We start from the raw sequence: 115,343 nt of genomic DNA on the forward strand, positions 1-115,343 counted from the left end.
CGCTGGAGGCTTTTTGACTTCGGCCGCATAAACGCTCAAATCGATCAAGCCAAGGGACAGGAAGCCGAAGCGCTGGCCGCTTACCGCCAGTCGGTTTTACGCGCCACTGAGGATGTCGAGAATGCCTTCTCCGCTCTGGTGAATCGCGACACTCAGGCAACCACTCTCGCTGGAGGCGAGGCCTCTCTGACACAGGCTCGCCAATCGTCGTTCATTGCCTACGAAAAAGGCACAGCCAGTCTGATTGATGTTCTGCACGCCGACGAAACGATGCTGCAGGCCTCCGATGCCCGAGCGCAGGCACGGACGGAATCGGCACGGGCCGCGGTTGCGGCATTCAAGGCGCTCGGAGGCGGCTGGCAACCTCCTGAAACCTTGCCTGTTGCATCGCGATGAAGCTCGCCAGCGGTGCACTGTCCAGGCTTCAAACTTTCTCTCTGAGAAATGGCCTGATAAACAAATCCTTGAGCGTCTGGACTCGGGAGGCAGCACGCACTCCCGACCCGACATTTGTGATGTAACAACGCTCAGCTAGAAACGGTAGCTGACAGAAGTACCGAGCCCGCTCGCACTGTTCTTGTATTTGGCACTGTATGCACCTCTCGTTGCCGAGCTGTCATTGACCTCTACGCGCTCCTCCCAAAGGTAGGAATAAGCGAGGTCGATCGTGACATTTTCCACGGGCGTCCAGTCGGCACCGAAGCTGACAACCTTTCGGTCGCCCGTAGGAATCCGGGGCCCGCGATTGGTGTTGTTGGTGGGTGACTGATCAACCGAAAACCCGCCACGAAGCACCCATTGATTATTCAATTGATAGGCCGCACCGATAGCGTGAGCCCACGTGTCATGCCAGTTCTGCTCTTCGGTAATCGTCCCCAATTGGCCGCTCAGCAAAGGCGGCAAGCCGCTGTTCTCAATCGTCAGCTCCTTGAAGCGGCTCCAGCGCGTCCAGGTACTGCCCACATAGAGCGTCCAGTCGTTATTGAGTTGGTGCGTCACCGAAAAGTCCACCGACTCCGGCGTGTCCACATCCAGCGATGCGTCATAACTACGGCCGCTGACACCCAGCAAGCTGAAGATGCCATCGGTGACCTTGGTTTTGGCATCCAGGTGGTAACTGACCTTGGAGTGATAGGTCAGCCCCAGGCGGGTCTGATCTGTCGCCTGCACCAGCACACCGGCGTTGAATCCAAGTGCGGTGTCATCGCCAGTGCTTTTGAGCTTCCCGTCATTACGTCCCGGGCTTAGTGGATTGGGCACCATCCCCGATATCTCACCGCCGATACGGTTAATGGTCGGACCGAATCCGATCGAAATATTTTCGTTAAAGGCGTAGCTGATGGTCGGTTGGAAAGTCAGTGTGGTGACTTCGCTCTTGTTGGCGTAATAGCGTCCGGCAAAACCACTGCCGTAGTCGGTGATCAACCCAAAAGGCACATAAAACCCGACGCCGAATGCCCAATGGTCATCGATGGGTTTGACGTAATACCCCATTGGTACGGTAGTCGTGGGCACCATGTCGCCCTCTTCCGTCCCTCCAAACGTACTGCGAGTCTGGCTGATATCAGATTTGGCGAACAGCGTGGCCGCCCCCACGTTGGCCTGCTCTCGTTTAAGCCGCGCCATGCCCGCCGGATTGCCGAAGAGGGTACTGGCGTCTTGCGCAGATGAAGATCGACCGGCAAAACCGGATCCCATCCCGCTGATGCTTTGTTCGTTGAGCGCGAAGCCACCGGCAAGCACATTGGAGGACGCAAGCACGACTGCCAGGCCAACGGGGCTCTTGAGTTTTATTTTTTTCATTGTCTGGACTCTATGGGTGTCACTGAAAGAGAACATCGAGAACTACAGCGCCCCATATTATCCGCGTGACCATTTTGGTCAATAGTCACTAACAGCAAAAATTGAACGTCTTCCCGGCACTCATGTAACGGGAACAGAAAACGCAATGAAGGGGATGTCGCCTGACGCAAATCACCAATATTTTGATCAGTGAAGCGTCAAGGCATGAGGCTGCGCAAGATGAGGTTGGTGGTCAGCGTGGGCGCTTCTTCAATAAAGTCCAGATTGTGTTGCAGCAGCAGAGGGTTGACGAAAGGTCGCAGCGCCAGATTGATCGACTCTACGGTTTCGTCCAGCGGGGTTTTGCGCTCGAACTCTCCAATTTCTCGCCCTTGACGCACGATCTCAAAGATAAAGCGCTTGATCTGTGCTTCATAAGCCTGGGCACTGTTCCAGCCCTCCGAAGCGGAAAATGCCGCGATGTCGTAGAGCTTGCGATCATTGAAGAACAGGTCCACACCCGTGGCAATGACGGTTTTTACCAGTCTGCGGAAACGCTCGGTTGGTGAAATCGCGTCTGCATTAACAGCCTGTTCGACTGCCGCAACGATCTGCCCCAAACAGTTTGAGCAGATCGCTTCGCCGATCGCCTGCTTGGAATCAAAGAATTTATAGATGTACGCTTTGGAAAAACCGATGGCCTTCGCCAGGTCGGAAACCGTGGTTTTACCGTAGCCATACTGACTGAAGTGCTCATTGGCAGCAGCGACAATCTGGTCTCGAATGTCGTGCTCCGCTGGGCCACGAGTGCTCGGCGAGGAGGTAGGTATTGATGGCTGATTCATGACAGCAGCTTACTCATCCTATCGTAGACTGACAACTCGTGACTCCACAGGAATATGGTCACAATACCGCCGCCTTACGTTTTTTAGAAGTGGGCGTGCAGGGCGTCATGCCATCGGGGGTCAGTAATTGAGGTCATGCCCCAACTCATTCTGCATCCATTCCAGAAATCTTCTCACCCTGGGAAAATTTGCATGGGCTCTGGGGAAAACCAGGTGGTGTGCAGTGATTGGGGCGCTCAACTCAGGCGCTACCTCGACCAGCGCGCCACGCGCCAGATAGTCCTGCGCAAGCAGCGTGCTTTCCAATGCAAACCCTAGACCGTGGCTGGCCGCCTCCAATGTCATGTAGGAGCGGTCAAAGCTGAGTGTGTAGGGTCTTTCAGGTCGCGACAGTCCATGTTGAGCAAACAGCTGCGGCCACTTGATCAACGTGGCCTCCGACAGGATCAGATTGCAGTCCAGTAAATCCGCGACCGCCCGGATGGGGCGTTTTTCCAGCAGCTTCGGGGACGCCAGCACGGCAATCTTTTCATTGCGGATCGTCCGTACTTCGTAGCTGGGCCAATTGGGCATGCCGTGGCGGATGTCCACATCGATCTTGTCGCGACTGAAGTGCAGCGACTCGTAGGAGCACGAGAGGTTGAGCTGGATATCGGGATGACTCTGGCGAAATTGCTCCAGGCGCGGCATCAGCCACAACAAGCCGAAACTGGGCGACGAATGCAAGCGCAGGCAATCGAGGCTGACATCGCTGGTGGCGCGCTCTGTCGCCACCGCCAGACTGTGCAGGATGCCGGAAACCTCAGTGAGGTACTGCTCGCCGACTGGCGTCAATGTCACGCCCCTGGCCGTTCTGAGAAACAGCTGCCGCCCGATCATTGCCTCGAGTTTGGCCAACTGGTGACTGACGGCCGAGGGCGTCAGGTCGAGCAGTTCGGCGGCGCGGGCGACGTTGCCGAAGCGTGCCGTCTGTTCGAAGGCCTGAATGGCTTTCAGTGGTGGAAGGATCGGAGGTGCATCGCCAGGTGAACTCATGATTATTGTTTTTCCGCTGAAAGTGGCTTGGGCCGGGCGTTCAGCTATTCAAACATTGGAAGAGTTGGTTGGCGAGTGCTGAATTTTTTTCAGCATCGAGTGACATTCGCGTTATTGCTCAGGTTCAGCGTGGAGAACAAGCTGGGTCATCGGTTCTTCGTGGATCGACCCAATAAAAACAATCAGAGGTACTCTTCCATGCTTCTCAAAGGCAAAGTCGCGATCATCACCGGTGCAGCCTCCGCACGTGGCATCGGCCGCGCAACAGCGACCACTTTCGCGCAACAAGGCGCTCGCGTCGTGATCCTCGATCTGGACGAATCCGCCGCACGGGATGCCGCCGCCTCCCTGGGCGAAGGTCATCTCGGACTCGCCGCCAACGTCGCAGACGAATCGCAAGTCCAGCAGGCCGTCGCCAAAATCATCGAGCACTTCGGTCGCATCGACATTCTCGTCAACAATGCCGGCATCACCCAACCCCTTAAGACCCTGGACATCCGCCCTTCGGATTACGACAAGGTGCTGGACGTCAGCCTGCGCGGCACCCTGCTCATGTCGCAGGCGGTGATTCCGATGATGCGCCAGCAGTCGGGCGGCAGCATCGTGTGCATGTCGTCGGTCTCCGCTCAACGCGGCGGCGGCATTTTCGGTGGCCCTCATTACAGCGCCGCCAAGGCCGGCGTGCTGGGCCTGGCCAAGGCCATGGCGCGGGAACTGGGGCCGGACAAGGTTCGCGTCAACTCCATCGCCCCCGGTTTGATCCACACCGACATCACCGGTGGCCTGATGCAGGACGAACGCCGTCACGCGATCATCGACGGCATCCCGCTGGGACGTCTGGGTGAGGCGCAGGATGTGGCCAATGCGGCGCTATTTCTGGCCAGCGACCTATCCTCCTACCTGACCGGCATCACCCTGGATGTGAACGGCGGCATGCTGATTCACTGAATATACCTGAGCGGGCCTGCGCGGCCCGTGCGGCTCTGGATCGACGATGCAGCCAGGCTTGATTGCCTGGCGGTCAATAAAAACAAGAGATCAGACCATCATGACTACCCTGTCGCTCGAAGCGGTTTCGACCGTGCGCTCCAACGCCTACCGTAAAACCGCGTGGCGCCTGATGCCCTTTCTGATGCTGTGCTACCTGTGCGCCTATCTGGATCGGGTCAACGTCGGTTTTGCCAAACTGCAAATGATGAACGATCTGGCCCTCAGTGAAACGGTCTATGGACTGGGCGCAGGCATGTTCTTCATCGGCTATTTCCTCTGCGAAGTTCCCAGCAACATCATCCTGCACAAGGTCGGTGCGCGGGTCTGGATCGCTCGCATCATGATCACCTGGGGCATCGTCTCCGCCCTTTTCGCCTTCGTCGAAACCGCGTGGCAATTCTATGCCTTGCGCTTTCTGCTTGGCATTGCCGAAGCAGGCCTGGCGCCGGGGCTGTTGCTGTATCTGACCTACTGGTTTCCGTCCTATCGGCGTGCGCGCATGACCGTGTTGTGGTTTATCGCCATTCCGCTGTCGGGGATGGTCGGTGGCCCGATCTCCGGCTGGATCATGAATCACTTCGCCGGCATGCATGGCTGGGCCGGCTGGCAGTGGATGTTCGTGCTCGAAGCTGTGCCCACCGTTCTTATCGGCTTGCTGGTACTGAGCTATCTCAAGGATGGCGTACACCAGGCCACCTGGCTCGATGACGACGAAAAAGCACTGATCCGCCGCGAGCTGGCCGAGGATGAGCAGCAGAAAATCACCCATGCGTCGGTGGGCGAGTTTATTCGCGACCGTCGTCTGTGGTTGCTCGCAGGCATCTACTTCTGCGTTGTAATGGGCCAGTACGCGATCACCTTCTGGCTACCGACACTGGTACGCAATGCCGGGGTTTCCGATCCGCTGCACATCGGTTTCCTGACCAGCCTGCCCTACCTCTGCGCCATCGTGGCAATGCTGCTGGTCGGTCGCAGTGGCGACAAACACCGCGAGCGACGCTGGCACCTGATCGCCCCGATGATTGCCGGCGCACTCGGCCTGGCCCTCGCCGCATTGCTGGGCGGCAATATCGTCCTGTCCATCCTGAGCCTGTGCCTGGCCGCGTCCGGCATTCTATCGGCGACGTCGCTGTTCTGGATGCTGCCCACCACATTGCTCGGGGGCGTTTCCGCCGCCGCGGGCATTGCGGCAATCAACAGCTTCGCCAACCTCGCCGGGTTCTGCTCGCCTTACCTGATCGGCTGGATCACTACACAGACCGGTTCCAGCGCTATCGGCATGTACCTGATCACCGGCGTACTGGTGTTCGGCGCCACGCTGGTGCTGCGAATTCCCGCCGCCTCGGTCAATCGTTGATTTATTGGAGCTTTCACCATGACTGCCAATCCTTCACTCGTTACACCCAAAACACTGACAGAGCGTGCCCATAACATTCGACGCCACGCGTTGCGCATGGGGCAAGTTCAGGGGCAAGGCTATGTCGGCCAAGCCCTCGGTGCCGCCGACCTGCTGGCCGTGTCCTACTTCCATGCTCTGGACTATCGGCCTGAAGATCCGCAATGGGAGGGCCGCGATCGCTTCTACCTGTCGATCGGTCACTACGCGATTGCGCTGTATGCGGCCCTGATCGAAGCCGAAATCATCCCGCTCGATGAGCTGGAAACCTACGGCGCGGACGACAGCCGCCTGCCGATGTCGGGCATGGCCGCCTACACCCCGGGCATGGAAATCACCGGCGGCTCGCTGGGTCAGGGTCTGGGCATCGCGGTCGGTGCCTGCCTGGGCCTCAAGCGCAAAGGCTCACCCTCCTTCGTCTACAACCTGCTGTCCGATGGCGAGTTGAACGAAGGCTCGACCTGGGAAGCCGTTATGTCGGCGTCGCACTGGAAGCTCGACAACCTGATCGCCATCGTCGACGTCAACAACCAGCAAGCCGACGGTTACTCCAGCGAAATCCTGTCGTTTGAACCCATCGTCGATCGCTGGCAAGCCTTTGGCTGGTTCACTCAGCGCGTCGATGGCAATGATCTGGAGGCGCTGGTGACCGCGTTCGATGCCGCCCGCAATCATCCCGGCACTCAGCCGAGGGTGATCATCTGCGACACCAAAATGGGCAAAGGCGTGCCCTTCCTCGAAACCCGCGAGAAGACACACTTCATCCGCGTGGAAGAACACGAATGGGACCTGGCACTGCGCAATCTTGAAGAAGGAAAAAACCAATGAACAACGCCGCCAACACACCGACGCCGACTGCCGAACCGATCAAGAAACGCCTGACCACCTCGGCGATGATCGCCTCCATTGCTTCGGAAGGCCAAGCCACTAAATCCGCGCCTTTCGGTCATGCGCTCGCGGCGCTGGCTGATCAGCGCCAGGACATCGTCGGTCTGTCCGCCGACCTGTCCAAGTACACCGACCTGCACATCTTCGCCAAGGCACATCCTGACCGTTTCTATCAAATGGGCATGGCCGAGCAACTGCTGATGAGTGCGGCAGCGGGGATGGCCCGCGAAGGTTTCGTGCCTTTCGCCACCACCTACGCGGTGTTCGCTTCGCGCCGCGCCTACGACTTCATCTGCATGGCGATTGCCGAGGAAAACCTCAACGTCAAGATCGTCTGCGGCCTGCCCGGCCTTACCACCGGCTATGGACCCAGCCACCAGGCCACGGACGACCTGGCGATCTTCCGGGCCATGCCCAACCTGATGATCGTCGACCCCTGCGACGCCCTGGAAATCGAGCAGGCCGTACCCGCCATTGCCGCGCATCAAGGGCCGGTGTACATGCGCCTGCTGCGCGGTAATGTACCGCTGGTGCTGGACGAGTACGGCTATAAGTTCGAGATCGGTAAGGCCAAGACCCTGCGCACCGGTAACGATGTACTGATCATCTCCACCGGCCTGATGACCATGCGTGCACTGGAAGCGGCCAAGGAACTGCAAGCGGACGGCGTCGATGTCGCCGTGCTGCACGTACCGACGATAAAGCCGCTGGATGAACAAACCATTCTTGCCGAGGCAAGAAAGTCAGGTCGCCTGGTGGTAACAGCAGAAAACAGCTCGATTATTGGTGGTCTCGGCGAGGCCATTGCCGGGGTGCTGCTGCGCAATGGGGTAACGCCAACCTTCAGGCAGATCGCCTTGCCTGATGCATTCCTCGATGCCGGTGCCCTGCCGACGTTGCATGATCGCTATGGCATTTCGACTCAGGCAGTCTGCGCTCAAATCAAAGCCTGGCTTTGACCGCTGAATGACAGGAGCGCTTATGGATAGGCGCTCCATAGTGAGGTTTCAGGATGTTCGCCTCGAGTCGTTTCTTGCCATCCCCTTATGAATGCTCTTGGAAGAAAGCGGCGCGGCGGCAAACGCCGGCCAAAAGCAGTCGGTGTTTCGGACTGTGCGACAGATTTCGAAAGAAAGCTGCAAGCCCCACGACGCTTAGGGGATTGCGACTCATTGCTAATACGCCTCTCAAGCTTGCGAGACGTTTTCTACCGGAAGGCCTGCCGTGTTCATTACCGAACGCGCAAGCCTATTTGCTTACCTCAGGCGCGTGTATATCCGGGACATCTCGGGCGTCTGCCACATCCTCTCGAGCGTCTTTCGCCTCAACTTTGCCAGCCTTTCTGGCATCTTTCGGTCGGGCTTTGCTCGACTCTCTGGCAAATTGCGTAAACTTTGGCGTCCCGGGCTGCATCTGCAGCAGCTTTGGCAGCATCTCTGACTGCATCTGCGCCTGCCTTGCCGGCGTCCCTGGCTGCATCCGCAGCGACCCTGGCAGCATCTCTGGTGGCATCCGCGCCCGCTACGCCAGCAGCTTTTGCTACGTCCCGGGCTGCATCCGCCTGAGCTCTGGCGGCGTCCCTGGTTGCATTTGCAGTGGCTATTGCCGAATCCCGGACTGCATCCGCATCAGCTTTGGCAGCGTCCCGGACCGCATCTGCGTTGTTTACGGCAGCGTCTACGCCATTGTTGTCCTGCGCATTGCCATGGCCTGCTACACCATGATCGCCTGTCGCATCATGATCGCCTGCTGCACCATGATCGCCTGTCGCATCATGATCGCCTGCTGCTCCATGATCGCCACCCTCTCCATGATCGCCTCCTGCTCCATGATCGCCTCCTGCTCCATGATCGCCACCCTCTCCATGATCGCCTCCTGCTCCATGATCACCACCCTCTCCATGATCGCCTCCTGCTCCATGATCACCACCCTCTCCATGATCGCCTCCTGCTCCATGATCACCACCCTTTCCATGGCCGCCTGCTGCTCCATGATCACCACCCTCTCCATGATCGCCTGCTGCTCCATGATCACCACCCTCTCCATGGTCGCCTGCTGCTCCATGATCGCCACCCTTTCCTTGGCCGTTGCCACCCTGACCACCGCCGCTGCCACCTTCTTTGGCATACACACTGGAGAAACTGCCGATGTAATCGGGCACCAGTACAGTCGATGCCGACAGGACTGCGCCAATTGCCAGAGCCAATAAACATTTATTGAGCTGCATGTTCCAACCTCCGGTTGGAGTTGCGTAGTCATGTCCGTATCGAACGCAAAGTCCAGTAAGTTCCCGGCCGCCCATTTGAGCGGCCAGCCAACCGGTACGGTCATCAATCTGCAGCTTTAAAGAGCAACTGCGGTTTGCGCATGATCCTTCAACACCAGTCAGTATCGCCTCGCGGGAAATATTCCCACGCATAGGTTAGATGAGTGCTTTCAGTTCGAGTTCAACAAATCAATAACAGGACCAGGGCATGCATTGAGCGGTACGCGTTATCGTTAACGACCATCGCCGGCAAGCCAGCTCCCACAAGGGGCCGTGACCTCCAAACCAGTGAACGCCTCAAAAAAATATCGAGGCCAATCACTCTGAAAAAGGTAAGTTCTGAGGGCCCTTGCGCAAGCCGTGTCTATAATTTTCCAGACATCGGCCCTTTTGGTCAGTGAATACAAATGTCCGAAGATGAAAATTCGCAGCCCGGTTCTGACGTTCTCTTCGACGAAGCTGACTGTGGATTGCTGCTGACCGCAGAAAATGGCGAGATCGCACGGGTCAACCTCACGTTCTGCCGCTGGTTAGGCTTGCGGCGAAAAGCGCTGCTCGGGCGTCACATCCAGGACTTGATGAGCCTCGAGGGAAGGACGTTCCACAAGATGTACTGGGCGCCCCTCATGCAGATTCAGGGCGTCGTTGCTGACGTGAAGTTCGACCTCGTTCACCACAACGGACATTTCATTCCAATGATGCTCAGCGCCATCAGCTGTGAGCATTCTGCTGGCATATTTCATGAAATGACGCTATTCAAGGCCGCAGATAGCCAAAGGTACGAGCGCGAACTGCTCAATGCCCGGATGCTTGCCGAAAGGCATTTGGCGAAACACCTCAAGGACCAACGCGTACTGGACATGACCCAGGACAAGTTGCGTATCACGTACGCTGCGGCGGAGGACAGGGCCCTGTTCGCCGAGCAACTGATCGGGATTGTCAGTCATGACCTGCGCAACCCGTTGTCAGCCATAAAAATGGCCACGGAACTGCTGGGCCGCAGAGAGATGGATGCCAAACAGGTCCAGATACTTGGCCACATCACCCATTCGGCCGAGCGTGCGCAGCGCCTGGTGGCCGATCTGCTGGATTTCACCCTGACTCAGGTGGGGCGAGGTATCTCGGTCCTGCCCAAACCCGTCGATTTACACGAACTGGTGGGCGATTGCCTGGACGAGTTGAGCCTGGCTTTTCCCGGGCATACGTTGACCCATCTGCGGCATGGGCAAGGTGATTTCTCTGCAGACAGCGATCGGCTTTATCAGCTCATCGGCAACCTGGTCGCCAATGCAGTCGCCTATGGCGCCGCCGATAACGAAGTCACCGTTTCCACACGCTTTGAAGATCAAGCTCTCGTTATTACCGTGCACAATTTCGGCACCCCAATACCTGAGGCGTTGCTTGGGGATTTGTTCGAGCCGATGATCCGAGGCAGTCATGACAATGCCGAACTCAGAAGTGTCGGGTTGGGTCTGTTCATTGTTCGGGAGATCGTAAAGGCGCACTGCGGCGAAGTGGCTGTAACTTCTACCCTCACCACCGGTACAACATTCACTGCAACCTTTCCTCGCACCTGATATGAACCTGGATTGCCCTTCACTCAGACCCCCTCCATTACTAGCCGACGATAGCCAGGCGTGACTGGCCGCTTCACGCCCCGAGGAAGTCAGTCAACCACTATCGAGGTTCTTGAGGAGCGGTGAATTCATTCCTTATAGGCAATGAGTCTCGCTACCTTACTAAAAAGTACCCTCAATGAATCGAGATGATTACCTTTGGCCGCGTAATGACTCATTGGTTTTCATCGCGAACACAATGACTTCCCGTGTCGATATCAGACACGGATGTGGCGTGATCAGGTAACTGAATCATCGGACAAGCCGGGTAAGGTGGCGCACCTTTTCATCGAAACGACCACGTCACGATGATGGGCTTGATAAGAACTGCAGCGTTTGAAGGGTGCTTCCTTCAGGAAGCCCGGCAGGCAGCAATGATGATCTGTTGCCCTATCCATCCGCTTAAATGTCGATCGACAGAGAATAAAAAACCAATGATTAGCCCGAGCTCCAAGGATTCGAGTGGCCAATTGGCGCAGGGCTTCAAGCCTCGTCACGTAACAATGCTGTCAATCGCCGGTATTATCGGCGCTGGTTTGTTCGTTGGTTCAGGACACGCCATTGCGGCGGCTGGCCCGGCGGTGCTGCTGGCCTATCTGTTCTCTGGCCTGCTCGTCGTTCTGGTCATGCGCATGCTCGGTGAAATGGCGGTGGCCAACCCGGACACCGGCTCTTTCTCCACCTATGCCGACCAGGCCATCGGCCGTTGGGCCGGCTTCACCGTCGGTTGGCTCTACTGGTGGTTCTGGGTGCTGGTGATCCCTATCGAAGCGCTGGCCGCCGGTCATGTATTGAACCAGTGGTTTCCCCAGATCGATGCCTGGCTGTTCGCCCTGGTGTCGATCATTGCACTGGTGGTGACCAACCTGTTCAGCGTGTCCAAGTACGGCGAATTCGAGTTCTGGTTCGCCATGGCCAAGGTCGTGGCGATCATCGGTTTCATCGGCGTGGGTTTTGCCGTGTTGATGGGCTGGGTACCCGATCGGGAAGTCAGCGGATTGAGCGGCCTGATGGCCGAGCACGGCGGGTTTGCTCCAAACGGGTTGTCGGCGGTAGTCGGCGCCTTCATCACCATCATGTTCAGTTTCATCGGTACCGAAGCGGTCACCATCGCCGCCGCCGAATCCGACAATCCCTCGCAGAACATTGCCAAGGCCACCCGTTCGGTGATCTGGCGCATCGGGGTGTTTTACCTGCTGTCGATTTTCGTGGTCATCTCCGTGGTGCCCTGGAATGACCCGCTGCTGGCTTCGGTAGGCTCCTACCAGCGGGCGCTGGAAATCATGAACATTCCCCACGCCAAGTTCATGGTGGACGTGGTGGTGCTGATCGCCGTGGCCAGTTGCATGAACTCCTCGATCTACATTGCCTCGCGCATGCTTTATTCGCTGGGCCGTCGCGGCGATGCACCGAAGGCACTGAAAGCGACCTCCTCCGAAGGCGTGCCGCGGGCAGCAGTCATTGCCAGCACCGTGTTGGGCGCGGCGATCACCGTGTGGAGCTACTTCATGCCTGCCGGGTTGTTCGAGTTCCTGCTGGCCAGCTCCGGCGCGATTGCCTTGGTGGTGTACCTGGCCATTGCGGTGTCGCAGCTGCGCATGCGCCGGATGTTGCGTCGGCAGAACGTCGAGCTGACCTTTCGCATGTGGCTGTTTCCCTGGCTCACCTGGTTGGTGATCCTGTTCATCTGCGCGGCGCTGGCCGTGATGATGGCCTCCCCTGATCACCGTACCGAAGTGAGCACGACCATTGGCCTGGCGCTGGCGATCTCCTTTATCGGCCTGGTGACATCGCGTCACCCTGCGCAGGCTGCGAGAGTGACATCGGTGGGATAAAGCCCGGGAGGTAGTTGCGCCGAACCTGATACCCCCTACGCCAGGACTGGGGGTATTACCCGCTCCTGTATCTCAGGCCGTCATCGCTTTTTGTGAGGACATGACCACGATGTCATCGAACTCCACCGTGTCCGACGGTAAGACTCAATCCGTCGGTTTTCTGCTGCTGGACAAATTCACACTCATTTCCCTGGCGTCCGCAGTAGAGCCACTGCGCATGGCCAATCAGTTGTCGGGGCGAGAGCTATATCGCTGGCATACGTTCAGCCCCGGTGGAGAGCCTGTCTGGGCCAGTGACGGCGTGCAAATCACTCCGGATGCTTCATGGAAAAATCCATTGGTGGCGGACACTGTAATCGTGTGCGGCGGTATTGGAATCCAGAGCGTGATTACCCGCGAGCACATTACCTGGCTGCAAGCCCTGGCGCGTCAATCCAGGCGCTTGGGAGGCGTGTGCACCGGTAGCTGGGCGCTCGCAAAAGCCGGGCTGCTCGACGGTTACGAGTGCAGCGTGCATTGGGAATTTCTGGCTGCCATGCAGGAAGCCTTCCCGCGAGTCAGCATCAGCGCGAGCCTGTTCACCCTCGACCGAAACCGCTTTACAAGCTCCGGCGGAACGGCCCCCATGGACATGATGCTGCACCTGATCGGTCGCGATCATGGTCGAGAATTATCCGCCGCCATCTCCGAGATGTTTGTCTACGAGCGCATACGCAATGAACAGGACCATCAGCGCGTTCCCCTCAGGCATGTACTGGGAACTCATCAGCCCAAGCTGCAGGACATCGTCGCGTTGATGGAGGCCAATCTCGAGGAGCCGATCGACCTGGATAACCTTGCAGAATACGTTGACCTGTCACGTCGACAGCTGGAGCGGCTATTTCAGAAATACCTCCACTGTACGCCGTCACGCTACTACATGAGGTTACGTCTTGTTCGAGCGCGACAACTGCTCAAGCAAACATCATTGTCGATCATTGAGTTGGCGTATGTATGCGGTTTCGTGTCGACACCCCATTTTTCCAAATGCTATCGCGAGTACTTTGGTGTTCCACCCAGTGAAGAGCGTTCCGGCTCGGAAATGAATCGCAAATTGGCAACGCCTGCAACGACGCAGCCGTCATTGACCAAACCGCCGACAGCGCTCGACCAGGCACGAAACGAATCGACCTTTGCCAGTGTTCGCATGATGGATCGTTCCGGTTTGGCGGAGTCGTACTGATGGGACGGCCCGACCGCATCCTTTACTGCGCAATGAGTGCCATCGACGCCACTACAAATCCCGAGCCCAGGTCTGGCTGACGAGGTCTTTACCGAAACTATGTACCTGTTCCTCCTCGACCAATTGAAAACCCGCCTTTTGATATAGCTTTCGGGCATCGCAAAGCACGCTGGTTGTCCAGAGGATCATGCTCCTGTATCCAGCGTGCCGGGTAAACCGGAGGCTCTCTTCCAGCAATCGATTGCCGATTCCCATGCCTCTGGCACTCGCATCCACATAGAGCATTCGCAGTTTGGCGGTCGTCTCGTCATGTCTGACGACAAAGACTGAACCGATGACTTTGCCATCTTTTTCCGCGATCCAGCATCGCTCGCAGGACGGATCGAATTCGCGAAGGTATTTGGCGACTATTTCTGCCACCAGCGCTTCGAACTCCGAATTCCACCCATATTCGCGGGAATAAAGTTGAGCTTGCTGTTGAACGACAATTCCCATGTCACCCGCTACAGGATCGCGCAGGAGATAAGAGGGATCCCTGTCGCCCAATAGCGTCTGTATCCGTTTCATGGCTTGGGTCAATTGCTCTTGCTGTGGCTCAGGCAAGCCTTGCAGCATCAACACGACTTCCTCACGAGCGGCGTGCTCCAGCGAGGCCAGCACGGTTCGACCAGGATCGGTTAGCCGGATTTGAGAAGCCCGGCCATCGCTTGCCGAGCGAGTCCTGCCAATCAAGCCTTTTTTCTCGAATCCACCGATGACCCGGCTTACGTAACCGGCGTCCAGGCTGAGCATCTGACAGAGGTCTGAACTCTTCAGGCCAACACTGGCGCCCAATTCATAAAGGATGCGAGCCTCGGTCAACGAAAATTCGGCCTTAAGCAGGTGCTCTTGCAGGGCGCCGATCTGGTGGGTGTAGAACCGGTTGAAGCGGCGTACCGTTTCGGCGCGCTCGGTTATGGCGGCGGACATGAAAATTCCCATATAGTTGCTTTTGGCAATTATATGATTGACGAAAGCAACCATGTCAATCCTGTGATGGTTAAAATGCTACGACCGTTTTGGGCCGGTTTCCGCCTGTCGAGACGCCAAGAAATCGATCAGTAGCTGCCGGTGGCGACAGGCCGAAATCTGCATTCTTGCTCAGCTTGCAATCGTGCTCGAAAGCGATGGAGACACCCATTGGAGCTTTTGGATGCGTAAGGCAAGGGCACTATTGCTGGATTCTGATTACTCTGGGATTGAGTACCTATTGTCAGCCTATGGCGGAATGGGCTCATTAAATGATCTCATTCTTGGTCAAAGCTATGTCGATGGCGTCCTGTCCTGGAAGCCAGGTCATGTAGAGCTAAACGAAAAATTCACTGAGTTGCGCAACAACGCTCAGCAGTTCGCCAATGCAATAAAACGTTCTCAAGCTTGATCAGGCACCTAAACAACGCCCCCTGCAGCCGCGTTTGTGCATTCCCTTCGCGTCAATCCTCAGAAGGTAGTAGATGAACCCAACTCTCGACACGGCAACTAATGGACATCTGCTACTCAGTTTCAACGAGTTGTCAGACTCTTGTTGGCTATCGTTAGCTGAAAACCTGATTAAACTCCGAGGGTTCAAACGATTGGGTTCAACTGTCATAGGCATTGATGAAAAAATTCACCAGAATTTCCAATGTGCTGAGTTCACCCTCGCAGCCGGCTGGGACAATTGGTCTGGGCATTACTTGCTTTCAGACTCAGTGGCGGGCGATGTTTTTCTGCAAAAGCTATTCGACCAGCTCCGCTCCTGACTGGCGACTCAAGTCATTCGCTCCGCTGACTGGGAATGCGAGCCTGGGAGTTCGGGAATGACTGCATTGGGTCGAAAGAAACCCTTCATGACAGGCAGCAGTCAGCCAAAAAAGGACACCGGGAAACTCACCCGCGCACCAGATAGGCCCCTGAAGGAACCCGGTATCGCAGCTTCTTGCATTTACCCGGTGGAGGCTGATGCCCCGGCGGACGATCAGGAAACCAGATTCGGCATTTACCGGGAGGCGGCATATGGCCGCGGGGAATCTCGAACTCAGCGTACGCCCTCTCTGACCCGATACTAGCCATTTGCAATTGACCTTCGGCCCCTACTCTTCCCGCTGTCGGTACATCCGAAACCCGATTTGCCTCAGCAGTAGTGAAGTTGCCAACCTCACGCCCGGTGTCCGCAGTGGATTGCTCAGCAACCGCCACTTGCGCTTCTCGGCGCCTTTGGGTCTCTTCTTCCAGCCCCTTCTGTACGGCGACCACGTCCGCGTTGGTATTGGGTGGGGTTCCCGAAGATTGGGCCTGCTGCGCCGCCTGGATCAATTGGAAGTTGCGGTTGCGCAACTGGACGTTGTTGCCAACCCGCATGTTCGAGCGCGCCGCCAGGGTCTCAGCCTGCTGGTACTGTCCCTGCTGAAGTCGCAAAACACCGAGGTAATGCAGCGTCGCGGGATTGTTCGGCTGGATATGCAGGGCACGCTCAAGTGTGGCGGCGGCCTGGTCCAGTTGGCCGTTTTCATACTGCCGCGAGGCTGTTTCGATCAGCGTGGTTGATGCGTTGTTGCTTTGCGCGGGCGCTCTTCGCTCGGCAGCGACAGCACTAAACGAGGCGACAGCGCAGAACACCAGGATGAGGACCGGCGGAAAACTCTTGTTTGGCATCGGGGGCGGACTCGACTGAACTCGGACGGCACTGCCGCATAACAGACCACTGCGCTGCTCGGCACCTGCGATACAGGGCCGCTATAGACCTGGCCAACACCCTGAAGTTCCTGCTGCAACGGCCATCGCCACCGCTTCTGTTTGTTATCAGCCCACGACTGAGACCCTTGGCTATTTAAGCAACGGCGCCCTAGAACTTTTCCCTATTTACCGGTCTATGTGGATAGGCACATCCGCTCGGTAAGCACACCCCCTTACAAGCTTCCCGCCGCCCGATAGCCACACGTCCGATTGTCCATCAGAGGTTGTCTTCGCTCATGAAATTCCATGTCCCACGGAGGGTGCTCTTCGGCCTGTTCGCATTCGCGGCAGTGGGCTCGGCATCCGCCACACAGATGAAGGACTCAACCCCTGCTTTTGCAACTCAAGCCCCAGCCGTTCAGGCTCCCGTCCAGGCCGCCGGCAACCCTTGGCCGACCTTGGCCAGCATGGCCGGCAAGCAGCCGGGGCCGTTGCTTGCCCATGACGACCGCTACTGGCATGACGGCCGTTGGCACGATCGTAGAGACGATTGGCGCCGAGACGACTGGCGCAGGGATCAGTGGCGTAGAGATCAGTGGCGTAGAGAGCAAGCCCGCCGAGAAGCCGAGCGCCATCGTGATTGGGAGCGCCACCGTTACGAGGACGATCGCCGTTACTATCGTCGCTAGTGCGAAGCCCCGGAACAATCCGGGGCGCAAGCCGCCCTTCGTGACAGGCCGCAATCGGCCAAGAAGGGACATTCGATAAGCCCAGAAAGCCCCGTTATCGCGGGGCTCAACACAAAGTGAAGAACGAGGTTAGAACGACTCGACTGGCTTCTTGGCTTGCTGAACCAGCTTGTTTTCGTCCAGTTTCGGGAAAGAAAACTTAATGATGATACTGGACTCGTCACCCTCGCCAGAGACAATCAAATCAGCGCCCCTGATGTTGGCAGGTGCTGAATTCATCAAACTATGGACGTTGGAGGCCCCCTTGGCCGGGGTGAGCCCTTCAACAAAGGAATAGGTCAAGTCGTTGGCGGTCAACGCAACATTCTCGTAGTTCGTGAGTTTGGCTGTGTATTCATCCTTGCTCTTTGCTTTACCCGCGAGCTCAATGAGATCCAGCACGGATTTCCCATCAGTGAGCGACACCAGAGTAAATGTCTTTGCAAGAGCGCCAATGGCGCGACCGAACAGGTCACGATCATAGGGTGCAAACAGCGAAACCAACATCAGTTTGTCACCACTAAAGACCAGGGCCGCGGTGAATTTCTGATCAAGAAAATCCACATCGTCCATGCATCTTGCAGTAGCCCCTACTTCAGTTGAGCAGTCGTAGTAGCCTGCCGCCTCGGTGTATTTGGCAATCGGCGTGTCATAAACGTAATTTTTGAACAGGTTGTCTTCCGCCAGCGCATTCTGCATGCCGGTAAAAATCCCCATGGCGGCCAGCGCTGCAGCAAAAACTTTCTTTGACATGGATTCCCTTCCTAAATGAGCATTGAGATTGATAGCTAGATGCTATCAGTCAGATCTGCCCTGCTCAATCCCATAATGATTCACGCCTGCCCAGTGTCATCAAGGGTGCCCTTACAGCTCGCAGAGATGAGTTGCGCCAATTGACGCCGAAAGCAGAAAGCCCGAGGCTGGGTAGCGCCCATGTACTCAACGGAAGTTGATTGATTGCCAACCTGGAAATCCATGAGTTCAAGAGTTATTCCTGACGCTCGAACCCAGCTTGAAGCGCATGCCTGTTCAACCAGAACGAAACACAATTTGACCTGACCAGTCACTTGCATTCGCTCCGACCACCGACTGCCTCGACCCTCAGGCACCGGCCCTTCTCATGCCGATTGTCTGCGCCAGGTGCCCGGTGATGTGCCGAACTGGCGTTTGAATGCGCGACTGAACGCCGCTTCGGATTCATAGCCCACTGCAAAGCCGATTTGCGCCACGTTACCGCGACCTTCGCGCAGGTGTTGAGCCGCCACGTGCATGCGCCAGAGCGTCAGGTATTGCATCGGTGGCTGTCCGACCAATGCCGTGAATCGCTCCGCGAATACCGAGCGCGACATGCCCACTTCAAGCGCCAGGGCTTCCGCCGTCCAGCCCTCGGTTGGACGGGCATGGAGCAGCGCCAGGGCGCGCCCGATATGCGGATCTCGCAGGCCCGCCAGCCACCCGCGCCGTTCAGGGGGGAGGTTCGCGACATACTGGCTGACGGCTTCGACGAACAGCAGTTCGGAGAGCTTGGCGATGACCGTTGTCGAGCCGACGCGCCCCGCCGCGATCTCACTGACGGCGAAACGGAATGAGCTTTCAATCCAGGCGCCCGAAGCCGTCGCGCGCACATCCAGCTTCAACAAGGATGGCAGCGACGAAAGCAACGGGCTGAACGGTGTTTCCGAGCCGAGGAATCCGCACAGTAACTGTGTGGCCTCGCCGCCCCCGCCGCACTTGATTCGTGATATGCCGCCGACCTCCGGCGGCTGAATGACTTCGCGCGCCGACATGGGCGCAACGCCTAGATCACTGCCAAAGGTATGAACGTCATTGCGCGGCAGCAGAATGAGTTCGCCTGCCCGCACGTCGAGGGTAGCACCATCGTCGACTCGCAATTGCATGTGCCCCGCCGCGACAAAATGCGAGGCAATGATGTGTCGAGGGGCGGCCAGGAACGGTTTGCAATCGTCGGCGGAGATTCTTCCGCTCAGACACCAGGGCGCAGTGAACTCCGCCTCGAGGAAGACCCCTCCAGACAGCCGAATCACCCGCAATACATCAGATAGCGCATCCAGCAATTGCCAGCCCTCCTTTCCGGAGTCCCGAGCATGTAATCAGGCGCACTGGTCATTCGCCGCCCGAACGGCGAGGCCTAGATTAGCACCAACGCGGACTCAGTGATCGAGACCATCCCCAGACGCTTCACCGATTTTCATTGACTCCCGCGTTAAGCGTAATTGGCCCATTCCAACTCGACCACGCAAGCCGGAGATCAGTATGAACACCGCCGCTACCCTGCCCCGCCCGGACTCGGGCAACGCCGTCCGCTATGCGCAACTTGTCAGATCCTCGAAGAAAGCGGAATGGCAGATCGATCGCGACTTGCTGCAGGACCGCAGCTTCGACTTCTCGCGCAAATTCTTGCCCGACGGCCTATCGCATATCGACCGCCTGACCTTCCTCGGCGCAGACGAGGCACGCCTGCTCAGCCAGATTCAGGGCCGAACCTATGCGTATATTTTTGGTCTGGTCGAGCGTTTTATCAGTGCCAAGATGCTCGATCAGGGTCGGGCCCATGTATTTGACGATCAACTCGCCCTCGAAGCGCTGGTGCGCTTTTCCAACGACGAGATCAAGCATCAGGAACTGTTCCGGCGTATCGAGACGATGATGGGTTCTCGATTGCCGGCGGGATATCGTCAGGTTGCCGATCCGAACGATGTGGCGCGCGCGGTCCTGGCGGCCAGCACCTGGGCGGTACTGGCGCTGACCTGTCATATCGAGCTGTTCGTTCAGACGCACTACGTGCAGAGCATCGCCCCGCGCGAGGAGTTGTGCCCACTGTTCAGGGACGTCTTCAAGTTTCACTGGAAGGATGAAAGCCGGCACGTCGTCCTCGATGAACTGGAGTGGGAGGCGGAGCACGCGAAACTCTCCCCGGCCGAGCGCGACCAGGCCGTGAACGATCTGATTGCCCTGGTGGCGGCCGTCGATGCGATCCTGCAGGCACAATCGGCAGCCGATGCCGACTACTTCATGGGAAATGCTTCACGATCGTTCAGTGTCGATGAGACCGCGCAAATCAAGGCCTGCGTGCTGAGCGCCTACCGTTGGCAATACATTGTCTCGGGCGTACAGCATCCACACTTTGGCCGGCTGCTTGCGCGCATGACAACCCCGGCACAGATGTCCAGGGTCCAGACCGCACTGGCACCGATCATGGGCCAGTGATCGACAAGGGGCGACCGACCGCGCGTCGGTCGCGCGACAGTGGGATGACGTGTTGAAAATGATTGATCGAGGATGGCAGCCATGACGACTCCGATGTGGATGCTGCTTGGCTTTGCGACCTGGACCTTGCTGCTGTTGATGGCAACCGTCGGGGTCTATCGCTGGGTCAGAATCCTGTTCTCGAATGTTCCGATCGCTTCTTTCCGAAGCGATCAGCTCGAAGGCGAGGATTGGTATCGCCGCGGGACAAGAGCACACGCCAACTGCGTGGAAAACCTGCCGGTCTTTGGCGTCATCGTGTTCGTGATTTCCGCCCTTGGTATCGACGGCCCTGGGGTGAGCTACTTGTCCATCATCGTCCTGATCGCTCGTGTGTGTCAGTCTCTGGTGCACGTATCCCATGTGCAGACCGATAGCTTCGTGGCGGTTCGATTTACTTTTTTTTGCCTACAATTGATCTGTTTTCTCGCACTCATTGTCATCGCCGCTGGTTACGGCGCAGGCATACTCGAATAGAGGTACGACTGTTCGGCAGGGAACGTCTCGACTGATCGCAGACGCCCCTGTCCAACCTCCTTCACCAGGACGAATCAGGAGAAGAACATGCGCACACTGACCGTTGCCGCGTTCGTCAGCCTGGACGGCGTCATGCAAGCGCCCGGCGGGCCTGAAGAGGACACTAGTGGCGGATTCCGCTTCGGTGGCTGGATCGTGCCCTACGCCGACCAGACAACCGGCCAGGCCGTACAGGACCTGTTCTCGCAACCGTTCGAGTTACTGCTGGGGCGTCGTACCTACGACATCTTCGCCGCCTATTGGCCGCACGCTTCGGCCGACTCCCCCCACCACACCATTGCCGACCTGTTCAACGGCGTGCCCAAGCACGTGGCCACCCATCGCGGCGATTCGCTGGAATGGCACAACAGTCATGCGCTGCAGGGCAATCTGGTCGACGCGATGACCTTGCTCAAGCGCCAGGACGGTCCTCGGCTACTGACCCAGGGCAGCGGCGACCTGGTGCGCCAACTGCTCGCCGCCGGCCTGGTGGACGAGATGCGGCTGATGATTCACCCCATCCTGCTGGGACGCGGCAAGCGCCTGTTCGACGACAACGCACAGGCGGCGGCCTTCACCTTGCTGAACTCGATCAGCTCGCCCGGGGGCGTGCTGATCGCCCGCTATACCCGCAGCGGCGAGGTGCGCACAGGTACGTTCTAACGTGGCGGGCGGCGATAGCCTCGCGGTTGGGGTATGCCTCACGCCACCTGCAGCAACTTCGCGTAAGCCCGCAAATGGTGATCGTCATCGCCAAACTGACGCGCCACCATCAGCAAATGCTTGGCGTGATGCGACAGCATGTATTCCCAGGTCAGGCCGATGCCGCCGTGCAACTGGATGCCCTGGTCGGCGACAAAGCGGCTGGCGCGACTGACGATGAACTTGGCGGCTGCCAGGATGCGGCTGCGTTCGTCACTGTCCGCCTGATCGGCCACGCAGGCCGCGAGCAGTGTCATGGACGTGGCCTGGTCCAGCTCGATGCGCATGTCCACCATACGGTGTTGCAGCACCTGGAACTTGCCAATGGGCTGACCGAACTGCTGGCGGGTTTTCAGGTAGTCGAGGGTCAACGCGCACGCCGCTTCCATGCTGCCGACGGCCTCGGCGCATTGCGCAGCGATGCAACGGCCCTGCTGATAACGCAGCGCCGGCAAGGCCTGCCCCACTGCGCCGAGTACCGCGCTGCTCTTGACGAACACGTCTTCCAGGTACAGCTCACAGGCCATCCGCCCGTCCATGGTGGCGAAATCGCGTCGACCGACACCGCGGTCTTGCGGGTCGACCAGAAACACCGTGATGCCCTTCTCGTCCCGAGCCCCGTGGCTGGTGCGCGCCGAGACAAGAATCAGCCCGGCGCTCTGACCGCCGATGATCACCGACTTGCGGCCATTGAGCTTCCAGCCGCCGCTGACCGCCTCGGCGGTCGTCTGAACGTCGTGCAACTGATAGTGACTCTGCGGCTCATCGAGGGCCACGGCCAGTTGCAAGCTGGCGCTGCCGACCTGCGGCAACAGCGTGTCTTTCTGGGCGGAGGTGCCCAACTGGTCGACCAGGCCACCGGCGAAAATCACCGAATGCAGGAATGGCTCCAGGCACAGGCCCCGGCCCAGCTCGGTCATGATCAGCATGTTCTCCACACCGCTGCCACCATAGCCGCCATAGGCTTCGGCAAAGGGCACGGCGCAGAGGCCGAGGTCGCCCAGTTGCTGCATGAACGGGTCGCTGAAGCCGTGTCTGCTCTGGCGATATTGCTCGCGATGCTCAAAACCATACACGTCCCGCACCAGGCGCGCGGCGGTTTCCTGCAGCATCAGTTGCTCTTCTGTCAGTTTGAAATCCATGATCGGGGCGCCTTACAGTTCGAGGATCATTTTCGCGATGATGTTCTTCTGGATCTCGTTGGCCCCGCCATAAATCGAGGCCTTGCGCGCATCCAGGTACTGGTAGGTGGCCGCGCTGCTGTAGTCGGTGTACAGCAAGGGTTCGCTGCCGTAACCCAGCTCATCCTCAATGAACGGCAACGCGTACGGCCCCACGGCCTTGCTGATCAGGTAGGTAATCGCCTGCCGGATCTCGGTGCCCTTGATCTTCAGGAACGAGCTTTCGGCACCGGGTACTTCGCCGTTTTGTGTCGCCGCCAGGGTTCGCAGGTTGCTCATTTCGGCCGCCATCAACTGCATCTCGACTTCAGCGATCTGCGTGCGGAACAGCGGGTCGTCGATCAGTGGCCGGCCATCGCGGACTTCCTGGCTGGCAATGCGCTTGAGCCGGGTGAGCAATGCCTTGTTCTGCGCAATCCCGCCGATGCTGGTGCGCTCGTGGGTCAACAGGTACTTGGCGCAGGTCCAACCCTCATTCTCCTGCCCGACCCGATTCGCCACCGGCACCCGCACGTTGTCGAAGAACACTTCGTTGACTTCATGCTCGCCGTCCAGGGTGATGATCGGCCGCACAGTGATACCGGGGGTTTTCATGTCGATCAGCAGGAACGAAATGCCCCGTTGCTGACGCGCATCGGGGTCGGTGCGCACCAGGCAGAACATCCAGTCGGCGAAATGCGCCAGCGTGGTCCAGGTTTTCTGGCCGTTGACCACATAGTCATCGCCCTCGCGCACCGCACGGGTTTTCAAGGACGACAGATCAGAACCGGCACCCGGTTCGGAGTAACCCTGGCACCACCAGTCTTCACAGGAAAGAATCCGCGGCAGGAAGTGTGCTTTCTGCTCGGCGGTGCCGAACTTGATGATCACCGGGGCAACCATTTTCAACCCGAAAGAGGAGGCTTTCGGCGCCCCGGCCGCGAAGCATTCCTCGTCGAAAATATGCTTTTGCACATCGCTCCAACCGGTACCGCCGAACTCGACAGGCCAGCCCGGTGCGAGCCAGCCTTGCCGGTTGAGTGTGCGCATCCATTGCACCTGATGCGCTTTGCTCAGGCGCTTGCCCAGGGCGATCCGCTCGGCGAATTCAACGGGTAGGTGATCACGAAGAAATGCGCGCACATCCTCGCGAAACGCGCGCTCGTGCGCAGAGAATTCAATGTCCATCCATCCACTCCAAAAGCATTGGGGCTTACCCACAACCCCTTGTAGGAGCGAGCTTGCTCGCGATGGTCGCCAACGATAACGCTGGCTTCCTGACTCCCCGCGGCGTTCTCGGGTTTTTCGCGAGCAAGCTCGCTCCTACAAGGAAATAACGGGGCTTATCAGTCGAAAACAATCACCGAACGCGCCAATTCACCGCGACGCAGCTCATCGAACGCCTCGTTGATCTGGTCCAGACGGATGCGCTGGGAAATCATTTCATCGAGCTTGAGCTTGCCGGCCATGTAGAAATCGACCAGGCGCGGCATGTCGACCGGGAAGCGGTTGGAACCCATCAACGAACCCTGGATACGGCGTTCATGCAGCAGTTGCAGCGGGTCCAGCTCGATTTTCAGGCCGGGCTTGAGCATGCCGATCACGGTGGCGGTACCGCCGCGCGCCAACATGGCAAAGGCTTGCTCGGCGGTCTGCTTGAGGCCGATGCATTCGAAGGCGTGGTGCACACCGCCACGGGTCAGTTCCATCACTTGCCTGGCGGCATCGCCGTCCCGGCCGTTGATCAGGTCAGTGGCACCGAACTGTTTGGCCAGTTCCAGCTTCGTGTCGAGCATGTCGATGGCGATGATCCGCCCTGCCCCGGCCAGTGCCGCACCGTTGATGGCCGCCAGACCGATGCCACCGCAACCGATCACGGCCACGGTTTCGCCCGGCCGCACCTTGGCAGTGTTGAACACCGCGCCGGTGCCGGTCGTTACGGCACAACCGAGCAGCGCCGCACGGTCCAACGGCATGTCGCGACGGATCGCCACACAGGCGTTTTCGTGCACCAGCATCTGCTCGGCGAACCCGGACAGGTTGACGAATTGCGGCATCGGTTTGTGCACGTAGGTCAGGCGCGGCTCTTCGTCCTTGTCACGTTTGGTTTCCGGCGACACGCAACGCGCCAGGTGGCCGGTGACGCAGTGCTCGCAATGGCCGCAGAACACCGTCAGGCAGGTGACCACATGGTCGCCCGGCTTGACCGAACGCACTTCGGAGCCGACCTGCTCGACCACGCCGGCGGCTTCATGACCCAACACCATCGGGCCGGGATACGGAAACGAGCCGTCGATGACGTGCAGGTCCGAGTGGCACACCCCCACGGCTTTGGTGCGGATCAACACTTCACGCGGGCCCGGTTTGCTGATGCCCACTTCTTCAATGACCAGCGGGGCTCCAACCTGATGGAATACGGCAGCTTTCATGACAGTTCTCTCGACAATGATGTGGGGTTCAGGCCGGGTTGGCCGCTGTACGCAAAACGGCTTTGGCATGGCTGAAGGTGCGGAAGCCGTCGATGCCGTGATAGGCCCCCATGCCGCTCTGGCCGACGCCGCCGAAAGGCAGGGCTTCGGTGCTGGCATGGCTCATCACGCCGTTGAGGGTCACGCCGCCGGAACAGGTACGGGTCAGCACCAGGGCTTCTTCGGCGGCATCGTTGCCGAAGTAGTACAAGGCCAGCGGACGCGGCCGCGCATTGATCTGGGCGATGACTTCGCTGAGGGTTTCGTAGGGTTTGATCGGCAGCAGCGGACCGAAGATTTCGTCCTGCATTACCTGCAGGTCGTCGCCGGGATTGCGCAGCAGCGTCGGTACGATCTTGTTCAGCGGCGACTGGCTGAAGTCTTCAGCGCCGGCATTCAGTTCGATCAGCTCGACACCCGCGGCGCTGGCCTCGCTCAGGTAACCCTGCAAGCGTTCGAAATGACGGGTGTTGATGATGGAGGTGTAGTCGGGGTTGTCCTTGAGCGTCGGGAAGAACTTCGCCACCACGGCTTTGGCCACGGCGATGAAAGCCTCTACCGACTCTTGCGGGACAAACACGTAGTCCGGAGCCACGCACAACTGACCGGCATTGAGCAGCTTGCCGATCACGACCTTGGCCACCGCTTCGTTGAAGTTTGCCGAACGCGAGATGATCGTTGGCGACTTGCCACCCAGCTCCAGGGTCACCGGCACCAGGTTTTCCGCCGCGGCCCGTAGCACGTGCTTGCCGATGCTGGTGGCGCCAGTGAACAGCAAATGGTCGAACGGCTGGCCGCAGAACGCCTGCCCGACGTCCGCACCACCCAGGACCACCGCCACTTCGTCTTCGGCGTAGACCGAGCGGATCAGCCGCGCGATCAGCTCCGACGTATGCGGGGTGAATTCCGAGGGTTTGATCATTACCCGGTTGCCCGCCGCCAATGCGCCGGCCAGCCCGCTGAACACCATGTAGCCCGGCACGTTCCAGGCCGTGACGATGCCCACGACACCCAGCGGCTGGTACTGCACCCAGGCTTCGCCGGCGCGGGCCCGACGTTGTTCCGGGCGCATCCATTCGGCCAGTTCGGCCTTGGTCTGCTGCAGTGTCGCCAGTGGCGACAGCACTTCACTGCCCTTGGAGAAACCCGGGCTGCGATGGCCGAAATCGGCGGTCAGAGCCTCGATGATGTCCTGTTCGTGATTGACCAGCAAACCGATGGCCCGGTCGAGCAACTCACAGCGCTCTTCAAGGGTATAAGGTTCGCGGTCCTGGAAGGCCGCGCGTTGTTTTTCCAGGATCGTGCGGATGTCACAGCTCGTCGAACTCTCGATGGCGCTCATCACTACCTCTCTTGTTTTTGTGAGGCCGCGGCCACGGCCGGGCGGTAATGCACAGGGTCTGGCTGCATGGTTGATCATCGCGGGCGCCGCGCCGCCACCCGGATCAGGTGGGTGGTGTCACGGCGATGGATTCAGGCGAGGATGCCCATGGCCTTGGCGCTGTTGATGGCCTGGGTGCGACGGCAGGCGCCGAGCTTGACGTTGATGTTCTTGGCGTGGGTTTTCACGGTGTTTTCCGAGATGAACAAGCGGCTGCCCACTTCGCGTACCGACATGCCCTCGGCCAGTAACTTGAGCACCGACACCTCGCGGGGGGTCAGGTCATCCTGGTAATCCGGCACACCCGCAGAGAGACGAGTGACAGTTGCCTGGCCAGTTTCCGCCGGCTGTTCACGGGCCAGAATGCGGTTTTTCTGCCGGGCAATCGGTGCCTGATACAAGGCGTTGTCGATCTTGCCCCACTGCATGCGCCGCTCGGCCTCATGCAGCAGCAGATGAGCCTTTTGTGGGTCGTGGTTGCGCGAGGCAATCTCCGCGAGCAGCAGATAGGCATTGAGTACAAAGGGGGCGCAGCAATCGCGGACCTGCAGCAACCCCGCCTGGATCACCACTTCGGCTTCGCTGCAATGCCCTTGCTGCAGCAGCAACTCGCCGCGCAGGAACAGCAACCGACCGAGCAACGGATATGGCTGCGACGGGACCGGGGCCAACCGGTCCAGCTCAGTGCGCAACAGTGCCTGGGCAAAGCCCGATTGTCCCCTGAGCATCATCAGGCGGACCCGGTCGGCATTGACCAGCACTTCCGATTCATGACTGCCCTGGCGTCGGGCCAACTCCAGCGACTGATCCAGCAAGGTTTGCGCTTGTGCAAGATCGCCGGTCTCCATGGCAAGGCGCGCCAGGATGCAATGGCACAACAACACCGACAACCAGTCCTCTCCCCCAAGATAATCAAGGGCTGCACGGCAATGCAGGCGCGCCGCCCCGGTCTGTCCACGCAAGGCCTGCAAGGTGCCAAACAACGCCTGCCAGTTCGCCAGCAGGCGTTGAGTGCGTACCGGGTCGGGCAGCGGCAAAAAATGCCCCAGACGCGCCAGGCATTCGGCGGCTTCGTCCAGTCGCCCACTGAACAGCAAGGCCTTGGCGCACAGATAGATCAGACGCGGGCTGCTGTGCAATAACTGCGGCTCGATGCGCTCACGCCAATCCATCAGTTTGCTCAAGTGCCGTTCCCTGAGAATCCAGCTCAGCCACAGGCGCTCCATGTAGTTGGCAGCCACTTCAGGTTGATCGGCACACAGTGCCTGCTCCACCGCGTCGTCGACATGCCCGAGCACACTGAGCAGCTGACAGGCCCGCAAGCGCAGCCGGTTCAACGGCGCACCGCTCAATTGGCTTTGCAGGGCTTGCGCCACCGCGGGCAGCAGGCGGAACCAGCCGGGTTGTTGCTCGATCGGGAACACAAAGGCCTGGCATTGCAACAGACTGTTGAACACCTGTGCTGCTTGCCGGCCTTCCCATAACTGTTCGCAGAAGTCCGCACTGACGCGGGACAAATGTGCCAGCCCACCCATCACTTCGCGCTGCTCGTCACTCAAGCGCGATAACAATTCACGCTCCAGGTATTGGCCGAGCAATGGCGACGGCTGGGCATGATCCAGCGAAAGCGACAGGCGAACACCGGCGCACCACCCGCCTGTCTCATGCCAGAGACTTCCCCTGGCCAGCGCATCGGTGTGTGGCGCCAGGGCGTCAATCAGCGATTCGAACTCATCGGGGCGCAGGGCCAGTTGCCGGGCACCAAACTCCTGCAACTGACCGGTCAGCATCAGACGCGGCAGGTTCCAGTCCGGACGTTGGCGACAGGTGACCAGTACTTGCAGTTGCCGGTTGTTGAGGGCCAGGAGTTGATCGAACCAGTGGTTCAGGTCGGCGGGCATATCCACGGGAAGATCGTCGAACACCAAGCGAATCGGGCTGGATTCGTTTGTTTTTTTTGCCGACAGGAATTCGTTGGCTGCACGGGCCTCTTCGCGGGCAAGCCCGCTCCCACAGTTGATCCCGTTCCCCTGTGGGAGCGGGCTTGCTCGCGAAAGCGATAGGTCAGTCGCCGGATTACTGGAATCAAGAAACGCCAATACCCCATCCGGTGCAGTATCCACCGGCAACCCAAGCGCCCCCGCCAACCTGGCAATAAAGTGCTCCAGCGTCTGCCGCTGTCCGCCCAAAGCCATCCAGACCACCGCCCCCGACGGCGCAATGCCTTGAAAGTACTGCTGCAACAAGGACGTCTTTCCATACCCGGCAGGCGCACAAAGCAGTTGCAAGCGACACGGCTTGCCCTCAAGTGCATCGATCAGATGCGGCCGTGGCACAAACATGGCGGACCTCGCTGATGGGGAGTAAGCACCATCATTGAGCCCGACGCCGGAAAACGCGCCACCCGCATCAGGTGGTAGGCGCCGCACAACGCACAACGCCCTGCGAACAGGGCGTTGTGCGAAGCGGGACAAAGAGTCAGCGAATGCCGTCGTTGCGCAGCGCAGCCGGAGTGAAGTCGGTCATCTTCGCGGTCATGCCGTACGTCGTGGCATGCCTGGACTGGTTGGTCATCGCCAGGACGTTGTAGCGACCGGCAATCAGGTCGTAGATGCCGAGCATGGAGAAGTTCGACGAACCGCGCTCGTAATCGTTGACCGCATAACCTTCCGCCACTCGCCACAGCTGCCCGCGACCGTCGTAGTGATCGACCTCGGCCAGTTGCCAGGTGTCTTCGTCGAAGTACATGTCACGCTTGGCGTAGACGTGGCGTTGACCGGGTTTGAGCGTGGCCTGCACGTGCCACACGCGGTGCAACTCGTAACGGGTCAGGTCCTGGTTGATGTGCCCCGGTTTGATGATGTCGTCGTATTTGACCTTCGGCGACTGCAACTTGTAGTTGTTGTACGGGATGTACAGTTCCTGTTTGCCCACCAGTTTCCAGTCATAACGATCCGGCGCGCCGTTCATCATGTCGGTGTTGTCGGCGGTGCGCATGCCGTCGGAACCGTTGCCCGGGCCGTCATACGCCACTTGCGGTGCACGGCGCACGCGGCGCTGACCGGCGTTGTAGACCCATGCCAGGCGCGGCTCCTTGACCTGGTCGATAGTCTCGTGGATCAGGATCACACTGCCGGCCATGCGCGACGGCGCGGTGATTTCCTGCTTGTAGTAATACAGAACGTTATCGGCCTGCCCGGCATCGACGCCTTCCATCAACTGCGGGAAAGCCAGTTTGTCCTCGTACTCGACGATGGAATAGGAACCGTTGGTTTGCGGGGCCGCCTGGGCCGCGATACGTTCCATGTTGCCGCCGCGATAGCGGTTGGTGTGGTTCCAGTACACCTCCACACCGTTCTTCGGAATCGGGAACGGGTAATAGCGGGTCTGGGTGAAGTTCACCAAGCCGTTGCCGTCAGGGGTGAGTTCGGTGGTCACCGCACTCTTTTTGGCGATGTCATAGATGTTCTGTGGCGACGCGGCCGTGCGTTGGGTCTTGTACACCGGGATCCGGTAGCTGTCCGGATAGCGCTTGAACATCGCCAGTTGACCGGGGGTCAGCTTGTCCTTGTACTGCTCGACGTTGGCTGCCGTGATCACGAACTGCGGCTTGTCACTGGCAAACGGATCGCCAAGAAATCCATTGTCGAGTGGCGCCGCGCCGGGCTTCAGGCCACCGGTCCAGGCAGGAATGCTGCCGTTGGCATTGCCCTCTTTCTGCGCCCCCAACGGCGTCAGGGTGGTGCCCAGCTGGGCCGCTTCCTGCGGGGTGACGGCGGCCATGACCCCAGTGGCCAGCAACGACAGACTCAGTGCGCCGGCGCGCAGAATTAAACGTGCGTTCATGTTCAGTTTCCTCTGGCAGGGTTGCATCAGAAATTCACGCCGAAACTCAGCGCGGCGTAATCACGGTCGACGTTGGTATTGAAATCGCCACCGAAGTAGTTGGTGTAACTGAGGCTGGCGGTGTAGGTGTTCTGGTAGTCGGCATCGACACCGAGGCTGACCGCCTTGGAACCTTCATCGAAGTTCGGGCCGTAGCCCTGGACGTCGTGGGACCAGGCAAGGTTCGGCGAGAGGTTGATACCGGCGATCGCGTTCGGGTAATCGAGCTTGCCGCGCAGCCGATAGCCCCAGCTGCTGCTGGTGTAGAAGCCATCGTTGTTGCACTCCTGCGCCGGGTTGCTGGCGTTGGGCAGGCCCGCTGCGCTGCCACGGCAAGTGGCCGCACCGGCAGCACCCGGCAATTCGCCGGAACCGAAGGCCGGGCTGCGACCGAAGCGCAGGTCCGTACCGTCAGCCTTGCCCAGGCCGTTGATCTTGTTGTAACCCACCTCGCCCACCAGGGTCAGGCGACTGGCGCCGAACACCTGATCGAAGAACTGCGTCGCGGTCACCTGCGCCTGGGTCACCGGCATGCGCTTGTAGCCATTGACCTCGCCACCCAGGGTGCGCCCGGCGAAACCGGTGGTGATCAGGGGCGATGTGGCGCCGAAGGTCGCCGCGGACAACAGGTCGGCGGTGTTCAGTTGCAGCGGCATGTTCGGCCGGTAGCTGAGTTCCCCCCCCAGCGAAACGCCCGCGACGTTGGTCTGGAAGCTCAAGCCATACAGGCGAATGTCTTCCGGATAATCGATGAAGTAGCGGGCACTGCGCGCCGAAGCCACGCCCCCGGCCGGGTTGCTCATCTGGTTGATGCTCAGGAGCGGGTTGCGGCTGTGATAGTTCATCGCATAGGCGCCGAACTCGGTGTCGTTGGCTTCCGGCACGTACCAGCGCAGGGCCAGGCCATACTGGCCGCTGTCGCGTGCATCGTTATCGTTGAGGCGCGGGATAAAGGCGTCATCGGTGCCTGCGGCAATGGCCGCCAAACCACCGGTGTTCTTCGCCACGCCCGGTGGCAAGTCGAGACCGGCGATCACCAGGCGGTCGTCACAGCCTTGCGGTACGCCGTCATTGCCAAAGAAAGTGCCGCAGTTGTCCACCACCGACTTGTCCCATTGCAGCTGGTAAAACGCTTCGGCGGTGATGTTGTCGGCCAGGCCCTGGGACACGTACAGCAGGTTGACCGGAATCAGGCCTTCCTTCACTTCCGCACCGGGACGACGCAAGGCGGCGACGTCGATCGGGTTGATGCTGTTGATCGAGTTGCCGATGAAGGTACTCTCGCCCCAGCTCACCACTTGCTTACCCAAGCGCACGTTGCCGACCTGATCGCCAATCGAATAGTTGTGGTAGACGAAGCTGTCGAGGAACATCGCGCCGGAGGACTTGGCCGCGCGATCACGCCCCGAGTCGTTGATGTCATAGAAGGGGCGGCTCTCGTCCATCAGCTCGAAGTCGTACCAGTATTTACCGCGCACGAAGGCGCCGCTGTCACCGTACTTCAGCTCCAGGTCATGCACGCCCTTGAAGATCTTCGAGAAGGTTTCACCTTTCTTGAAATTCAGGCGGTTGTCGTCGGTGGTCCGGGACGCGGACTTTCCGCCGGTAACGCCCTGTGAGTTGAAGTTGGAGATGAATTGCTTGTCCGGATCAGCCGTCGACCAGCTCGCCCCTATCGACAGCGATGAATCGAAACTGCCCTGAACTTCCCCGATATTGAAATCAACAGCGTGAGCCTGATTGCTCGCGCAAGTGGCAATCATTACAGCGACGGCCAGCAGACTCGGCTGGAAGACTCCGCGCATTGTTTTTGTTGTCATGCGGTTTCTCCGGTTAAGGATTAAGTGTTGGAGCGCCCATGCTAGTGGGGCTCCGGCCCGTCCCTCACACCCGAACGGGTGATTTGAAGGGGTGTTGGTCGCGAGGTTTCGCGCGGTGTAACAGCCCGGTCCAAGCCGGGCGTTACGCTCGGTGACATTCACCCGGTAAAGCTCGGCACGCGTTTGTCGATAAAGGCCGCCACGGCTTCGCGGTGGTCGGCGGTCTGGTGCGACAGCACCTGGAACGTCGCGGACATTTCCAGCAGCGTGTCGAGTCGGGTGTGCAAGGCTTCGCGCAACAAACGCTTGGCCAGACGCACGGCGTGAGGCGGGTTGGCGGCAATCGACGCGGCGATGTCCCGTGCCGTGTCCAGCAACTGTTCGGCGGGAACAACGCGAGACACCAGGTTCCATTGCTCCGCTTGACGGGCGTCGATCATTTGCCCGGTCAACGTCAACTCGGTGGCACGGGACAGACCGATGATCCGTGGCAACAGCCAGGCGCCGCCGTCCCCTGGAATGATCCCCAACTTGACGAAGCTCTCGGCAAACTTCGCCTGCTCGGACGCCACGCGGATGTCGCACATGCACGCCAGATCCAGCCCCGCGCCGATGGCCGCGCCATTGACCGCGGCGATTACCGGGACTTCCAGATTGAACAGCGCCAGGGGCAGGCGCTGAATGCCGGTGCGATATTCCTGACGCAATTGCATGCCCGACATTTGCCCATAGCGGTCCATGTCGCGCACGTTGCCACCGGAGCAAAACGCGGTGCCGGCGCCGGTGATGATCACGGCACGCACGCTGCTGTCGCGCTCGATGCGCTCGATGGCTTCGAGGAACTCCGGCACGGCACTGTTGCCGGTCAACGGATTGCGTCGCTCGGGGTCATTCATCGTCAGGGTGACGACATGACCTTCCTGTTCGTATTTCAAAAACGGATTCATGGCTGATCCTCAAGCGGTTGGAGACGGGGTGACGTGACGCACGAATTCGCAGGCCGTGACGTTCGGCTGCGTCAGCAACGCCTGGCCGACAATCCCGTTCCAGTACGTTTCCGAACCTTCGCTGACGCGCCACTCGTGCAGGCGCCGGGTGAACAGTTGCAGGTCCAGTTCTTCGGTCACGCCAATGGCGCCGAACAATGCATGGGCGATGGCCGTGACTTGAGGCACCGCCATGCTGGTCCGCGCCTTGGCAATGGCCGTCGCCATCAGCGGCGGCACCTGCGAATCGCCGGCAAACGCCAGTTCAGCGGCGATGCGCGAAGCGGCAACCTGCTCGGCCATCACACTGAGCTGGTGTTGCACCGCCTGGAACTTGCCGATGGCCTTGCCGAACTGCACGCGGTCGTTGCAGTACTCCAGCGTCATGGCGAGTGCCTGCTCCATGGCGCCGGCGATGGCGGCGGCGTGGATAGCGGCGTTGAACACCCGTACTTCCTCGCCGTTATTGCCGATGGCACTGCCGACTGAGTCCTGCGACCAGTACAAGGTGGCGCATTGGCTGCCGTAAACGCCCGTGGGCTGACGGCGGGCCAGGCTGCAATCGAGCAGCAACAACTGGCCTTCCAGGTTGACCAGGGCGAAATCGGCCATCAAGCCAAACGCCACCCGTGGCACGCACAACAGGCCATCGGGCTGGCGATGGGCTGTACCGGCCAGGGTCAACATGCCGCTCGGTGGCGCGCTCGGGCAGTCACGCATCAACGCGCGAGCGGCCATGCTTTGCGCCGCCGGGACCGGCAGCGCGCAGCGACCGAAGGCGACAAAAATCGGCAGCAGTGCATCGAGCGCAAGGCCCGCGCCACCGGCGACTTCCGGTGTCAGCAATTCGAGAAAACCGCTGTCTTCCAGGGCGCTCCACAACGTCGTTGCGCTGTCTGCGCTTTCCACGGCACGGACCCGCGCCGGCGTGCACAAGTCGCTGAGGATCTTTTCAATGGCTTCAGTGAACATGAAGTATTTCCTGTTGGAGGTGCATCAGCGCAGGCCCAGGCCGCGGGCGATCATGCCGCGCAGGATTTCCCGGGTGCCGCCGCGCAACGAGAAGGTCGGCGCGACCTGGTTCAGATAGGCGACCGTGCTGTAGAGCGCCTCATCGACCGGTGCATCCGGATCGGCGCTGATCGCCGCGGCAATCGCTGCCGGGATCGCTTGCTCGAATTCGGTGCCGATGTCCTTGACCAGTGCGGCTTCCACCACCGGGCTTTGCCCCCGTGCGAGCAGTGCAGTCAGTGCCAGCGACAGATTGCGCAGGCAGGTGAGCTGGCTGAGAAAACTGCCGAGCAATGCGCTCTCCTGGGCCGTCGCGCCCGTGCGCCGCAACGTTTCGGCCCACAGGTCGAGCAACACGATGCTGGAGTAGAAACGTTCCGGCCCGCTGCGCTCGAACGCCAGTTCAGCGTTGACCTGTTTCCAGCCACTGCCCTCCTCGCCCACCAACGCGTCTTCGCCGAGCAAGACGTCGTCGAAGGCCACTTCGGAGAAATGCGCGTCACCGGCCAGGTCAACGATGGGACGCACGCTGATGCCTGGCTGCTTGAGGTCGATGATGAATTGCGACAGCCCGTTTTGACGGTCCTCGGGCGCACCGCTGGTGCGCACCAACGCGATCATGTAATCGGCGTGATGGGCGTTGGTGGTCCAGATCTTGCGCCCGCTCAGGCGCCAACCTTCAGGGCAACGGGTGGCACGGCTGCGCACGCTGGCCAGGTCCGAACCCGAGTTCGGTTCGCTCATGCCGATGCAGAAAAATGCCTGGCCGGCGCAGATGCGCGGCAGGAAAAAATCCTTCTGTGCATCGCTGCCGAACTTCAGGATCAACGGCCCGCTCTGGCGGTCGGCGATCCAGTGTGCCGCCACCGGAGCACCGGCAGACAGCAGCTCCTCCACCAGCACGAAGCGACTGAACGCATCCAGCCCGGCACCGCCATAAGCGGCGGGCAAGGTCAGGCCGACCCAGCCGCGCTGCGCCAGTTGCCGACTGAAACCTGCATCGAAGCCGGTCCAGCTGCGCGCTCGCACACTCGCCGAAACCCTTGGCAGATGCTCGGCCAGAAAAGCCTTGACCTCGGCACGAAAGGCTTCTGCGTGTGGCGGCAGCGCGGTCAAGCGAAAGGCGTCGAGCAAGCTGCTCACCGGGCACCTCCACTGACTTTGCCGTACAGCGTCACCACGCATGCACCGCCCAGCCCGAGGTTATGGGCCATGGCCAGGCGCGCACCGTCGACCTGCCGCTGCTCGGCATTGCCGCGCAATTGCTGGGTCAGCTCATAGCACTGCGCCAAACCCGTCGCGCCCAATGGATGCCCCTTGGAAAGCAGACCGCCGGACGGATTGATCACGATCTGCCCGCCGTAGGTGTTGTCACCGTCCATGACGAACTTCTCGGCCCCGCCCTCGGGGCAGAACCCCAACGACTCGTAGCAGATCACTTCGTTCTGGGCGAAGCAGTCGTGCAGTTCGCAGACGTCGATATCCTGTGGACCGACGCCGGCCTTCTCGTACACCTGGCCCACGGCGGCGTGGGTCATGTGGGTGCCGACCCAGTCGAGCATCGACGGTTTGTCGAAGTTGAAGGATTCGGGTGTGTCGGTAGTCATGGCCTGGGCGACAATTTCCACGTCGCGGCGCAGGCCATGTTTTTTCGCGAAACGCTCGGACACCAGGATCGCCGCCGCACCACCGCAGGTTGGCGGGCAGGCCATCAGGCGGGTCATCACGCCTGGCAGAATCACCGGGTCGTTCATCACGTCTTCGACGCTGAGCACCTTGCGAAACAATGCCAGCGGGTTGTTGGCGGCATGACGGCTGGCCTTGGCGCGCACTGCGGCGAAGGTTTCCATTCTGGTGCCGTATTTCTGTATGTATTCGCGCCCGGCACCACCGAAGGTACGGATGGCCTGGGCCATGCCATCCATATCGGCGGTCAAGCCGCGCAGGATCGGCAGGAAACGTTCACGGGTCGGCGGGCGGTCGTCCCAATGGGACTTCAATGCGCCGGCCTGCATCTGCTCGAAACCCACGGCCAGTACGCAATCGGCCGAGCCGGATTCGATAGCCTTGCGCGCCAGGTACAACGCGGTGGAGCCGGTCGAGCAGTTGTTGTTGACGTTGACCACCGGGATCCCGGTCATGCCGACTTCGTAGAGCACCGTCTGGCCACAGGTGGAATCACCGTAGACGTAACCGGCGTAAGCCTCCTGGACCAGGTTGTAATCGATCGCCGCATCGGCCAGGGCGCGACGCACCGCTTCGGCGCCCATCTGCACATAGGTCGGGCTCTCGCTGGGCTTGCGGAACGGGATCATGCCGACGCCGGCAACCAGTACTTTTTCGCTCATGGTGTCACCTGAAAAAATGCGGGAAAAGAAATCACAACTGGCGCGCGATGAGTTCGCGCAGCACTTCGCTGGTGCCACCGAAGACACGCGTCACGCGCATGTCGACGAAGGCGCGGGCGATCGGGTACTCCATCATGTAGCCGTAGCCGCCATGCAGCTGGACCATGTCGTCGATGCACTTCCACAGGGTTTCGGTGGCCAGGAGCTTGGCGATGGCCGACTCCTGCACCGTGAGGCGACGACGCATGTGCTCACTGATGTAGTGGTCGATGGTCAGGCGCACGGCCGTGGCCTGGGCCTTGATGTCCGCGAGCTTGAATTTGGTGTTCTGGAAGTCCCAGACGGTCTGATTGAACGCCTTGCGGTCCTTCACGTACTCGACGGTCTGTTCCAGCAGGCGTTCGAGCTTGGCGGCGCTGTACAGGGCGATCACCAGGCGCTCTTGCGGCAACTCTTCCATCAGGTGCATGAAGCCCTTGTTCTCTTCACCGAGCAGGTTGCCCACCGGCACACGGACATCGTCGAAGAACAGCTCGGCGGTGTCGGCGGCGTGCTGGCCGACCTTGTCCAGCTTGCGCCCGCGGCGGAACCCTTCACGGTCGCACTCGACCATGATCAGGCTGCAGCCCTTGGCCCCGGCACTCGGGTCGGTCTTGCACACGACCACCACCATGTCGCAGGTCAGGCCGTTGCTGATGAAGGTCTTGCTGCCGTTGATCACCCACTCGTCGCCGTCACGCACGGCGGTGGTACGGATCGCCTTGAGGTCGGAACCGGTGCCCGGCTCGGTCATCGCGACGGCCAGTACGGTTTCGCCGGTGCAGATTTTCGGCAGCCATTTCTGCTTCTGCTCTTCGGTGCCCAGACGCACGATGTAGGGCGCGACGATGTCCGAATGCACGCCCAGGCTCCAGCCCGAAACCCCGGCGCGGTACAGCTCTTCGATCAACACCGCCGAGTGACCGAAGTCGCCGCCGCCACCGCCATATTCGGTGGGCACGGTGAGGCACAGCAGATTGTGGCGGCCAGCCTTGAGCCAGGTTTCCCGGTCGACCTGCCCGGCCTCGTCCCACTGCGCCTGTTTGGGCAGGCACTCACGCTCGAAGAAACGCCGCGCGGTGTCGCGCAGCATTTCGTGGTCTTCACGGTAGACGGTACGGTTGATATGCATCGGGATCTCCAGTGGGTTGCCAGGCAAGGCTTGCGCCTGGTTCGTGAGTCCACTGTATTGACGCGGGTGGGTGGTGAAGCCACCCGGATCGGGTAGCGATCACCGCCGACCGTAGGAGCTGCCGCAGGCTGCGATCTTATGATCCTGATCTTCAAAAAATCAGGATCATAAGATCGCAGCCTGCGGCAGCTCCTACGGGGGCGGTTATGGGGGTTATTGGCGCAGTTCGCGCTTGAGGACTTTGCCGGCGGCCGACAGCGGCAGTTCGTCGCGGAACTCAACGGTTTTCGGGCATTTGTAAGGTGCGATGAACTCGCGGCAGTACCTGCGTAATTGCTCGGCATCGACCTGGGCACCGGGTTTGCGCACCACCACCGCGTGCACCGCCTCGCCCCACTGTTCATGGGGAACGCCGATCACCGCGCACAGCGCCACGGCCGGGTGCCGCGCCAGGACGTTTTCGACTTCCGCCGAGTAAACATTTTCGCCACCGCTGACGATCATGTCCTTCAAGCGGTCGACGATGAACAGGTATCCCTGCTCATCCATCCACGCGGCATCGCCGGTGTACAACCAGCCATCGCGCAATGCCTTGGCGGTTTCCTCGGGCTTGTTCCAGTACCCCTGCATGATGTTCGGCCCGCGCACGATGATCTCGCCCACCGTGCCACGCGCAACTTCCTGACCTTGCGGGTCGACGATCTTCACGTTGACCCCCAACCCGCCGCGCCCGACCGAACGCGACAGACCACTCTTGCGTGCCTGCGGCGTGTGATTGCACGGCAGATTGCTCGACACCACCGGACAGGCTTCGGTCAGCCCGTAGGAATGAGAAAGCTCGAGATCCGGAAGCCGGGCCAACACCTGTTCCACCATTTCGCCCGCGCTGGGCGATGCACCGTAGGTCAGGCGTTTCAGGCTACTGAGGTCATGGTGATCGAAGTCCGGATGGGCCAGCAGCGCCAGGATCATGGTCGGCACCAGCAGCGTCTCGGTGATCCGTTCCCGCTCGATCACCTGCAGCACTTGGGCCGCGTCGAAACTCGACAGCAGCACATGACTTTCACCGGCCATGAACTGAATCAGTGCCCGAGCCATGCCGGCGACATGGAACAGCGGCGCCACGTGCAACAGTCGACCGTCATGGATAGGCGGCATGTCGACCATGCGCGGCATGCACGCCGACCACAGGTTCAAGTGCGACTGCATCACGCCCTTGGGAAAGCCGGTGGTTCCGCCGGTGTACATGATGCAGGCAAGGTCTTCACCACCCCGCCCGGCGTCTTCGACCGGCGTGGCCTGGGCAATCAGTTGCTCGAAACCCAGCATGCCCACCGGCACTTCGCCCTCGCCGGCATAGATAAATCGTGGCACATGGCGGGCACTGATGCGGATCTTCTCGGCCAGTGGTGCAAAGTGTTCGTCGACGATAAGGATGCCGGTACTGCAATCGTCCAGCGAGTAGACGATCTCCGGCACGCTCCAGCGGATGTTCACCGGGTTGAGCACCCCGCCGCCCCACCACACGCCCATGATGTATTCCAGGTAGCGGTCGGAATTGAGCGCCAGCATGCCGACCCGATCGCCGGCCGCCATGCCCAGACTCTGCAAGGCACCCGCCAGGCGAGCGACGCGGTCACCAAACTGGCGATAGGTCCGACGGCGATCACCGAAAACCGTCGCGAGCTGATCCGGGTTCTGTTGCAGTGTGCGTTGCAGGCATTGGGTCATGTACATGGCGTCTGGCCCTTCCAGGGGGTGAAGACGCCGTTGGCACGTAACACCAGGCGCTCGCCGACCTTCAACAGGCAGCTGGCGCTGATGAAGGTGCCGCCGCTCTTGAGCACTTGCACATGCGCCTCCAGCCAGTCTCCTTCGCGCACCGGACCGAGGTAATCGACGTTCAGATTGACCGTCACCGCCACCGACTGCGACACCGAAAGGCGCCGCAAAATGACGCCGAACGCGCTGTCCGCCACCGTGGCGAGAAAGCCGCCGTGGGCGATGCGCACGTAATTGAGATGCTGGGGCTCGAGGCGCACCGCCAGGATCGGCAGCGTTTCATGCACATAAAAGTCGCCGCAACAGCGCAAAAAACCCGAACGTTGTTCCAGCGCGCAGAAGCCCTCGGGAATCAATGCGCCACCGTTCACTTGTGGCATCAGCTGACTCCCCGATCCTTGCCGGCCCAAAACGGTTCGCGCAGATCGCGCTTGAGCACCTTGCCAGCGCCAGACAGCGGCAACGCGGTGCGGAACTCGACCGACTTCGGCGTCTTATAGCCCGCGATCTGCCGCCGGCAATGCTCGATGATCGCGGCGCCCGCGGCTTCGTGATCGGGCTTGAGCACGATCACCGCATGCACCGCTTCGCCCCACTGCGCGCAGGGAATGCCGATCACTGCGCAGGCGGCGACGGCCGGGTGACTGGAAATCGCGCTTTCGACTTCACCCGAATAAACGTTTTCGCCACCGCTGACGATCATGTCCTTGAAGCGGTCGACGATGTAGATATAGCCGTCGTCGTCCATGTAGGCGCCGTCACCGGTGTGCATCCAGCCGCCACGCAGGGCCTGGGCGGTTTCTTCGGGTTTGTTCCAGTAGCCGAGCATGATGTTCGGGCCACGGACCAGCACTTCGCCGACCGTGCCGCGCGGCACCTCGTTGTCGTGTTCGTCGACGATGCGCACCGTAACGCCCAGCCCTGGCCGCCCGGCCGAGCGCAGACGACCATTGGCAATGCCTTCGGCGCTGTGGTTTTCCGGACCGTTGGCGCTGATCGGCGGCGCCGCTTCGGTCATGCCGTACCCTTGGGTGAACTCGACATTGGGCAACGCCTTGAGCGCCAGTTCGAGCAAGGGCACGGCAATCGGCGAGGCGCCGTAGGTGAGACTGCGCAGGCAGCTCAGGTCATGTCTGGCGAATTCCGGGTGCATGATCAATGCCTGAAGCATGGTCGGCACGATCAGGATGTCGGTGATGCGCTCGCGCTCGATGGTACGCATCACGTCCAGGGCATCGAAGGCCGGGACGAAAATGCTCGGCAGACCGAGCAGCGAGATCAGGATGACCCGCGACAGCGCCGCCAGGTGGAACATCGGCGCGATATGCAGGGTCAGGGCATCCGCCGGCACCGGCACATCGGCCGCACGGGCCACGGCAGCGGTCCACAGGTTCATGTGCGACTGCATCACACCCTTCGGCCGGCCGGTCGTACCGCCGGTGTACATGATGCTCGCCAGGTCATCACCGCCGCGAAAGGCGTCGTCCACCGGCGTAGCTTCACGAATCAGTTGCTCATAGGACAGCATGCCTTGGGGTAATGGCCCGTCGCCGATGTGAATCAGCAATGGCCGTACCTTGGCGCTGCCGGCGATGTCTTCGGCCATGGGCAGGAAGGTGTCGTCGATCAGCAGGATGCGCGTGTCACAGTCGTCCAGCGAGTAGACGATTTCCGGCACGCTCCAGCGAATATTCACCGGGTTGACCACGCCGCCGCCCCACCAGGTCGCCAGGAAATACTCAAGGAATCGGTCGGAATTCAGGCCCAGCAGGCCGACGCGGTCGCCGGTCTGCATCCCCAGTTGCTGCAACGCCCCGGCCAGACGAGCCACCCGCTCGGCCAGTTCGGCATAGGTGCGGCGGCGGTCGCGAAAGACTGTCGCCACGGCATGGGGACGTTGCTGCAACACGCGGTGCAGGCCTTGGGTCAAATACATGGGGTTCTCCTGTGAATTATTGTTGTCAGGTCAGGACGAATGCGGCGCTTGCCTGTTGCGTCAGGTGCCGGTGTACTTCGGTGAACGCTGCTCGGCCTGGGCCATGCGCCCTTCGGCGTGATCTTCGCTGTCGCGCAGCAACCCCCAGTGCAGATGGGCCTGGGTGACGAAATCCCGGGGTGCGAGGTGGGCGGTCTGCAAGGCCAGGCGCTTGATCGACTGCACTGCCAGCGGGCCATTGGCGGCAATGCGCCCGGCCAGATCGAGCGCCGCCGGCAGCAGACGGTCCTGGGGCAGCAGCTCTATGATCAAACCGATGTCCAAAGCCTCCTGCGCGCCGATCGACTCCCCGGTCAGGGCCATTTTCATCGCGTGTGCCGCCGGGATCGCACGCAGCAGGTACTGCACGCCGCCGGCCGCTGGAATGGTCGCGTCGCATACTTCAGGCAAGCCGAAGGTAGCGCCGCACGAAGCGATGCGCAGATCGCATTGCAGCGCCAGCTCAAGACCGCCGCCCAGGCAGGCACCATTGATGGCGGCAACCACCGGTTTCCAGATGTCCAGGTCGCTGAGGTCGAACAGTCGGCTGTAGCCGCCCTCCTCGGCTTCGGTTTCGCGACTCTTGAGGGTGCCGGCGACGAACCCCGAAGCGGCCAGCAGCGACTCCTTGTGGCTCGCGCCGCTGCAAAATGCACGTTCGCCGGCACCGGTCAGGACGATGACCCGCACCTGTTCGTCATCCTGGCAGGCGCCCAGTGTCTTGCGCAGGTGCATCAAATCGCTGAGGATCAGCGCGTTGTTCGACTGTTGCGCATCGAGCGTGACAAGTGCCACGTGATCGATGATCTTGAACTGAATGGCCATGGGTGACTCCTGCGCTGCACGGATCTTTATGTTTTTTCGGGGCGAACGCGCTCAGGCGCGCCATCCCAGACCCAGCGCACGCAAGCGCTCGATGGCCGCTGTGTCGTAGCCCCAGTCGCGCAGTGCGTCGCCGCCGTGTTCGCCACGCTCGGGAGCGGGTTGCGGTTGCGCCGATGGCGTGCCAAGGAAACGCGGAGCCGGGACCGGTTGCACCACCCCGTCAACCTCTATGAAGCTGCCACGGGCAACGCCATGGGGATGCCGGGCGGCTTCGACAAGCCCCAGCACCGGTGCAACGCAAGCGTCGCTGCCTTCGAACGCGGCGACCCACTGCTCGCGGGTGCGGCCCAGGAACGCAGCGGTGAAGGCCTCACGCAGCCGCGGCCAGCCAGCCCGGTCGTGCTGATTGGGCAGGTCGGCGTTGGACAGTCCGAGAATTTCCAGCATCTGCGCATAGAAGCGCGACTCGATCGGCCCGATTGCCATGTACTGGCCGTCGCGGGTTTCGTAGGTGTCGTACCAGGGCGCGCCGCCGTCGAGCAGGTTGCTGCCGCGCTGTTCTGTCCAGTGCCCGCCGGCGAGCAGGCCCCAGATCACCGAGCCCAGTTGCGCCGCACCTTCGGTCATGGCCGCGTCGACCACCTGGCCGGCGCCGCCGCGCTGCACGTTGACCAGCGCCGCCAGCACGCCCATCGCCAGCAGCATGCCGCCACCGCCGTAGTCGCCCACCAGGTTCAGCGGCGGTACTGGTCGCCCACCGGCCGGGCCGATGCTCGACAACACACCTGACAAGGCGATGTAGTTCAGGTCATGCCCGGCGCGGTCGGCCATCGGGCCGGTCTGGCCCCAACCGGTCATCCGCGCGTAGACCAGGCGCGGATTGCGTTCGAGCGCGATGTCAGGGCCAAGACCCAGGCGCTCCATCGTGCCGGGGCGAAACCCTTCAATCACCACATCGGCACGTTCGATCAGTTCCAGCGCAGCGGCGACACTGTCCGGGCGCTTCAGGTCGAGGGTGACCGAACGCCGATTGCGCCCGGTAATATCGGCACGCTTGCCTTCCAGCTTCGGCCCCAGGTCACTGGCCTTCTGCGGGCGGTCGATGCGCACCACGTCGGCGCCCATGTCGGCCAACAGCATGGTGCCAAACGGCGCCGGCCCGATTGCCTCAAACTCCACCACCCGAATGCCACTCAGTACGCCCATTGCCAACGCTCCACTGTTCTGACGGAGCGCCACAGCACTCCTATTCTTGTGCCTTCCAGTAGATCAATCCGTTGATCGACGACCACCACCCACATCGGGTGGTGGCCGCCAAAGACAGGGTCATGCCACCCATGCCCTGGGTTACACTCGATGAGATTCGACGCACCCACAAAACAAGAAAGAATCGGACAGCCCCATGGACAAACACCGCAAGTCCAATGCATCGGACCCCCATGCCAGCCAGGTCTTCAATCCGGTTCAGTCCCCGATCGTCAGCACCAAACTGATTCCGCCGCGCAGCACCGGGCGCCTGATTTCCCGCGAACGCCTGCAGGATCAGATGCTCAAGGCCCGACGCCTGCGCTGCATCGTGCTCAAGGGGCCGGCCGGCTGCGGCAAGACCTCGACCCTGATCGCCTGGCGCCAGGCGCTGTTGCCGTTGGGATTCGACGTGGCGTGGCTGACGCTGTCGGCGGACGACAACGAACTGACGCGTGTTCTTGACTACCTGCTGGCGAGCCTCGGCCAAATCGACCCGGCGCTGGTGCGGGACGCGACTCAACTGGAAGGTCGCGGCATCGACAGCGAAGCCGTTGAGCGCACCGTCATCACCCTGGTGCGCAGCATTGCCAGCCGTGGCCGTGAACTGGTGCTGGTACTCGACGACCTGCACCACCTGACCGACGTGGGCATTCACCAGGCCCTGCAATGGCTGATCGACTACGCCCCGGCCAACCTGCACCTGGCGCTGGTATCGCGCAGTGCCGTGCCGTTGTCCCTGGCGCGGTTGCGCAGCCAGGAACTGGTGCTTGAGCTGAACCTGCGGGACTTGCGCTTTACGGCGCTCGAGTCCGAACAGTTCCTAAAGGCGCAGTTGGGCGTGATCAATGCCCGCGACGCCAGGATGATGCATGAGCTGACCGATGGCTGGGTCGCCGGCCTGCAACTGCTCGCCGTCAGCCGCAAAAAGAACCGCCCGCCTGCCACCCCGGACGCCACGTCAGTGCACACGCAACTGCGGGACGATCAAGCCTTCGCCAAGTTTTTCGAAGTCGAAGTGCTGTCTCACCTGTCGCCGACCGACCTCGACCTGCTGCTGCTCATGGCCGTGTGCAACCGATTCTGCGCCTCGTTGTGCGCCGCTCTCAGCGGCCACCCGCAGGCGGTTGCCGAAGCGAATGCGCTACTGACGCGCATGGAGCGGGACAACCTGTTCCTGATCCCGGTGGACAGCGCCGAACGTGAAACCTGGTATCGCCTGCACCCACTGTTGCGCGAAACCCTGCTCAAGTATTTCGACTCCCGCAGCCAGGCCGAGCAACATGCGGTGCACGTGCGGGCGTGGCACTGGTTCCGTGACCACAATCACCTGGATGAAGCGGTGCACCATGCGGTCATGGGCGGCGACCCGGCTGCCGCCGCCGACCTGGTGGAGCAACACGCCGAGGCGCTCTACGCCCATGGCGACCTGCGCATGTTGATCGAGCTGGTACGGCTGTTGCCGGTCGAACAGGTACAGGCCCGGGTCAAGCTGCGCATCCTCAAGGCGCGGATGCAGCTGTATGCCCGGGACTTCGTGGCCTGCAGCGCCAGTCTCGAACAACTGTTTCGCGACGTACCCGAGAGCGAAGTCCATGACCACTTCATGATCTCGCTGCTGCGCGCCTCCCTGGCCCTGCAACGCGATGACACCGACGCGGCCATGACGGTCCTTCCGCAACTGCTCAACCCACCGCCGGGCAGCAACAGCGTGGCCATCGGCTCCTGCGCCAACATCCTGTCCTGGCTGTACATGCACCGCGGCGAATACGAAAAGGCCCGGCAGGTGCAACTCGACCGGCCGAACCTGCTGATTAATGGCGAACCGCTGCTGGGGACCACGGCCGGCAGCCTTCAGGGTCGTTGCATGATTGGCTTGAGCCTGGCCCTTGAAGGCCAGATGACTCAGGCGGAAAGGGTTTACCGCGACGTGCTGCATGAGGCTGGCCAATGCGGCAAGGCCGGTGCCGACGCGACTTATCTCTCCGCCGCGCTGCTCGGTGAGGTGCTGTACGAAACCAACGATGTCGACGCCGCGTTCAAAATGCTCTCGGGCTGGATCGACCTGCTCGAACGGATTTCCATTCCCGATTCCGTCCTGCGTGTGCTGCAGGTGTTATGGAACGTGCAATGGCTGGCAGGTAACCATCAAGAAGCCCTGGCGTTTGTCGAGCGGCTGGATGAGTACGCGATCAAACTCGGTCTGGAGCGCCTGCAAGCCTACTGCCTGACCTGGCAAGTGCGCTGGTTGCTGATTCTCGGGGAGACGGCACAAGCCCAGGCCAAACTGGCGCGCCTGGAAGCCATCGACGCGCGTCACCCGGATGCCGGGCACACGGCCCTGAAGGAAATCCACATCCTGGCCGAGAATGCCCGCGCTCGCTGGCAACTGGTCCAGGGTGATCTGGACGGGGCTTGCGATCGCATCGAACGATTGATCGAAACCTGCGATCGGCATCGTCGCCAACTCGGGACAACGCGCCTGCTGGTGCTCAGCGCCGTGATCGAGTCCGAACGCGGCAACCATGAACGGGCACGGATCAAAGTCATCGAAGCCTTGCGCCGAGGTCAACGCTTTGGCCTGGTGCGCAGCCTCCTCGACGCCCATCCGGATGGCTTGAAACTGATCTGCGATATCGCCGCCCGCGAAGCCCTGGACCCGGTGCTGGCGTTTTATGTCGAGCGCTTGCAGGCGGCCGAGGCCACGACCCCGGCGATCTCGAAGGCCAAACCTGCGACAACGGCCACCAGCAAACCGTTGACGGCCGGGATCGAACCGTTGAGCGAGCGGGAAATCGAAGTCGTGCGCCTGCTGGCCCAGGCCCTGCCCAACAAGAAAATCGCCCGTGCCCTGGGCCTGTCCCCGGAAACCGTGAAATGGCACCTGAGCCATATCTACAGCAAGCTCGGCGTCAGCAGCCGCGATGAAGCAGTGGCGCGGGTGCGCGATCTGGAATCCCAAGATGGCAGCAACGTCCACCCCTGAAACCCTGTAGGAGCTGCCGCAGGCTGCGATCTTTTGACTTTGTTTTTTAAGAACAAGATCAAAAGATCGCAGCCTGCGGCAGCTCCTACATGGATTGTTTTTTTCCCTGCCACCCGGCTCGGGTGGCGTTCGTATCAGCCCCCCAACCTATCGTAACCCTCAGATCACAGGCGCAGTCCGCGCCTTGCGTAAGCGCTCGGCCCAAGGCCGGCCTGCCATGTTTGAGGAGTCTTGCGTGCACATCGCCCGAACCGTTTTCCGCGACGACCATGAGATGTTCCGCACCACCGTGCGGCGCTTTTTCGAACGCGAATGCCTGCCGCGCCAGGCCGCCTGGGACAAGGCCGGCCAGGTCGACCGCGAAACCTGGCTCAAGGCCGGCCGCGAAGGCTTGCTCGGCATCACCCTGCCCATCGAATACGGTGGCGGCGGCGGTGATTTCGGTCATTGCGCGGTGTTCAACGAGGAGTTCGCCCGGGCCGGCGTGAGTGGCGCCTACTTCGGCATGCATTCGGACGTCATCGCTCCGTACATCAATCGCTGCGGTAACGAAGAGCAGAAACAGAAGTGGCTGCCGGGCATTTGCTCGGGCGAGATCATCCTGGCCATCGCCATGACCGAGCCCGGCACCGGCAGCGACCTCAAGGCCGTGCGCACCACCGCCGTGCGCGATGGCGACGAATACGTGATCAACGGCAGCAAGACCTTCATCAGCAACGGCCTGACCGCCGACCTGGTCATTGTCGTGTGCAAGACCGATCCGGCTGCCGGCGCCAAGGGCATCAGCCTGATCGCCGTGGAAGCCAGCCGCGCCGGTTTCAAGCGCGGGCGCAAACTGGAGAAAGTCGGCCAGGCCGCCGCCGACACGTCCGAGCTGTTCTTCGACAACGTCCGCGTGCCCGTCGGCAACCGCCTCGGCGAGGAAGGCCTGGGCTTTACCTACCTGATGGGCGAACTGCCCCAGGAGCGCTTCTCGATTGCGGTGTCCGCCGCCGCGAAGCTGGAGCGCCTGCTGGAGCAGACCCTCGAGTACGTGAAGGACCGCAAGGCCTTCAACCAGACCGTCTGGGACTTCCAGAACAGCAAATTCAAGCTCGCCGACATCAAGGCCCAGGCCACCGCCATGCGGGTGATGGTCGACTACTACCTGGGCGAGCACATGCGCCGGCGCCTGACCCTGGAAGAAGCGGCCATCGCCAAGCTCTTCACCACCGAGACCCTGTGGAAATGCATCGACGACATGGTCCAGCTGCACGGTGGCTACGGCTACATGATGGAGTACCCGATCGCCCGCGCTTTCGTCGACTCACGGGTCAATCGCATCTACGGCGGCACCAGTGAAGTCATGCGCGAAATGATCGCGCGCAAGCTCTGAACCTCTCAAACAAAAAGGAAAACAACGATGAGCAATAAAGTGTTCGTTGCTGGCGTCGGCATGATCCAGTTCAAGAAACCGGGGACCAACGAGCCCTACGACGTCATGGGTGAACAGGCGATCCGCCAGGCCCTGGCCGATTCGGGTGTAGATTTCAATGACATCCAGCAGGCCTACGCCGGTTATGTCTACGGCGACTCCACCTGCGGCCAGAAAGCCTTGTACCGCGTGGGCATGACGGGCATTCCGCTGATCAACGTCAACAACAACTGCGCCACCGGTTCCAGCGCCCTGTTCCTCGCTCGCCAGGCGGTACAAAGCGGCGCGGTGGACTGCGCCCTGGCGTTTGGCTTCGAACACATGAACCCGGGCGCCTTGAAATCCGCCTGGACCGATCGCGCACCGGCCACCGAACGTGCCCTGGTGCTGGCCAACGAACTGATCGGCATGCCTGACCTGCCCAATGCCATCCGCCAGTTCGGCGGCGCCGGCTACGCGCACATGCAGAAGTACGGTACCCGACTGGAAACCTTCGCCAAGATCCGCGCCAAGGCCAGCCGTCACGCCGCCAATAACCCGCTGGCGGTGTTCCGCAACGTGGTGAGCAGCGAAGAAGTCATGGCCGCCCCGATGTTGTGGGAAGGCGTGATGACGCGCTTGATGGCCTGCCCGCCGACCTGTGGCGCTGCCGCGGCCATCGTAGTGTCCGAAGCGTTCGCGAAAAAGCACGGTCTGCGCACCGACGTATTGATAGCGGGCCAGGCGCTGACCACCGACCTGCCGAGCACCTACGACGCCAGGGACATGATCCGCGTGGTCGGTTTCGACATGACCCGCATGGCTGCGGATATCGCCTACAACCAGGCCGGTATCGGCCCGCAGGACGTCGACGTCATCGAACTGCACGACTGCTTCGCGCAGAACGAACTGTTGACCTATGAAGGCCTGGGCCTGTGCGCCGAAGGCGGCGGTGAGCGACTGGTCAACGATGGCGACAACACCTATGGCGGCAAATGGGTGACCAATCCGTCCGGCGGCCTGCTCTCCAAGGGCCACCCGCTGGGCGCCACCGGCCTGGCCCAGTGCTTTGAACTGACCCACCAACTGCGCGGCACCGCCGAACAACGCCAGGTGCAGGACGCGCGCATTGCGGTGCAGCACAACCTCGGCCTGGGCGGCGCCTGCGTGGTCACCGTTTACCAGAAAAACTGACGCGCCCGCAGAGCAAAGGAGCCATTTCGATGATCGACAAGAAACACATCGGCAGACAACTGCCCACTTTCCTCGTGACCGCCGAAGCCGGGCAACTGCGCTTCTTCGCCAAGGCCACCGGTGAAACCAACCCGGTTTACTTTGACGAACAGGCCGCACGCGATGCCGGGTATCCCAACCTGCCGCTGCCGCCGACCTTTCTGTTCTCGCTGGAGTTCCAGATTCCTTCGAACGCCTGGCGTGACGAACTGGGCATCGTCACCGCGCGCATTTTGCACGGCGAAGAATCCTTCCGTTATCACCGCATGGCCCATGCCGGCGACACGTTGCGCTTCGATGTGCGCATCGCCGACATCTACGACAAGAAAGGCGGCGCCCTGGAATTCGTGGTGCGCGAAACCCGAGTCACCAATCAGCACGGTGAGCACGTTGCGGACCTGCGCAGCGTGCTTGTGCAGCGCAACAGCTGAAGCGGAGAACACTGATGAACGCGATTAGCCTGGAAAAAATCAACGTCGGCGACACCCTGCCATCACTGGCCCTGCCGCCGATCAACCGCACCACCCTGGCCCTGTTCGCCGGTGCGTCGGGTGATCACAACGCTATTCACATCGACACCGATTACGCCCGCCGGGCCGGCATGCCCGACGTGTTCGCCCACGGCATGCTGTCGATGGCCTACCTCGGTCGCCTACTGACCCAATGGGTCGATCAGCGCCAGTTGCGCGAGTTCGGCGTGCGCTTTCTCGGCATCACCCACCTGGGTCACCAGATCACCTGCACCGGCACTGTCGTCGAGCGCTTCGAGGTCGAGGGCGAGCAACGGATCAAGGTCGAAGTGCGCACCACCAATCAATACGGCGAGACCAAGATCGTTGGCGACGCCGTGATCGCCCTGTAAACAAAACTGATCACTGAGGAGCAACACCCCATGGCAAAACTCGAAGGCAAAGTCGCACTGGTCACCGGTTCCGGTCGTGGCATCGGTCAACAGATCGCCCTGAAACTGGCGAGCGAAGGCGCGCGTATCGTCATCAACGACCTGGACGCCGACCCGGCGCACGAGACCGCTGAAATGATCCGCAAGCTGGGTGGCGAAGCCGCCGTCTGCCACGGCAACGTCAGCGCCCCGGACTTCGGCGACCGCTACGTCAAGACCGCGATGGACAACTTCGGCGCCATCGACATCATCGTCAACAACGCCGGCTATACCTGGGACGACGTGATCCAGAAGATGAGCGATGAGCAGTGGTACGCCATTCTCGATTGCCACATGACCGCGCCCTTCCGCATCCTGCGGGCGGCCTACCCGATCATCAAGGCCCAGGCCCAGGCCGATGCGGCGGCCGAGCGCGAGGTGTTCCGCAAAGTGGTGAACATTTCTTCGGTGTCGGCCCTCAACGGCAATGCCGGGCAGATGAACTACTCCTCGGCCAAGGCCGGCGTGATCGGCATGACCCGTGCGCTGGCGCGCGAATGGGGTCGTTTCAAGGTCAACGTCAATGCCGTGGCCTTCGGTTTCATCGAAACCCGCATGACCAAGGCCGACGCCCATGCCGGCGCCACGGTGAACATCGAAGGCCGTGACATCCGTGTCGGCATCAGCCCGGAAGCCGCCAAGTCGTTCGCCCAGCGCAACCCGCTGGGTCGTCCGGGCACCGTGCAGGAAGCGGCCGATGCGGTGTACCTGTTCTGCTCGCCGGAGTCGAACTACATCACGGCGCAGACCATCGCGGTGGCCGGCAATCTGCAATAAGCGAAACCGTAGGAGCGAGCTTGTTGTGGGAGCGAGCCTGCTCGCGATGTACGTCAACGATAACGCGCTTCATCTGATTGACCGGCGTTGTCGGGGCATTTTTCGCGAGCAGGCTCGCTCCCACAACAGCTCCCTTGCCACGCAATCCGTGTTTGAGTTTTGATGACCGCAGGACCACCCCATGAACATGACTGAAAGCAACATCCGCCTGGCCGCCATCAAACTGATCTCGCGCAACGGCTTCGGCTCGATGAGCCTGCGCCAGCTCGCCACTGAAGCTGGCATCAACGCCTCGACGCTGTACCTCTACTACAAAGGCAAAAACGAACTGCTGCTGGAGCTGATTCTCGAGTATTTCCAGGGGGTGTCCCGGGAGTGGGCACGGCGTCGCCCCAAAAAGTGCGCGACCGCCAATATCAAACTGCTCGCCTTCATCGCCTGCCACGTGCGTTATCACCTGGAACACCAGGACGAGGCCATGCTCGGCAATCTGGAGTTCAGAAGCCTCGGCGAAGAGGATCTGGAGCAGGTCCGCCAAGCCCGGCGTCAGTATCTGAACGCCCTGCAGGAACTGCTGGAACAAGGGGTCAAGGAAGGTTCGCTGAGCTGCGCCGAACCCAAATTGATGGCCCGCACCCTGTTCAACATGCTCACCCATGCCTGCGTCTGGTACCAGGCCGATGGTCGCTGGAGCATTGATGCCGTCATCCGCCATTACTCGGAACTGGTGTTGAAAATGCTCGGCGCCGCGCCTGTTCCGTCGCACGGGATACCGGCCCCACGAGCCTTGGTCACCCGCCGCCCGATGACCGCGGAGGCACGCCCATGAGCGATCTCATGCAACCGTTTTCCATGGCCGGCAAGACCGTCCTGGTGGCCGATGCCAGCACCCGACTGGGCGCGCATTTCGCCCGCCTGATCAGCCTCGCTGGAGCCCGTGTGGCCCTCGGCGGCCAGCACCCTTCGCAGTTGGAGCAACTGGCGGCCGACCTGCATTGGGAAGGTGGCGAAGTCATGGTCGTCAGCCTCGACAGCGCCCGCAGACCGAGCATCGAAGCCGCCCTGGATACCGTGCAGGCGCGATTCGGCAGCGTCGATGTGCTGATCAACAACAGCGCCGAGCGCGAGCATGTTGCCTTGAACAATCACATCGTCCATTGCACCAGCCTGCACATGATCAAGGCCGAACGCGGTGGCAGCATCGTCAATATCGACCCGCCGCCGCGCCCCATCAGCGAGCCGAACCCGTGCCTGCGCGCCAATAGCAGCCTGATCCGCATGAGCCGCGCCATGGCCCAGTCGCTGACACCCCACCGCATTCGCGTCAACGTCATCGCCGCCGGTCGAGGCAAGGACGCCGGCCTGCAAGAACTCAACGGCCCCTTGTTACTGCTGGCCAGCGGTGCCGGCGCCAGCGTCACCGGCGCGGTACTGCATATCTGACACGGCGCACTTCCCTGTAGGAGCTGCCGCAGGCTGCGATCTTTTGACGTTGATTTTCAAGATCAAGAGATCGCAGCCTGCGGCAGCTCCTACAGGTCAGCGCCACCTGATACGGGTGGCGCGAACCTTTTGACGACGTTCGAACATGGCCGCTGGTCGCCCTGCGCGACGCCCGTCAACAAGGAGCCAGTCAGATGACTCGCATAAAAAAGTGGCTGCCGAAACTCGCCCTGGTGGCGACAACGGTCATGGCAATGGCGGCGAATGCCGCTGACAAACCCAACATTCTGGTGATTTTCGGCGATGACATCGGCCAGACCAACATCAGCGCCTATTCCATGGGCGTGGTCGGCTACAAGACGCCGAACATCGACCGCATCGCCCACGAAGGCATGCTGTTCACCGACTACTACGCGGAGAACAGCTGCACCGCCGGGCGCTCGTCGTTCATCACCGGCCAGTCACCGCTGCGCACCGGCCTGACCAAGGTGGGCGTGCCGGGCGCGCCGATCGGCCTGCAAAAACGCGACATCACCATCGCCCAGGCGCTCAAGTCCCAGGGTTATGCAACCGGCCAGTTCGGCAAGAACCACCTGGGTGACAAGGACGAGTTCCTGCCGACCAACCACGGTTTCGACGAGTTCTTCGGCAACCTCTATCACCTCAACGCCGAAGAGGAACCCGAGCGCCCTTACTGGCCCAAGGATGACCCTGACTTCGTCAAGACCAGGACGCCACGCGGCGTGATCCACAGCTACGCCGACGGCAAGATCGAAGACACCGGCGCGCTGACCGCCAAGCGCATGGAAACCATCGACGACGAAACCACGGCTGCCGCTCAATCCTTCATCGAGAAACAGGCCAAGGCCGACAAGCCGTTCTTCGTCTGGATGAACACCACGCGCATGCATCTGTTCACCCACGTACGCGACTCGATGAAGGGCCAGAGCGGCATGCCCGGCAACGATTACGCCGATGGCATGCTGGAACACGACGGCGATGTCGGCAAACTGCTGAAGACCCTCGACGACCTGAAGATCGCCGACAACACCATTGTCGTCTACACCACCGACAACGGCCCGAACCAGTTCTCCTGGCCGGACGCAGCCACCACGCCGTTCCGTAACGAGAAGAACTCCAACTGGGAAGGCGCCTACCGCGTGCCGGCGATCATTCGTTGGCCGGGCAAGATCAAGGCCGGTGAAGTCTCCAACGAGTTGTTCTCGGGCATGGACTGGTTCCCGACCCTGCTCGCCGCAGCGGGTGAAACCGACGTGAAGAACAAGTTGCTCAAAGGCTGGGCACCGACCTCGGGTGGCAATAACTTCAAAGTGCACCTGGACGGTTTCAACCAACTGCCCTACCTGACTGGCCAACAGCCTAAAGGCGAGCGCAAGGAGTTCTACTACTTCAACGACGACGGCGTGCTGGTATCGATGCGCTTCGAAAACTGGAAAGTGGTCTTCGCCGAACAGCGCGAACCCGGTGGCTTTGCGGTGTGGAGCAGCCCGTTCGTGCCACTGCGCGTGCCGAAGCTGTTCAACCTGCGCATGGACCAGTATGAGCGGGCTGACCTGGTCTCGGACCAGTACAACGACTGGCTGGTGAAAAACTCTTACCTGATGGCCGCGGGTGTGGCCAAGGCGGCGCGCTTCCTGCAGACCTTCATCGAGTACCCGCCGAGCCAGAAGCCTGCCAGTTTCAGCGTTGACCAGATTCGTGCTGCGGTCGATGCGAAAATTGAAGAGAAGCAGAAAAACCAGGCCAAACCCTAGGCGTATCGAGGCCGCCTGAATGCCAACGGCCAACCCGCCCAGGTGAAATTAAGCTTGGGCTAAGGTTGCCTGTTTAGTCTTCGAAGCTTTCAGGTAGTCGAGCATTTCGAAGATGGCCCGTGTCGATACAAGCGCCAAACCGCCGTTCAGCATCGTGCTGGTGAATTACAAAACCCTCGATCTGACCAGGATCTGCCTGGACCTTTTGCGTGAGCCTGCACGCAAAGCCGGCATACCCGTCTGTGTGGTGGACAACGATTCGGCGGACGCCAGCGTCGAGTATCTGCGCTCACTGGACTGGATCAACCTGATCGAACGCGATGCCCCCACCAAAGAACCCGGCCACATTGCCCATGGCAAGGCACTGGACATGGCGCTGTCCAGGGTCGATACCGACCATCTGTTCCTGATGCACACCGACACTTTCGTCTTCGATGCCAACATCTTTACGGTGATGATGGAGCACTGCACCAGGGACCAAAATGTCATCGCGGTCGGCTGCACCGAGCAACTCAATCGCGGGTTGCCAAGGACTGTCTGGCGCTTCACCTCACGCTTCGCAAAGCACCATTTGCGCCGCTTGAAACTGTCCCTGGGCCTGCGTTCAAGAGAACCGAAGCCCTACACCGAAACCCACCTGAAAAGCTTTTGCACGCTATGGAATTGCAGGCTGATGAAGCAGCAGGGTCTGCATTTCCAGATCGATGACCGGGTGCCCGGTTATGAGCTGCAGGACCGCGCGATCGGCCTCGGCTACAAGGTGGTGTTTCTGTCCCCCGGCAAAATCTTCAAGTACCTGGACCACGTCCAGGCCGGCACCGTCGCCGCCGCTGGCGGATATGGCCGGGATCACCGGCGGACCAAAATGTACCAGGACATTCTCAAGCGCTTCAGTGCCGCCAATCCCTAGATGGATTGAACAAATCGCACTCACAGAAAAGCCCACTGACCGTCGCCGGTTCAGTGGGCGGAATCCCGGGGGACACAGATAACGAAATATCTGTAGGAGCTGCCGAAGGCTGCGATCTTTTGATCTTGCTTTTGCGATCTGGAGATTGCTGAAGATCAGATCAAAAGATCGCAGCCTCCGGCAGCTCCTACAGGGGAACAGGTGCTCCACCCAACTGGCGACCATTGCCAGCTACCTGGACGGCGGACTCACTGGCTCATGATGAACGTCGCCAGGCTTTTCAGGTCGTCCGGGCCCAATTGTGCGAAGGGTGGCATGGGCACATCCCCCCACTTCCCGCTGCCGCCATGCTGAATGCTGGACATTACCTGGGCCAGCGCCTGGGGGTCATTGGCATATTTGGCCGCCACATCGTGATAGGCCGGGCCAACGACCTTATGGTCGATTGCGTGGCAGGACAGGCAAGCGTTGTCCTTGAGCAAGGCTGAAGCCACTTTTGCCACCGACACCGTCCGGGGCGGCTCCAGCGGTGGGTTCGAGGCCGTCTGGACATCGGCGTCAGTGGCCTTGGCACTGCCGTAGGTCGCCGCCAGGTACGCGCCGATCACACTCACGTCCCGGTCGCTGATCGGAGCACCGTACACGTGCTGCATCTTGCCCGCTTCGGCAGTCCACTGCGCCAGGCTCATGCCGGGCGGCTGGAAATTGATGTAGTCGGCCGAATGGCAGGTGGAGCACTTCTGCTGCGCCAAGGGGTAACCAGGCAGCGAACTGGGCTTGAACGCTGCCGTTTCGGGCGGCAAGGTGATCGAGAGTGGCGCGGCGTCAGCCTGGGTCATCAGGCAAACCTGAGCGGCGCACAGCAGGGAGGTCAAAAATTTCATGCAGCCCTCCTCAGGCGACGGTCACGTGGCGGGTTTCGACGACGTGGCGGCGGTAGCCACCGGGGTTCCAGTCCGCTTGCAGCGGCTGCGTCTCGCCGGCCCTGTTGCTGGCGCGCACCATCAACTGAGTGGCGCCCTTGCGGGTAAAGGTGATCGGCAGCGTCCACTCACGAAAGGAGAAACGGCCCAGGTCCTGCCCGAGGGTGGATTCGCGCCAGGTGGCTCCGCCATCGATCGACACCTCGACCTTGTTGACCCCGACGCCGCCATCGAACGCGATGCCCTTGAGCACCAGGCTCTGGTTCAGCGGCAATACATCGCCGTGTTTGACGCTGGTGATGAAACTGCGCACCGGCAGTCTGGAAATCGGTTGGGTGTTCGCCGCCGTGGTGCCGGGGGCAATGCACAGGCAATCGTTATCCGGGACCCGGTACCCCTTGGCCATGAAGAAGCCGTCGTAGGTATGGTCGACGACTTCGATCTCACTCAGGTGCTTGACCCAGTACGTGCCGAAATAACCGGGCACCACCAGACGAATCGGGTAACCGTTGAGAAATGGCAGGTCGGTGCCATTCATCGACCAGGCGATCATCGGCTCGCCGTCCATGGCATGGCTGATGTCCAGCGCCTTGATGAACTCCGGCGTGCTCGGCAGCACCGGCTTATCGAGCCCACGGAAGGTCACTTGCATGGCTCCGGCCTTCACCCCCGCCTTTTCCAGTACCGCCTTGAGCGGTACACCCAGCCACCGCGCATTGCCCATCGAGCCATTGCCCAACTGAGCCCCGAACACCCGCGGCATCGAGAAGCCTCGGCTGTTGCCCGAACACTGATTGACGGCCACCACCTCCACCGGCTCGGCAAGCGCCTTGAGTTCGGCAAGGGAAAGCGACAGCGGCGTGTCGACCAAGCCCCTGATCGTCAGGCGGTAGCTGTCCGGATCGATACTGGTCGGAAAATTGGCCAAGTGGTAACGCACGAAAAAAGCGTCATTGGGCGTGATGACCCCTTCATTGAAGACAGAAAACGGCGTCTCCAGGTGCGGCGGGCGCGTGGTCACCAGGGTCAACGGACGTTTTTGCGGGTATTGGACTAACGGTCGTGGGCCCGCGGCAAAGGTCACTTCTTCAGTGTTTTCCTCGGCGGCCCTGGCCAGATTTGCCACCGGCGAAGCCGCCAACGCCAACGTGAAAGCATCGCGTAAAACCCGCCGGCGGCTCGGCTGGCGGCTGTCTATAAAACTGAACTTCATTCTGCGCTCTCTATGATTGTTTTATCGAGATGCAACTGACTACTGTGGGAGCGAGCCTGCTCGCGATGGACGTTAACGAAAACACATGCTTACTGACTAAACGCAGCGCACTTGAGTCCATCGTCGGAACGCCGCCCAGAGCAAGCTCGCCCCTACAAATTCCCGCCAGGGCGAAGAGATATCAGACTTACCGTTTCGCGTTACCCAGGTCGGTAAACAAACCAGTATCCTCAGGGCCAAACTGTCTGCTTCTCATTGGGCGTCAGCGACTTGACAATTGATGACAGGAATCCCTGTAAAGGCCGGCGTAGACACTCCGAGCTCAACGCATTGCCTACCATCGCCCACAAAAAAGCCCACTGACCGTCGCCGGCTCAGTGGGCTTTTTTTGCATCAGGCTCATTGGCAACCAGGCAGCGAACGGGGCTTGAATGCCAAGTCACGGCTTTGCTGGCGGCAACCATGGAGTTGTCGGCATGGCTGATGACCGCGCCGTGGGTTGGGCGTGACTACCGCACCTACGAGCAGACCGTCGAGGCAGAAGTGACCGCTTCACTGTCGTGCAAATCCGACTTTGTGCACGGCCCCTCATTGCCAGACACGATAGCGAGCAGGCATCGCAAGTGAGGTTTGTGGTGCACGAGGAGCAACTGCTCACGACGCGCAGGCCCAGAGATTGCCATCGATTCGCCGCGGAATGGGTTGCCATGCTGCAAGCGCACGATCGGCAGGTTGAATGACGAACCTCCCCCTGTAGGAGCCGTCGCAGGTTGCGATCTTTTGATTCTCAAGAGGACAAGAGAGAACGGCAACAGCCGATAACCCGCTCTCGCCGCCAGCAACACGATCAGACTCATTACGCACCAGCTTCAGATCGAGGAACAAGGTGCTGACAGTAGTCAGCACCTTGTTCCCGTGTATTAAAAACAATCCACCAGACCAATCGCCCCATGCACATTAAAGTTATTTCGACGAGTGCAACAAAGTATATTTCAACAACAAAAACAACCAATAAATATTTCGACACTTTTTAAAACAACCTGAAATCCAATATAAAAAACCCAGAACGCACAATGTTTTATATTTCCCAACAACTTCACAACCAGTCACACCCAACGACTGACCGCTGCATTACATCAACCGAGAACAGAAGAAATCTATATGGACATTAGCCGTAACCTGTTTGCCACTGGCCCTGCATCAGCCGATGAAACAGAGCGCCTGAAGATAGCCAGGGCGTTGGAGAACAGAAACTTCCTTCTGCAAACATTTCACGTCAATGAAGACTTCATGCAACTCGCCACAGAGGTAGTTTCGGGAAGCCATTTTGACAGTGAACACCACGCCGGCAAATTGCTGTTACGGACACTAGGCAAGCATCCAGATTACATTAAACTGGCTGACGCCCTGAACCTCCATGAAGACCACTGGATCATGGTTCTAAGCAATGGAGAAGTTTACGCAACCTATGAAGAAATCGGCTCTACGGGCATTTATATTCACTACACCATCATTACCGATGAACTTTACGAAATCGAATCCTTGCGGGCCGACATTGAACTTCTGTCTGCGACAGCATGGCGTACAGGCGGAATTATTTCCTCCAGCGCCACAATACCGTTGCGCAACTGGCTGGCCTTTAAGGAAATCGATACGCCTCAAGACAACACAGGCATTGCGAACCTGATCGACTGCCTGAACTTCAACATGCCGGCAGCGCCAAAATTCGGCAACTACTGGGGTATTTCCGAGGCGACTCAGGATGTCGCCCTGATTGTCGAGCCAGAGCAATACCCTGTGATCATGCAGGAAGTGCGAAAGCTGATGGCCGATTTGGGCCGGCATGCCGAGCCGTTGATCAACTACCTGACGGATGTGCTGCTCGAGAAGTGGAGCGGCGCGCTGGTGCAAGAGGATCCGCGACTGGCGTGGGAACACCTGATGAAAACGAACGGAGCGCAGCGTTTTGCGCAGACCTGTTTCGACGCACTGCAGACCCAAGGCACGGGACAGACAATGACGGAGGTCGCCCGTAGCCGGTTGCTGCTCGCCGCTGTTGTGCTGGACCTGGACATGGGCTCGGAGGAACGGGTCGAGTCTCATCGTGGATTGCGTTATGCACCGCTGTATGTACACGAAAGCCCGGCGCAGGCGCGCACTCGTCTCAAAGACCACTTTGAACAGATCAATCGTGCCAGTCCGTTCGCTGCGCTCCTGGCGGTGGAACTGGTTCTGGCGGGCCAATCCCCGGAATTTCTGGTGGTTACCCCACCGGCACTGCAGATCAGTTCACCCGGCTGGGTCATGTTGCGCAAAGCGGTAATGCTGACTGAAAGGATCGCTCCCGGGTTATCCCTGAAATTGTCTTATGACCAACTGATGAAATTTGCCGCACTCGCGCCGCTCAGCGATGCCCAACGATCACTGCATCAGGTAATCAACCTGCAATGCGTGATGGAGTGGGCAAATATCAACGAACTGACGCCCCGCGACGACGCGGCACTGTCAGTAGAACAAGTCGCAACAGCGGCAATGAATCATTACACCACTTATGCCAATGAACTGGAGGATGCGCTGAAGGCAATAACCGCTGCACCGGTCAGCCGGCGGAAACTGGCAAGGCAAACGCTGTTCGATGCCGGTATCGATAGTCATCAGGAAGTGTTTTCTGCACCGGACCTTTTCAGCGACACACGGTCCGATGCTGGCATCGGAAATCAGTTTGAAGACCTTTCTTCGCTGCTCGATCCAGGTGGTCCTTTTAGCGACACGCTGATCAATACCTATCTCGCCAGCCAGTTACACCGTAAAAATCTCACCAGCAAATCGAGCAAGCGCAATCTGCATGACGTGCATCCAGGACTGGCGAGTCTTGCGCCAATTAATCAGCTATATGCAGAAAAGCTCAAGCCGCAGCACGAAAACTTCAAGTCGGGTATCAGCACAATGATCCGGCTGGCATTCTCCAGCCTGCCCATGAGTGATCGAGAAGCCCTGACACAGGGTGCGTCAACCCTCTACCTCGTGCGCGGGAACCGCAATATCGCCGGGCACAGCGCCGACCACTTCTCCCCGCACGGCGTAGTCATCCTGTGTCGTTTCAAGTCGAAAAACCATTGCTTCGAATTGTTCCCGTTACAGGGACTTTGCCGCAAAAGTGATCGACTGGCCGAGGCTTACTTCAATGCTCCCCCATTTAACGAAAGCACTGGTGAATTCGACGAAACGACCAACGAAGAAACTGGAAAATTTCCACGCCTCACCTACCTGGAAGGCATCATTACCGAGCACGATGCTTACTTCCGGGGGGCAACGCCTCATCAAAGTGAACAGGCGGACATCAACAAATTACTTCCGCGCCAACACTGGCGACTTGAAGAATATGCGCATATCAGCGAATTCGGCATGCTGCTTGATCGGTTTGGTGAGTTTGCGGAACACGACGAACATGCACGCTGGTACATCTCGCCAATGGACAGCTTTTACTCGCCGAGGCTAAAGAACATTGCCGACTTCATTGCACAAGAGAACCCGCCCATCACTTACGACGAATTCTACCGGCTTGGCTATGACCAGACCGAGTACGAAGAAAAGCAGGAAGAATTCAAACGCATTGCCAACATCGTTCTGAATATCTTCATTCCATTCAGAGGCTGTATCCAACAACTGACTTCGAAGGATCCGGAGCAACGCAGCGGAGCTGCCTTCACCTGTATTATCGATACCCTCGCCGTTGCCTTTGTCTTTATCGGGGCTGCCGGAGCGCTGGCAAAGGCAGTGGCCAGCAGTACCAAGCTGTTAAGTCTCGGTCGCGTAGCAGGCAGAATCCTGGTCTCCATCTTCAACCCGCTCGACGGGGTTCCCCAACTGGTCATCGGTGCCGGGAAGCTGGCAGGCAGAGGCGTGTTGAAACTCAGTCACTACGGTAGTTCCATCAGCAAGTCCGGAGCCCGTCAATTGCGTCGTTTGACCAACACTGGCAGCGGTTCGTACGACCTGGTCAAGGCGTTGAGCAAGACCGGGGCTGCCAGCGAAATTCGAATGACACTGCCGACAGTGGCTCATGCCCGGGCATTGTTCAAAGATGATGCACTGGAAACTGTCGAGCAGATCGTGGCACGACTGAGCCAGGACGTCGTTTCCGTCCCGAAAGGAACCAATACGACGGAACTGCAGCATCTGTTCAACAATGCAACGAGAGAAGCGACTCAGTCCTCAAAAGGTTTCCGGGAACTGGAGTCATTGATAGGTCATGCCGCAGCGAACGACGTACTGATTGCGTTCACAAAAAGCAGGGGGCCTCGGTTCAACGGAACAAAGTTCACTACAAACGCTCATGACTACTCTGAAACACTTGGACACTTGGCCGAGCTTGAAACAAAGAAAATCAACTACCTCAAGAATCATCAGCAAAACGTATTGAAGCTGGATCTGGGCAAGCCGCCCTACACCGATGTAATGCCTGAATCTGCCTTCAACCCCCAGGGCTTTACCGACAATGCGCAGAGAGCCGGAGCCTGGATGGTCAAGGGTTCGACCTCAGATAACGAACTGGAGCACATCGTTGCGATCCTGCGTGAATACTCGGTCAACAACAAATCACTCACCGACGCGACCGTTGTCAAAGAGATCCACAGCCGACTGGTTCCTCAACTTGCAGGTACTGTGCGCAATGCAGGGGGACCATCAAAATATGGCGGCAGCATCAGCGGTTTTGCTTTGCTGGAGCAACATCTGAAGAAGCTTGATGCCGCCCATGAGCACTTCGACAAACACTTGCTGGCGGCTATCGCAGGTTTTCAGGGCTTTGGCGACGGCAATGGCCGTACCGCCAGCGCGGTGTATTCGATCAGCCAGCTACGCAATAACCGATTCGTACCGATGCCGAAACACGTATTCATGTCGTTGAGCGATCTGGGCTAATCGCTCAAAATCCGTGCCCCGCTTGGCGAGGCACGGACTTATCCATTCTCCGGCAACTATCACCGGCACCGCAAACCGAAACTCCGTCCCTGCCCCGACCGCTTTGCGGGACACGAACTCAGTATCGGAATCTGACGAACCTGGGGTTTCTGATGAATTAGCGTTTTCGTTGAGCATTTGGACCTCCAATGGATTGGGCTCCGAGTCTCCAGACCGAAAAAAACCCACTGACCGTCGCCGGTTCAGTGGGCTTTTTTTGATCCGGCGTCTAGTTACAGAGCCATATCACTCGCAGCACTAGCCTTCGGTGCCTTCGCATCCGTGTCGACAGTCACTGGCTTCACAGCCGGCGCGATCACCGCTGGTGGCGGAGTCAGTTCCAGCACCTTGGCGGTGTAGGCCCACTCTTCAGCAACCTTCTCGGGGCTGTTGTTCAGCTGGGTGCCGTAGCTCGGTACGATCTGGTGCAGTTTTGCCTGCCACTCAGGGCTCGCGACCTTGTCCTTGAACACTTTCTGCAGCACGGTCAGCATGATCGGTGCGGCGGTCGATGCGCCTGGGGAGGCGCCCAGCAGGCCGGCGATGCTGCCGTCTTGCGAAGCGACGATTTCGGTGCCCAGTTTCAGCACGCCACCGGCGGCTTCGTCACGCTTGATGATCTGCACGCGCTGGCCGGCTTGCCACAGGCGCCAGTCTTCAGCCTTGGCGTTCGGGAAGTATTCCTTCAGGGCGTTGAGGCGGTCTTCATCCGACAGCATCAGTTGGCCGGCGAGGTACTCGACCAGCGGGTATTCCTTGATGCCGACCTTGGTCATTGGCCACACGTTGTGGGTGGTCGTGGTGGTCAGCAGGTCCAGGTACGAACCTTCTTTCAGGAACTTGGTGCTAAAGGTCGCGAACGGGCCAAACAGGATCACGCGCTTGCCGTCCAGCACGCGGGTGTCCAGGTGCGGAACCGACATCGGCGGTGCGCCTACCGAAGCCTTGCCGTAGGCCTTGGCCAGGTGTTGTTCGGCGATGGTCGGGTTCTCGGTCACCAGGAACGAGCCACCTACCGGGAAGCCTGCGTATTCCTGGGCTTCAGGAATGCCGGACTTCTGCAGCAGGTGCAGGGCACCGCCGCCGGCGCCGATGAACACGAACTTGGCGTCGGTTTCGGTCTTGCTGCCGTCTTTCAGGTTTTTGTAGCTGACGCGCCAGCTGCCGTCGGCGTTCTTGGTGATGTCCTGTACTTCGCTGGACAGCTTCAAGTCGAACTTCGGCGTGGTTTGCAGGTGTGCAACAAACTGACGCGTGATTTCGCCGAAGTTCACGTCGGTGCCGATCGGGCTCCAGGTGGCCGCGATTTTCTGGTTCGGGTCACGCCCTTCCATCATCAGCGGCACCCACTGCTTGATCACAGCCGGGTCTTCGGAGTACTGCATGCCGGCGAACAGCGGGCTCGCCTGCAGGGCGTCGTAGCGTTTTTTCAGGAACTTGATGTTGTCATCGCCCCACACGAAGCTCATGTGCGGCGTGGAGTTGATGAACGAACGCGGGTTCTTCAGCACGCCTTGCTGAACCTGCCAGGCCCAGAACTGACGGGAAATCTGGAAGGCTTCGTTGATTTCAACGGCCTTCGGGATCGAGACCTTGCCGTTCTCGTCTTCCGGGGTGTAGTTCAGCTCGGCCAGGGCGGAGTGACCGGTACCGGCGTTGTTCCAGCCGTTGGAGCTTTCCTGGGCGACGCCGTCGAGGCGCTCGATCATTTCCATCGAAGTGCCAGGTTCCAGCTCGTTGAGCCAGACACCCAGGGTCGCGCTCATGATGCCGCCGCCAATGAGCAGTACGTCGACTTTCTTGGCTTCTTCAGCCTGGGCTGTCGTCATCCCCAACGACAAGGCCAGCCCCAGCAGGGCTGTGTTCACTTTCTTAAACATCTGTAGCACCTATGATAAAACGCCATCCGCCCTTCCATCCTCATGCGCACAGCCCCCGTGTTTCACGGCAGTCACGGATGCGGCACTCAAGGATTGCAGGGTGGGCACACAAGGCCGACTGACTGCATCGACCCCAGTTATATGTCCCTTCTGAACTGACTTCTTATCTTTTTTGGCTTCAGCTACTTGAGCGACAGTGATTCCGTCGGCACGTCTCGAGGACACGCCAACTGAATAGGTCAAACCAAGTTGGGGCGAAGAATATCACGACATGGCTAACCCGCGCGTCTGTTCCCGACTCTATGGTCCGGTCACTGATTGAGCCGTAGCAGCCGGTGCACGAGGTGACGGCGGATCGGCGACTATACTCAGTGGTCTTCAGATGAGCCGGTGAGGACAAGTCATGAGCGACAAAGACGATCTGCGCAAGTACTCCTCTCAAGTGATCGACGGCGTGGAAGCCGCACCGGCCCGCGCCATGCTGCGGGCCGTGGGCTTTACCGATGCAGACTTCAAAAAGCCGCAGATCGGCATCGCCTCGACCTGGGCCATGGTCACGCCCTGCAACATGCATATCGACAAGCTGGCGCTCGAGGCCGAAAAAGGCGCGAATGCCGCCGGCGCCAAGGGCGTCATCTTCAATACCATCACCATTTCCGACGGCATCGCCAACGGCACCGAAGGCATGAAGTATTCCCTGGTATCGCGCGAAGTGATCGCCGACTCCATCGAAGTGGTCACCGGTTGCGAGGGTTTCGACGGCCTGGTGACCATCGGCGGCTGCGACAAGAACATGCCGGGCTGCCTGATCGGCATGGCGCGGCTCAATCGCCCGTCGATCTTTGTCTATGGCGGCACCATCCAGCCGGGGGCCGGGCATACCGACATCATTTCCGTGTTCGAGGCCGTGGGCCAGCACGCGCGGGGCGACATCAGCGAGATCCAGGTCAAGCAGATCGAGGAAGTGGCGATTCCCGGCCCCGGCTCCTGTGGCGGCATGTACACCGCCAACACCATGGCCTCGGCCATCGAGGCGCTGGGCATGAGCTTGCCCGGTTCCAGCTCCCAGGACGCCATTGGCGGCGACAAGGCCTCGGACAGTTTCCGCGCCGGGCAGCAGGTCATGGAGTTGCTCAAGCTCGACCTCAAACCCCGGGACATCATGACCCGCAAAGCCTTCGAGAATGCGATCCGCGTGGTGATCGCCCTCGCCGGCTCGACCAACGCCGTGCTGCATCTGCTGGCCATGGCCAACGCGGTGGATGTCGAGCTGACCCTGGATGACTTCGTCGAGCTGGGCAAGATCTCCCCGGTGCTCGCCGACCTGCGCCCCAGCGGCAAGTACATGATGAGCGAACTGGTGGCCATCGGCGGCATTCAACCGCTGATGAAACGCATGCTCGATGCCGGCATGCTGCACGGCGATGTGCTGACCGTCACCGGCCAGACCCTGGCGGAAAACCTCGCCGGCGTGCCCGACTATCCGGCCGGACAGGACGTGATCCGGCCCTTCGACCAGCCGATCAAGAAGGACTCGCACCTGGTCATCCTGCGCGGCAACCTCTCGCCCACCGGCGCCGTGGCCAAGATCACCGGCAAGGAAGGCCTGCGCTTTGAAGGCACGGCGCGGGTCTATCACGGCGAGGAAGGTGCGCTGGCCGGCATTCTCAACGGCGAGGTGCAGCCCGGCGAAGTGATCGTGATCCGCTACGAAGGGCCCAAGGGCGGGCCGGGCATGCGCGAAATGCTGTCGCCGACGTCAGCGGTCATGGGCAAGGGCCTGGGCAAGGATGTGGCGCTGATCACCGACGGGCGCTTCTCTGGTGGCTCGCATGGTTTTGTGGTGGGGCATATCACGCCTGAGGCGTTTGAGGGCGGGCCGATTGCCCTGGTGGAAAACGGTGACAGGATTACCATCGACGCTGAAACCCGGCAGATTACCGTGGATGTCTCCGATGCCGTGCTGGCCGAGCGCAAGTCGCGTTGGGTGCGCCCGGAATCCAAGTACAAGCGCGGGGTGCTGGCCAAGTATGCGAAGACGGTGTCCAGTGCTTCGGAGGGGGCGGTGACGGATAAGTATCTTTAAAGTCAAAAGATCGCAGCCTGCGGCAGCTCCTACAGAGGTACGCGATCCATGTAGGAGCTGCCGCAGGCTGCGATCTTTTAAAGCCTGAACCGATCCACCGACTGCGACAGCTGCCCCGCCAGGCTCGACAACTCATCCGTGGTCGAAGCCGTCTGCCCGATCACCTTGCTGTTGCCTTCGGACATGCCGGCAATCATCTCCACCTGATGGGCGATCTCGTTGCTGGCCAGGCTTTGCTCACCGATGGTGCGGCTGATGTCATTGACCAGTTGCGTGGTGTGCAGCGTGGCATCGAGAATCTCGCGGATGGCGCGCTCGACATCGGCCGTCACCGCCATGCCTTTGTCGACCTGGGCCACGCCCTCCTCCATGCTGATCACCGCCTCGCGAGTGCTTTGCTGAATGCGCGCGACCATGCTGGCGATTTCCTGGGTGGAAGCGCTGGTGCGCCCCGCCAGGCTGCGGACCTCATCGGCCACCACGGCAAAACCGCGCCCCTGCTCGCCGGCGCGGGCGGCTTCGATGGCGGCGTTGAGTGCCAGCAGGTTGGTCTGGTCGGCAATGCCCTTGATCACCTGGATGATGTTGAAAATCCCCTCGGACTCCTTGTCCAGCGTGCGGATCACCTGCGCCGACTGCTGCGCCGAACGCGCGATGCCGTCCATGTCGCTGACCACCTTGTGGATCACCCGGCCACCATCCTTGGCCAGGTTTTCTGCCTGATTGGCCATATTCAGTGCCCGTTCGGCATGCCGGGTGATTTCCTCGATGCTCGCGGTCATTTCGCTGGCGGCCGCAGCCATGGTGCTGGCCGCCGCGCTTTGCTGCTGGCTGCTGCCGGCCACCTCATGGCAGCCGTGGCTCAGCAGTTCGCTCATGCCGCTGACGCCGTGGGCGTTGCTGCGCACGACCTCGATCATGCCGCGCAAATCCCGCTGCATGGTTGCCAGGCTACGAATCAAGGCGCTGGCTTCGTCCTTGCGAGTGGGCTCGACAATCGGCTCGCTGAGGTTGCCATGGGTGATGCTCTCGGCAATGCGGCTGGCGGTTTGCAACGGGCCCATGATGCTCAGGATCGCCGAGCGCCCCAGGGCCAGCAGCAACAACAGGCTGGCAATCAGCACACCGCCCAGGGTCAGGTTGGCGTTGCTGATGGCAAGCACTGTGCCCTGGCTGGTCTGTTGCGTGTTGCTTTCGATCAACTCGCTGAGGGCCTCCATCTGGTCTTCCAGTTGGCTGAAGACGTTGTTGAACGTGCCCAGCTCCTGTTGCGCAGCCTCCGGGTTTTCCAGGGCCAGACCGACGATGCGTTCGGCGGCGCTGATATAGGTGTCGAGGCTGGGCTTGATCTTGTTCAGGCCGGCCTTGATGGTGTCGTTGACCGGCAGCTTGAGGTTTTCCCCGAGCACTTCGCGAAAGCGCCCAGTGTGTTCTTCGACGGAACTGCGCACCTCGGCTTTGCTGCTGGTGCTCTTGTTCAAGCCCACCAACATGGCCGACAGCACGTCGGCGCGCAACGCGTCGTGCATCATATCGGCTTCGAGGTGGTTGCGCAGCGCGACCATGCTGACGTTGTCGTCGTCCACGGCCTCGGCCATCCGGGCGTTCCCCAGGTAACTGACCAGGCTCATGATCAATGCAGTCAGTAATCCGGTGCCGATCAGCAACATTAAACGCAGTTTTATGGACACTCTGTGGTTCCTCTCTGGCACGTTAGGCGACGGGGTTGCCCCCCGCGGATGGCACGCTTGAAGAGGTTATCGACGGGGCCACGCAGTAATTGAATCCTATCCCCACAGATTGTGGTTTTTGCGACACGCGGTCGTCACCGGTTGCTTTTTCAGCATGCCGCGCAGGGACACCAGCGACAGGCTGGCCATCGCACCGGCGACCGCGATGGCCATGTCCTTTTGCGAATCCCACGGATCGTTTTGCGCGCCGACGAAGGCCTTCGCCGTGTCATTACCCAGGAAGGCACCGCCGATCCACTCCACCAGTTCGTACAGGGCGGAGGTCGACAGCATGATGTTCAGGGTCACGAAAAACAGCCAGAACCCGCGCAGCGGCGTCAGCCGCCACAGGACTTCGCGCACCGGATAAGCCAGCAGCAGCCCGTAGCTCAGATGGACCAATCGGTCGTAGTGATTGCGGTGAGCACCTGCCGCCTGGTCGAAACTGAAGCCCAACCACGCCGAAGACCAACGATCGTAAGGCACCAGGGAATAGGTGTAATGGGCGCCCAGTTCATGCACGCACAGAAACGCAAACACCAGGGTGACGGACATCGTCGACAAGCGGAATCGCCGAGAAACCGCGACCAGCGTCCCCACCAGCAACAGCACCAGCAGGTTTTCCAGTGCCCAGTCCACCCGGCTGCGGGGAGAAAAACCCGACACCACGACGATCACCAGGAACACCATCAGCAACGTCAGGTCATGCCGTATACGTTGGTTCGGCTGCATGGCTGCAATACCTCGAAGTCAGGACATCGCCCTTTTAACTTCGAGGCAAGGTCGCCGGGCAAGTTCGCTTTTTCCCTCCAGCGCATGATAAGTTGTACGATGACTGATGAATACTCATCCATTCATCGCGTCATCCCTACAACAACAAGGAAACACCCATGAAAAAAGCAAAAGTGCTGATTGGTTTTCTGTGCCTGTTCACCGGCTACGTCGCCGCCACCCCGGCCGCCGCGGACAAGGACGTGGCCCAGGCCGTCGACCACCTGACCCAGGCCATGCTGCACAAGGATATCCCGGAACTGAAAGCCTTGACCGCCGAGAACCTGGCCTACGGGCATTCCAGCGGCAAGATCCAGGACAAGCAGGCCTTCATCGCCGACATCGAAACCGGCAAAAGCGCGTTCAAGACCCTTGAGATGCAAAACCAGACCATCACCGTCTCGGGCGATGTCGCACTGGTCCGCCACCATTTTTCGGCACAAGCGCTCAAAGGCACCGAAGTGGTGCCCACTGAAATAGAGAACTTCCAGATCTGGCAAAAGCAGGACGGTAAATGGCTGTTGGTTGGACGGCAGGCGTTCAAGTTCTGATGCACTGCTGAGGCCACTACAAAACCTGTGGGAGCGGGCTTGCTCGCGAAAGCGGAGTGTCAGTCGACATCATAGGTGTCTGACACACCGCCTTCGCGAGCAAGCCCGCTCCCACAGGGGGATTTGCGGTGGTCAGTTGCCCTTCCACTCCCGCGGGCTCAGCCCGGTCTTGCGCCGGAACGCCCGGGCCAGCGCCGAGGGGCTCTCATAACCCACTTCCTCGGCGATCAGCGCTATCGGCCGGCCCTCGCGCAGGCGCTTCTGCGCCAGGCTGATGCGCCAGCTCACCAGGTAATCCACCGGCGTCTGCCCGACCACCCGGCGAAAGTGTTCGGCGAAACTGGCCCGCGACATGTTGGCGGCGACCGAGAGTTCGGCCACGCTCCAGGCCTTGGCCGGGCTTTGATGCATCAGGCTCAGGGGCCGCGCCAGGCGCGCATCGGCAAGGCCCGCCATCATGCCCGGTTGCTGGCCCGTGGTGCTCAGGATGTGCCGCAGCAACAGAATCACCAACAGCTCGAACAGGCGATCCATCACCGCTTCACGCCCGCACGTACCGTCGAACGCCTCCTTGAACAGCCATTCCAGGGTCCCGGCCAGGGTCGGGATTTCATCGAGCTTGAGCACCAGGTAATCCGGCAGCGCCGCCGCCAGGGCATTGCCCGCACCGCCGTCGAAATCCAGGGTCGCGCACACCAGTTGCGTGCCGGATGCTTCAGACGCAAACAGACGATGTCGATAGGGCCGGGGGAAAAAGATCAGGCTCGGCTCGGTCAGTTGCAGGTCCGGCTGGTCGCCCATTTTGAGCAGCAACTCCCCCGCCTGGAGCAGGTGCAAATGACCGCTGGCCTGTTGGCCGTCGTAGGCGACGGTGCCGCAGAACATACCGCTATGGAAAGTGCCGGCATTGACGCCGAAATGGGTGAGCAACGTGGACAAGCGATCCATGACAAGGCTCCCGAAGGCAGTTCTGGACGATCTGTCGCATATCCTCGACGATTTGCATCCAATACACCAGACCTTCTCCCTAACATGAGCTCCGTACCCAGCGCATTCCGCGCCTCACATTACGGAGTATCACCATGACCCGCATTGCCCCGATCAGCCTGGAAAACGCCACCGACACCACCCGCCCCCTGCTGGAAGGCGTGCAGAAGAAAATCGGTTTTCTGCCCAACGTCTTCAAAGTCCTGGCCCGCGCACCGGCCGTGCTGGCCTCGTACCTGCAAAACTCGGCCGCACTGGGCAAGACGTCCCTGAGCGCCACGGAAAAGGAAGCGGTGTTCCTCGCCACTTCGCAAGTCAACGGCTGCGACTACTGCCTGGCGGCTCACACGCTGTTTGCCGGCAAGGCCGGGCTGTCCAGGCAAGAGATCCTCAGCGCACGACACGGCGAGCTCAACGCCATTGCCACCCTCGCCCGCCAGGTCACCGAAAGCCGTGGCCACCTGAGCGTCGAGCAGATCGCCGCTGCCCGTAACGCGGGTATCGACGACGGCAAGATCATCGAAGTGATCGCCCATGTGGCTTCGCAAACGTTGACCAACTACCTGAACAACACGGCCCTGACCGACATCGACTTCCCGGCCATTGACGCCTGAACCACTTGAACGACGGAGTACCCACCATGAACACCGTGACCCTGTACACCACCGACACCTGCCCTTACTGCCGCAACGCCAAGGCCTTGCTGGCGAGTAAAGGCGTAACGATCGAAGAGATCAACATTCAGCGCGAAGCCGGGAAGTTCGAGGTAATGCTCAGCCGCAGCCAGCGCCGCAGCGTGCCGCAGATTTTCATCGGCGACACGCACATCGGCGGCTTCGACGACCTCGCCAAGCTGGATCGTCAGGGCGCACTGATGTCGATGCTGGCCTGAACCGGTCAGGTATTGGTTTTCAGCTTGGTCCACAAGCGCGTGCTGAGGCGTGCGATGGCCGCGGGCAAGTCCTCGACGGTAAACAGCTTGTCCATCACGGTTTTCGGCGGGTAGATCGCCAGGTCCTGCTTCACCGCCGGGTCGACGAAGGCATCCGCCGCGCTGTTGGGGTTGGCGTAGTGGATGCTGTTGCTGATGTTGGCAATCACCTTCGGCTCCAGCAGGTAGTTCATGTAGGCGTAGCCGTTCTTCTCGTGTGGCGCGCTCTTGGGCATGACCACCATGTCCAGCCACAAGGTGGAACCTTCGTCCGGGATCGAGTAGGCAATGTCGATCCCGTTCTTGGCTTCCCTGGCGCTGGCGGCGGCCTGCACGATGTCGCCGTTGAAACCGATCACCGCGCAGACGTTGCCGTTGGCCAGGTCGCTGATGTACTTGGACGCGTGGAAATACTGGACGTAAGGCCGGATCTTCAGCAGTGCCTGCTCGGCTTTCTTGTAATCGGCCGGCTCGTGGCTATGAGGCGGCAGCCCCAGGTAGTTGAGGGTGATCGGCAGGATCTGCGTAGGGTTGTCGATGATCGCCACGCCGCACTCGCTGAGTTTCTTGATGTTGTTCTCGTCGAAGAACAGCTTCCAGGAATGGGTGACGTCGGTATTGCCGAAGATCGCCTTGATCTTCTCGACGTTGTAGCCGATGCCCGCCGTGCCCCACATGTAAGGGAAGCCGTACTGGTTGCCCGGGTCGTTGACCTCAAGCTTCTTCATCAGCGCCGGATCGAGGTTTTTCCAGTTGGGCAACTGGCTCCTGTCGAGTTTCTGGATGGCGCCGGCCTTGATCAGGCGCGACAGGAAGTGGTTTGACGGGCTGACCACGTCATAACCGGTATTGCCGGTCATCAGTTTCGATTCCAGCACTTCGTTGCTGTCGTGGATGTCGTAGGTCGCCTTGATCCCGGTTGCCTTGGTGAAGTCGGGCAAGGTGTCGTCGGCGATGTAACCGTTCCAGTTGGAAATATTGACGGTTTCGTCGGCGCAGGCGACGGCGGAAAAGGTCGAGATCAGGGCCACAAGGGAAAGCGTATTGACGCGCATGTTGAATCACCTTCGATGGGAAGTGCTGTTGTTCTTGTTGTGAAGTTCGTGTTGTTCAGACTTCGCTTCTGGCCCGGACCGTTTCCACGCGCATACGCAGCATGGCACCGATGTCGAGCAACGGCTTGGGCGGCAGCCAGCCGGGTTGTGCCCGCGAGATGACCGATTGCAGCAGCGGTGAATCACCGCCCGAGGCCCACTCCGCGAGCAAGCGCCCCCACAACGTGCCCCGCGCCACGCCGGAACCGTTGCACCCGGCCACGGCGAACACGCCCTCCTCGACCTTGGCAAAGTACGGTTGCCCGGAGCGCGAAGCGCTGAGATGACCGGTCCAGGTGTATTCGATGTCCTGCTCGCCGAGCATCGGGAAACGTCGTTGCAACCCCAGCACGTGGTGTTGGCGACGGGTCGACAGCTCGCTCAATGACAAATCCCGGGAACGGTATTCCGCGGTATTGCGGATCATCACCCGGCGATCCGGCGTCAGGCGCACCGTGGCGCCCAACGGACGGGTCGACAGCACACCCCAGGACGCTGGCGCGCCCAGGGCTTGAAACTCTTGGTCGCTGAGGGGCCGCGTGAGGCTGGCGCTGAGCTCCATCGCGAAGGTGCCGCTGTCGTCGATCCCTGAACGAGGAATGAAGGCGTTCAGGCAGACCAACACCTGTTTGGCCTCAACGCAGCCATCTTGGCCCCGGGCACGGATCCGGCCGTCGCCGAGGCGCTCAAGACCTGCGATATCGCTGTTCTCATAGACCGTCACTGTCGGCGGCAAGGCATCGAGCAGGCCCTTCACGTACTTGGCCGGTTGCAGCAGCGCATTGCCATTGCCGCACCAGATTCCGGCACGGTAGTGGCGGGTGCCGAGTTTCTCGATCAGTTGCTCGCCTTGCAGGAACTGCGCGCTGGCGCCAACGGCCCGCAAGGTCTGCAACTTGGCCTCGACCTGGGTCAACTTGCGAGGATCGCTGACGGCAAAGAAATAGCCCGATTCCCTGAAGTCGCATTCGATACCCAGCCGGGCGATCTGCTTGCGCACTTCATCGGCAGCGGCGCGGCCGATCGCCGTATCCACTTGATAACCGGCGAACCCGGCGCTGCCCAACAGTTCGCTGGCGACGGGATGTTCGTGGGCCACCACAAACCCGGAATTACGCGCCGATGCCCCCTGCGCAGCCCGCTGGCGGTCAACGACCACAATGCGTGCCTGGGGGTGCATGTGCGCCAGGGCGTGCGCCGCACTGAGGCCGGTAATGCCGGCGCCGATCACCAGCCAGTCGGCGTGCTGCGTGCCTTTGAGCGGGTCGCGCAACGGAGAACTCCCCGCTTGCGCAATCCAGCCACAGATATTTTCCATGCGTCACCTCAGGTTCTTGTTCTGCGAACCGTCTCGATCAGCGCTTTATGCAAGATTCGCATAATTGGTTTTCGTGAACGGCGTCAATGACTAGAATCTAAAGGCTGATAACGCGGACAACCAACGTTATTAAATCATCGAGGCATTCTGAAAACGCATGGATAAAGTACGCCACGTGCCCTCGCTGCAGGGCTTGCAGGCCCTGGTCGAGGTCGCCGGGTCGGGCAGCTTCACCCAGGCGGCGCAAAAGCTCTGCCTGACCCAAAGCGCCGTGAGCCGACAGATCCAGCAACTGGAGAGCCACTTCGGTGTCGCGCTGTTCGTGCGCAGCAGCCGCAGCCTGCAACTGACCCCGGAAGGCGACCAGGTGCTGGCCAGCGCTCGCACCATCCTTGAACAATTGAGGTCGCTCGAAGACCGGCTCGCGCCAAAGCAACGCCCGTTCCGCATTCGCATGCACGTGTCACTGGCGGTGCGCTGGCTGCTGCCCAAGCTGAGCGATTTCTACCGGCATCACCCGGACGTATCCCTGGCCATTGAAACCGTGGCCACCGAAGTCGTGGAACCTGCCAGTGACAGCGACGCCTACATTCTCTATCTGCCAGAGCCGTCCACGGCGCCCGATTGCCTGACGCTGTTCGAGGAAGCACTGGTGCCGGTGTGCGCGCCTGGGCTGGGCAACCCGACCCGGCCATTGGCTTCGCTGGAAGATCTGTCGGGGTTCGCGTTGCTGCACCGCTCCTGCGATCAAAATGACTGGCAGGTATGGCTGTCGGCCAATGGCGGCAAGGCGTTGCAGGAGTATCGGCATATCCCCTTCAACCTCGACGAACTGGCACTCGATGCCGCCGCGCGAGGGCTGGGGGTGGCGATGACTGACATGACGCTGGCAGGCGAGTCGATCCAGCGCGGTGAACTGGTGATTCCGTTTGGTGAGCCCTTGAAGACCCGGGGGATTTACTCGTTGTGCCTGCAACCCTCGGCGGCCTCCCATCCGGCGTGCGCACCGGTCATGCAGTGGTTCACCGCACAGACCACCGCATGACCGCCTTCAATGTCGACTGACCCTACGCCTTCGCGGGCAAGCCCGCTCCCACAGTATCTTCGGTCGTTCACGAATACTGCGTACACCCACTAACCCTGTGGGAGCGGGCTTGCCCGCGAAGGCGTCGGGTCAGGTGACCATTATTTCTCTGACACTCCGTCTTCGCGAGCAGGCTCGCTCCTACAGTCAATCATCCTCATGCAACTTGATCCCGCGCTTATGCAACACATAAGGCACCACCAGCACCAGCAGCGTCAGGGCGAGAAAGAATGCCGAGATCGGTTGCGTGACGAACACCGTCCAGTCGCCCTGGCCGATGGACAAGGCATTGCGCAGTTGTTTCTCGGCCATCGGCCCCAGCAGCATGCCGACGATCACCGGGGCGACGGGGAAGTCGAACCGCCGCATCAGCACCCCGCCCCAGCCAATCGCCAACATCAGCAGCAGGTCGAAGGATGAGTGGCGCATGCCATACACGCCGATGGTGGCGAATACCAGGATGCCGGCATTCAGGTACGGCCTGGGGATCTGCAGCAGTTTGACCCACAGCCCCACCAGCGGCAGGTTCAACACCAGCAGGATGACGTTGCCGATGTACAGCGAGGCCACCAGCGTCCAGACCAGGTCAGCGGAGGTTTCGAACAGCATCGGCCCCGGTTGCAGGTTGTAGTTCTGGAACGCGGCCAGGAGGATCGCCGCGGTCGCGGACGTTGGGATGCCCAGGGTCAGCAACGGCACCAGGGACCCGGTCGCGCTGGCATTGTTGGCCGCTTCGGGGCCGGCGACGCCTTCGATGGCGCCCTCGCCCTTGTTGGCGGAAAACTCCTTGGGGTATTTGCTGAGCTTGCGCTCGGTCGAATAGGACAAAAAGGTCGGAATCTCCGCGCCGCCGGCCGGAATCGAACCAAACGGAAAGCCGATCAGCGTGCCGCGAAGCCACGCGGGCACCGAACGCTTCCAGTCGGCACGGGTCATCCACAACGAGGTCAGGCGATGCCGCCCTTCGTTCGATTCCTTTTGATAGAGCAAGCTGTACAAGGCCTCGCCCACCGCGAACAAGCCGACCGCCACCAGCACCACCTCGATACCGTCCACCAGTTCGGGAACACCCAGGGTGTAGCGGGCAATGCCCGAGGTCGAGTCCAGGCCGATCAAACCGATGGTCAACCCGACACCCAGCGAAGCGAATCCTCGCAGCATGGAAGCGCCAAGCACCGCCGACACGGTGGTGAACGACAGCACCAGGATGGCGAAATATTCGGTCGGGCCGAAATTCAGCGCCAGTCTGGCCACAACCGGAGCAAACAGCGTCAGCAACACCGTGGCGATGGTGCCGGCGACGAAGGAGCCTATCGCCGCCGTTGCCAGCGCAGGGCCGGCGCGGCCGTTGCGCGCCATCAGGTTGCCCTCCAGGGCCGTGACCATGGAAGACGATTCACCCGGGGTGTTGAGCAGGATCGAGGTGGTGGAACCGCCGAACTGCGCACCGTAGTAGATACCGGCGAACATGATCAGCGCGCCGGTGGGGTCGACCTTGGCGGTGATCGGCAACAGCAGGGCCACCGTCAGCGCCGGACCGATCCCCGGCAACACGCCGATGGCGGTGCCGAGCAGGCAGCCGATGAACCCCCACATCAGGTTGATCGGCGTCAGTGCCGAGGAAAACCCCATCGCCAGGCTTGAAAGAATGTCCACGGTGTCGATCTCCTTTCAAAGCCAGATGTTGATCAGCGACGGCAAGGAAACCCCCAGCCCGGCGTTGAACAGCCAGTAGATCGGCAGGGTCAGGGCAATGCCGATGGCCAGGTCCCGCAGCGGATGACGGCTGCCGAACCCCCGCGCCGAACAGGCGAACAACAACCCGGCGGCCAGCACAAAACCGATGAGGTTGATCAATAGCGCCACCCCGACAAGCCCGGCGGTCACCCAGGCGGCGCCGGTTTTTCCACCGGGCACCGTGCCTGCGTCGTCGTTATCCAGCTCGCGAAAACCTCCGCTGAGCGCCTGATAGCTCAGCAACAGGCCCACACCGCCGAGAAACGCCGCCACCACATAGGGGTAAACGTAGGCCGGGAGGATGACAAAACCCATTTCCGGCGGAAACCGGTAGGCCCCCATCGCCAACACGACGCTGATGGCGATCAGGCCGATGCCGACCGCCAATTGCGTCGGCACCACTGTGCGCAGTGTGGCCATCTCAAAGCAGCCCGACCTTGACCAGCATGGCGTGCAACCGCACGTGTTCTTCGTCGACGAACTTGCCGAACTCATCGCCGGTCAACACGCTGGGCGTCCAGGCGTTGGTCTGGATATTTTCCTGCCAGACCTTGCTGTTGGTGGCGGCCACCACAGCATCGATCACCTCTTTACGCTGCTCCGGGGTGAGGCCCGCCGCACCGTAAACGCCGCGCCAGTTGCCGATCGTCACGTCATAGCCGCTCTCCTTGAGGGTCGGCGCGTCAATGCCGGGAACACGCTCCGGCGCGCCGATGGCCAGGACACGGAACTGGCCGTTCTTGATGTACTGGCCCAGCTCGGCGAAACCGCCGGTGATCACCTTGAGCTGGCCGCCCAGCGCCTGGGCGACCACCTCGCCGCCGCCACCAAACGCCACGTAGTTCACCTTGTTGACCGGCACGTCCAGCTTGCCCGCCAACTCGGCAATGCCGATGTGATCCACCGAGCCCTTGGAACCGCCGCCCCAGGTGATGCTCGTCGGGTTGGCCTTGAAGGCCTTGATCAGGTCATCGAGGGTCTTGTATTCCGATTCCTTGCGCACGGCGATCACGTTGTACTCGGTGAACAACCGGGCAATGGGCGTCACATCCTTCAGGCTGATCTGCGATTTGTTCTGTTCGATGCCCGCGACCATGATCGCCCCGACCACCAGCAACGCATTCGGATCGCCCTTGGTGCTGTTGGCAAATTGCGCCAGCCCCAAGGTCCCGCCCGCCCCGCCCTTGTTCTCGAAGGTCACGGCCTTGGCCGTATTGGCTTCGACCATGGCCTTGCCCAGCACACGGGCAGTCTGGTCATAACCACCGCCCACCGAGCCCGGGGCCATGAACTTCACGGTATCGAGCGCGAAGGCGGGTGCGACAAGCACGGCAGCGGTCAAACCGGCGGCCATGCAGCGACTGAAACGACGGATCAAAGCGGACATGGGCATCTCCTGATTGCATTGTTTTTATAGGTGCCGCTTGCCCATCGAGGTGCTCGATGAACACGGGCCTGCAAACAAGCTTAGGCCATGGATCCGCGGGTTGCTGCTGCCCCCCCTGTAGGAGCGAGCCTGCTCGCGATGGTCGTTAACGATTACGCGGGTCATCTGTGTAAACGCGGTGTCTGTACGTCCATCGCGAGCAAGCTCGCTCCCACAGGGGATTGCGGTGTTGCAGGGGCGTTTCATTACAACTTTGTCATCAAGTTGTTGGTCGGCTGTCCGGATCACCTCGTTAGCCTGAACTCACTGTCAGGCCAGACCCGACAGCCACCCAGCCCTTGCAGAGAGAGATTCGTCATGAAACTGTTGATCGCGGGTTTTGCCACCCTGCTCGCCACCGGCTCGGCGTTTGCCGCCACCCAGTCCACCTCGCCAATCATCCACGACCAGGACGGCTTCTATGTTCCGGTGCAAGTGGCCAAGGTCCTGTCCATGACCGACCTCAACGGCAAGTGCGGCGTCGTGCCCGCGCAGTTCAACTACCTCGACCACCAGGGTCGTGAGCATCAACTGGACTATCAGGTTCAGGGCGTGAACTGCCTTGGCGAGAACTGACCAGATGCCTGCCATCACCGCCGATCGGGCTACACTTGCGCCACTGATGCGCCCCCGTAGCCCGACCGAACCAGGCAGGTTTGCCATGAACATCCTCGTAGTCGAAGACGAACCCAAGGCCGGCAATTACCTGCTCAACGGCCTGCAGGAACTCGGATACACCGTGAACCTGGCGCGCGACGGCGTCGATGGCCTGCACCTGGCCCTGGAACACGACTTCGATGTGATCGTGCTGGACGTCATGATGCCGAAGATGGATGGCTGGGAAGTGCTGCGCCGCCTGCGCAAGGAAGCCGACACACCGGTGCTGTTCCTCACCGCCCGGGATGACATCGCCGACCGCATCAAAGGCCTCGAACTGGGCGCCGACGATTACCTGATCAAACCGTTTTCCTTCGCCGAGCTGGTGGCGCGCCTGCGCACCCTGACCCGCCGCGGCCCTACCCGGGAAGACGAACACCTGCACGTCGACGACCTGCAGATCGACGTGCTCAAGCGTCGCGTCAGCCGCGCCGGCAACCGCATCACCCTGACCAACAAGGAATTTGCCCTGCTGCACCTGTTCGCCACGCATCAGGGCGAAGTGCTGTCACGCTCGATGATCGCCTCGCGGGTCTGGGACATGAATTTCGACAGCGACACCAATGTCGTCGATGTCGCGGTGCGCCGCCTGCGCCTGAAAATCGACGACCCGTTTCAGCTCAAGCTGATCCACAGCGTACGCGGCATCGGCTATCGCTTCGACACTCAACCTTGAATGCCCCCATGAATGCCATGACGCCGCTGCGATCCGCCTCTCGTCTGAGCCACTCCCTGACCCTGCGCCTGGCGCTGGTGTTTGCCCTGCTGGCCTTTGTTTCGCTGGCGCTGCTGGGCGTGGCGCTGTACCGCGACCTGGAACGCGAGTTGATCCATCGCGACGACATTGCCCTGATCACCCGCATCGACCAGTTGCGTACCTTCCTCAACGACAGCAACACCCTGGACCTGATCAAGGCCAAGCCCGCGCTGTTCCAGAACATGATGGGCAACCGCGAGGCCCTGTTGACCATCGGCACCCCGGGCCAACCGCCGTTGTTGGTGGTCAATCCGGGCAACCTGACAATGCCGGTGCTGACGCCGGTGGCGATGGATCATCGACTGACCCTGGACGACGTGCAGCATTTGCCCAACGTCAACGGCGTGCCGTTTTCCGCCCTGGCGGCGACCATCGACTCCGGAGACCTGGGCAGCCTGCAAGTGGTGACCGGGCGCCTGATGACCGAACGCACCGCCGTGCTCGCCGATTACCGGCTCAACGTCTACCTGTTCGCCACCGTGGCCGCGATTCTGCTGGCGTTATCCGGTTATGTACTGGTGCATCGCGGCCTGTTGCCGGTGCGGCGCCTGGCCCGCCACACCCAGAGCATCGACGTCGGCAACCTCAACGAGCGCCTCGACAGCCAGGGTGCACCGCTGGAGCTGCTGCCGATGATCGACGCCTTCAACGCCATGCTCGACCGCCTGGACAAAGGCTTTGTGCAATTGGGTCAAGTATCGACCGACATGGCCCACGAGCTGCGCACGCCGATCAACAACCTGCTCGGCGAAACCCAGGTGGCCTTGCAGCAGAACCGCAGCACCGACGCCTATCAGCAGTTGCTGGCCTCCAATGTCGAAGAGCTTGAACGCCTGGCGCGCATGCTCGACAACATGCTGTTCCTGGCCCGCACCGATCCGCGCAGCGCCTTGCGCCAGCGCCAGGAACTGGATGCCGCTGACGAAATGCAACGCATGGCCGACTATTTCGAAGGCCCGGCGACCGACGTTGGCATCAGCATCAATGCCCATGGCAGCGGCTTGATCTGGGCCGAGCCCATGTTGCTGCGTCGCGCCCTGGCCAACCTGTGCGCCAACGCCATCAAGTACGGCGCCCCGCATTCCGAGCTGTGCATTCACGCCAAGCCGATCGCCGACGGCATCCAGGTGCAAGTGCGCAACCACGGCCAGACCATCCCGGCGCAGCATCTGCCACGGCTGTTCGAACGCTTCTACCGGGTCGACGAATCCCGCGAACGCTCGGCCCAGTCCAATGGCCTGGGCCTGTCGATCGTGGCGACGATCATGCATCTGCACAACGGCGCCTGCCATGTCAGCAGTGCCGACGGCATCACCTGTTTCGAACTGTTTTTCCCGGCGCGGCAACAGCATGAGTAGCGCCCGGGCGAAAACCGGCCGGACACTTTCGACAAAACATCGCCCGAGGGTGCGAGTCATGGCCTAACCTCATTGGCTAAGTGACTAACAACCCGTCGAGCTCGCCGATGTGCAATGTATGGAAGTCAATGATTTACGTCGCCTTCGCACTGCTGGTGGCGACCCCGGGATGGCTGTCGGCGGAGACCATGGCCGACACCCTTGCTCCCGCCCCCACAGCCCCGGTCATCAGCATCTCCGACAGCGAATTGCTGGGGTTGCAAAGCCAGCTGAACAGCCTCAAGCAGCAGGTTTCCCAGGCCAGCACCTACACCCAGCTGGAAAGCTCACAGGACCTGGTGCTGGCACTGATCCAGAATATTGAACGCCTCTCCACATCGCTGCTGCCTGGACAGGCGCAGTTGCAGGCGCAACTCAACGTGCTGGGGCCAGTGCCGCTCGACGAGAGCGCACAGGTGACGTCTGCCATTACCACCCAACGAGACACCCTGGGCGAGCAAAAAGACAGGATCGACAACCAGCTCAAAACCCTGGCAGCGCTGAAAGTCAGTGCCGCCGAGCTGATCACCCAGATTGCCAGTATTCGCCGCAGCCTGCTGGAGGCGGAGGTGACCCAGCAGACCAACAGCATCCTGAACCCGCGGTTCTGGTCGCCATTGTTCGATCTTCCGCTCGATGACCGCCAACGTTTCAGCGCCCTCGTCCAGCAACTCAATGTCACGCACCAGGCGGCCTGGCAACCCGGTCAACGCGCAATCACGGCCTCCCTGCTGGTTCTGGCCCTGGTCATCTGGAGCCTGGGGCGAAAACTCGCCGGTCGGGGTCTGGCGTGGCTGTGCATTCATCGAATGCCCGAAGGCCGGTTACGGCGCAGCTCCCTGGCATTGGCCTCGGTACTGGCGACGGTGCTGAGCGCCGGCATCGCCCTGCAATTGCTGCACTTTGCCGCGACCCGGCAACTGCCCTACACCCCGCTGCTGGCCGACCTGGCGCAATACCTGGAAAAGCTGGCCTATACCTGCGTGATGATCACCGGGTTGAGCCGTGCGTTGCTGTCGACCAAACATCCTTCATGGCGCCTGCCCGATATCGCCGATCCGGTGGCGCTGGCGATGGAGCCCTACCCCAGGCGGCTGGCCAGCCTGCTGCTGGTGCTGGTCACACTGGTGCAGATGAGCAACGTCACCGGCATGAGCGCCGAAGTGGTGTTGTTCGGCCGGGGAATCGTGGCGTTGGTCGTGGCACTGGTGATCGGCGCGCTGCTGTTGCGCGTCAGCAAGACCCGACGGGCGCTGATCGTTGCCGGAGAGACTCCCGAAGGCGTCACCACGTCCGCCGGCCTGATTTATGTGTTTGCCGGCATTGCCGTGGTGGTATCCCTGTTCGCCCTGGTGATCGGTTACGTGACGATGGCACGGTTCATCACCTATGAAATGGTGTGGATTTTCATCGTCTTCGCCGCGTTCTACCTGCTCACGCAGGTGTACCAGGACACCTGCGAATCGCTTTTTTCACCCAGGCAACCAACCGGCAAGGCGATCAAACAGCTGCTGGGCATCGGTAATCCACGCCTGGAGCAGATATGCACGGTGTTTTCCGGGGCGGGCCGCGCCATCCTGATGCTGGTCGGCGTCATTGCGTTGTTTGTCGGCGGGGTCGGTACGACGTTCGGGCAACTGGTCACCAGCACCGCGGCCATTCTCGGTGGCGAAGGGCTGCGCAAGCTGAACATCGTCCCGGACAACTTGATGCGTGCCTTCCTGACACTGCTGATCGGTGTCTACCTGATTCGCACACTACGCCGCTGGCTGGACGCCGAGTTCCTGCCGAAAACCGAGATGGACCCGGGCATGTGCGCCTCGCTCAGCACCCTGTTCGCCAACATCGGATACGCGTTGGTCGTGCTGCTCACGCTGTCGTCGCTGGGGATCAAGTGGACCAACCTGGCCTGGATCGTCAGCGCCTTGTCGGTGGGCATCGGCTTCGGCCTGCAGGAGATCGTGAAGAATTTCATCTCCGGCTTGATCCTGCTGACCGAGCGCCCGGTGAAGGTCGGCGACCTGATCAGCATCAGTGGCGTCGAAGGCGACATACGACGGATCAACGTGCGGGCCACGGAAATACAACTCGCCGACCGCTCGATCATGATCGTGCCCAACTCCCACCTGATTTCGCAGAACCTGCGCAACGTCACCCTCGGCGGCAGCGCCCAGGGCGTGGTGATACTCGAACTGATGTTCCCACTGGATATCGATCCGGAACTGGTGCAAAACCTGCTGATGGACAGCTACACCGAGCACGAATCCATTCTGGATAAACCGACGCCGTTCTTGCGCTTCAGCCAGTTGAAGCCGGAAGGCATCACCTTGACCATCACCGGCTACGTCGGCAGCCCACGCACGGTCGGGGCGATCAAGAGCGAGTTGCTCTTCGAGATACTCAAACGCCTGGGTGCCGCCGGCATTGAACTGGCGAAACCGCCGGTTGCGTGACGCAATCAAAGTGTTAACGATGTGAGCGCAGCATTAAGCGGACAACTGGCGCTTGAGATGGACGTCGCTATCCAGTTGTATCGCCTGCAAAAAAGCAGGGTCGTGAGAGACCACGATCAATGCCCCTTGATATTGATTGAGCATCTGCTCCAGCGCGATTCTACTGGGCAGATCCAAATGGTTATCCGGTTCGTCCAGCAACAGCAATTGCGGTGGACGCTGTGCATACAACTGCGCAGCGAGCGCTATTTTCAGGCGTTCGCCGCCACTCAACTGGCAGGTCTTGAGCACCGCACGGTCTGCATCAATTCCCATCTGGGCCAGGCGGGTCCGCGCCTCGGCCTCAGGCAACTCAGGATTGCTCTCGTGGAGCCATTGCACCGCCGTGCGTTCGGGGTGCTGCAACCCGGCGTGTTGATCCAGCCAGCCGACATGGCAACTGCGCATGAGTTCGCCTTCGCGCACCGGCAGTTGGCCGGCGATCACTCGCAACAGCGTCGACTTGCCGCTGCCGTTGGCCCCCAGGATCGCCATGCGCATAGGCCCGGTCAGCGTCAGATTGATCGGTGCTGCGTAACCGTACGGGAGAATGACGTCGTTGAGTTGCACAACCAGCTTGCCATTGGGCACTACGCTTTCCGGAGACAGCATCATGCGTTGAATGTCGGGCGCACACCGCGCCCTGGCCTCGGTGATTCGTTGTTGCTGCTGTTCCCGGGCCAACTGCTGGTTCAAGCGCAACTTGCCCTGGCTGTTTTCGCTGCGTTCTTTCTGGGCGTTGGTGATGAGCTTGGTCTGGTTACCATCGCGAGCCTGACGGTCGCCACGGGCATTGCGTCGCTGCTGACGCTCCATCTGTATGACCATCTCGCGTTGCTCGCGTTTGGCCTGCGCCCGCTCACCTTGCAATGTCGACTGGAACGCCTGCTGCTCCTGCTCGCGCGCCGCCGCATACTGACTGTAGTTGCCGCCATAAGCCGCCAGCCCCAATGGCGACAGCTCGACGATTTCGTCCATGTGCTCCAAAAGCCCTCGGTCGTGACTGATCAACACCAGGCCGCTCGGCCAGCGATCGATCTGCTGCGCGAGCTTGTGTTGCTGATCCCTATCGAGGTGGTTGCTGGGTTCATCGAGAATGAGCCAATCGGCTCTGGAGAGCCATGCCCCCAGTAGTGCCACCCGCTGTCGCTCGCCACCACTGAGTGCGTTGGTACGGGAGTCGGCGTTCAAATGACCCAGCCCGATCTGCGCAAGCTGCGCGTCAAGACGAGTGGCACAGTCCCATTGGTCGACCGCTAGCGCATGGTCGTCATCGTCGACGCTGCCTTGGGCAATGCGATCCAGCGCCGCCAGAATAGGGGCAACCCCGGCCAGCGCGGCAACGCTGGGATAACGCTCCGGTTCCAGTAACTGCGCCACGGCGTAAACCCGCCCTTCGCGACGGACGATGCCGCTGGTGGGCTGTTGCTCCCCAGTCAGGAGCCGGCCAAGCAAGGACTTGCCACAGCCATTGGCGCCGACGATCCCCGTGGCCCTGGGACTGAAGGTGTGGTTCAAGTTATCAAACAATACGCGCCCGTCGGGCAGGTTGAATGACACTTGATCAAGTTGGAGTAACCGTTGAGTCATGACGCCCATACAACCAACAAACCGCATTGATCGCAACAGCAGCCATGATTTTCAGAAAGATCCGTCAGACTCATGCTGAAAATTCATTGCCACCCCAGACAATAATCATTCACTTAGCCTTCTGAACGGATGGCATGAGCCGATTTAGATGTTTTGCCTGCGCCGCAATGGCATTGGTAGCGCAGACCCTGTAGTAGCTGGCGCATCCGAACGTAAGCTGCGCCGGCTGCTCGATGTAACTCAATGCGCGATACACACCGACTTGGGCTCGGTGAAGCCTCAATCACCGCACGACCAAACTCGCGCCCCATGCCCGATTGCTTGACGCCACCGAACGGCATCGTCGGGTCGAACAACATGTGAGCGTTGCCCCATACTGTGCCGGCTCCAACTCGCGAAACCGCCACCTACAGCGCCCCCCAATCCGTAGGAGCTGCCGAAGGCTGCGATCTTTTGATCCTGATTTTTAAGATCGCAGCCTTCGGCAGCTCCCACAGGTTCATCAGTGGGCGATACACACCGACTTGAGCTCGGTGTACGCCTCGATCACCGCACGACCGAACTCTCGGCCCATGCCCGATTGCTTGACGCCACCGAACGGCATTGCCGGATCGAGCAGTACGTGGGCGTTGACCCACACCGTGCCGGCTTCAATGCGTGGCACCAGGTTCATGGCTTTGCCCAGGTCGTTGGTCCACAGGCTGGCGGCCAGGCCGTAGCGGTTGTCGTTGGCCAGTTCGATCACGGCGTCTTCGTCGTCGAACGGCATCACGCCCAGTACCGGGCCGAACACTTCTTCGCGGGCCACGGCCATGCTGTGGTCGATGTCCGCCAGGATGGTCGGCTGCACGAAGAAGCCGTCGCCCTCCAGCAACTCACCGCCAGCGACCACCCGCGCACCTTCCTGGCGGGCCAGTTCGATATGCCTGAGCACGCTTTGTTGTTGCTTGCGCGACACCAGCGGGTTGATCGCCGCGTCACCGTTCATGCCCGCGCCAATCGGCATCGCCGAGACCGCGGCGGCCAGGGCCTCGACGAATTTGTCGTGGATCGAGCGGTGCACATAGAAGCGCGATGCCGCGGCGCAGACCTGGCCGTTGTTCAGCAGGCCACCGAGGATCGCGCCTTGCACGGCTTTTTCGATGTCGGCATCGGCGAGCACGATCATCGGGTTCTTGCCGCCCAGTTCCAGGGAGAAGCGCGTCATGTTTTCCATGCACGCCACGCCGACGCTCTTGCCCACGGCGGTGGAACCGGTGAACGACACCTTGCTCACCAGTGGATGCGAGGTCAGCACACCGCCGACCGAGGCACCGCCACCGGTGACCACGTTGAACACGCCGGCCGGGATACCCGCTTCCAGCGCGAGTTCGGCCAGGCGCATGGCGGTCAACGGGGTTTCCATCGCCGGCTTGATGATCACCGTGCAACCAGTGGCCAGGGCGGGCATCAGCTTCCAGGCGGCGATCAGCAGCGGGAAGTTCCACGGCACGATGCCGACCACCACGCCCACAGGCTCTCGTTTGGTGAACGCGGTGAATTTGGCACCCGGTGGCAACGGAATCGACACGTCGAAGGTCTGCCCTTCGATCTTGGTCGCCCAGCCGGACATGTAGCGCATGAACTCCACGGTTGCATTCAGGTCCAGCGCTCGGGCCATGTTGATCGACTTGCCCTGGCTCAGGGTTTCCAGTTGGGCCAGTTCTTCGGCGTGTTCTTCGACCAGGCGGGTGAAGTTCAGCAGGATGCGCTCACGGTCGGCCGGGCGCAGGCTCGACCACACGCCGGATTTGAACGCCTTGTGCGACGACTGTACGGCGCGCTCGACGATCTCCAGCGGCGCATCCAGGGTTTCGCACAGGGTTTGCCCGGTGGCCGGGTTGACCACGGCGATGCTGTCGCCCTCGGCAAATACCCACTGGCCGTCAATGAAGCAGCCGTGACGACGTTCGAGGAATGCAGCCACCTGGGGCAGGATTTCAACGTTGCTCATAATTCACCTTTCATTCAGACGATTTGTTCAGGCGTAAATGCGGCCTGATCAGTGTTGTTCTTTGAGGAAACACGCGACCGCCTGGCGGTCGTCGGCGGAAGCCAGGCCCATGTACGGCATGTAGGTACCCGGTACGTAGGCCTGGGGCTGGGTGATCAATTGCGTGATGTTCTCGGCTTGCCAGCTGACGTCTTTGTCGCGCATGGCCTGGGAGTAGCTGAAGCCCGGCAGCGAGCCGGACTTGCGCCCGTACACGCCGAACAGGTTCGGCCCCATCATCCCGGTCGTACCCTTGGTCACCGCGTGGCAGACGCTGCACTCAGTGGCAAACACTTCGGCACCACGCTGGGTATCCGTGGCGCACTCGGCGGCAGACACCGCCTGAACCAGGGTGAAGGACAGCAAGCCGATGAGGGGCAAACGCAACGAAGTGAACATAAGAAAACGCCCTTGAAAATCCACGCGCTCGCCAGCAGGCGAACACAACACCAAAAAATGCCGAGGCCAGGGTGCTTCGGCAGCTTGGTGGGGATTGTCGGCGGTCGTCGGCACGCAGGTTTTGCCCTGCGTGCCAGTTATGTTGGCCCGGCTGCCAAACCGGACAATCTGGCATGCACAACCAACTAATTGGCAAACAGGGAAAAGGGCAAACGAAAGCCGCGACTTAGTATCCGGGCAGACCGCAAACCTGCGCTCAAGAACAAGAACGGATGCCACACCATGCTCAAGTCCCCCTTGCTTCGTCTCTCGACGCTCGCGCTGATGATCAGTGCCGGCCAGGCCAATGCCTATGAGCTGTACGCCGATGACGACAGCCATCTGAACGCCACCCTCGAAGCCGCGTTCGGCATTTTCCACAGCCAGGAAAACTACGCCCTGTCCGGCCGTCTCGACGAAGGTTCCTCGTCGTGGCGCGAGGGCTACATCAAATACGGTTTGAGTTTCGACAAGGGCCTTGGCGGCGCGGGCACGGCGTACGGCGCAGGCAACCTGCTCAGCTCCGGCACCTGGGGCGACGGCGATGCCGCCGGTTTCAGCGATGGCACCGAACGCACCACCAAGTTCGAAGACGCCTACCTCGGCTGGCGTTCGGCCGATCTGTTTGGCGCCTTGGGCAAGGACGGTGTGGACCTGTCCTTCGGCCGCCAGAACATCGTGGTCGGCGATGGCTTCCTGATCGACGGCGACGCCCTGAACATGGGCAAGGGCCTGGCCGACGGCGAGTTCAACCGTGGCGGCGCCTACTACCTGGCCGCCCGCAAAGCCTTCGACGAAACCGCCGTATTGCGTCTGGGTGGCAAGGAAGGCTGGCGCAGCGACCTGATGTGGCTCAAGTCCGACAACCGCGCCCAGGCCAAGACCGAAATGTACGTCGGCACCCTGGAGCACGTGGCCGAGGCCGGCACGGTGGGCCTGACCTACATCAAGACCACCGACATCGACGAGCAGTACGCCTCGCCGATCCAGCTCGAACGCGACGGCATGAAGACCTACAGCCTGCGCGCGGCGGGCAATGCCGGGGTGAAAGACCTGTTCCTGTCCGGTGAGTACGCCAAGCAGGACAAACCCCACGCCGCCACCGAAGACGCCTGGTACCTGGAAGCGGGCTGGACCTTCTCCGACGCGATCTGGACCCCGAACGTCAGCTACCGCTACAGCCGCTTCTCGGAAGGCTACGACACCTTGTTCTACGGTATGAGCCGTGGTTATGGCACCTGGTTCCAGGGTGAAGTGGCGGGCAACTACGCCGGGCCGTTCAACAGCAACTCGCGGATTCAGAACGTCGGGCTGAAAGTCTCGCCCCTGGAAAACCTCAACCTGGGCGCGCTGTACTTCAACTTCGACACCATCGACCGCAGCCTGGGCAATACCGACGGCCACGAAGTCGACCTGTATGCCGAATGGCACGTCAATGACCACCTGACCGTGATGCCGCTGGTGGGCATCTTCCAGCCGGACAAGAGCGCCGAAAACGGCGGCACGCAACTGGGCAACAACGACCGGAACGTCTATGCCCAACTGCTGTTCGTCACCGGTTTCTAACCTCGGTCGTGGGCAATGGCAGCGTCATTGCCCACGTGGAAAAAGGTATTTCCAATGCACAAGAAACTCCTGACGATCCAGAGCAAGATCGCCCTCCTCGCCGGGCTCTGCCTGCTGCTGGTCGTCGGCTTGTTGATGGGCTTGTCGCTCTATCAGACCCACAAGAGCAGCCGGCAGGTTGCACAAGCCAGCGGTGACATGCTCGCCAATGCGGCCAGGGAGCACATGCAGGCCCTGGGCACAGTGCAGGCCATGCAAGTGCAACGCACCTTCATGCAGACCCACGAATATGGCCAGGGCTTATCGCGCTACCTGTTGTACCTGCGACAGCTGCAACAACAGGGCAGCCTGACCCGCCAGCAACTGCGCCGGGAGCTGAGCACCCAGCTTCACCAGGCCTTGATCGACAAGCCCGACCTGCTCGGGCTTTATGTCATTTTCGAACCCGGTGGACTCGATGGCGACGACGCCGCTTTCGCCCATCAGGCGGACATTGGCAGCAACGAAACCGGGCGCTTCGCCCTGTATTGGGTGCAGAGCAAACCCGGCGAACTGCAAGCGGTGATCGGCGACGAAGGCCTGCTCGCCAACACCGAGCCGGGGCCGAGCGGTGCGCCCTACAACGCCTTCTATACCTGCGCCCGCGACACCCGTCAGGCCTGTGTGCTCGAGCCCTATTTCGACGAGGCGTCCGGCAGCCGCAAACTGGTGACCAGCGTGGCCTTCCCGTTGCTGGAAAACGGCAAGGTGATCGCCGTGGTCGGGCTCGACATCAACCTCGCCGCCCTGCAACAGAACAGTCAGGCCAGCGCCCGTGAATTGTTCGAAGGCAACGGTCGGATCAGCATCGTCAGCCCGCGCGGGGTGATCTCCGCCAACAGCCAGGACTTCAGCCGCCTCGGCCAGCCGATGGACAGTGCCGAGGTGATGGACGCCTTGCGCCAGGGCGAACCCAAGGTGTTTGTCGACACCCGGCAGATCAAGGTGCTTGAGCCGCTGTCACCGATTGCCGGCGCCGCACCGTGGGGCGTGCTGGTCGGCGTGCCGCAAGAGGTTTTGCTGGCGCCGGTGACCACCTTGCAGAAGGAACTCGATGCCCAGGGCGTGCAAAGCACCGCGCTGGAGTTGCTCCTCGGTGGCGGTTCGGCCCTGCTCGGTCTTCTGTTGATCGGCTACACGGCGCGGCGCATTACCCGGCCGCTGCAAGTGCTGACCCGCGTGATGGAGGACATCTCCCTCGGCGAAGGCGACCTGACCCGGCGCCTGCAGGTGCAATCGCGGGATGAAATCGGTCAACTGGCGACCGCCTTCAACCGCTTTGTCGAACGCATCCACCAGTCGATGCGCGAGGTGTCCTCGGCAGCCCTCGGCGTCAATGAGGGTGCCCGGCGCGTGCTGAATGCATCGAACGCTTCGCTGAGCAATTTCGACGATCAATCCACCCGCACTGGCAGCGTGGCGGCGGCGATCAACCAGTTGGGCGCGGCCGCCCAGGAGATCGCCCACAACGCCAGCGATGCCTCGCACCAGGCGTCCAGTGCCCGACAACAGGCCGAGGACGGACGCCAGGTGGTGCAACGCACGATCGAGGTGATGCACGAACTGTCGGGCAAGATCAGTGCCTCGTGCGCCAACATCGAAGTGCTCAACGACAAGACCGTGAACATCGGGCAGATCCTCGAAGTGATCAAGGGCATCTCCCAGCAGACCAACCTGCTGGCGCTCAATGCGGCCATTGAAGCGGCGCGGGCCGGTGAAGCGGGCCGTGGCTTTGCGGTAGTGGCGGACGAAGTGCGCAGCCTGGCCGGACGCACCCAGACCTCGGCGCTGGAGATCCAGCAGATGATCGAAGAGCTGCAAGTGGGCGCACGCGAATCGGTCACCACCATGACCGAGAGCCAGCGCCACAGCGAAGAAAGCGTCACCATCGCCAACCTCGCCGGCTCCCGCCTGGGCAGCGTGACCCAGCGCATCGGCGAGATCGACAACGTCAACCAGTCCGTCGCCGCCGCCACAGAAGAACAGACGGCGGTGGTCGAGGCCCTTAATGTCGACATCACCCGGATCAACACCTTGAACCAGCAAGGGGTGGAGAACCTGCAAGCGACGTTGCGCGCCTGTACCGAGCTGGAGCAACAGGCCGGACGGTTGAATCAGTTGGTGGGGAGTTTTCGGATCTGAGAGTTGTGTTGCCTGACACTCCGTCTTCGCGAGCAAGCCCGCTCCCACATTTGGATTTCTGCCATGCACAACATTTGTGTACACCGCAGTCCCCTGTGGGAGCGGGCTTGCCCGCGATGAGGCCAGCACATCCAACATCACCGTCGCCTGACACCCCGCCTTCGCGAGCAAGCCCGCTCCCACATTTGGATTTCTGCCATGCACAACATTTGTGTACACCGCAGTCCCCTGTGGGAGCGGGCTTGCCCGCGATGAGGCCAGCACGGCCAACATCATCATCGACTGACACCCCGCCTTCGCGAGCAAGCCCGCTCCCACATTTGGATTTCTGCCATGCACAACATTTGTGTACACCGCAGTCCCCTGTGGGAGCGGGCTTGCCCGCGAAGAGGCCAGCACATCCAACATCCTTGCCGACTGACACCCCGCCTTCGCGAGCAAGCCCGCTCCCACATTTGGATTTCTGCCATGCACAACATTTGTGTACACCGCAGTCCCCTGTGGGAGCGGGCTTGCCCGCGATGAGGCCAGCACATCCAACATCACCGTCGCCTGACACCCCGCCTTCGCGAGCAAGCCCGCTCCCACATTTGGATTTCTGCCATGCACAACATTTGTGTACACCGCAGTCCCCTGTGGGAGCGGGCTTGCCCGCGATGAGGCCAGCACGGCCAACATCATCATCGACTGACACTCCGCCTTCGCGAGCAAGCCCGCTCCCACAGAATTCGCCTGCGGATACACACCAAAATCTGGCACCCACAACCAACCACATGGCACACACGCACACCTGCCGCGCCACACCCCCGGCGTAGTATCGAAGCCGACCTCTGGGGCACAACCCGCTCCAAAGTGCCCTGCAATGCAACGCTGAACCCCTCCACATCTCACTAAAACAATAAATCGACCTTCGGGTCGCGGGAGATTTCTGTGCTCAAGAAAAGTGCGCTGGGCTGGCCAAAGATTGCCGGCCTCGGAATTGCGTTGGTGGTGGCCGGGCAGTTTTCCGGCTGGAACTTCGGGCTGGCGGCCGGTGGCTGGCTGAACATGTTGATCGCCACGTTGTTGATGGCCCTGCTTTGTGGCGGCCTGGCCTTGTGCGTGGCGGAACTGTCCACGGCGTTGCCCAGCGCTGGCGGCGTGTTCGTGTATGCGCAAAGTGCGTTCGGGCCGTTCGTGGGGTATCTGGTCGGCGTCGCCTGTGCCTTGGCACTGACCATCGGCACCGGCGCAGCGGCGACGTTCATCTGCGCCTACACCGAATCGATTTTCGGCCTCGGTGGCTGGCCGGTGAAGATCGCCCTGTTCGCGGTGATCATCGGCATTCACATGCGCGGCGTCGGTGAGGCCATGGGCCTGACCTTCATTGCCGGCGTGATCGCCGTGGTCGCCCTGCTCACCTTTGGCGTGGCCATGGCGCCCCATGTCGAACTGGCCAACTTGCTGAAACTGCCCGCCAACGTCGTCACCCCGGTCAGCCTCGGCGGCATCTTCGCCTGCGTACCCTTCGCGATCTGGTTGTTCATCACGGTCGAGCAAACCGGTTCGGCAGCCGAAGAAGCGCACAACCCCGGTCGTACCATGCCGCGGGGCATTCTGGCGGCGATCGGCACCTTGCTGGTGACGGCGCTGGTGGTGCTGGTTTGCGCACCCGGTGCCGGTGGCGTCGAGCTGGTCGGTTCGGCAGGTGATCCGCTGTACGCCGCGATGTCCGGCAACAGCGCCTTCGGTGACGGTTCGTGGCTGGCCAAGGTGATTGGCTGCGGCGCAGTGTTCGGCCTGATCGCTACCTTCTTTTCACTGGTGTTCGCCGCGTCCCGGCAGTTGTTCGCCATGGCTCGCGACGGCCTGTTCCCGCAATGGCTGGGCAAGACCGGCAAACGCGGTACGCCCTGGCCGGCGCTGTTGCTGATTGGCGCCATCGGTCTGCCGTTGTCCGAAGTGGACCCGGCCACGGTGATGCTCGCGGTCGTGTTGCTGCTCAACGTTGGCTACCTGTTCATTTTCGCCGCGTACCTGCGCATCAAGACCGGCCAGCCTGACCTGCCACGGCCCTTCACCTTGCCCGGCGGCAAACTGGTTGCCTGGCTGGGCCTGGCCCTGACGCTGGTGGTGATCGCCGCCTGCTTCCAGCTCGACCTGCTGATGCTGATCGCCCTCGCCGTGACCTTCAGCCTGTGCATTTTCAACTACCTGCTGCGCAACCGTCGCGCCACCGTCATTGAGGTTCCGGACCATGCCTGAAGACACTCTGCTGCAACGCCGCCATCGCGTACTGGGCAGCGCCTCACCGCTGTTCTACGACAACCCCTTGCACCTGGTGCGTGGCGAAGGTGTCTGGCTGTTCGACGTCGACGGTCGTCGCTACCTCGACGTCTACAACAACGTGCCCTGTGTCGGTCACTGCAACCCTCACGTGACCGAGGCCATGCACCGCCAGGCCACCACGCTGAACATCCACACCCGCTACCTCGACGAGCAAGTGGTGCGCTATGCCGAACGCCTGACCGCGACCTTCGGCGAACCGCTGGACACCGCGATGTTCACCTGCACCGGCAGCGAGGCCAATGAGCTGGCGCTGCGACTGGCGCGCTTTGCCAGTGGCGGCGCCGGCATCATCGTCAGTGACTACAACTACCACGGCAACTCGGCGTCGCTGGCGCAAGTCACCACCGCCCTGCCCTCGCCGGAACCCTTCGCCGCCCATGCCCGGGCCGTGCCGATTCCGTGCCTGTACCGCGCGCCGGCCGGCACCACCGAGGCGCAACTGGCCGAGCAATACGCGGCCAACATCGCCGCGGCAATTGCCTCAATGCAGGCCCAAGGCATTCGCCCGGCCGCGTTGCTGATCGACACCCTGTTCGCCAACGAAGGCCTGCCACGGGTGCCGGCCAGTTTCGTCAACAAGGCCGCCGCGCTGATCCGCGCCGCCGGTGGTCTGTTCATCGCCGACGAAGTGCAGTCCGGCTTCGGCCGTACCGGTGATCACCTGTGGGGTCATCAGGCCCACGGCGTGGTACCGGACATCGTCACCCTCGGCAAACCCATGGGTAACGGCTATCCACTGGCCGGCTTGATCACCCACAAGGCCCTGGTCGAATCCTTCGGGCGCCATGCGATGTACTTCAACACCTTCGGTGGCTCGCCCGTGGCGGCAGCGGTCGGCATGGCGGTGCTGGACGTGATCGAGCAACAACAACTGCTGAAAAACGCGCAAAACGTCGGCGCTTACGTGCAACAACGCCTGCGAGAGCTGGCCGCCAGGCACTCGATCATCGGCGACGTGCGCGGCAAGGGCCTGTTCTTCGCCATGGAACTGGTGCGCGACCATGCCAGCAAGGAACCGGCCGGCCTGGAGGCGCGCAAGGTAGTCAACGACATGCGCGAGAACGGCGTGCTGATCAGCAAGATCGGCGCCGGCGACAACATTCTGAAGCTACGCCCGCCGCTGGTGTTCGGCCGCGATCACGCCGACCTGTTTGTCGACACCCTGGACCACGCCCTGAGCGCGATTTGAGGCCCTGCCATGACCGAATTCCACACCCTGCCACACGATCAGCAAGTGGTCCGTCTGCACGAACTGGCGCGCCATGCCCTGCAACAGTGGGACGGCGAGTTCGCTGACATCGAACTGGTGAAGTTTCGCGAGAACGCGGTGTTCTCCGCCCACCGCCACGATGGCCAGCGGGTCGCCTTGCGCATCCACCGCAATGGCTATCACGGCGAAGCCGCGCTGCGTTCCGAGCTGCAATGGATGGAGGCACTGGCCGGCGCCGGCATCACCGTGCCGCAAATCATCCGGGCGCAGAATCAAAGCCACCTGGTCGAAGTCACCCATCAAGCCATCGGCGAGCCGCGCCACATCGACATGCTCGCCTGGCTGCCGGGCGCCACCGCCGGCACCTCGGAGAACGGGGTGCAGGCCGATACCGAAATCGATTTTCTGTTCCGGGAGGCCGGCGCGATTGCCGCGCGCATTCACCTGCATTCGGCGGATTGGCAGCAGCCGGACGAGTTTGTCCGGCACGCCTGGGATGAAGAAGGCCTGATCGGCGCCAACCCGTTCTGGGGGCGTTTCTGGGAGCTGGAACAGCTCAGCGATGAGCAACGGGAGCTGCTGCAACAGGCGCGACGCACGGCGCGCAAGGACTTGCGCCAATACGGTCGGCACCTGGGCAACTTCGGCATGATCCACGCCGACCTGGTGCCCGAAAACCTGCTGATCGAAGGCCCGCGCCTGCGTCTGATCGACTTCGACGATGCCGGGTTTGGCTGGCACATGTTCGAGTTGGCCACCGCGCTGTACTTCTGCCTGGATGACCCGCGCTTTGATCAGATCAAGACCGCGCTGCTCGACGGCTACCACGCGGTCAAGCCGCTGACCGAGGCTGATCGCAAGACCCTGGCGCTGTTCCTGATGCTGCGCGGCACCACGTACCTGGGCTGGATTCACACCCGCCAGGGCACGCCGACAGCGATTGAAATGGCGCCGATGTTGATTGAGCGGGCTTGCTGGTTGGCTCGGGAATATCTTCAGCAGTAACTGCAAACACAAAAACACTTGTGGCGAGGGGGCTTGTCGGAACGCCGCACCGCCCCGTTGGGTTGCGAAGCAGCCCCGAAATCAGCAATCTCGGTTCCTCAGATGTACCGCATCGGCAGGATTTACGACTGCTGCGCAGCCGAACGGGGGCAAGCCCCCTCGCCACAGGATTACCTTCTGCCTCAAGAGTCGCTATAGCGGCGGATCAAAGTTATCCAGCGCCCGATTCACCGCCAACTCCCCCAGCATGATCACTTGCGCGATGCCCAGCAGGGTGTTGCGGTGCGAGCCTTCCAGGAAGCCCGCAAGGTCATTGGCCATGACACTCGCCGAGGCCAGCGATTCGCAGGCGTGGGCCAGCAGGGTTTCGGTGTCGATGTCGGGGTTGATGGTGAACAGTGTGGAGGGTTTGTGCGGGGTGGCCATGATGTGCAGGGCCGGGTTTGGGCAGGAATCGTTGTCTGGTGGATCAGGTGTAACCTTGAGCATGACTTTCATTTCCGTCGTGATGCTGCCACGTCGTCGCTGCTAAACGAGGGGTGGCGGCTGTACGCAGGTTAGCAGACCGGGGAAATGAAGAAAGCCGGCGCGCCCGGGGGCGCCCTGCGCACAGCTGCCATCAAATGCAGGTATGGAATACCTGCCTGACGGACACTCGTACGATCTTCAAATACCACGGGCTGCTAAACCCGATCACTGGAAATCAGTGACGCGAATCAAGTTACCGATGGACCTCAAGGCGCACAAGCCGGCGGATTCTGGCGTAGCTGTAGGCAACGCCGCAAGGTCTTGTAGCTTGCAGGAAGTTACTCCTACAGCCGTTAAACAACCCTCCAGACACCAACGTACTGTAGGAGCTGCCGGAGGCTGCGATCTTTTGATCTTGATCTTAAAGATCGCAGCCTTCGGCAGCTCCTACAGAGGGCGTGGTGGATCTCAGCAATGTGCGCCGGCATGTTCCAGGCGATGGAACAAGCGGTTGAAATACACCAGGCTGTCGCGTGGTTCGCGCACGCCGACCTTCGTCAGTTCCACGAACATCACCGAGTGCGAGCCCACTTCCTTGCACTCGCTGATGCGCCCTTCCAACTGCACCAGGGCATCGCGCAGCACCGGCACGTCGGCCGCGCCGTCGTCCCACAGGTCCCAGGCGAAACGCTCGGCCATCGGCACCTTCGTCATGCCGGCGAAGTGTCGGGCCAGCTCTTCCTGCTCGCCGCACAGCACGTTGACGCACAAGTGGCCGTTGGTGCGGAACACGTCGTGGGTGGCGCTGTTGCGGTTGACGCACACCAGCACGGTGGGCGGCGAGTCGGTCACCGAGCACACGGCGCTGGCGGTGATGCCGCAGCGCCCGCCGGGGCCGTTGGTGGTGATGATGTTCACCGCCGCAGGCAGCTGCGCCATGGCGTTGCGAAAGTCGATTTGCTGCTGGCTCAGGTCGGCCATGTCAATGCCCCTTCCTTCAGGAGGACCGCCATCTTGCGGCCCGTAGGTGATGGAACAAGACTAAGGCTGCGGGCGCGACACAACCATTCTGACGATCACCATGGCGAGGTTGGGTTTCCGCTAGTCGACTAGGTGGTTTCTTTATCGCAAGGGCCGGCCACAGTGGGTATTCTGCTTACTGGCTCCAGAAAAACGAGCCGATGCGTGCCGCGCGTTCGCGTGCGAAAACAATAATTAGAAAACTTTCGTGGCAGCCCCGATGGAAACCCGCAAACCGATTGTTTATATCGTTGACGACGACAAGGACCTGCGCACTTCCCTGGCCTGGTTGCTGGAGTCGGTCAGCGTGCAGGCGCAGTGCTTTGCCGGCGCCGAAGAGTTCCTCAGCCAGTACGACCCCAGGCAGCCCGCCTGCCTGGTGCTCGACGTGCGCATGCCGGAGACCAGCGGTTTCCAGTTGCAGGAAATCCTCAACCAGCGCGGCAGCACCCTGCCGACCATCTTCGTCTCGGCCCATGGCGACATTCCGATGTCGGTCACGGCGATGAAGAACGGCGCGCTGGACTTCGTCGAGAAGCCCTACAACCCGCAGCAGATGATCGACCGCATCCAGGCCGCGCTGAAGACCGCCGTGCACGCCCAGGCCGATCAGCAACAGCGTCAGAACCTGCAGGGCAAACTGGCGTTGCTGACCAGTCGGGAACGGGAAGTGTTGATGCTGGTGATCGATGGCAAGGCCAGCAAGGTGATCGCGCGGGAGCTGAACATCAGCGTGAAGACCGTTGACGTGCACCGCACCAAGATCAAGGAAAAGATGGGCGTGACCAGCATCGCCATGCTGGTGCGCGAGGTGCTGCATTTGCCGGTGGATGAGCCGGTGCGGCATTGAGCATTTCTGTATTCGCTGAAGATCCCTGTAGGAGCTGCCGAAGGCTGCGATCTTTTGATTTTGATCTTTTAAAAAGCAAGATCAAAAGATCGCAGCCTTCGGCAGCTCCTACAGGGGGGGCGGTGTCAGTTGTGGCTGTAGCGCTTGCGATAAGCACCCGGTGACACGCCGAAGCGCGATTTGAAGGCCGAGGAGAAGTAGCTCGAATCCGAGAAGCCCCAGGCGTAACACAGCGCCGACAGCTTCTGCTCGACATCGGCACGGCGCAGGTTTTCCGCGCAGAAGTCCAGGCGACGGTGCTTGATGTACTGCGCCACCACCAGCCCGCGCTTGGAGAACATCCGGTACAGGCCGCGCACGGAAATCCCGACTTCACGGGCGATCAACTCGGGGCACAGTTCCTCGTCGCTCAGATGTGCGTCAATGAACGCGATGATCTTGCGGAACTGCCGCTCATGGGGATCGGCCGCGCTGTCCCGGGCGCTGATGCCCGGCAGCAACAAACTGGCCAGGGCATCGAGCACGGCCTCGCTTTCCTGCATGTCCAGCCCTTCCTGCTGGCGAGTCTCCAGCACCAGCTTGTTGGCCATCGCTGCCAGGGGGTTGCTGGCCGCGATACGCGTAGCGCAGTTGACGGCATTGAAGTGTGATCCACGTTCCACGACCTGGCGCGGAAGAATCAGCGACAGCTGTCGGCAATCGTCGTGGTAGGTCATGTCGCTCGGACGGCTGGCGTCGATCAGCGCGATGTCGCCACAACCCAGTTGCGCGCGGTTGTCGCCCTGCTCCAGCTGTGAACTGCCACGCATCTGGAACACGGCGTAGTAGTGGCCGTCGCAGCTGGTGCTGACGTCCTTGCTGGTGCGATACAAATGCACGTGCGCCATGTCGACCACACTGAGGTTGATCACACCGCTGCGAAATTCCGCCAGTTCGCCGTAGAAATCAGTGTCCAGTGCCCGCGCGTCGAAACGCCCGCAGGCCTGGTTCACCTGGCTCAACCAACTTTCGAACGCCTCGTTGCGCACCGTCGATGCTGTAATCATGTCCGCAAAGCCTCACGTTTTTGTTGTTATTTTTCGACCGCTTCATCGAGCGGTTCGTCAAAACCGTTGTTTCTGTAGCCATCGCCTCCCTCGACGGCCGCCGGGCGCCCATTCAACAGGCTCCGGCGCACGCTTTCCAGCCTTCCCGAGGCTTAAATGTCCAATACCAGACGAGCGGAAAGCGCCCGTGATACACAGGCGCAGATCTGCTTGTTGGACGCTTTTTCCTTGTTCGACAGGCAGTTGTCGCGGTGCTCCGGTACGCCGTCCAGCACTTCGACGATGCAGGTGCCGCAAATACCTTCGCGGCATTCGGTGTCGATGTCGCAACCGTGGGCCTGCAACACGTCGACCAGACTGGCATCGGCCGGCACGTGCAGCACCACGCCGGAACTGGCCAGCTCCACTTCGAAACCGCCGGCCGGGGCGCTGTTGGCCGTAGGGTCCGCCGCGAAGTGTTCGAGGTGAATGGCCTCATCCGGGCGACTGCGCGAAGCCACTTTCACCACTGTGTTCATGAAGGGTGCCGGGCCGCAGGTGTAGACATGGGCGGCGCTGCCGGCACGCTCCAGGCATGCGCTCAATGCGCCGTCCAGGTCCGCGGGCTCCACGCCGTAGTGAAACTCCACGTGATCGGCAAAACGGGTCGCCAACAGCTCGGTAAACGCGGCGTAATGCGCCGAACGGGCGAAATAATGCAGGCGATACGGCTGGCCGCTTTCCGCCAGTTTGTAGGCCATGCTCAGCAGCGGCGTGACACCGATACCGGCGGCGAACAGCAGGTGTTCGCCGGCACTTTCATCGAGACGGAACAGGTTGCGCGGCGCGCCCATTTCCAGCTCCATGCCCTCCTCGACCTGCTCGTGCAACGCCAGCGAACCGCCGCGCGACTGCGCTTCTTTCTTCACCGCCACCAGGTAGGCACGGCGATCCTGCGGCGGGCTGCACAGCGAATACTGGCGGGTCACCCCGGTCGGCCCGGTCAGGTCGACGTGGGCACCCGGTTCATAGGTGTCGAGCGGCTGGCCGTCACTGCGCACGAGGCGAAAGGAGCGGATATCCAGCGCTTCGTCGACGATCCTTTCGATCTTCACCTTCATCATTGCATCACCTGAATACTGTTGTTTCGGTTAGGTCTTGGGTCTGGCATAGCTTTTGTTGCGAGGGAGCTTGCTCCCGTTCGGCTGCGCAGCAGTCGCAAAAATACTGGGTGCTGCTGAGATCCTTGGGGCTGCTTCGCAACCCAGCGCGAGCAAGCTCGCTCGCCACAGTTGATGGCGTCGCGGCGAAAATATCAGCGCATGAACAAGCCGCCGTTGATGTCCCAGCACGCGCCCGTGACGGAGGCGGCGTTGTCGGCGATCAGCAGCAACACGCTGTCGGCGATGTACGACGGGTCGCCGAGGGTGCCGGCCGGGATCATTTTCAGGATCTGCTCCAGACGCTCCGGCGCCACGGTTTCGCGCACCACCGGCAAGTCCAGCGGACCCGGCGAGATGCTGTTGACCGTCACGCCTTGCGGCGCCAGTTCACGGGCGAAGACCTTGGTCAGGGTCGCCACGCCGCCCTTGGCCGCCGCGTAGTGCGCGCCGGTGGCGGTACCGCCGTTCTGCCCGGCCAGCGACGCGATGTTGACGATGCGCCCGAAGCCACGCTCGGCAAAGTGCGCGCCGAACACCTGACAGGCCACGAAGGTGCCGCGCAGGTTGATCGCCATCGACTCGTCGAACTCTTCTGGCGTGATGTCCATCAGCGCCGCGACTTTCGACACGCCGGCGTTGTTCACCAGAATGTCGGTGCCGCCCCACTGCTCAACGAGCAGGTCGCGGGCACGCTGGAAGTCGGCCTTGCTGCGCACATCCAGCTCGATGGCCATGGCGCTGGCGCCGCTGCCATCGAGTTGCAAAGCCAGTTGCTGCACGCCGTCGAGGCGCACATCCGCCAGGGCGACGCGATAACCTGCCGCGTGCAGACGGCGGGCGATGCACTCGCCCAGCCCGCGCGAGGCACCCGTTACGAGGGCTACTCGACTCATGATGGTGCCCTCACAGAAGGAAGCCGAGCGCACTCAGGCTGTCGGTGGAGTTGATCAGGCGCACCACCTTGCGTTCCAGGGTCGGCACGCCGTCGGTGAAGCGGATGCGGTGGTTCAGGTCGGCCACGAATGGCGTGTGCACGCCGCGCTTGTAGGCGTACAGCAACTGCGCGGAATTCACTTCGACGATGTCACCGGCCGCTTCCACCAGACGGAAACGCGAGACGGTACGAATGGTTTTCGCCGCGTCCACCGCCGACGGCGAGAAGCCGGCGCTCAGGCGCTCGATGCGCAGGGCACGCATGCGCGCATCGTCGTAGGCGTAGTTGAGGGTCGCTTCGAAGTCTTCGGTGTCCGGGTCGATCGGCACGATGTACTTGCCGCTGTCGCTCCACAGGGTCGCCCATTCGGCATAGTTCTTGTGGTCGAGCAGTTCGGCTTCGCGCCAGATGAATTCGATGGCCTGGGCCAGGGGACCTGCAAAACCGTTCAGGGTGTCGTGATTGCTCATTGGCTCATCATCCTTTTCCACATGTCGTAGGCACCGCGCATGCCGCCTTCGTCGGTGGCGTGGCTGACCTTGTCGCCGTTTTCAGCGGTGATTTCGCGGTTCAGGCCGCGGTTAACCAGGATCGGCGCGTCGACGCCGGCATACGAGCCGCGCTGCACGCGGTCCCAGGCTTCGGCATCGTCAGGGCTGCCGAAACCGAACGGCCCCTGGAAGTGTTCGTGGATGCGCATGCGTTCGCGGTTGGCGATTTCCGGGCCGCCGTCCATGCCGAGGGCCACGTGACGGATCTCGGTTTCGGTGACCGACACCGGGCGCAGCACGCGGAAGAACGACATCGACATCGCCACATTGGGGAACAGGTTCAGGTTGAAACCGGCGCCGTGCAGCGAGCGCACGATGCGACGCACCTGATCGGCCGGCAGGGTTTTCGACAGCTCTTCGGTGACGTGGGCGAAGCGTTCCTGCAACTGTTCGGTGCCGTCGTCGTGATCCAGGTCGACGTGCTCCGGCACCATCACCATCACGCTGTGGCCATTGCCCAGGGAGTGGGTCACGGCTTGTTCGTCGGTCATGAACGAGAGCATTTCCGAGGTTTCTTCGTCCACCGACGACATGAACGACTTATGCACGATCGGGAAGTGATAACCGTCGGTGGTGTTTTCCAGCTGGATCTTCCAGTTGCCCTTGAAGCTGAACTTGTGTTCGCCCTGGGTCTTGATCGGGTAGCCGGCGCCCTGCTTCATGAACAGGTCCATCCAGTGTTTGGCGCCGCCGAGGAAGTCTTCCAGCGGTTCGATTTCGTCGTTGTAGCTGGCGAAGACCATGCCGGCGTAGCTTTCGACGCGCAGGCTGGTCAGCGGCAGTTCGGACTTTTCCAGGATGCCTTCGTAACCGTCCGGATACGGCAACGCCCGCAGCTTGCCGTCCAGGCCATAGGACCAGCTGTGGTACGGGCAGGTGAAACCGGTGGCGTTGCCCTTGTGCTTCTCGCACACGGTGGCGCCACGGTGCCGGCAACGGTTTTCCAGTACGTTGATGTTATTTTTCTTGTCGCGCACGACGATCACCGGGCGACGGCCGATGGTGGCGGTCTTGAAGTCGCCGCTGTTGCGCACTTCGCTTTCGTGGGCCACCCACACCCAGGTGCGGTAGAAAATCTTTTCCAGCTCGGCTTCGAACAGCGCCGGGTCGTTGTACAGCGAGACGTCGACGCGGTCGTGACTGACCAGGTCTTCGGGGCTTTTCGACGTTGCGATCAGCCGGTATTCATGAGTGCTCATGCGGTTCTCCTCATGGCTTCTTTTTAGATTTGGGTTGTAGAGGCTTGAAGTTGCGCACCAAAGGCGCAGACCAGCTCGTCCTGACCTTTGCGGCCGACGATTTGCAGGCCGACTTTCAATCCGCCGCAATCGAGTTCCACCGGCACCGTCAGCGCCGGGTGGCCGCTGAGGTTGAAAGGCCGCACCAGCGGGGTCATGCCAGCCACGGCCTTGCTGCCGGCGCGGGCTTCGCTGAGGGTTGGCGGCAGGCTTGGCAGCGTCGGCAGCAACAGCACGGCGAACTCTTCCAGCGCCGCATCCACCTGTTGCGTGAAGCGCGTGCGTACGGCTTCGGCCTGGGCCAGTTCTTCACGGGTGGTGCGGCTGGCCGCCAACAGGCGTGTCTCGACATCGGCGCCGATCAGGCCTTTGCCGGTGAGATGACCGAACGCGGCCCAGTTTTCAAAATTGATCACGGTCAGGCCGGCGGCGAACGCGGCTTCGAATTCGCTCAGGTGCAGGTGGCTGCGACGCCATCCCGCGCGGTCGGCCGCGGCACCGAGACTGGCTTGCAGATGCGCGTCACAGGCCACGTCGAGGAAGCCGACTTTCGCACCGTCTGCGGGCAGTCCCTGCACCTCAAAGCCTGGGCAAATCACCTGCATGGCAGCGATCAGATCGTCCATGCTTTTGGCGAACGGCCCGACGCAATCGAGGCTGGATTCCAGCGGATGGGCACCGACACGGCTGACTCGTCCATAGGTCGGCTTGAGCCCGGCGATACCGCAGCACGCCGCCGGCACCCGCACCGAACCTCCGGTGTCGGTGCCGATGGCAATGTCTGCCAGGCCGGCGGCGACGGCCGAGGCCGAGCCGCTGGAGGAACCACCCGGCACCCGGTCCGGCGCCTGCGGGTTCACCGGTGTGCCGGTCCAGTCGTTGATGCCGGTGACGCCGAAGGCCAGTTCATGCAGATTGGTCTTGCCGACGATCTGCCAGCCGGCGTCGAGGATCGCGTCGACCACTTCGGCGTTTTTCGTTGCAGCGGGTGCATCGGCGAAGGCACGGCTGCCCGAGCGGGTCGGGTGGCCGGCGATGTCGATGGAGTCCTTGATGGCGACGCGCTTGCCGTTGCCACCGAGGAGGAATTCGCTGATGAAAGTACTCATGCATTCAGCTCCGTGTTGAACAGCCGTTGCGTGCGGAAATGGGCGATCAGCCAGGTGCCGTCGACGCAGCGGAAATCGATGTTCAGGCGCGTGCCGAACAACTCGCTGCGACCGTCGGCGTAGGTGGAAATCTGCTGCATGATCCACTGCCCCTGAGCCCGATCACCGTCGACCACAATCGACTCGCTGGTGAGATAGTGCAGGTTCAGGCGAAAGTGCTCCGAAGGCGGCAGGTAACCGCCGACAAACGCGGCGACGGCCTCGCGTCCACGGTGTTGGCCGAAGGTCTGCGCGGTCTGGCTGCCGATGCCTTCCCAGATCGCATCGATGCAGAACAGCTCAGCCAATTCGCTGACATGGGTAAGCGCCCTCGGCACATCGCACAGGTCCATGTAGCGCGCCATCAGACGACGCACCGCGCTTTCCCCTTCGAGCGTCTGAAGACGCTGCAGCAAGGCCTCGTTCATGGCTTACACCCTGGCCGCGTCAGGGATGGTCAGCGGGCGACCGATGCGCGCTTCGACCTTGGCGTAGCGCCACAGGCTGTACTCGCCCACCGGCGTGGTGCGGAACAGGTTGCAGGCGTCGATCACCGACTGGTGGCAGTCGACGTCGGCCATGATGTACACGGTCCAGGGCGAGGTGGTCGACGGGCCGACCATCAGGCGGTCGTCGTCCATGGCGCCGAGCACGGTGATGCCGGGCATGGCGCCGAGGGAGCCCATCATCTGGCTGAAGCCCTTCCACACGCTCAGGCCTTCGCCGGTGGGCAGGTCGAAAAAGTTCTGGGTAATGCCGATGCAGAAGACGACGCGCAACGGTTCCTGGGTAGCTTGGGACATGGTGTTGATCCTTGAAAAAGTAATGAAAAATCAGATGTAGCCCGGGAACGGCGGCACGCCGAGGAACACCGAGCCGGCGCCGTCGTACAGCCCTTCGCTGAGGAAGGCGTGCTGGGTCACCACCATCGAGTCGCGCAGGTAGCGTTGCAGCGGATGACGCAGGTAAATGGCGGTGGTCCCGGCCAGGCTATAGGCGCTCTGCACCACCTCGGCACCCGCCTGGGAGACATGGATCGCCGACAGACGCAGCAGGCTGGTCTGCTCCGGCGTGACCGGGTTGCCGGCCAGGATCGAGTTCCACACCTGTTCGGTGGCGTTGTAGAAGAACCCCCGCGCGGCCATCAGCTTGGCTTCGGCCTTGGCGATCTCGATGCGCACGTAAGCGCGGTCGGCCATTTTCGGCGCACCGGTAATGCCGCCGGCGCCGGCCATGCGGCTGATTTCGTCCAGCGCTGCACGGGCCAGGCCGAGGTTGACCACCGCCAGCACTTGCGCGGCGTAGGCGATGGATGGGTAGCGAAACAGCGGTTCGTCGATGGTTGCAGCCCCGCCACGGATGAAGGTCCAGCGGTCCTCGACGAATTTGTCGGTGACGCGCAGGTCATGGCTGCCGGTGCCCTTGAGGCCGACCACGTCCCAGTTCTCGACGATCTCGACCTGGCTGGCCGGGAACACCGCCGTGCGCGGTTTGCCGCCCGCCGCACTGGCGCCGATGCCGACACCCAGCAGGTCCGCGCCTTTGCTGCCGCTGGCGAACTTCCAGGTGCCGTTGACCTGCCAGCCGCCTTCCACCGCCTCGGCTGGCTGCAGCGGGAACAACCCGCCGGCGAACACCAGGTCCGGGCTCTGGGCGTAGATTTCAGCCAGGGTTTCGGGCGGCAAGGCCGCCAGATAGACACCGGCGCTGCCGAAGCTGGCGACCCAGCCCGCCGAGCCGTCGGCTTCGGAGATGCGCTCGATCATGTGCAGGAACAGCGCCGGCGCCAGGGCGTCGCCGCCGTAGCATTTCGGCGTGGCGGCGCGATAGATGCCCAGCTGCTTGAAGCGCTCGATCATGTCCCGAGGCACGTGGGAGCCGGCGTCGAATTCCTCGCGACGTTGGCGAACCTCATCCAGCACCTGCTCAAATAGCTGACTCTCGACCATTGGCACGACCGGGCCGGACACAGGGTCTTGTTGCGCGACAGCTGAACGCAGCATGGGCTAGTTCTCCGTTTTGATTATTGTTAGAGGGCTCCACCGCTCCTTGTAGGAGCGAGCTTGCTCGCGATGGTCGTCAACGATGACGCTGGAAACCTGGCACCCCGTGGCGCTCTCAGGTTCATCGCGAGCAAGCTCGCTCCTACAAGGGTCGGGTCGTTGCCCTTGCATTGGAGGCCAGTGTAAAAACCGTATCCCGGCGCAACTATTGGTGCGTGCAGCCTCCTCGCTAAAGAAAACCCCTAGGTCCACGCCGGTTACCTCTGAGCGCATCGCGCTGTGCGAGCAGGTATAAAACGCCATACTGCAAATCTCTGCCGCCAGGGGCCGTGCGATGTACCTGCCAAAACCGAACGACTTTTTTGCGCTGATCGAAGCCATGCCGCTGTGCATCATTCTTCATGACGCGCACACCAAGGAGATTCTCTGGGCCAACGCCGCTGCCCTGGCGGCGCTGGGCTTTACCCTGGAGGAACTGACGCCGCTCAAGGCCCCGGACATGACCCGCGATGCGCCGAAGTACCGACGTTCGGTCGGCTTGCGCTGGCTCGAAGGCGCCGCGCGCACCGGGCAGCGCGCCATCGAGTGGTGTTATCGCTCCAAGCAAGGGGTGGAGATTCTGTCCGAGGCGGTGGCGACCCTGGTGCACCTGGACGGTCGCGATGTGTTGATGGTGCAGTTCCGCGACATCTCCAAAGAGGACAAGGTCAAGCGCGACCTCAAGCGTTTCGAAAGCCGGCTCAAGGCCTTCATGCAGGACCTGGCCGAAGGCGTGGCGGTGCTCGGCCCCGAGGGTGACATCCGTTTTATCAGCGACTCCGGCGCGCACCTGCTCAACAGCGAAGTGCATCAGCTGATGGGCAAGAACTTCCTGGCCTGGTGCGACGACGCATCCAGCCAGCGCCTGCTGCAACAATTTGCCGATGAAACGCCGGAACACGCTCCGTTCAACGTGCATTACAAGGTGCAGCGCCGGGATGGCGAATGGCGCTGGCATGACGCAACCTGCCGCTACATCGAGATCGAGGACGACCTGGTCGGCCATCTGCTGCTGTTCCGCGATGTCACCGAGCAGGTCCAGGCCGAGGAAGCGCGGCGGGTCAGCGAGCAGAAGCTCGAGTACCTGGCGCGCTACAACGCCATGGGCGAAATGGCCGTGGCCATCGCCCACGAACTGAGCCAACCCTTGGCCGCCACCCGCAACTTCATTGAAGGCACGATGATTCGTCTGGGCAACGCCGGCGAAACCGATCAGGACGTCGCCTGGGGTTTGCAAAACGCAGTGCGGCAAATCGAGCATGCCTCGGTGATCATCAAGAGCGTGCGCGATTACGTGGTCAAGCTGGAGCAATCGGAAGAGCGGGTCGACCTTAATGAGCTGCTGCGCGAAACCCGCTACTTCATCAGCCTGCGCGCCGACCCGAGCCGGGTGCGCGTGGAAATCATCGCCTCGCCCGAACCGATGATGGTGAGTTGCGAGAAGGTGCTGATCGGCCAGGTGATCCTCAACCTGGCCTTCAACGCCATCGAAGAAATGGCCGACCTGCCAGCCGAGCGGCGCGTGTTGCGGATCCAGGCCAGCCGCGACAACGAGGTGGCGCGGGTGCGCATCGAAGACTGCGGCCGTGGCATCCAGGCCCAGGCGCAAGAGAAGCTGTTCGACGGCTTTTTCTCCTCCAAGGTCAGCGGCAACGGCATTGGCCTGGCGCTGTGCAAGAACATCATCGGCCGCCACCGGGGCGATATCTGGGCGCAAAACCTGGCGCCGTGCGGCGCGGTATTCAGCTTTTCCCTTCCCCTCGCCTGAAATACAAAAAACCTGTGGCCTTACACAAACCCTGTGGCGAGGGGGCTTGCCCCCGTTCGGTTGCGAAGCAGCCGCAAAACCTGCTGGCACGGTGTGACTGGAAAATGCTGGGGCCGCTTCGCGACCCAACGGGGGCAAGCCCCCTCGCCACAAGTGCAGCGTCGCCCTCCCCCTCTCAGACCCTTCAACCCCCTGCTTTATCACCTTGTGCAGCCAGTTTCACGACACTGGCACAGACACACAAACACTTGGCAGGCAGGGCAATTCTCCTGATCGCGGGGCACGGCAGAATCAAAGGGTAAAAATCTGCCAAAGCACCCGCGATCCGCGTTACCAACAATTCAGGAAGTTCCCCTTATGCGAACAAACAGGATCTCCGTACAGTCAGCGCTTGGCCTGAGCCTGCTTGTACTCGGTTTGAACAGTGCCCGCGCGGATTTGCCCGCCGGTACGATTGGCCAGACCGTTCTGGCGTTTCCACCCGAAGCTCACCGCGCGTTTGTCATCGACGTCGAGTTCGACAGTTTCGTCGCCGGCCGCGTGACCGTGGTCGACCCGGACCAGAAGCGCATCCTCGGCATGGTGCCGACCGGTTTTGCCGCGCCGTCGACCCTCAGCCATGACAAGAAGACCCTCTACAGCGCCGACATCTGGTATTCGCGCGGCACCCGCGGTACCCGTACCGATGTGCTGACCGCATGGGACAGCTCGACCCTGTCGCCGGCCTGGGAAGTGCTGATCCCGAACAAGCGCGCCGAATCGCTGACCCAGCGTTACGCGCTCAAGCCGAGCGGCGACGACAAGTTCGTCTATGTCTACAACTTCACCCCGTCGACTTCGGTCACTGTGGTCGACACCCAGGCCAAGGCCGTTGCCACGGAAATCGCCATCCCCGGTTGCGTGCTCAACTACCCGATCGGCAACCGTCGTTTCGCCTCGTTGTGCGGCGACGGCAGCCTGCAAGTGGTGACCCTCAACGATCAGGGCCAGGAAACCGCGCGCAGCCGCACGCCGTTCTTTGATCCGAACGCGGAAAAACTGGTGGAGCGTGCGGTCAACGTCGGCGACACCTACTACTTCACCACCACGACCGGCACCGTGCGTCCGGTGGATTTCGCCGGTGACGCGCCGAAGATCCTGCCGTCCTGGTCGCTGGTTACCGACGAAGAGAAGAAGGCCGGTTGGGCACCGGGTGGCTGGCAGTTGATGGCCGTGGCACCGAAGCTGGACCGCCTGTACGTGCTGATGCACGACGCCCACGAAGCCATGAAGTGGGAAGACCCGAGCCCGCTGATCTGGGCGTTCGACCTCAAGACCCACAAAAAGGTAGCGACCCTGGAAGCCCCGGTTCCGGTGTGGAGCATGCAGGCCACCGGCGACGACAAGCCGCTGTTGCTCGGCGCCGACGTCGAAGGCGGCTTGCAGATTTTCGATCTGAAGACCAACAAGCTCACCGGCAGCATGCCGAAAGTCGCGAAGACCGCGACTCAGGTCCTGAGCTACTGAGAGGTTCGGCCATGCACACAGATCCGATCTTCATCATAGCCAGCGCCATCGCCATCGCGGTGTTGCTGGCCAGCGCCGCGACCCACAAGTTGCGCGCGCCGGCCCGCTTCGCCCGGCAACTGGCGGACTACCAACTGCTGCCCCAGGTGCTGGTGCGCCCGACAGCACGGCTGGTGCCGCTGCTGGAGCTGGCCATCGCCTTTGCCCTGCTGGTGCCGGTCAGCCGTGGTTACGCCGCGGTGAGCGCGGCCAGCCTGTTGGCGCTGTACGCCGCCGCCATCGGCATCAACCTGTGGCGCGGTCGCGCGGACATCGACTGCGGTTGCGCCGGTCCCGACCAGGCACAACCGCTGCGCCCGGTCCTGCTGGCGCGCAACAGTGCACTGGTAGCGCTTGCGCTGGTGGCCAGCGTGGCGCCGGTGGCCCGCGACCTCAACCTGTTCGATGGCTTCGTGACCCTGGCCGCCGCCGCGGTCGCGTTGCTCATCTACGCCGCGGCCGATGGCTTGCTGGCGAATTCCCCTCTTCTGCTCAAATTGATTGGTAGGTAATCGAAATGGAAGGCTTGATTGTTTCCAACGTTCTGCTCTGGGTGCTGCTGGTGGCTGTGGCGTTTGTCGTCATGGGCCTGGTGCGGCAGATTGGCGTGCTGCACGGGCGTCTGGCCCCGGCCGGCGCGCTGATGGTCGACAAAGGCGTGGCGGTCAATGAACCCGCGCCGCAGATCACTGCCAGCGATCGTCACGGTCGCCCGGTGAACTTCGGTTATGCCGGTGAAAAATCGCAATTGCTGTTCTTCCTCTCGCCGACCTGCCCGATCTGCAAGTCGCTGCTGCCGGCGATCAAATCCATCGCCAGGGAGCAAGCGGGCAGTCTGGACGTGGTGTTCGTCAGCGATGGCGACATGGACGCCCAGCAAGCGCTGATCCGTGAACACAAACTCGAAGACGCCACCTACGTGGTCGGCCCGGAAGTGGGCATGACCTACCAGATCGGCAAGCTGCCGTATGCCGCACTGATCGACAAGGCCGGCACCCTGCGCGCCAAGGGCCTGGTCAACTCCCGCGAGCACCTGGACAGCCTGTTCGAAGTCGAGCACCTCAAGCACGCCACGCTGCAGCAGTACCTCAATGCCCAATCCCACACCCACGACCACAGCCACGGCCATAGCCACTGATAAGGCAGGGAGACGTTTATGAAACTGCTGGATCTGTTGTTCGAGCGCTCGACCCGCCGTGTGGCCGACACCACCTCGCGCCGTAAACTGCTGTCGCGCATGGGCTCGCTGATGGTGGCCGGTGCCGCCCTGCCCTTGCTGCTGCCGCTGGACCGTACCAGCAAGGCCCTGGCCGCGGAGCCGGCGCAGGCTGGCGACCCGGGTGATCCAAACAGCTGCGACTACTGGCGCTACTGCTCCATCGACGGCTTTCTGTGCAGCTGCTGCGGCGGTTCGGTGACCTCCTGCCCGCCAGGCACCGAAGCCTCGCAAGTGACCTGGATCGGCACCTGCCGCAACCCGGCCGATGGCAAGGACTACATCATTTCCTACAACGACTGCTGCGGTAAGCAAAGCTGCGCCCAGTGCGCCTGTACCCGTAACGACAGTGAAGAACCGGCTTACCGCCCGTTCAACAACAACGATGTGAACTGGTGCCTGGCCGCCAAATCGCACATCTATCACTGCACCGTTTCGGTGATCCGCGGCGTCGCCGTCTAAACGCGCACTTTCCGCCGGTTGCTCGCGTAATCGGCGGTTTTTTTTTGGTTAGCAACAGTCCCCCGTGGCGAGGGAGCTTGCTCCCGCTGGGTTGCGAAGCGACCCCAAAACCGTTCACCGCAGGTGTGCCAGAGATAACGCGATCGCAGTTTTTGGGAGCGCTTCGCGCTCCAGCGGGAGCAAGCTCCCTCGCCACAGGTTCAATCGGTATCGAACGGACTGTTTTTTATCGGCTACAACAATCAAGAGAGGCCCTTCATGCGCAAGTTGCTACTTCTCGGACTCGTCTGCGCCCTGAGCGCCCCGCTCGCGTTCGCCCGGGCTATTCCCGACCCGGCGCAGGGCCATGCACCGGGCAACGAAGAGGTTCAAAAACCGATCGCCGTGGCTGGGTACAGCGTGGGTGTGAACTATCAGCTGCAATGCGCCGGTTGCCACCTGGGCGACGGCACGGGCTCCGCCGCCAACGACACGCCACGGATGAAAGGCTTTGTCGGCAACTTCCTGAAGGTACCGGGCGGCCGCGAATTCCTCGTGCGGGTGCCGGGGATGTCGCAGTCGGCGCTGAACAACGCGCAACTGGCGGACTTGCTCAACTGGCTGATGCGTAAAGACGGCATGGCGGGCGAAAGCCTGCCGGCGGACTATCAGCCCTACACCGCCGAAGAAGTCACGGCGCTGCGTGCCCAGACCATGCTCAACCTGCCCGGCACCCGCAGCGAGTTGATCAAGGCCATGCGCGCCCAGGGCATCGCGATTGATGACGGGATGACCGCAGGAACGATGGACTCACCGACGGCAAATCAGTAACGTAACCGGTGCTGCTTTCGACCCCATCAAAGCGAAAAGGGAGTTTGCATCGTGACCGAAGAGACAAAACCCAAAGGACCGGCTTCGTACTTCCCGTCAATCGAGAAGAAGTATGGCCAGCCGATCAGCCATTGGCTGGACCTGCTTAAAACCCTCAGCGACAAGAAACACATGGAAATGGTGGCCTGGCTCAAGACCGAACACGGCATGGGGCATGGCCACGCCAACGCGCTGGTTGCCTATCATTTGGCAACGGCCACCTAGCGCCGGACAACGCCATGCCCGCCCCCGAATCCACCCTCCTCGACAGCTGGCACCACAATGCCCGGGCCTGGATCGATGCCATCCGCACGGGCACCATCGAAAGCCGTCTGAAGGTCACCGACCAGGCCATCCTGCTGGCGGTGCTGGGGCGCCAGCCCGAGCGGGTGCTCGACCTGGGCTGCGGCGAAGGCTGGCTGTTGCGTGCGCTGACGGACCGGGCCATCGAGGCGGTCGGGGTGGATGGCGATGCGACGCTGGTGGACGCGGCGCGGGCGGCGGGCGCTGCACCGGTGCATCTGGCGAGCTATGAACAGTTGGCAGAGGCAGCCGTCGACATCGGCCGCGACTACAACCTGATCTGCGCCAACTTCGCTTTGCTACATCAGGACATCATCCCCCTGCTCGGCGCCATGAACGGCCTGCTCGCCCCTGGCGGCGCGCTGGTGATCCAGACGCTGCACCCGTGGGCCGCTGCGGCGGGCGACTATCAGGATGGCTGGCGGGAAGAGACCTTTGCCGGATTCAAGGGCCAGTGGCAGCCCATGCCGTGGTACTTCCGCACCCTGTCCAGCTGGCTCAACGCGCTGGACATGGCCGGTTTTGTACTGGCCGGCTTGCAGGAACCGCAGCACCCGCAAAGCCCTGTGCCGCAGTCGTTGCTGCTGGTGGCCGAGCGGCGGCTGTAGAAGCGCGGCACAGCCAACATCATCAGCGATTGATCTACCGCTTTCGCGGGCAAGCCCGCTCCCACAGGTTTTGTGAACACTGAAATACCTTGTGGGAGCTGGCTTGCCAGCGAAGACGTCGGCACAGCCAATAAAAAACCGGAGCACTGTGAAGTACTCCGGTGCGCTCATGCTGCTAACGCGTCAGGCCCATTCTTTGCGCAACTGACGCGCAGCGTTGACCATGTGTACCAGCGCCGCTTCGGTTTCCGGCCAGCCGCGGGTTTTCAGGCCGCAGTCCGGGTTGACCCAAAGGCGGTCGGCGGGAATGCGCCTGGCGGCCTTGCGCAACAGGTTGGCCATTTCCGAGGAGTCCGGCACCCGTGGCGAGTGGATGTCGTACACGCCGGGGCCGATGTCGTTCGGGTAGGCGAAGGCTTCGAACGCGTCCAGCAACTCCATGTCCGAACGCGAGGTTTCGATGGTGATCACGTCGGCATCCATGGCGGCGATGGACTCGATCACATCGTTGAACTCGCTGTAGCACATATGGGTGTGGATCTGGGTTTCGTCCCGCACACCCGAAGCGCACAGGCGGAACGCTTCGGTCGCCCAGTCCAGGTAGTGCTGCCACTGCGCCTGGCGCAACGGCAAGCCTTCGCGGAACGCCGCTTCGTCGATCTGCACGATCCTGATCCCGGCGGCTTCCAGGTCCACCACTTCGTCGCGAATGGCCAGGGCCAGCTGACGGGCTTGTACTTCACGGGTCACGTCTTCGCGCGGGAATGACCACATCAGCATGGTCACGGGACCGGTCAGCATGCCCTTCATCACTTTGTCGGTGAGGCCTTGGGCGTAGCGGATCCACTCCACGGTCATGGCTTTCGGGCGGCTCAGGTCGCCGAAGATCACCGCCGGTTTCACGCAGCGCGAACCGTAGCTCTGCACCCAGCCAAAACGCGTGAACGCATAGCCGTCGAGTTGCTCGGCGAAGTATTCGACCATGTCATTGCGCTCGGCTTCACCGTGCACCAGCACATCCAGGCCCAGGTATTCCTGCACTTGCACGGCGTGGCGAATCTCGCTGTGCATCGCTTCGGTGTATTCGGCCTCGGTCAGCTTGCCTTGCTTGAACGACTGGCGCGCCAGACGGATCGACGCGGTTTGCGGGAACGAACCAATGGTGGTGGTCGGGAACAGTGGCAGGTTCAGGCCGGCGCGTTGCCTGGCGATGCGCTGGGCAAACGGCGATTGACGCTGGCTGTCCCCGGCGGTGATCGCGGCCACACGGGCCTGGACAGCTGGCTTGTGAATGCGTGGCGATGCAGCACGGGCCGCCTGAACGGCGCGGCTTTGACTCAGCGCTTCGAGAACGTTCGGCGCCTCGGGCTCGTTGACCGCCTGAGCCAGCAGCGCGACCTCTTCACACTTCTGCACGGCAAACGCCAGCCAGCTTTTCAGCTCGGTATCGAACTGGTCTTCGCGGCCCAGATCAACCGGGCTGTGCAGCAGCGAGCAGGACGGCGCGACCCACAAGCGATCGCCCAGGCGTTCGTGAGCATGCTGCAGGGTGGCCAGGGCGTTTTCCAGGTCGCAGCGCCAGACGTTACGACCGTTGACCACACCCAGTGACAGCACCTTATAGGCCGGCAGGCGGTCGAGAATGGTCGGGTACTGTTCAGGCGCACGCACCAGATCGATGTGCAGCCCATCCACCGGCAGGTTGGCAGCCAGGCCCAGGTTCTCTTCCAGGCCACCGAAGTAAGTGGCGACCAGTTTCTTCAGCGGGTCACGCTGGATCAGGTTGTAGGCGCGCTCGAAGGCGTTTTTCCAGTCCTGAGGCAGGTCGAGCACCAGGATCGGCTCGTCGATTTGCACCCACTCGACGCCTTGCGCCGCCAGGCGCTGGAAGATCTGGCCGTACAGCGGCAGCAGGCGCTCGAGCAATTCGAGCTTGTCGAACCCGGCGCCCTTGGCCTTGCCCAACCACAAATAGGTCAGCGGGCCGATGATCACCGGCTTGACGTTATGCCCCAGTGCGCGGGCTTCTTCGACTTCTTCGAACAGTTGATCCCAGCCAAGCTGGAACTGCTGGTCGGCGCTGAACTCCGGGACCAGGTAGTGATAGTTGGTGTCGAACCACTTGGTCATTTCCTGGGCGTGGGCGCCGCCGCAGCAGCTGTCGCTCACTCCGCGCGCCATGCCGAACAGGGTCTGCAGGCTGGCCTTGCCATCGTGCGGGCGGAAACGCTCAGGGATCACACCGAACATCAGCGAGTGGGTCAGGACCTGGTCGTACCAGGCGAAGTCGCCAACCGGCAACAGCTCGATGCCGGCCTTTTTCTGCAAGTCCCAGTGGGTCTTGCGCAAGTCACGGCCAACGGCACGCAGGCCGGCTTCGTCGAGCTCGCCCTTCCAGAACGCCTCTTGGGCTTTTTTCAGTTCACGGTCGCGACCAATGCGCGGAAATCCAAGGGAATGGGCCACAGCCATGTCAAATAACTCCAATGCGTTCAATGGGGCCATTGTCGA

The 115,343-nt window shown here is 61.2% G+C and carries 97 protein-coding genes and 6 pseudogenes (1 of these 103 only partly in view); 50 read left to right on the top strand and 53 right to left on the bottom strand.

Annotation, left to right across the window (positions count from 1 at the left end):
- Nucleotides 1–396, top strand: partial view of an efflux transporter outer membrane subunit gene (locus tag KW846_RS18025; protein ID WP_218483941.1) — the end only. It extends 1,065 nt beyond the left edge of the window; the window shows 396 of its 1,461 coding nt (coding positions 1,066–1,461); the start codon falls outside the window, past its left edge; it ends in the stop codon at nt 394–396.
- A gap of 135 nt (nt 397–531) precedes the next feature.
- On the opposite strand, the gene KW846_RS18030 is transcribed toward KW846_RS18025, so the two are convergent.
- The 3 genes from KW846_RS18030 to KW846_RS18040 all read right to left on the bottom strand — a co-directional run bounded on the left by KW846_RS18030 (nt 532) and on the right by KW846_RS18040 (nt 3,662).
- Nucleotides 532–1,803, bottom strand: a complete 1,272-nt coding sequence (locus tag KW846_RS18030; protein ID WP_218483943.1) for an OmpP1/FadL family transporter — start codon at nt 1,801–1,803, stop codon at nt 532–534.
- A 197-nt stretch (nt 1,804–2,000) separates the two neighbouring features.
- Nucleotides 2,001–2,627 carry a TetR/AcrR family transcriptional regulator gene (locus tag KW846_RS18035; protein ID WP_218483945.1) on the bottom strand — a complete coding sequence of 209 codons (627 nt, stop codon included), beginning with the start codon at nt 2,625–2,627 and terminating at the stop codon, nt 2,001–2,003.
- A gap of 120 nt (nt 2,628–2,747) precedes the next feature.
- Nucleotides 2,748–3,662, bottom strand: a complete 915-nt coding sequence (locus KW846_RS18040) for a LysR substrate-binding domain-containing protein (RefSeq protein WP_218483947.1) — start codon at nt 3,660–3,662, stop codon at nt 2,748–2,750.
- Between the two features lie 198 nt (nt 3,663–3,860).
- Here KW846_RS18040 and KW846_RS18045 point away from each other — a divergent pair, with 198 nt between their 5' ends.
- The 4 genes from KW846_RS18045 to KW846_RS18060 all read left to right on the top strand — a co-directional run bounded on the left by KW846_RS18045 (nt 3,861) and on the right by KW846_RS18060 (nt 7,895).
- Entirely contained in the window at nt 3,861–4,610 is a 750-nt protein-coding gene (locus KW846_RS18045) for an SDR family NAD(P)-dependent oxidoreductase (RefSeq protein ID WP_218483949.1), read from the top strand.
- Nucleotides 4,611–4,710: 100 nt separating this feature from the next.
- The gene (locus KW846_RS18050) at nt 4,711–6,009 is read left to right on the top strand and encodes an MFS transporter (protein ID WP_218483951.1); all 1,299 of its coding nucleotides are present in this window, start codon (nt 4,711–4,713) and stop codon (nt 6,007–6,009) included.
- Between the two features lie 18 nt (nt 6,010–6,027).
- Nucleotides 6,028–6,876 carry a transketolase gene (locus KW846_RS18055; protein WP_218483954.1) on the top strand — a complete coding sequence of 283 codons (849 nt, stop codon included), beginning with the start codon at nt 6,028–6,030 and terminating at the stop codon, nt 6,874–6,876.
- A complete protein-coding gene (locus KW846_RS18060; protein WP_218483956.1) occupies nt 6,873–7,895 on the top strand; it encodes a transketolase family protein in 1,023 nt (340 codons plus the stop codon). Before KW846_RS18055 ends, KW846_RS18060 begins: the two co-directional genes overlap by 4 nt.
- A 754-nt stretch (nt 7,896–8,649) precedes the next feature.
- On the opposite strand, the gene KW846_RS18065 is transcribed toward KW846_RS18060, so the two are convergent.
- A complete protein-coding gene (locus KW846_RS18065; RefSeq protein WP_218483957.1) occupies nt 8,650–9,063 on the bottom strand; it encodes a hypothetical protein in 414 nt (137 codons plus the stop codon).
- A gap of 546 nt (nt 9,064–9,609) precedes the next feature.
- On the opposite strand from KW846_RS18065, the gene KW846_RS18070 reads away from it, so the two are divergent.
- The 3 genes from KW846_RS18070 to KW846_RS18080 all read left to right on the top strand — a co-directional run bounded on the left by KW846_RS18070 (nt 9,610) and on the right by KW846_RS18080 (nt 13,875).
- On the top strand, nt 9,610–10,779 hold the full coding sequence (locus KW846_RS18070; RefSeq protein WP_218483959.1) for a PAS domain-containing sensor histidine kinase: 1,170 nt from the start codon (nt 9,610–9,612) through the stop codon (nt 10,777–10,779).
- Nucleotides 10,780–11,252: 473 nt separating this feature from the next.
- A complete protein-coding gene (gene gabP, locus KW846_RS18075) occupies nt 11,253–12,653 on the top strand; it encodes a GABA permease (RefSeq protein ID WP_007974243.1) in 1,401 nt (466 codons plus the stop codon).
- A 109-nt stretch (nt 12,654–12,762) separates the two neighbouring features.
- A complete protein-coding gene (locus KW846_RS18080; protein ID WP_371321760.1) occupies nt 12,763–13,875 on the top strand; it encodes a GlxA family transcriptional regulator in 1,113 nt (370 codons plus the stop codon).
- A gap of 51 nt (nt 13,876–13,926) precedes the next feature.
- On the opposite strand, the gene KW846_RS18085 is transcribed toward KW846_RS18080, so the two are convergent.
- On the bottom strand, nt 13,927–14,844 hold the full coding sequence (locus tag KW846_RS18085) for a bifunctional helix-turn-helix transcriptional regulator/GNAT family N-acetyltransferase (RefSeq protein ID WP_218484344.1): 918 nt from the start codon (nt 14,842–14,844) through the stop codon (nt 13,927–13,929).
- A gap of 184 nt (nt 14,845–15,028) precedes the next feature.
- Here KW846_RS18085 and KW846_RS18090 point away from each other — a divergent pair, with 184 nt between their 5' ends.
- Both KW846_RS18090 and KW846_RS18095 read left to right on the top strand, forming a co-directional pair.
- The gene (locus KW846_RS18090) at nt 15,029–15,295 is read left to right on the top strand and encodes a hypothetical protein (RefSeq protein ID WP_371321761.1); all 267 of its coding nucleotides are present in this window, start codon (nt 15,029–15,031) and stop codon (nt 15,293–15,295) included.
- Nucleotides 15,296–15,368: 73 nt separating this feature from the next.
- The gene (locus KW846_RS18095) at nt 15,369–15,656 is read left to right on the top strand and encodes a hypothetical protein (RefSeq protein WP_218483964.1); all 288 of its coding nucleotides are present in this window, start codon (nt 15,369–15,371) and stop codon (nt 15,654–15,656) included.
- Nucleotides 15,657–15,783: 127 nt separating this feature from the next.
- Here the strand turns inward: KW846_RS18095 and KW846_RS18100 are convergent, their stop codons facing one another.
- Entirely contained in the window at nt 15,784–16,548 is a 765-nt protein-coding gene (locus KW846_RS18100; RefSeq protein ID WP_218483966.1) for a tetratricopeptide repeat protein, read from the bottom strand.
- Nucleotides 16,549–16,865: 317 nt separating this feature from the next.
- Between KW846_RS18100 and KW846_RS30085 the strand changes: the two genes are divergently transcribed.
- Nucleotides 16,866–17,258, top strand: a complete 393-nt coding sequence (locus KW846_RS30085) for a hypothetical protein (RefSeq protein WP_256356781.1) — start codon at nt 16,866–16,868, stop codon at nt 17,256–17,258.
- 129 nt (nt 17,259–17,387) lie between these two features.
- Here KW846_RS30085 and KW846_RS18105 read toward each other — a convergent pair whose 3' ends face one another.
- Together KW846_RS18105 and KW846_RS18110 are read right to left on the bottom strand one after the other, a co-directional pair.
- The gene (locus KW846_RS18105; RefSeq protein ID WP_218483969.1) at nt 17,388–18,050 is read right to left on the bottom strand and encodes a hypothetical protein; all 663 of its coding nucleotides are present in this window, start codon (nt 18,048–18,050) and stop codon (nt 17,388–17,390) included.
- A 365-nt stretch (nt 18,051–18,415) separates the two neighbouring features.
- Complete coding sequence (locus KW846_RS18110) at nt 18,416–19,372, bottom strand: AraC family transcriptional regulator (protein ID WP_218483971.1); 957 nt, start codon at nt 19,370–19,372, stop codon at nt 18,416–18,418.
- A 199-nt stretch (nt 19,373–19,571) separates the two neighbouring features.
- Between KW846_RS18110 and KW846_RS18115 the strand changes: the two genes are divergently transcribed.
- From KW846_RS18115 to KW846_RS18125, 3 genes are all read left to right on the top strand, one after another.
- Nucleotides 19,572–20,525: a diiron oxygenase gene (locus KW846_RS18115; RefSeq protein ID WP_218483974.1), complete on the top strand. Its 954-nt coding sequence runs from the start codon at nt 19,572–19,574 to the stop codon at nt 20,523–20,525.
- An 81-nt stretch (nt 20,526–20,606) separates the two neighbouring features.
- The gene (locus tag KW846_RS18120) at nt 20,607–21,041 is read left to right on the top strand and encodes an MAPEG family protein (RefSeq protein ID WP_218483976.1); all 435 of its coding nucleotides are present in this window, start codon (nt 20,607–20,609) and stop codon (nt 21,039–21,041) included.
- A gap of 87 nt (nt 21,042–21,128) precedes the next feature.
- Complete coding sequence (locus KW846_RS18125; protein ID WP_218483978.1) at nt 21,129–21,743, top strand: dihydrofolate reductase family protein; 615 nt, start codon at nt 21,129–21,131, stop codon at nt 21,741–21,743.
- A 38-nt stretch (nt 21,744–21,781) separates the two neighbouring features.
- Here the strand turns inward: KW846_RS18125 and KW846_RS18130 are convergent, their stop codons facing one another.
- From KW846_RS18130 to KW846_RS18210, 17 genes and pseudogenes are all read right to left on the bottom strand, one after another.
- Nucleotides 21,782–22,924, bottom strand: a complete 1,143-nt coding sequence (locus tag KW846_RS18130) for an acyl-CoA dehydrogenase family protein (RefSeq protein ID WP_218483980.1) — start codon at nt 22,922–22,924, stop codon at nt 21,782–21,784.
- A gap of 12 nt (nt 22,925–22,936) precedes the next feature.
- On the bottom strand, nt 22,937–24,130 hold the full coding sequence (locus KW846_RS18135) for an acyl-CoA dehydrogenase family protein (protein WP_218483982.1): 1,194 nt from the start codon (nt 24,128–24,130) through the stop codon (nt 22,937–22,939).
- A 158-nt stretch (nt 24,131–24,288) separates the two neighbouring features.
- Nucleotides 24,289–25,371: a Zn-dependent alcohol dehydrogenase gene (locus tag KW846_RS18140; RefSeq protein ID WP_007974217.1), complete on the bottom strand. Its 1,083-nt coding sequence runs from the start codon at nt 25,369–25,371 to the stop codon at nt 24,289–24,291.
- 28 nt (nt 25,372–25,399) lie between these two features.
- Nucleotides 25,400–26,752, bottom strand: a complete 1,353-nt coding sequence (locus tag KW846_RS18145; protein ID WP_218483984.1) for a coniferyl aldehyde dehydrogenase — start codon at nt 26,750–26,752, stop codon at nt 25,400–25,402.
- A gap of 131 nt (nt 26,753–26,883) precedes the next feature.
- Nucleotides 26,884–29,133: a LuxR C-terminal-related transcriptional regulator gene (locus KW846_RS18150; protein WP_218483986.1), complete on the bottom strand. Its 2,250-nt coding sequence runs from the start codon at nt 29,131–29,133 to the stop codon at nt 26,884–26,886.
- 136 nt (nt 29,134–29,269) lie between these two features.
- Nucleotides 29,270–30,637: a DUF1329 domain-containing protein gene (locus KW846_RS18155; protein ID WP_007974213.1), complete on the bottom strand. Its 1,368-nt coding sequence runs from the start codon at nt 30,635–30,637 to the stop codon at nt 29,270–29,272.
- A gap of 26 nt (nt 30,638–30,663) precedes the next feature.
- Nucleotides 30,664–32,496 (bottom strand): DUF1302 domain-containing protein, encoded by a 1,833-nt coding sequence (locus KW846_RS18160; RefSeq protein ID WP_218483987.1) that lies wholly within the window; start codon nt 32,494–32,496, stop codon nt 30,664–30,666.
- A 158-nt stretch (nt 32,497–32,654) separates the two neighbouring features.
- Complete coding sequence (locus KW846_RS18165; RefSeq protein ID WP_218483990.1) at nt 32,655–33,443, bottom strand: crotonase/enoyl-CoA hydratase family protein; 789 nt, start codon at nt 33,441–33,443, stop codon at nt 32,655–32,657.
- A gap of 9 nt (nt 33,444–33,452) precedes the next feature.
- A complete protein-coding gene (locus KW846_RS18170) occupies nt 33,453–34,454 on the bottom strand; it encodes an acyl-CoA dehydrogenase family protein (protein ID WP_218483992.1) in 1,002 nt (333 codons plus the stop codon).
- A 24-nt stretch (nt 34,455–34,478) separates the two neighbouring features.
- Nucleotides 34,479–35,636, bottom strand: a complete 1,158-nt coding sequence (locus KW846_RS18175) for an acyl-CoA dehydrogenase family protein (protein ID WP_218483994.1) — start codon at nt 35,634–35,636, stop codon at nt 34,479–34,481.
- Entirely contained in the window at nt 35,633–36,841 is a 1,209-nt protein-coding gene (locus KW846_RS18180) for a lipid-transfer protein (protein WP_218483996.1), read from the bottom strand. Before KW846_RS18180 ends, KW846_RS18175 begins: the two co-directional genes overlap by 4 nt.
- Nucleotides 36,842–36,872: 31 nt before the next feature.
- Complete coding sequence (locus KW846_RS18185) at nt 36,873–38,012, bottom strand: acyl-CoA dehydrogenase family protein (RefSeq protein WP_095967213.1); 1,140 nt, start codon at nt 38,010–38,012, stop codon at nt 36,873–36,875.
- A 213-nt stretch (nt 38,013–38,225) separates the two neighbouring features.
- Nucleotides 38,226–39,749 (bottom strand): long-chain-fatty-acid--CoA ligase, encoded by a 1,524-nt coding sequence (locus KW846_RS18190; RefSeq protein WP_218483999.1) that lies wholly within the window; start codon nt 39,747–39,749, stop codon nt 38,226–38,228.
- Nucleotides 39,740–40,174, bottom strand: coding sequence for a PaaI family thioesterase (locus KW846_RS18195; protein ID WP_218484002.1), 435 nt, complete (start codon nt 40,172–40,174; stop codon nt 39,740–39,742). The genes KW846_RS18190 and KW846_RS18195 overlap by 10 nt, the downstream gene beginning before the upstream one ends.
- Nucleotides 40,174–41,733, bottom strand: a pseudogene (locus KW846_RS18200) (long-chain fatty acid--CoA ligase); the annotation flags it as partial. The gene KW846_RS18195 and the pseudogene KW846_RS18200, both read right to left, overlap by 1 nt.
- A 57-nt stretch (nt 41,734–41,790) precedes the next feature.
- Nucleotides 41,791–42,594: an enoyl-CoA hydratase/isomerase family protein gene (locus KW846_RS18205; protein ID WP_218484006.1), complete on the bottom strand. Its 804-nt coding sequence runs from the start codon at nt 42,592–42,594 to the stop codon at nt 41,791–41,793.
- A gap of 51 nt (nt 42,595–42,645) precedes the next feature.
- Nucleotides 42,646–43,800: a CaiB/BaiF CoA-transferase family protein gene (locus KW846_RS18210; protein WP_218484009.1), complete on the bottom strand. Its 1,155-nt coding sequence runs from the start codon at nt 43,798–43,800 to the stop codon at nt 42,646–42,648.
- Nucleotides 43,801–43,996: 196 nt separating this feature from the next.
- On the opposite strand from KW846_RS18210, the gene KW846_RS18215 reads away from it, so the two are divergent.
- The 10 genes from KW846_RS18215 to KW846_RS18260 all read left to right on the top strand — a co-directional run bounded on the left by KW846_RS18215 (nt 43,997) and on the right by KW846_RS18260 (nt 55,296).
- Entirely contained in the window at nt 43,997–46,825 is a 2,829-nt protein-coding gene (locus KW846_RS18215) for a LuxR C-terminal-related transcriptional regulator (protein ID WP_218484011.1), read from the top strand.
- Nucleotides 46,826–47,042: 217 nt separating this feature from the next.
- The gene (locus KW846_RS18220; protein WP_256356782.1) at nt 47,043–48,200 is read left to right on the top strand and encodes an acyl-CoA dehydrogenase family protein; all 1,158 of its coding nucleotides are present in this window, start codon (nt 47,043–47,045) and stop codon (nt 48,198–48,200) included.
- A gap of 27 nt (nt 48,201–48,227) precedes the next feature.
- Nucleotides 48,228–49,412 carry a lipid-transfer protein gene (locus KW846_RS18225; RefSeq protein ID WP_218484014.1) on the top strand — a complete coding sequence of 395 codons (1,185 nt, stop codon included), beginning with the start codon at nt 48,228–48,230 and terminating at the stop codon, nt 49,410–49,412.
- 29 nt (nt 49,413–49,441) lie between these two features.
- Nucleotides 49,442–49,882: a MaoC family dehydratase N-terminal domain-containing protein gene (locus KW846_RS18230; RefSeq protein ID WP_015094619.1), complete on the top strand. Its 441-nt coding sequence runs from the start codon at nt 49,442–49,444 to the stop codon at nt 49,880–49,882.
- Nucleotides 49,883–49,896: 14 nt separating this feature from the next.
- A complete protein-coding gene (locus KW846_RS18235; protein ID WP_218484016.1) occupies nt 49,897–50,313 on the top strand; it encodes a MaoC family dehydratase in 417 nt (138 codons plus the stop codon).
- Nucleotides 50,314–50,343: 30 nt separating this feature from the next.
- Nucleotides 50,344–51,168 (top strand): SDR family NAD(P)-dependent oxidoreductase, encoded by an 825-nt coding sequence (locus KW846_RS18240; protein WP_007974186.1) that lies wholly within the window; start codon nt 50,344–50,346, stop codon nt 51,166–51,168.
- Nucleotides 51,169–51,349: 181 nt separating this feature from the next.
- Nucleotides 51,350–51,997 carry a TetR/AcrR family transcriptional regulator gene (locus KW846_RS18245; RefSeq protein ID WP_218484017.1) on the top strand — a complete coding sequence of 216 codons (648 nt, stop codon included), beginning with the start codon at nt 51,350–51,352 and terminating at the stop codon, nt 51,995–51,997.
- Nucleotides 51,994–52,611 (top strand): SDR family NAD(P)-dependent oxidoreductase, encoded by a 618-nt coding sequence (locus tag KW846_RS18250; protein WP_007974182.1) that lies wholly within the window; start codon nt 51,994–51,996, stop codon nt 52,609–52,611. Before KW846_RS18245 ends, KW846_RS18250 begins: the two co-directional genes overlap by 4 nt.
- Nucleotides 52,612–52,805: 194 nt before the next feature.
- Nucleotides 52,806–54,386 (top strand): arylsulfatase, encoded by a 1,581-nt coding sequence (locus KW846_RS18255; RefSeq protein WP_218484018.1) that lies wholly within the window; start codon nt 52,806–52,808, stop codon nt 54,384–54,386.
- 112 nt (nt 54,387–54,498) lie between these two features.
- Nucleotides 54,499–55,296 carry a glycosyltransferase family 2 protein gene (locus KW846_RS18260; RefSeq protein ID WP_218484020.1) on the top strand — a complete coding sequence of 266 codons (798 nt, stop codon included), beginning with the start codon at nt 54,499–54,501 and terminating at the stop codon, nt 55,294–55,296.
- A gap of 248 nt (nt 55,297–55,544) precedes the next feature.
- On the opposite strand, the gene KW846_RS18265 is transcribed toward KW846_RS18260, so the two are convergent.
- Together KW846_RS18265 and KW846_RS18270 are read right to left on the bottom strand one after the other, a co-directional pair.
- Nucleotides 55,545–56,180 carry a c-type cytochrome gene (locus KW846_RS18265; protein WP_218484022.1) on the bottom strand — a complete coding sequence of 212 codons (636 nt, stop codon included), beginning with the start codon at nt 56,178–56,180 and terminating at the stop codon, nt 55,545–55,547.
- Nucleotides 56,181–56,190: 10 nt separating this feature from the next.
- The gene (locus KW846_RS18270; RefSeq protein ID WP_218484024.1) at nt 56,191–57,432 is read right to left on the bottom strand and encodes a molybdopterin-dependent oxidoreductase; all 1,242 of its coding nucleotides are present in this window, start codon (nt 57,430–57,432) and stop codon (nt 56,191–56,193) included.
- 1,161 nt (nt 57,433–58,593) lie between these two features.
- On the opposite strand from KW846_RS18270, the gene KW846_RS18275 reads away from it, so the two are divergent.
- Nucleotides 58,594–62,355, top strand: a complete 3,762-nt coding sequence (locus tag KW846_RS18275; protein WP_218484026.1) for a hypothetical protein — start codon at nt 58,594–58,596, stop codon at nt 62,353–62,355.
- Nucleotides 62,356–62,627: 272 nt separating this feature from the next.
- Here the strand turns inward: KW846_RS18275 and mqo are convergent, their stop codons facing one another.
- Entirely contained in the window at nt 62,628–64,274 is a 1,647-nt protein-coding gene (mqo, locus tag KW846_RS18280; protein WP_116582119.1) for a malate dehydrogenase (quinone), read from the bottom strand.
- Between the two features lie 403 nt (nt 64,275–64,677).
- Between mqo and ilvD the strand changes: the two genes are divergently transcribed.
- Nucleotides 64,678–66,360: a dihydroxy-acid dehydratase gene (ilvD, locus tag KW846_RS18285; protein WP_218484028.1), complete on the top strand. Its 1,683-nt coding sequence runs from the start codon at nt 64,678–64,680 to the stop codon at nt 66,358–66,360.
- A 77-nt stretch (nt 66,361–66,437) separates the two neighbouring features.
- Here the strand turns inward: ilvD and KW846_RS30500 are convergent, their stop codons facing one another.
- From KW846_RS30500 to KW846_RS18295, 3 genes and pseudogenes are all read right to left on the bottom strand, one after another.
- The gene (locus tag KW846_RS30500) at nt 66,438–67,301 is read right to left on the bottom strand and encodes a methyl-accepting chemotaxis protein (RefSeq protein WP_371321762.1); all 864 of its coding nucleotides are present in this window, start codon (nt 67,299–67,301) and stop codon (nt 66,438–66,440) included.
- Nucleotides 67,296–68,072 (bottom strand): annotated as a pseudogene (locus KW846_RS30505) (MCP four helix bundle domain-containing protein); the annotation flags it as partial. The pseudogene KW846_RS30505 and the gene KW846_RS30500, both read right to left, overlap by 6 nt.
- A gap of 75 nt (nt 68,073–68,147) precedes the next feature.
- The gene (locus KW846_RS18295) at nt 68,148–68,822 is read right to left on the bottom strand and encodes a DUF2238 domain-containing protein (protein ID WP_218484033.1); all 675 of its coding nucleotides are present in this window, start codon (nt 68,820–68,822) and stop codon (nt 68,148–68,150) included.
- Nucleotides 68,823–68,980: 158 nt separating this feature from the next.
- Between KW846_RS18295 and KW846_RS18300 the strand changes: the two genes are divergently transcribed.
- Nucleotides 68,981–69,412, top strand: a complete 432-nt coding sequence (locus KW846_RS18300; RefSeq protein WP_218484035.1) for a nuclear transport factor 2 family protein — start codon at nt 68,981–68,983, stop codon at nt 69,410–69,412.
- A 132-nt stretch (nt 69,413–69,544) separates the two neighbouring features.
- On the opposite strand, the gene KW846_RS18305 is transcribed toward KW846_RS18300, so the two are convergent.
- Entirely contained in the window at nt 69,545–70,360 is an 816-nt protein-coding gene (locus KW846_RS18305; RefSeq protein ID WP_218479943.1) for an AraC family transcriptional regulator, read from the bottom strand.
- A gap of 134 nt (nt 70,361–70,494) precedes the next feature.
- Between KW846_RS18305 and KW846_RS18310 the strand changes: the two genes are divergently transcribed.
- The gene (locus KW846_RS18310) at nt 70,495–71,013 is read left to right on the top strand and encodes a carboxymuconolactone decarboxylase family protein (protein ID WP_218484038.1); all 519 of its coding nucleotides are present in this window, start codon (nt 70,495–70,497) and stop codon (nt 71,011–71,013) included.
- 26 nt (nt 71,014–71,039) lie between these two features.
- Nucleotides 71,040–71,291 carry a glutaredoxin 3 gene (gene grxC / locus KW846_RS18315; protein ID WP_218484041.1) on the top strand — a complete coding sequence of 84 codons (252 nt, stop codon included), beginning with the start codon at nt 71,040–71,042 and terminating at the stop codon, nt 71,289–71,291.
- Nucleotides 71,292–71,296: 5 nt separating this feature from the next.
- On the opposite strand, the gene KW846_RS18320 is transcribed toward grxC, so the two are convergent.
- Both KW846_RS18320 and KW846_RS18325 read right to left on the bottom strand, forming a co-directional pair.
- A complete protein-coding gene (locus KW846_RS18320) occupies nt 71,297–72,385 on the bottom strand; it encodes a polyamine ABC transporter substrate-binding protein (protein ID WP_218484044.1) in 1,089 nt (362 codons plus the stop codon).
- 55 nt (nt 72,386–72,440) lie between these two features.
- Nucleotides 72,441–73,742: an FAD-binding oxidoreductase gene (locus KW846_RS18325; RefSeq protein WP_218484048.1), complete on the bottom strand. Its 1,302-nt coding sequence runs from the start codon at nt 73,740–73,742 to the stop codon at nt 72,441–72,443.
- Between the two features lie 157 nt (nt 73,743–73,899).
- Between KW846_RS18325 and KW846_RS18330 the strand changes: the two genes are divergently transcribed.
- Nucleotides 73,900–74,787, top strand: a complete 888-nt coding sequence (locus KW846_RS18330) for a LysR substrate-binding domain-containing protein (protein ID WP_218484050.1) — start codon at nt 73,900–73,902, stop codon at nt 74,785–74,787.
- A gap of 186 nt (nt 74,788–74,973) precedes the next feature.
- On the opposite strand, the gene KW846_RS18335 is transcribed toward KW846_RS18330, so the two are convergent.
- From KW846_RS18335 to KW846_RS18345, 3 genes are read right to left on the bottom strand one after another with little or no spacing between them, the layout of a single operon-like run.
- Nucleotides 74,974–76,482 (bottom strand): tripartite tricarboxylate transporter permease, encoded by a 1,509-nt coding sequence (locus KW846_RS18335; protein ID WP_218484052.1) that lies wholly within the window; start codon nt 76,480–76,482, stop codon nt 74,974–74,976.
- 15 nt (nt 76,483–76,497) lie between these two features.
- Nucleotides 76,498–76,983 (bottom strand): tripartite tricarboxylate transporter TctB family protein, encoded by a 486-nt coding sequence (locus KW846_RS18340; protein ID WP_116582109.1) that lies wholly within the window; start codon nt 76,981–76,983, stop codon nt 76,498–76,500.
- Between the two features lies 1 nt (nt 76,984).
- Nucleotides 76,985–77,950, bottom strand: a complete 966-nt coding sequence (locus KW846_RS18345) for a tripartite tricarboxylate transporter substrate binding protein (RefSeq protein ID WP_218484054.1) — start codon at nt 77,948–77,950, stop codon at nt 76,985–76,987.
- Nucleotides 77,951–78,307: 357 nt separating this feature from the next.
- On the opposite strand from KW846_RS18345, the gene KW846_RS18350 reads away from it, so the two are divergent.
- From KW846_RS18350 to KW846_RS18365, 4 genes are all read left to right on the top strand, one after another.
- Entirely contained in the window at nt 78,308–78,565 is a 258-nt protein-coding gene (locus KW846_RS18350) for a DUF2790 domain-containing protein (RefSeq protein ID WP_218484057.1), read from the top strand.
- Nucleotides 78,566–78,650: 85 nt separating this feature from the next.
- Complete coding sequence (locus KW846_RS18355; RefSeq protein WP_007979096.1) at nt 78,651–79,322, top strand: heavy metal response regulator transcription factor; 672 nt, start codon at nt 78,651–78,653, stop codon at nt 79,320–79,322.
- A gap of 8 nt (nt 79,323–79,330) precedes the next feature.
- On the top strand, nt 79,331–80,761 hold the full coding sequence (locus tag KW846_RS18360; protein ID WP_218484059.1) for a heavy metal sensor histidine kinase: 1,431 nt from the start codon (nt 79,331–79,333) through the stop codon (nt 80,759–80,761).
- A 107-nt stretch (nt 80,762–80,868) separates the two neighbouring features.
- Nucleotides 80,869–83,253, top strand: a complete 2,385-nt coding sequence (locus KW846_RS18365; protein WP_218484062.1) for a DUF3772 domain-containing protein — start codon at nt 80,869–80,871, stop codon at nt 83,251–83,253.
- 33 nt (nt 83,254–83,286) lie between these two features.
- Here the strand turns inward: KW846_RS18365 and KW846_RS18370 are convergent, their stop codons facing one another.
- The 4 genes and pseudogenes from KW846_RS18370 to KW846_RS18385 all read right to left on the bottom strand — a co-directional run bounded on the left by KW846_RS18370 (nt 83,287) and on the right by KW846_RS18385 (nt 87,313).
- Entirely contained in the window at nt 83,287–84,882 is a 1,596-nt protein-coding gene (locus KW846_RS18370; RefSeq protein WP_218484348.1) for an ABC-F family ATP-binding cassette domain-containing protein, read from the bottom strand.
- 240 nt (nt 84,883–85,122) lie between these two features.
- Nucleotides 85,123–85,232, bottom strand: a pseudogene (locus KW846_RS30510) (aldehyde dehydrogenase family protein); the annotation flags it as partial.
- Between the two features lie 152 nt (nt 85,233–85,384).
- Nucleotides 85,385–86,875 carry an aldehyde dehydrogenase family protein gene (locus tag KW846_RS18380; RefSeq protein ID WP_218484064.1) on the bottom strand — a complete coding sequence of 497 codons (1,491 nt, stop codon included), beginning with the start codon at nt 86,873–86,875 and terminating at the stop codon, nt 85,385–85,387.
- Nucleotides 86,876–86,923: 48 nt separating this feature from the next.
- Entirely contained in the window at nt 86,924–87,313 is a 390-nt protein-coding gene (locus tag KW846_RS18385; RefSeq protein ID WP_218484066.1) for a cytochrome c family protein, read from the bottom strand.
- Between the two features lie 282 nt (nt 87,314–87,595).
- Between KW846_RS18385 and KW846_RS18390 the strand changes: the two genes are divergently transcribed.
- From KW846_RS18390 to KW846_RS18410, 6 genes and pseudogenes are all read left to right on the top strand, one after another.
- Nucleotides 87,596–88,918, top strand: coding sequence for an alginate export family protein (locus tag KW846_RS18390; RefSeq protein ID WP_218484067.1), 1,323 nt, complete (start codon nt 87,596–87,598; stop codon nt 88,916–88,918).
- A gap of 273 nt (nt 88,919–89,191) precedes the next feature.
- Nucleotides 89,192–89,701, top strand: a pseudogene (locus tag KW846_RS30515) (cache domain-containing protein); the annotation flags it as partial.
- 372 nt (nt 89,702–90,073) lie between these two features.
- Nucleotides 90,074–91,099 (top strand): annotated as a pseudogene (locus tag KW846_RS30520) (methyl-accepting chemotaxis protein); the annotation flags it as partial.
- Between the two features lie 930 nt (nt 91,100–92,029).
- The gene (locus tag KW846_RS18400) at nt 92,030–93,343 is read left to right on the top strand and encodes an amino acid permease (protein ID WP_218484072.1); all 1,314 of its coding nucleotides are present in this window, start codon (nt 92,030–92,032) and stop codon (nt 93,341–93,343) included.
- Entirely contained in the window at nt 93,336–94,616 is a 1,281-nt protein-coding gene (locus KW846_RS18405; RefSeq protein WP_218484074.1) for an aspartate aminotransferase family protein, read from the top strand. Before KW846_RS18400 ends, KW846_RS18405 begins: the two co-directional genes overlap by 8 nt.
- 9 nt (nt 94,617–94,625) lie before the next feature.
- Nucleotides 94,626–95,642, top strand: a complete 1,017-nt coding sequence (locus tag KW846_RS18410; RefSeq protein ID WP_218484076.1) for a phosphotransferase enzyme family protein — start codon at nt 94,626–94,628, stop codon at nt 95,640–95,642.
- Nucleotides 95,643–95,834: 192 nt separating this feature from the next.
- On the opposite strand, the gene KW846_RS18415 is transcribed toward KW846_RS18410, so the two are convergent.
- Nucleotides 95,835–96,131: a DUF6124 family protein gene (locus KW846_RS18415; protein ID WP_218484078.1), complete on the bottom strand. Its 297-nt coding sequence runs from the start codon at nt 96,129–96,131 to the stop codon at nt 95,835–95,837.
- Nucleotides 96,132–96,578: 447 nt separating this feature from the next.
- Complete coding sequence (gene hpaC, locus KW846_RS18420) at nt 96,579–97,091, bottom strand: 4-hydroxyphenylacetate 3-monooxygenase, reductase component (protein ID WP_007978142.1); 513 nt, start codon at nt 97,089–97,091, stop codon at nt 96,579–96,581.
- A 259-nt stretch (nt 97,092–97,350) separates the two neighbouring features.
- Between hpaC and KW846_RS18425 the strand changes: the two genes are divergently transcribed.
- The gene (locus KW846_RS18425) at nt 97,351–97,980 is read left to right on the top strand and encodes a response regulator transcription factor (RefSeq protein WP_007978139.1); all 630 of its coding nucleotides are present in this window, start codon (nt 97,351–97,353) and stop codon (nt 97,978–97,980) included.
- Nucleotides 97,981–98,105: 125 nt separating this feature from the next.
- Here KW846_RS18425 and feaR read toward each other — a convergent pair whose 3' ends face one another.
- The 9 genes from feaR to KW846_RS18470 all read right to left on the bottom strand — a co-directional run bounded on the left by feaR (nt 98,106) and on the right by KW846_RS18470 (nt 106,042).
- Nucleotides 98,106–99,026: a transcriptional regulator FeaR gene (gene feaR, locus KW846_RS18430; protein ID WP_218484080.1), complete on the bottom strand. Its 921-nt coding sequence runs from the start codon at nt 99,024–99,026 to the stop codon at nt 98,106–98,108.
- 152 nt (nt 99,027–99,178) lie between these two features.
- Nucleotides 99,179–100,129 carry a PDR/VanB family oxidoreductase gene (locus KW846_RS18435; RefSeq protein WP_218484082.1) on the bottom strand — a complete coding sequence of 317 codons (951 nt, stop codon included), beginning with the start codon at nt 100,127–100,129 and terminating at the stop codon, nt 99,179–99,181.
- A 191-nt stretch (nt 100,130–100,320) separates the two neighbouring features.
- Complete coding sequence (locus KW846_RS18440; protein ID WP_102675694.1) at nt 100,321–101,061, bottom strand: SDR family NAD(P)-dependent oxidoreductase; 741 nt, start codon at nt 101,059–101,061, stop codon at nt 100,321–100,323.
- A 10-nt stretch (nt 101,062–101,071) separates the two neighbouring features.
- Entirely contained in the window at nt 101,072–101,572 is a 501-nt protein-coding gene (locus KW846_RS18445; RefSeq protein WP_007978131.1) for an aromatic-ring-hydroxylating dioxygenase subunit beta, read from the bottom strand.
- Entirely contained in the window at nt 101,569–102,852 is a 1,284-nt protein-coding gene (locus KW846_RS18450) for a Rieske 2Fe-2S domain-containing protein (protein WP_218484084.1), read from the bottom strand. Before KW846_RS18450 ends, KW846_RS18445 begins: the two co-directional genes overlap by 4 nt.
- A 23-nt stretch (nt 102,853–102,875) precedes the next feature.
- A complete protein-coding gene (locus KW846_RS18455; protein WP_218484086.1) occupies nt 102,876–104,000 on the bottom strand; it encodes an amidase in 1,125 nt (374 codons plus the stop codon).
- Nucleotides 103,997–104,467, bottom strand: a complete 471-nt coding sequence (locus KW846_RS18460) for a nuclear transport factor 2 family protein (protein WP_218484088.1) — start codon at nt 104,465–104,467, stop codon at nt 103,997–103,999. Before KW846_RS18460 ends, KW846_RS18455 begins: the two co-directional genes overlap by 4 nt.
- Before the next feature lie 3 nt (nt 104,468–104,470).
- The gene (locus KW846_RS18465; RefSeq protein WP_007978123.1) at nt 104,471–104,842 is read right to left on the bottom strand and encodes a hypothetical protein; all 372 of its coding nucleotides are present in this window, start codon (nt 104,840–104,842) and stop codon (nt 104,471–104,473) included.
- Nucleotides 104,843–104,872: 30 nt separating this feature from the next.
- The gene (locus KW846_RS18470) at nt 104,873–106,042 is read right to left on the bottom strand and encodes an acyl-CoA dehydrogenase family protein (RefSeq protein ID WP_218484090.1); all 1,170 of its coding nucleotides are present in this window, start codon (nt 106,040–106,042) and stop codon (nt 104,873–104,875) included.
- A 69-nt stretch (nt 106,043–106,111) separates the two neighbouring features.
- On the opposite strand from KW846_RS18470, the pseudogene KW846_RS30100 reads away from it, so the two are divergent.
- The 9 genes and pseudogenes from KW846_RS30100 to KW846_RS18510 all read left to right on the top strand — a co-directional run.
- Nucleotides 106,112–106,189, top strand: a pseudogene (locus KW846_RS30100) (outer membrane lipoprotein carrier protein LolA); the annotation flags it as partial.
- A 187-nt stretch (nt 106,190–106,376) separates the two neighbouring features.
- Complete coding sequence (locus tag KW846_RS18475) at nt 106,377–107,849, top strand: sensor histidine kinase (protein WP_218484092.1); 1,473 nt, start codon at nt 106,377–106,379, stop codon at nt 107,847–107,849.
- A gap of 357 nt (nt 107,850–108,206) precedes the next feature.
- The gene (locus tag KW846_RS18480) at nt 108,207–109,355 is read left to right on the top strand and encodes an amine dehydrogenase large subunit (RefSeq protein WP_007978118.1); all 1,149 of its coding nucleotides are present in this window, start codon (nt 108,207–108,209) and stop codon (nt 109,353–109,355) included.
- A gap of 11 nt (nt 109,356–109,366) precedes the next feature.
- The gene (locus tag KW846_RS18485) at nt 109,367–109,906 is read left to right on the top strand and encodes a MauE/DoxX family redox-associated membrane protein (protein WP_218484095.1); all 540 of its coding nucleotides are present in this window, start codon (nt 109,367–109,369) and stop codon (nt 109,904–109,906) included.
- Nucleotides 109,907–109,911: 5 nt separating this feature from the next.
- Entirely contained in the window at nt 109,912–110,532 is a 621-nt protein-coding gene (gene mauD, locus KW846_RS18490) for a methylamine dehydrogenase accessory protein MauD (protein ID WP_218484097.1), read from the top strand.
- Nucleotides 110,533–110,550: 18 nt separating this feature from the next.
- A complete protein-coding gene (locus KW846_RS18495) occupies nt 110,551–111,072 on the top strand; it encodes a methylamine dehydrogenase light chain (protein WP_007978110.1) in 522 nt (173 codons plus the stop codon).
- 258 nt (nt 111,073–111,330) lie between these two features.
- Nucleotides 111,331–111,882, top strand: coding sequence for a cytochrome C (locus KW846_RS18500; RefSeq protein ID WP_218484100.1), 552 nt, complete (start codon nt 111,331–111,333; stop codon nt 111,880–111,882).
- Nucleotides 111,883–111,933: 51 nt separating this feature from the next.
- Nucleotides 111,934–112,146, top strand: coding sequence for a DUF4287 domain-containing protein (locus tag KW846_RS18505; RefSeq protein ID WP_008002604.1), 213 nt, complete (start codon nt 111,934–111,936; stop codon nt 112,144–112,146).
- Between the two features lie 14 nt (nt 112,147–112,160).
- The gene (locus tag KW846_RS18510; protein WP_218484102.1) at nt 112,161–112,832 is read left to right on the top strand and encodes a bifunctional 2-polyprenyl-6-hydroxyphenol methylase/3-demethylubiquinol 3-O-methyltransferase UbiG; all 672 of its coding nucleotides are present in this window, start codon (nt 112,161–112,163) and stop codon (nt 112,830–112,832) included.
- Between the two features lie 183 nt (nt 112,833–113,015).
- Here KW846_RS18510 and metE read toward each other — a convergent pair whose 3' ends face one another.
- Entirely contained in the window at nt 113,016–115,304 is a 2,289-nt protein-coding gene (metE, locus tag KW846_RS18515) for a 5-methyltetrahydropteroyltriglutamate--homocysteine S-methyltransferase (RefSeq protein ID WP_218484106.1), read from the bottom strand.
- Nucleotides 115,305–115,343 lie beyond the last annotated feature (39 nt).

The sequence above is a fragment of the Pseudomonas sp. PDM32 genome (assembly GCF_019219225.1).
GTDB lineage: Bacteria > Pseudomonadota > Gammaproteobacteria > Pseudomonadales > Pseudomonadaceae > Aquipseudomonas > Aquipseudomonas laurylsulfatiphila.

Coding starts and splice junctions, on each gene's coding strand:
- KW846_RS18030 (WP_218483943.1), bottom strand. CDS start 1,803: ATGAAAAAAATAAAACTCAAGAGCCCCGTTGGCCTGGCAGTCGTGCTT.
- KW846_RS18035 (WP_218483945.1), bottom strand. CDS start 2,627: ATGAATCAGCCATCAATACCTACCTCCTCGCCGAGCACTCGTGGCCCA.
- KW846_RS18040 (WP_218483947.1), bottom strand. CDS start 3,662: ATGAGTTCACCTGGCGATGCACCTCCGATCCTTCCACCACTGAAAGCC.
- KW846_RS18045 (WP_218483949.1), top strand. CDS start 3,861: ATGCTTCTCAAAGGCAAAGTCGCGATCATCACCGGTGCAGCCTCCGCA.
- KW846_RS18050 (WP_218483951.1), top strand. CDS start 4,711: ATGACTACCCTGTCGCTCGAAGCGGTTTCGACCGTGCGCTCCAACGCC.
- KW846_RS18055 (WP_218483954.1), top strand. CDS start 6,028: ATGACTGCCAATCCTTCACTCGTTACACCCAAAACACTGACAGAGCGT.
- KW846_RS18060 (WP_218483956.1), top strand. CDS start 6,873: ATGAACAACGCCGCCAACACACCGACGCCGACTGCCGAACCGATCAAG.
- KW846_RS18065 (WP_218483957.1), bottom strand. CDS start 9,063: ATGCCAAAGAAGGTGGCAGCGGCGGTGGTCAGGGTGGCAACGGCCAAG.
- KW846_RS18070 (WP_218483959.1), top strand. CDS start 9,610: ATGTCCGAAGATGAAAATTCGCAGCCCGGTTCTGACGTTCTCTTCGAC.
- gabP (WP_007974243.1), top strand. CDS start 11,253: ATGATTAGCCCGAGCTCCAAGGATTCGAGTGGCCAATTGGCGCAGGGC.
- KW846_RS18080 (WP_371321760.1), top strand. CDS start 12,763: ATGTCATCGAACTCCACCGTGTCCGACGGTAAGACTCAATCCGTCGGT.
- KW846_RS18085 (WP_218484344.1), bottom strand. CDS start 14,844: ATGTCCGCCGCCATAACCGAGCGCGCCGAAACGGTACGCCGCTTCAAC.
- KW846_RS18095 (WP_218483964.1), top strand. CDS start 15,369: ATGAACCCAACTCTCGACACGGCAACTAATGGACATCTGCTACTCAGT.
- KW846_RS18100 (WP_218483966.1), bottom strand. CDS start 16,548: ATGCCAAACAAGAGTTTTCCGCCGGTCCTCATCCTGGTGTTCTGCGCT.
- KW846_RS30085 (WP_256356781.1), top strand. CDS start 16,866: ATGAAATTCCATGTCCCACGGAGGGTGCTCTTCGGCCTGTTCGCATTC.
- KW846_RS18105 (WP_218483969.1), bottom strand. CDS start 18,050: ATGTCAAAGAAAGTTTTTGCTGCAGCGCTGGCCGCCATGGGGATTTTT.
- KW846_RS18115 (WP_218483974.1), top strand. CDS start 19,572: ATGAACACCGCCGCTACCCTGCCCCGCCCGGACTCGGGCAACGCCGTC.
- KW846_RS18120 (WP_218483976.1), top strand. CDS start 20,607: ATGACGACTCCGATGTGGATGCTGCTTGGCTTTGCGACCTGGACCTTG.
- KW846_RS18125 (WP_218483978.1), top strand. CDS start 21,129: ATGCGCACACTGACCGTTGCCGCGTTCGTCAGCCTGGACGGCGTCATG.
- KW846_RS18130 (WP_218483980.1), bottom strand. CDS start 22,924: ATGGATTTCAAACTGACAGAAGAGCAACTGATGCTGCAGGAAACCGCC.
- KW846_RS18135 (WP_218483982.1), bottom strand. CDS start 24,130: ATGGACATTGAATTCTCTGCGCACGAGCGCGCGTTTCGCGAGGATGTG.
- KW846_RS18140 (WP_007974217.1), bottom strand. CDS start 25,371: ATGAAAGCTGCCGTATTCCATCAGGTTGGAGCCCCGCTGGTCATTGAA.
- KW846_RS18145 (WP_218483984.1), bottom strand. CDS start 26,752: ATGAGCGCCATCGAGAGTTCGACGAGCTGTGACATCCGCACGATCCTG.
- KW846_RS18150 (WP_218483986.1), bottom strand. CDS start 29,133: ATGTTTGTGCCACGGCCGCATCTGATCGATGCACTTGAGGGCAAGCCG.
- KW846_RS18155 (WP_007974213.1), bottom strand. CDS start 30,637: ATGAACGCACGTTTAATTCTGCGCGCCGGCGCACTGAGTCTGTCGTTG.
- KW846_RS18160 (WP_218483987.1), bottom strand. CDS start 32,496: ATGACAACAAAAACAATGCGCGGAGTCTTCCAGCCGAGTCTGCTGGCC.
- KW846_RS18165 (WP_218483990.1), bottom strand. CDS start 33,443: ATGAATCCGTTTTTGAAATACGAACAGGAAGGTCATGTCGTCACCCTG.
- KW846_RS18170 (WP_218483992.1), bottom strand. CDS start 34,454: ATGTTCACTGAAGCCATTGAAAAGATCCTCAGCGACTTGTGCACGCCG.
- KW846_RS18180 (WP_218483996.1), bottom strand. CDS start 36,841: ATGAGCGAAAAAGTACTGGTTGCCGGCGTCGGCATGATCCCGTTCCGC.
- KW846_RS18185 (WP_095967213.1), bottom strand. CDS start 38,012: ATGCATATCAACCGTACCGTCTACCGTGAAGACCACGAAATGCTGCGC.
- KW846_RS18190 (WP_218483999.1), bottom strand. CDS start 39,749: ATGTACATGACCCAATGCCTGCAACGCACACTGCAACAGAACCCGGAT.
- KW846_RS18195 (WP_218484002.1), bottom strand. CDS start 40,174: ATGCCACAAGTGAACGGTGGCGCATTGATTCCCGAGGGCTTCTGCGCG.
- KW846_RS18205 (WP_218484006.1), bottom strand. CDS start 42,594: ATGGCCATTCAGTTCAAGATCATCGATCACGTGGCACTTGTCACGCTC.
- KW846_RS18210 (WP_218484009.1), bottom strand. CDS start 43,800: ATGGGCGTACTGAGTGGCATTCGGGTGGTGGAGTTTGAGGCAATCGGG.
- KW846_RS18215 (WP_218484011.1), top strand. CDS start 43,997: ATGGACAAACACCGCAAGTCCAATGCATCGGACCCCCATGCCAGCCAG.
- KW846_RS18220 (WP_256356782.1), top strand. CDS start 47,043: ATGTTTGAGGAGTCTTGCGTGCACATCGCCCGAACCGTTTTCCGCGAC.
- KW846_RS18225 (WP_218484014.1), top strand. CDS start 48,228: ATGAGCAATAAAGTGTTCGTTGCTGGCGTCGGCATGATCCAGTTCAAG.
- KW846_RS18230 (WP_015094619.1), top strand. CDS start 49,442: ATGATCGACAAGAAACACATCGGCAGACAACTGCCCACTTTCCTCGTG.
- KW846_RS18235 (WP_218484016.1), top strand. CDS start 49,897: ATGAACGCGATTAGCCTGGAAAAAATCAACGTCGGCGACACCCTGCCA.
- KW846_RS18240 (WP_007974186.1), top strand. CDS start 50,344: ATGGCAAAACTCGAAGGCAAAGTCGCACTGGTCACCGGTTCCGGTCGT.
- KW846_RS18245 (WP_218484017.1), top strand. CDS start 51,350: ATGAACATGACTGAAAGCAACATCCGCCTGGCCGCCATCAAACTGATC.
- KW846_RS18250 (WP_007974182.1), top strand. CDS start 51,994: ATGAGCGATCTCATGCAACCGTTTTCCATGGCCGGCAAGACCGTCCTG.
- KW846_RS18255 (WP_218484018.1), top strand. CDS start 52,806: ATGACTCGCATAAAAAAGTGGCTGCCGAAACTCGCCCTGGTGGCGACA.
- KW846_RS18260 (WP_218484020.1), top strand. CDS start 54,499: ATGGCCCGTGTCGATACAAGCGCCAAACCGCCGTTCAGCATCGTGCTG.
- KW846_RS18265 (WP_218484022.1), bottom strand. CDS start 56,180: ATGAAATTTTTGACCTCCCTGCTGTGCGCCGCTCAGGTTTGCCTGATG.
- KW846_RS18270 (WP_218484024.1), bottom strand. CDS start 57,432: ATGAAGTTCAGTTTTATAGACAGCCGCCAGCCGAGCCGCCGGCGGGTT.
- KW846_RS18275 (WP_218484026.1), top strand. CDS start 58,594: ATGGACATTAGCCGTAACCTGTTTGCCACTGGCCCTGCATCAGCCGAT.
- mqo (WP_116582119.1), bottom strand. CDS start 64,274: ATGTTTAAGAAAGTGAACACAGCCCTGCTGGGGCTGGCCTTGTCGTTG.
- ilvD (WP_218484028.1), top strand. CDS start 64,678: ATGAGCGACAAAGACGATCTGCGCAAGTACTCCTCTCAAGTGATCGAC.
- KW846_RS30500 (WP_371321762.1), bottom strand. CDS start 67,301: ATGCAGCGGGATTTGCGCGGCATGATCGAGGTCGTGCGCAGCAACGCC.
- KW846_RS18295 (WP_218484033.1), bottom strand. CDS start 68,822: ATGCAGCCGAACCAACGTATACGGCATGACCTGACGTTGCTGATGGTG.
- KW846_RS18300 (WP_218484035.1), top strand. CDS start 68,981: ATGAAAAAAGCAAAAGTGCTGATTGGTTTTCTGTGCCTGTTCACCGGC.
- KW846_RS18305 (WP_218479943.1), bottom strand. CDS start 70,360: ATGGATCGCTTGTCCACGTTGCTCACCCATTTCGGCGTCAATGCCGGC.
- KW846_RS18310 (WP_218484038.1), top strand. CDS start 70,495: ATGACCCGCATTGCCCCGATCAGCCTGGAAAACGCCACCGACACCACC.
- grxC (WP_218484041.1), top strand. CDS start 71,040: ATGAACACCGTGACCCTGTACACCACCGACACCTGCCCTTACTGCCGC.
- KW846_RS18320 (WP_218484044.1), bottom strand. CDS start 72,385: ATGCGCGTCAATACGCTTTCCCTTGTGGCCCTGATCTCGACCTTTTCC.
- KW846_RS18325 (WP_218484048.1), bottom strand. CDS start 73,742: ATGGAAAATATCTGTGGCTGGATTGCGCAAGCGGGGAGTTCTCCGTTG.
- KW846_RS18330 (WP_218484050.1), top strand. CDS start 73,900: ATGGATAAAGTACGCCACGTGCCCTCGCTGCAGGGCTTGCAGGCCCTG.
- KW846_RS18340 (WP_116582109.1), bottom strand. CDS start 76,983: ATGGCCACACTGCGCACAGTGGTGCCGACGCAATTGGCGGTCGGCATC.
- KW846_RS18345 (WP_218484054.1), bottom strand. CDS start 77,950: ATGTCCGCTTTGATCCGTCGTTTCAGTCGCTGCATGGCCGCCGGTTTG.
- KW846_RS18350 (WP_218484057.1), top strand. CDS start 78,308: ATGAAACTGTTGATCGCGGGTTTTGCCACCCTGCTCGCCACCGGCTCG.
- KW846_RS18355 (WP_007979096.1), top strand. CDS start 78,651: ATGAACATCCTCGTAGTCGAAGACGAACCCAAGGCCGGCAATTACCTG.
- KW846_RS18360 (WP_218484059.1), top strand. CDS start 79,331: ATGAATGCCATGACGCCGCTGCGATCCGCCTCTCGTCTGAGCCACTCC.
- KW846_RS18365 (WP_218484062.1), top strand. CDS start 80,869: ATGTGCAATGTATGGAAGTCAATGATTTACGTCGCCTTCGCACTGCTG.
- KW846_RS18370 (WP_218484348.1), bottom strand. CDS start 84,882: ATGACTCAACGGTTACTCCAACTTGATCAAGTGTCATTCAACCTGCCC.
- KW846_RS18380 (WP_218484064.1), bottom strand. CDS start 86,875: ATGAGCAACGTTGAAATCCTGCCCCAGGTGGCTGCATTCCTCGAACGT.
- KW846_RS18385 (WP_218484066.1), bottom strand. CDS start 87,313: ATGTTCACTTCGTTGCGTTTGCCCCTCATCGGCTTGCTGTCCTTCACC.
- KW846_RS18390 (WP_218484067.1), top strand. CDS start 87,596: ATGCTCAAGTCCCCCTTGCTTCGTCTCTCGACGCTCGCGCTGATGATC.
- KW846_RS18405 (WP_218484074.1), top strand. CDS start 93,336: ATGCCTGAAGACACTCTGCTGCAACGCCGCCATCGCGTACTGGGCAGC.
- KW846_RS18410 (WP_218484076.1), top strand. CDS start 94,626: ATGACCGAATTCCACACCCTGCCACACGATCAGCAAGTGGTCCGTCTG.
- KW846_RS18415 (WP_218484078.1), bottom strand. CDS start 96,131: ATGCTCAAGGTTACACCTGATCCACCAGACAACGATTCCTGCCCAAAC.
- hpaC (WP_007978142.1), bottom strand. CDS start 97,091: ATGGCCGACCTGAGCCAGCAGCAAATCGACTTTCGCAACGCCATGGCG.
- KW846_RS18425 (WP_007978139.1), top strand. CDS start 97,351: ATGGAAACCCGCAAACCGATTGTTTATATCGTTGACGACGACAAGGAC.
- feaR (WP_218484080.1), bottom strand. CDS start 99,026: ATGATTACAGCATCGACGGTGCGCAACGAGGCGTTCGAAAGTTGGTTG.
- KW846_RS18435 (WP_218484082.1), bottom strand. CDS start 100,129: ATGATGAAGGTGAAGATCGAAAGGATCGTCGACGAAGCGCTGGATATC.
- KW846_RS18440 (WP_102675694.1), bottom strand. CDS start 101,061: ATGAGTCGAGTAGCCCTCGTAACGGGTGCCTCGCGCGGGCTGGGCGAG.
- KW846_RS18445 (WP_007978131.1), bottom strand. CDS start 101,572: ATGAGCAATCACGACACCCTGAACGGTTTTGCAGGTCCCCTGGCCCAG.
- KW846_RS18450 (WP_218484084.1), bottom strand. CDS start 102,852: ATGAGCACTCATGAATACCGGCTGATCGCAACGTCGAAAAGCCCCGAA.
- KW846_RS18455 (WP_218484086.1), bottom strand. CDS start 104,000: ATGAGTACTTTCATCAGCGAATTCCTCCTCGGTGGCAACGGCAAGCGC.
- KW846_RS18460 (WP_218484088.1), bottom strand. CDS start 104,467: ATGAACGAGGCCTTGCTGCAGCGTCTTCAGACGCTCGAAGGGGAAAGC.
- KW846_RS18465 (WP_007978123.1), bottom strand. CDS start 104,842: ATGTCCCAAGCTACCCAGGAACCGTTGCGCGTCGTCTTCTGCATCGGC.
- KW846_RS18470 (WP_218484090.1), bottom strand. CDS start 106,042: ATGCTGCGTTCAGCTGTCGCGCAACAAGACCCTGTGTCCGGCCCGGTC.
- KW846_RS18475 (WP_218484092.1), top strand. CDS start 106,377: ATGTACCTGCCAAAACCGAACGACTTTTTTGCGCTGATCGAAGCCATG.
- KW846_RS18480 (WP_007978118.1), top strand. CDS start 108,207: ATGCGAACAAACAGGATCTCCGTACAGTCAGCGCTTGGCCTGAGCCTG.
- KW846_RS18485 (WP_218484095.1), top strand. CDS start 109,367: ATGCACACAGATCCGATCTTCATCATAGCCAGCGCCATCGCCATCGCG.
- mauD (WP_218484097.1), top strand. CDS start 109,912: ATGGAAGGCTTGATTGTTTCCAACGTTCTGCTCTGGGTGCTGCTGGTG.
- KW846_RS18495 (WP_007978110.1), top strand. CDS start 110,551: ATGAAACTGCTGGATCTGTTGTTCGAGCGCTCGACCCGCCGTGTGGCC.
- KW846_RS18500 (WP_218484100.1), top strand. CDS start 111,331: ATGCGCAAGTTGCTACTTCTCGGACTCGTCTGCGCCCTGAGCGCCCCG.
- KW846_RS18510 (WP_218484102.1), top strand. CDS start 112,161: ATGCCCGCCCCCGAATCCACCCTCCTCGACAGCTGGCACCACAATGCC.
- metE (WP_218484106.1), bottom strand. CDS start 115,304: ATGGCTGTGGCCCATTCCCTTGGATTTCCGCGCATTGGTCGCGACCGT.